This window comes from Mesorhizobium sp. P3_A8 (genome assembly GCF_056402995.1).
Window position 1 is genome coordinate 1 of record NZ_JBFUGI010000014.1, and the last position, 111,670, is coordinate 111,670.

The following is a 111,670-nucleotide window of genomic DNA, read 5'->3' on the forward strand; positions in this document are numbered from 1 at the left end:
CCGCCCCGCCGCATCGCTTGCGACCGAAGCAAAGCGGAGGATGGCGCAGGCGCGCGTTTCTTGGTTCCGCGAGGAATGGGCTTTGCCCAGGGGAAGAAACGCGCGACGCGCCATTGCGGCATAGGCGATCGAGGCTTCAGCCGTCCTTCGGCCAGATCAGCCCGTTCGAGAGGTCGTTGGTGCGCTCGGCGAAATGAAGGGGAGGCAACGGCGGCATCGGTGGCTCAGAGACAAACCGAATTGGTTCGCCAGGACGTCAGCCTACAATAGCTAGCTCAGCATCAAAGCCTTTGCCCACCCGGTTCCAGCTGCATGCGGTGGCGTACAGCGAATGTCTCATTTGCTCCGTTCGCGTGATTGGAAGCAGCGTGTCGTGTCTAAAGCGGCGGCCCAGCAGTTGGTCCATACCCACTTGACTCCCATTCTCTTATCATAGAACAAATAGAGAACCTGCTTACATACGCTTTTTTGGAGATCAACGATCATCTTGCGGCCGGAGCCCGCCATCGACGCCTTGCGCGCGCGGATCGAGAAGATCGAAGGCCGGAGCCGGCGCGCCAGATCGGTGCTTCCTTTCGGGATCGCCGAACTGGATTCGCGCCTTCCGGGCGGCGGACTGGCGCTCGGCGCGCTGCATGAAATCGCGGGCGGCGGCAACGGCGCCATCGATGGCGCGGCCGCCGCGCTATTCGCCGGCGGCGTCGCGGCGCGCACAAGAGGCAAAGTCTTATGGTGCATCACCCGTCCCGACCTGTTTGCACCGGCGCTGGAGCAGGCCGGCCTGAAACCGGACCGCGTCATCTATGTCGAGGCCGGCGACGACAAGACAATTCTCGCTTGCATGGAAGAAGGCATCCGGCATGGCGGGTTGGGCGCGGTCGTCGGTGAAGTCGCGCGCCTGACGATGACGGCCTCGCGGCGGCTCCAGCTCGCCGCCGAAGAGGCCCATACGATCGGCATCGCGCTGCGAAGATGGCGGCGGCAGACGGAGGCGGTCGATTTCGGCCAGCCGACCGCCGCGATGACGCGCTGGCGCATCTCGGTCCTGCCCTCGGCGTCGCTGCCGGTGCCAGGCGTCGGCCGGCACCGATGGCTGGTCGAGTTGATCCGCGCCCGCGCGGGCGAGAGTGCCGATTTCGAATTGGAGGCGTGCGATGGCACGGGTCGTCTCGCTGTTCCTGCCGACTTGGCCCACCGACCGGGTGCGGCGGAAGGCCGGCGACGCCGCGCCGCCGGCTGACGCCCCGCTCGTCCTGATCGGCCGCGACAAGAACAGGCTTGTCGTGCTTGCAGCCGACGCCGCGGCACTCGCGGCCGGCCTGCGTCCCGGCATGCCCGTGACGAAGGCGCAGGTGCTGGTGCCGGGCCTTTCGATCCAAGACGCCGACCCGCAAGCGGATGCCGAGGCGCTTGAGCGGCTCGCCGTCTGGATGCTTCGTTTTGCACCGATCGTGGCGCCCGATCCGCCCGACGGGATCGTCATCGACACGACAGGCGCCGACCATCTTCATGGCGGCGAGGCCGCCATGCTCGAGGGCATGGTCGGGCGTCTGGCGATGTCGGGCATTGTCGCCCGCGCGGCGATCTCCTACAGCTGGGGCTCCGCGCATGCGTTGGCCCGGTTTGGCGGCCAGCCGATCCTCATCGCACCGGCCGGCCACAGCCAATCCATTGTCGAACCGCTCGTGCTCGAGGCGCTGCGGCTCGCGCCTTCGACGGCGACCGAGCTGCGCATGCTTGGCTTTCAACGGATCGGCGATCTCCTGGAACAGCCACGCGCGCCGCTCGCCCTGCGCTTCGGGCCGGAGATCGGCCGCCGTATCGATCAGGCCCTTGGCAACATCGCGGAACCGATCAACCAGGTTCGACCGCCGGACATCGTCGAAGTCCGCCGTGCCTTCGCCGAACCGATCGGCGCGGCCGAGACAATTGCGCGCTACATCGGCAAGCTCGTGGTCCAGCTCTGCGAACTGATGGAACGGCGCGGCCTCGGCGCGCGCCGTCTCGATCTCATCTGCCAGCGCGTCGACAGCCAGGCCCAAGCTATCCGTGTCGGCATGGCAAAGCCCGTCCGCGAGCCCAAACGGCTGACCCGGCTGCTTTGCGACAAGATCGAGACCATCGCGCCCGGCTTCGGCATCGAGACGATGATTTTGGCGGCGACTTTGGCCGAGCCCCTGGAGCGCAGTCAGGTCGAGAGCTCCTTCGTCGAGGAGAGCGTGCCCGATATATCCGACCTCATCGATACGCTAATGAACCGCGTCGGCGAACGCGCGGTCTACCGGCTTGCACCCGTTGCCAGCGACGTGCCGGAGCGTTCGGTCGGCAAGATCGCGGCGATGGCCGCCGATACCTGCGCGGGCTGGCCAGGCCATTGGCCACGGCCATCGCGCTTGCTGGCGCAACCCGATCCGGTCGAGACGGTGGCGCTGTTGCCCGATCATCCGCCGGTGTCCTTCACCTGGCGCGGGGTGCGCCGGCGCGTGAAGCGCGCAGACGGTCCGGAGCGGGTCTTCGGCGAATGGTGGAAGCGCGACGCCGAGCTGGTGGCGGTGCGCGATTATTTCCGGGTCGAGGACGAAGCCGGCGAGCGCTATTGGCTCTACCGCGCCGGCGACGGCGAGGATGCGGCGACGGGCTCGCACCGCTGGTTCCTGCATGGGGTGTTCGGATGAGCGACGTCCGTTATGCCGAACTGCAGGTCACCTCGCATTTCAGCTTCCTGCGCGGCGCGTCCTCTGCCGAAGAACTGTTTTCGCAGGCCGCTCTCCAAGGCATCGAGGCACTAGCCGTCGTCGATCGCAACAGTCTCGCCGGCATCGTTCGCGCCCATGAGGCCGCCAGAACGACGGGCGTGCGCCTCATCGTCGGCTGCCGGCTTGACCTCAATGACGGCATGTCGCTGCTGGTCTACCCGACGGACCGCGACGCCTATTCCCGCCTGTGCCGGCTGCTCTCGCTCGGCAAGGGACGCGCCGGAAAGGCGAAATGCCATCTGGAGTGGAGCGATGTCGTCGCCTACGGCGAAGGCCTCATCGCCGTGCTTCTGCCAGATCTGGCCGATGAAACCCTGGCGCTGCGCCTGCGGCATCTGCGCGAGACATTCGGTGATCGGGCCTACATGGCGCTGACGCTCAGGCGCCGGCCCAACGACCAGCTTCGCATTCACGACCTGGCAGCGCTTGCCCTCAAGATGGGGGTGCCGGACGTCGTCACCAACGACGTGCTCTTCCACGAGCCAGGACGTCGCATCCTCCAGGACGTTGTCACCGCAATCCGCCACAACATCACCATCGACGCGCTCGGCGAGCGCCGCGAGCGGCATGCCGACCGTTACCTCAAACCACCGCAGGAGATGCACCGGCTTTTCGCGCGCTATCCGGATGCCCTGGCACGCACAATCGAGATCACCGACCGCTGCCGGTTTTCCCTGGATGAGCTCGCCTACCAATACCCAGAGGAGCGCGATGACCCGTCGCTGACACCGCAGCAGGCGCTCGACAAGCTGACCTGGCAGGGCGCCGCCGCGCGCTACCCCGAGGGCGTGCCGGACAGCGTCGTCGCGTCGCTGCGCCACGAGCTGCGGTTGATCGAGAAGCTCGACTATGCGCCCTACTTCCTGACCGTGAATGCGATCGTGCGCTTCGCGCGGTCGAAGGACATCCTGTGCCAGGGTCGCGGCTCGGCCGCCAATTCGGCGGTCTGCTATGTGCTCGGCATCACCTCGATCGATCCTGGCCGCAACGACCTTTTGTTCGAGCGTTTCGTCTCCGAGGAGCGCCGCGAGCCGCCCGACATCGACGTCGATTTCGAGCACGAGCGACGCGAGATCGTCATGCAGTGGGTGTTCGACACCTATGGACGCGACCACGCAGCCTTGTGCTCAACAGTGGTCCGCTACCGCACCAAGGGAGCGCTTCGCGATGTTGGCAAGGCGCTCGGCCTGCCGGAGGATCTCATCCGCACTCTGTCCGGTCAGGTCTGGGGCTGGTCCGAGGAGGGCGTCGAGGACCGTCATGTCGAGGATCTCAACCTCAACCTCGCCGACCGCCGCCTGCGGCTGACGCTCGACCTCGCCCGCCAGTTGATGGGCGCCCCGCGCCATCTCAGCCAGCACCCCGGCGGCTTCGTGCTCACCCATGACCGTCTCGACGACTTGGTGCCGATCGAACCGGCCAGCATGAAAGACCGCCAGGTGATCGAATGGGACAAGGACGATATCGACGCACTCAAATTCATGAAAGTCGACGTGCTGGCGCTCGGCATGCTGACCTGCATGAAGAAGGGCCTCGATCTTCTCGCTGACTGCAAGGACATCCGGCTCGACCTTGCGACCATCCCGGCCGAAGATCCGCGCACCTACGCCATGATCCGGAAGGCCGATACGCTCGGCACCTTCCAGATCGAGAGCCGGGCGCAGATGTCGATGCTTCCGCGGCTGAAGCCGAGGACCTTTTACGATCTCGTGGTGCAGGTCGCGATCGTGCGCCCCGGTCCGATCCAGGGCGACATGGTCCATCCCTATCTGCGCCGCCGCGAAGGGCTGGAGCCGGTGCATTACCCGAAGCCGGAGCTCGAAAAAGTGCTCGGCAAGACGCTGGGCGTGCCGCTGTTCCAGGAACAGGCGATGCGCGTCGCCATCGAATGCGCCGGCTTCACGCCGGGCGAAGCCGACATGCTTCGCAAGTCGATGGCCACTTTCAAATTCACCGGCGGCGTGTCGTCATTCAAGATGAAGCTGATCGAGGGCATGGTGGACAATGGATACGAGCGGGCCTTCGCCGAGCAGACCTTCAAGCAGCTCGAAGGGTTCGGCTCCTACGGCTTCCCCGAAAGCCACGCCGCGTCCTTCGCGCTGATCGCCTATGCCTCGGCTTGGCTCAAATGCTGGCACCCGGACGTGTTCTGCGCGGCGCTGCTGAACAGCCAGCCGATGGGCTTCTACGCGCCGGCACAGATCGTGCGCGACGCGGCCGCGCACGGGATCGATATCCGGCCGGCCTGCGTCAACGCCTCGCGATGGGACTGCACGCTTGAGCCCGTCGCCGACGATAGCCGCTTCGCCGTCCGGCTCGGATTGCGCATGGTGCGTGGTCTGGCCAACGCCTATGCAAGCATGATCGTCGCCACGCGCGCCGATCAGCCTTTTGGCTCCGTCGATGATCTCTGGCGGCGCGCCGGCGTGCCGCAGGCTGCACTTGTCCAGCTAGCCGAAGCCGACGCGTTCCGGCCAGCACTTGGTCTCGCGCGGCGCGAGGCGCTCTGGGCGATCAAGGCGTTGCGCGACGAGCCGCTCCCCCTGTTCGCGGCCGCATCGGCTCGTGAGGCGGAGATGGTCCCGGAGATCAATGAACCGGCGGTGGTGCTTCGGCCGATGACTGCCGGCGGCGAGGTCGTGGAGGACTACCGCCACATCGGCCTGACGCTGCGCAGCCATCCGATCTCCTTCCTGCGCGAAGACCTTCGACGCCGGCGCATCGTTTCTTGCGCCGAGGCGATGGAGGCGCGCGACGGCCGATGGCTGGAAGCGGCCGGCATAGTGCTCGTCCGGCAGCGCCCTGGCTCGGCCAAGGGCGTCATGTTTATCACGATTGAGGACGAGACCGGCATTGCGAACCTCGTTGTCTGGGCGAAGGTGTTCGAGCAGCACCGGCGCACCGTTCTGTCGGCCGGCATGGTCGCGGTGCGGGGCCGCATTCAGCGCGAGGGCGAAGTGGTTCACCTCGTCGCACGGCGCATCACCGACCTTTCCGCCGAATTGGCGAGCGTCGGCGAACGCGAGGGGAGCTTTCCCGTGCCGCATGCTCGCGGCGACCAGGTGCGCAATGGCGGCTCGGGGCCTGATCCGCGCGAGCTGCCGCCCAAGGGGCTGCGCAGCCGCGACATCTACATCCCGGACCTGCACATCGACAACATCAAGGTGAAGACGCGGGATTTCAGATGACACAGATTCTTGCCCGGCTCAGGCGTCACCACTGCCAGAGCGCTCTATTACGACCATGCCGTGCATCACTTTTTCAGGTAGCTCTTGGGGCCGCTGTCAGTGATGCAGTAATGGCCGCCGCGGGGCCCGGTGCAGAAGTGTCCGTCCCGGCAACTGCACTCGCCCTCGCTTGCAGGCGCCATCTCGGCAGATCCGCCACCGACGAGACCAAGAGCTTGACTAGACGCCCGCCCATCTCAGCCGAACAGTTCTTTTTGCTGGCGCTGACCGACCCGTCGTTGCAAATAAAGGTGCTGCCCTGGCAGTGTGAGATCCCACCCTTATGACCGCTGCACGGGGTGTTCGCAGCAAAAGCCGGCTGGGCGCCAATCATGGCCAACAGCGCGGCAGAAACACACAGCCTCAACACCTCTAGGAAAGCCCCTTTATCCACCATGCAAAGCTGTAACATTGCCATTGGCAACGAAATAGTGCGCGCCTTAGCAATCGTGCTGGCCATGGTTCTCGGCGCCCACAATGCCATGGCCCTGCCGCTCGCTGGCGTCCCGTCCGTTATCGACGGAGACACAATCGAAATCCACGGCACGCGTATCCGCCTCTATGGCATCGACGCGCCCGAAAGCGCCCAGATGTGGCTCGATGGAACCGGCAAGAAATATCGCTGCGGGCAGCGGTCATCCCTGGCCCTCGCGGACTTCCTCGACGCACACCGCCCCACGTCATGCATCGAGGTCGGGAGAGACCAGTTTCGGCGCATGGTGGCTGTCTGCACAACCGGCGGCGTTGATATCGCGGAGTGGTTGGTCAGGCGCGGCTACGCCCTCGACTGGCCGAAATACAGCGATGGCTACTATGCGCGGGTCCAAGCTGAAGCTCGAGCGGCGAAGTCTGGACTATGGATCGGATCGTTTGAGCAGCCTTGGGATTGGCGCAAGAGAATGACCGTCCACTAGCGGCTCGGCGATATCCCGCCTCAGCGCCGACTTCCTGCATCAAGCTTGGTTCGTGACCAATTCTGCGACAGCTTGACCGCACGACTAAGTCGCCACACCGACAGCCCCATCAACCGACCTGCTCGACGGAGAGCGTCCCGGCCGGTAGCGGCTTGATCAGAGATTTGGCGGACACCGATGGATCAAGCCAGCTCGCCCAATCCTTCCGCTCCAGGATTACGATCTGCCGATCGTGATAGGGGGCGATGTCAGGACCCGGTTCCATCGTGAGCATGGTGAACGCTTCACCGACATCACCGGTCTCGCGCCAGATCCCGGCGATGCAGAAGATCGGCTCGTCGCGCTTGGTGAAGAGCCACTTGTCCTTGCGCTTCTTGCCCTTCTCAGTCGGGTCGGTGAACTCGTAGAAGCCATCGGCCGGAATCAGGCAGCGGTTCGAGGCGAACTCGCGGCCGTCCGAGCGGAAGTTGTAGACCGGCCGCTTGTTTTGTCCGGGCCAGCTCCACCGGCGCTGAACCAGATCACCCTCGCCGCTCGCGCCGGCGACCGGGCGGATAATCGGCCCGATATCCGTTATCTTGATATCCTCGCGCGCCTCAATGTTCGGCGAGCCTTCGCTGAAGCGGATTTTGATCTTCAGATCGGCGAAGTCCTCGACGATCGAGGCGACATCCACCATCAGCCGATAATCATTGCACATGTGTCACCCGTTTCTCGGCGTTGCGCGGCAATCATGTTCCTGTTATGTTCTTTTGACTATGAGCGCAACAGTTTTCGATTCCGATGCACCGCTCGACGAACGCCGCATCATCATAAGACGCTACGGCGGTAATGTTGAGATGCTTGAGTTGCCGTGGGGACTTCAGCCGAAGGCACCGGGCGGCCGACCGTTCGCCGTCGTGCGCGCAGAAGACCGATCGTTTCCCAGCCATCGCTGCCTCGTGCCGGCGTCCGAATTCCGGCATTGCAGCCAGGGAAAGAACCACAGCTTTCGCCTCGCGAGCGGTGATTGGTTCTATTTCGCCGGCATCTGGCGGCCAGCGACGCGCGATTGGCCGGAAGCCTACGCAATCCTCACGATCCAGGCCAACGACGATATCGCGCCCTACCATGACCGGCAGATGGTGGTGCTGCGCCGGGACGAACGCTCGGCTTGGCTCGACATGACGCACCCGGAACACGAAGTCCTTCGCCCCCTTCCCGGGAGAAGTTTCGCGATTTCGCGTCTCCGCCAGAGTCGCAGACAGGCTGAATTTGCGATCTGAAGATTGTAGGATCTTTCGGGACGAACCTTAGACGCTGGCGAAATGATATTGCAGTCAAATGGCCTCTGAAAGCGGCGCTGGCCCGCGCAAGATCATCCATGTCGACATGGATGCGTTCTATGCGTCGGTCGAACAGCGCGACAATCCAGAACTCCGCGGCAAGCCGCTTGCCGTCGGCGGAGCCGCCGCCCGCGGCGTGGTCGCGGCCGCAAGCTACGAGGCCCGCGCCTTCGGCGTTCGCTCCGCGATGCCTTCGGTCACCGCAAAGCGTAAATGCCCCGAGCTGATCTTCGTGCCGCCCCGCTTCGACGTCTACCGGGGGGTCTCGGCTCAGATCCGCGCCGTTTTCGCCGAACACACCGATCTCATCGAACCGCTCTCGCTTGACGAGGCCTATCTCGACGTGACGCAGAACCGGCTCGACATTGCGTCTGCCACGACAGTCGCCGAGATGATCAGGGCGAAGATCCTGCTGGTGACCGGTCTCACCGCTTCCGCGGGCATCTCGTACAACAAATTTCTCGCCAAGATGGCGTCCGACCAGAACAAGCCAAATGGCCAGTTCGTCATCACGCCACGTCACGGGCCTGCCTTTGTCGAGACCTTGCCAGTCAAGAAATTTCACGGCGTCGGTCCTGCGACAGCCGCGAAGATGGAAGCGCTCGGCATCGAGACCGGCGCCGATCTCAAGGAGAGGTCGCTCCCGTTCCTGCAGCAGCATTTCGGAAAGTCTGGGCTCTGGTACTATCAGATCGCGCGCGCCGTCGACGAACGCGCGGTCGAGCCGGATAGGCCACGCAAGTCGATCGGCGCCGAGGACACCTTCGCTGTCGACATCGTCGATCTCGATGCATCGCTCGCCGAACTCAAGCCGCTGGTGACCAAAGTCTGGGGATACTGCGAGGGCAAAGGCATTCGGGGCCGGACCGTCACGCTGAAGATTAAATTCGCCGACTTCCAGCAGATCACGCGCAGCCGCACGGTGGCGGTGCCGATCGAATTTTCCGATTTCGAGGAACTCGCAGGCGATCTCCTGAGGTCGGTATTTCCGCCGCGGAAAGGAATCCGCCTGTTGGGCATCACACTCTCGTCGCTGGGCGACGTGTCGCTGCCGGATCAACGTCAACTGCGGTTCGAACTGTAGCGCTGCCTCGAGCCGGGCGCAAAGGACCACCGGCCGCAACTTGTCCGGATCATCGCTCGTGTGGATCGATCTCGCGGACGATCTGGGAAACCTCTCCTTCATATTCGTCGGCCCGCACGACCGTGAGTGTTCCGTCGCCGGCGCGGAAGATGACGATGCTGACCATCAGGCTGGTGGCGAGGCTGAAGGCGAAGGCGTTGGCTTCTACGAGGGACATTTTTCCGGCTCCTGTTCTGGAAGCGGGGAGCGATCCCCGCGTGACAGGCGCCCGATGTGTCCGGCCGAGGGCCGCAATCACCGTGAAGGCAAGGCCGAAACGGCGGCACGCTTTGCGTAGTCCGACCCTTTATGGGTTGATGGCATCAGGCCCTCGGATCGGACCAAGGAATTGCGCCGACAACCGCGGGGATCGGTTCCCTGCCCTCCATTCCAGGACGAGATGCGATGTGAATCTCGTGGTTCGCCGCCTTGCCTTCATCGACGCCACACCGGCAGGATCAGTCGTCCGATCACGCGCCAAGAACGACGGAAATCAGAGCGAATGATTTGAGGCGGGTCGACTGGTGGCGCCTTCACGTGGCGCCGAACTTCATCACCGGAATGCCGAGCCTGCGGGCCTTGTCGGCGAGGTTGTCCTGAATGCCAGAGCCGGGGAAATGAATGACGCCAATCGGCAAGGTGTCGAGCATGGCGTCGTTGCGCTTGAAGGGCGCGGCCTTGGCATGCCTGGTCCAGTCCGGCTTGAAGGCAATCTGTGGCACCTTGCGACTGTGAGCCCATTTGGCCGCGATCAACTCGGCACCTTTTGGTGATCCGCCGTGTAGCAGAACCATTTCCGGATGCTTGCCATGGACCTGGTCGAGCTTGGCCCAGATCAGCAGATGATCGTTGAAATCGAGCCCGCCGGTGAAGGCGACTTTCGGTCCGGGTGGCAACAGCAGCTGGCTGTCTGCATGCTTCCTTGCGGCAACGAAGTCCCGGCTGTCGATCATTGCCGCGGTCAGGTTGCGATGGCTGACGAGAGAGCCCGAACGCGGGCGCCAGATCGAGTGGGTGTGACGCTCGTAGTGCTCGGCGGCCTGGTCGCGCATCAATTCGAAGGCGCTGCGGCGTTCGAGCAGTGTCTGACCTTGGGCGATGAGGCGCTCGAGTTCGACCGACTTAACCTCGGATCCATCTTGTTCGCGCTGCAGCCGCTGCTGGCAAAGCTCGTTTTCATCGAGCTCGCGTTCGATCCGCTTGGTCGCGCGATGGAACAGATTGACTGTACCCCACAGCAACTCCTCAAGGTCGGGCTCAAGGCGTGTGTCGGCCATCGCCACCAGGAGAGCGTCGAAGATGTCGGCGATGCTGGCTGCCACGACCCGGCCTTCGGGAAGCGGCCGCGGATCGGGTTCATCGTCGAAGGGACGGTAGCCATAGAGCTGAAGCTCCTGCAGGACGTGGTCGATGGGTGATGATGCGGGTTGCGGCTCGAAGTCGGTATCGTGCTCGGTGCTCATGGCGGCTTGCCTTCGTGGGACCGGCCGCGCCCATCGCGGCCTTCATGGCGACGAAGGCGATGGACGATCCGGACTTGCACCCGAAGCGCCAGCGCAGGGCCGGAACGGGAGTGAAGGATGGCGAAGCCCGGCTATTTTGGTTCGCGATGGAAAGGCCCGAAGACGGGGTCCCGCGCGGCTCGCCGCCCGGGGTGGCAAGGGCCGCCGGAAAATAGCCGGACGCAGCCATTGCCTGTCCGGACCGGCCGGCGCCCGATCGCCCTCTGGAAGGCCGTGGGCCGCCCCTCGCCCCAGCGGAGGTCCCCCCTGCGCACCGAGGTACGCTTAGCAAATGCCACCCCTCCCTTCCCCTTCCGGTCAGGCCGCCAGCTTCATGAAGCGTTCGACATCCCGTGGCGCGATCTGAACCCGCAGGATCCGCCTCAGCGCATCGGCGCCGAGCAGACGCAGATCCTCGTTGAAGTCGCCAAGTTTCGGCGTCAGAACCATCGCCTCGATACCGGCGGCGCTGGTGCGTTCAATGAGGGTTGCCACTGCTGCGTCGCCTGCCGGATCATTGTCGCGGGCGATGTAGAGCCGCCGCAATGTGTCAGGGAACAGGACTGCGGACAGATGCGCCGCCGACAGCGCCGCCAGTGCCGGCATGGCGGGCAGGACGGTGCGTTGCGACAGCATGGTCTCGATGCCTTCGCCGGCGGCCATGACATCACGGCAGCAGCCGAAGCGGACGGCATGACCGAGCAGTTCGCCCATGGCCCGCCTCGGCGTGTCGATCGGAGCGCGGCCGAGATTGGCCGCGCTGAATCCGCCCGGGTCGAGCCAGGTACGGTGGGCGCCGGTGAGCTTTCCTTTGAGGTCGGTGACCGTCGCGATCATTGCCGGCCATGTTTCGGTGGGGCCGCGCTCCGGACGATGATAGCAGCGCGGATGAAACCGAAGGCTCCCGGTTTCATGCAAGGCTGTAATCGCGCGTCCACGCAGATACGTCTCCACAAGCGTTCCTGGTATCGGCTGCGACATGGAGACCAGCCGCCGCGCCGCTTCGGGAGAGCCGCCGGCAGCGGGAACGGCTTGCTCCCGCCGGTCCTTTGGTTCGTTCGTCGTCAGGGGCATCGACAGAAAGCTGCGCGCCTCGTCGCAGATGTCCTTGAAATCGACAAGGCCAAGCGATTCCGAAATGACGTCCAGAAGGTCGCCATGCTCGCCGGTGGCGGCGTCAGTCCATTTGCCGGCGGCGCCCTTGCCGGAATCCGATCCCTTGAGACGGACAAACATCGAGCGCCCCGGCGCATTGCGGGCGTCGCCAACCAGCCAGTAGCGGCCCTCACGGCGACCGTTGGAAAGGTAGCGGCGGCAAACCGCCTCCGCCACTTGGGCGAGACGGCTTGCCAGTTCGGACGCATCGCGAGGCGGCATCACGTGGCCTCCCTCTCGCTGATGCGCTGTATCGGATGACGCTCGATGACCTTGGCAAGCACCGCAGGCCCGCTAGCGTCCGCGGGCACGAACATGCGCAGCTTCCAGGAGATGATCTCGTGGAAAAGTCCGTAGGCCGTTAGCCGCTCGCGCATGGTATCGGTGAAGCCCGACAGCTCGATGCGATTGGCGCCCATGATGCGGACGCGGCGCAGATGAAGTCCCTCCTCGAGGTCGAGCATCGTTCGCCCATCCGCAAGGGCGTTGAAGGCATCTTGTGCCGTCAGCATGCTCACACCGGTTGCGAGCGCGCCGGCGGCCCATGCGGCCGAAACCCTGCGTCCGATGATGCGCTCCCCCTCGTCGGTCTGGAGCCGATAGACCCGGCTCGATTCGTTTGGAAGTCGCTTCCAGATCGGCAGCAGCAGCCCCGCGACGATGTGGATGGTCGAGTCGGAGAAAGTCGGGACGCTCGCGACCTCGGCGTTCCAGGCGGCGGCGAAGGTCGCGCGATCAGCCTGCTGCCAATGACTGTCCTCCATCATACGCAGGGAGGCATGGTGTTGTTCCATCGGCCGGATCAGCCGGACGCGCCGCTCGATTTCGCCATCATCGAGCATGAACGATGGCGCCGGAACCTGCACGGCAGCACGCCCTGAGCGTTCGTTGACCAGCAGGATGGCGCGCTGGTCGTCGAGCTGGGCGACAGCTTCCTCGACGGGCACGGGCCGGTTGCGCTGGCGCTGATCGATGGTGAGGAGCTGCGTTTCGGCGCCGGTGCCCGGATGGGTGTAGATCGCCCGCCGATCGGTGACGACGAAGCTCTCCGCTCGCAGCGTTTCGAGCCCAAGATCATAAACCCCGGCAGCGATGGCGCCTTCCACCTTCGCGGTGAGCAACTGCTCGAAAGCCGCGAACAGGATGTCTTGCAGTTCGATGGTGAGCGCCAGCAGTCTATTGAGGAAAGTGGTGATCGGCGGCAACTCGTCCTTGATGCCGTTCTCGTCCGTCAGCGTCAGCCCCGTGGTCTGCTCGAACAGCTTGAGTGAGCAGCCCTCCACCTTGCCGCGGACGATCAGCAGATAGAGCTGGCGCAGCGCATCGCGCGCATAATGCGATTCCAGATTGTCCTCCGGCCGGAACAGGCCCTGCCCGCCGGTCTGGCGCTGGCCTCGCGTGATCGCGCCCAGCGTATCGAGACGCCGGGCAATCGTGGAGAGGAAGCGTTTCTCGGCCTTCACGTTGGTGGCGATCGGTCGAAAAAGCGGCGGCTGCGCCTGGTTGGTCCGATGCGTTCGGCCAAGGCCCTGGATAGCGGTATCGGCTTTCCAGCCAGGCTCCAGAAGATAATGGATGCGCAGGCGCGTGTTCCGCGCCGAAAGCTCCGCATGGTAGCTTCGGCCCGTCCCGCCGGCATCGCTGAACACCAGGATGCGCTTGACGTCATCCATGAAGGCCTGCGTCTCGGCGAGATTGGCCGATGCCGCGCGGCTCTCGACCATCAGGCGTTCGCCCTTCCTGACGATGCGTCGTGACCGGCCCGTCACCTCCGCGACCATGTCGGTACCGAAGCGTTGAACGATCTGGTCGAGCGCGCCAGGAACCGGTGGCAAGCTCGCCAGCTGCTCGATCAGGGGCGTGCGGCGCGCGACCGCCTCGCGGCTTTCAACGGGTTGGCCGTCGCGAAACACCGGCCTCGACGACAGGTTCCCTTCCGAATCCGTGAAGGGTTCGTAGAGTTGAACTGGAAAGGAATGCTCGAGGTAATCGAGCACATATTCGCGTGGCGTGATGTCGACGCGGACATCGTTCCATTCCTGCGTCGGCACCTCCGCCAACCTGCGTTCCATCAGCGCCTCGGCGGTGGAGACGATCTGAATAACGGTCGAATGCCCGAATTGGAGATCCTGCTCGATCGAGCGGATCAGCGTCGGCGTCTTCATCGATGTCAGCAGGTGACCGAAGAAGCGCTGCTTGGCGCTTTCGAAGGCCGAGCGCGCGGCGGACTTGGCCTGGCGGTTCAACGTGCCGCTGTCGCCGGTGATGTTGGCGGCCCGCATGGCCGCGTCGAGATGGTTGTGAATGACTGCAAAAGCGCCGGCATAGGCATCGTAGATCCGCCGTTGCTCAAGCGTCAGTTCATGCTCGACCAGTTCATATTCGACGCCGTCGAAGGAGAGCGAGCGTGCCGTATAGAGGCCGAGCGCGCGAAGGTCCCGGGCGAGCACCTCCATTGCTGCCACGCCGCCCGCCTCGATCGCCTCGACGAACTCCGCGCGGGTCGAGAACGGGAAGTCCTCGCCGCCCCAGAGGCCAAGCCTCTGGCCGTAAGCCAGATTGGCGACGGTTGTCGCGCCGGTGGCGGAGACATAGACGACACGGGCGCCGGGCAGAGCATGCTGCAGGCGCAAGCCGGCGCGACCTTGCTGTGAGGGTGCGACATCGCCACGTTCTCCCTTGCCGCCGCCGGCATTCTGCATGGCGTGCGCCTCGTCGAATATGAGTACTCCGTCGAAATCCGAGCCCAACCATTCGACTATCTGCCTGACGCGCGAAACCTTCTCGCCATGGTCGTCGGAGCGCAGCGTGGCATAGGTTGTAAACAGGATGCCTTCGGGAAGCGTGATGGTGCGCCCTTGCGGAAAGCGCGACAGCGGCGTGACGAGCAGACGCTCCATGCCGAGCGCGGCCCAGTCGCGCTGTGCGTCCTCAAGCAGCTTGTCTGATTTCGAGATCCACACGGCCTTGCGCCGGCCTTGCAGCCAGTTGTCGAGCACGATGCTCGCCGACTGCCGGCCCTTGCCGACACCGGTCCCGTCGCCGATGAAGAAGCCGTGCCGGAAGCGCACCGCCGCCGGCGCTTCATCGGGTGCTGCTTTGACAACATCGAGCGTGTGGTCGACTGACCACGATCCGGCGAGAAACCCGCAATGGGCCTCGCCGGCCAGGATCACCGTTTCGAGCTGCGCGTCGGAAAGGGACGTCAGGATGTCGTCAGGCAGGGTCGGGCGATAAGTGGGCTTTGGCGGCGCGACAGACGCCATCGCCGCGGACTGGACCAGCCTGGTCGGGTGCGCCTGTGAGCCGGGAATACGGATCGTTTGCAATCCATATTCCTCGTAGATCGCGTCGGTCAGCCGTGCTCCCTCGACGGGCGTCCAATCGACCGTCTCGTACGACAGTTCAACGCCGACCGGCTCGGACAGCTGCCGGTGAACTGGGCCTGTGACAGTGCGGGCGAGATAGCCGCGAACCGTCGGCGGAGTGGCAGGAACCACCCTGACCGCCTCGGCGACCGGCAGCCTTGCTGGAACGTGTTCCTCGATCCAACTGAGCAAAGCGGAGACGTCCGGCGCAACGCCGAGCGCATTCGGAATGAGGAACGTTTCACCAGCGGGCCCCTTGTCGAAGACCGTCAGTCGGGTCTCGATCATCGTGCCATGCTTGGCATAGACGGCGCCACTGATCGTGGCGGTGAAAACGACACGACCATGCTCCTGGAGGCGCACGAATGCATCGCGCCACGCTGGCATCTCCGGCCCGAAACTCGCACCGGTGATGGTGACCAGCCGGCCCCCGTCGGCAAGTCGGGCGAGGGCTGAGGCGACATGGCGATAGGCCGCATCCGCGACGCGACCACGCACATTGGCGAGGACCGAGAACGGCGGATTCATCAGCACGACGGTGGGCAAGCTGGCGGGATCGAGATGATCATCGATCTGGGCCGCGTCGAACCGCGTGACCGCAAGGGCCGGGAAGAGAATGGACAGCAGGCCAGCACGGGTCTCTGCAAATTCGTTCAGGACAAGCGAGCCGCCCGCGATCTCGGCGAGGATGGCTAGCAGCCCGGTGCCGGCGGAAGGTTCAAGGACTCGGTCGAACGCAGTTATGGCGGCCGCGGAGACGGCTGCCAGGCCCAGCGGGATAGGTGTCGAGAATTGCTGCAGCGCCTGAGTCTCCTCGGAGCGGCGGGTATGCGTGGGCAGCAGGTCGGCGATCCGGTTGAAAAGCGGTAAGGCGGATGTCATGGAGCCGGCCTTGCGCAGAAGCGACCTGCCGTATCTGCGCAGGAACAGCGCGGTCGCGGCCTCGCAGGCGTCATAGGCCATCGCCCAGTTCCAGGCGCCGCTCGTGTCGGAGGCTCCGAATGAAGCTTCCATCGCGCTTCGCAGGACGACGGCATCGACGCGCCGGCCGCATTCGAGGTGGGGGAGCAGATGCAGGGCTGCCGCGTAGACCGCTGCGGCTGGATCGACAGGCGCGGCGGAAGGGACCGAACCGCCGACTACTGCGGGAGACAAGACGTTCATTGGAGATTCTCTGGAGAGCGAGACCGGGAAAATCCCGCCGGCGCTCTCTCTGACCGGACGGGCTCAAACCCGTCCCTGCCCGGACACTCACTCTCATCACAGGACGCAAAAACGCCCGGCACTCTTGCGAGAGCCGGGCGATAAGCTCGGGAGGAAGACGGCCTATTCGGCGGCGTCTAGCTGTTTTTCTTCTTGGTCGACCAAAGCGACATCGTTGTCACCTGCCAGGAATTCAGGCAGAGCTTCATCTTCGTCGCCAGCGGCAAGCCGCAGAGGCTCGGGCAGCCAGCCACTATCGGCGAGCAGGCGTTCAGCTTCCTTGGCCATGTCGCCCTTCTTGAGGTGGTCGATGAGCTGGGAGGCGCGCTCGCCAGCACCCTCGCGAACGGCTTCGAGGATACGCGCCTTGGTGACGCGGCCGAGATAGTTGCCGACAGTGGGGCGCCATCCGGCGGCGATCATGTCGAGCCCAACTGCCCGAGCAAGGCGATCGGCATCCGCAAGGCGCTGCTGGACGCCGTGCGTTGAGATGGCGCCGTTACCGTAGCGATCGGCCCTTTCGTAAAGGGCGTTGACGCCGAGGGATGCGCAATGGGCGAACAGCTCAGCTTGCTCGGTACCCGTCAGTCCAGAGAGCGCGTCCCACAGGTCGGCGACGTCCGTTGGAAGACGCTTTTCCCAGGCCTCGTGGCTGGCCTGGATCGAGCGCGCATACGTCGTATCTCGAAGCCCTTCCGACTGGACTGGAAAGACTGTGCCACGGACAAAGACTTCCATCGCCACGCCTTGCGCGCTGTAGCGAGAGAAAGCGTCACGGACGAATTTGTGAAGCACGGCCAGAAAAGCGGTTGCCGAATCGTTTGCGAGCTTGTCACGCAGAGCCAGCGTGCGATCCGCGGTCAGTTCCATGATCAGCCGATCCGGCAATGGCTTGATGCCATCCTCCTCATCATCGTCCGTGTCGACCGGCTGGCCACCGATCGTGATGACGGCCCGCTGATTAGAGCCTGTGGCCGAAGCGCCGGATCCGTCGATGCCGGGATCGTTGTCGCCCTCGGCCGTTAAGGGCGCCTCATCCTCCGGCTTCACATAGCCGCGCTCCACGAGAAGCGCTCCGTCCGTATCGATGCTGACGAAGACACCCGCACGCACGATTTCCGCCGGATCGAAACGAACGGGGCGCGCCTCGATCGATTTGATCGCCGTTTCGATCTCGCCAAACCGCTGGTCGACGTCATCCGGCAACTCGTCCGCCTCCTCGTACTGCTTCTGAAGCTTGTCGAACTCCCCACGCAGCGCATCGAGCGTTGCCTGTTCGTCGCTGGCGAGGTCGATCGGCGTGCCCTTGAGTTCACGCAAGCCATTTGCCGCGCCATAGGGAAAGCTCACCGCGACTTCGATCCACTTCCAGCCTTCGTTGGCGATTTCGTCGGCCATCATCTGCAGCTTCTCGGTGACCAGCCGTTCAAGCAGCGGGACGTCCTGCAACCACCCCCCATCGTCCGACTGGAACAGATCGCGCAGCACGTCGCCGCCTGCCACCTCATAGGCCTCCAGGCCGACGAATGCGGCCCGCTTGTCGGAGGCGCGGACGGTATTCTCGGTCAGCATGCGGCGGATTTGGTATGGCTCTTTCGACCAGCTGTTCTTGATCGCCTCCCAGACCAGTTCCTGTCGCGCATGATCGCTGCTGATGGAGAATGCCTCGAGTTGGGCGATCGTCATTCCGTCCTCGGCGTAGAAGTCGAGAAGTGCTGGCGAAACCGTTGTCAGCTTGAGCCGCTGCTTGACGACGTTGACCGAGACGAAGAAAGCAGCCGCAATCTCCTCCTCTGTCATGCCCTGGTCGAGCAAATCCTTGAACGCCCGATATTGGTCCAGCGGGTGAAGTGGCGCGCGTTCGATGTTCTCAGCCAGTGACACTTCCGCCGCCAGAATTGCGCTGGAAGAACTGCCGATGACACATGGCACCGGCGCTGTTTTGGCAAGCTGCTTCTGCTTAACTAGCATCTCGAGGGCGCGATATCGGCGGCCGCCAGCTGGCACCTCGAACATCCCCGTCTCTTGGCCGTCGGCATCAACCACAGGACGAACGTGCAGGCTCTGGATCAACCCACGGCGAACGATCGAAGCAGCGAGGTCGTCGATGGAGACGCCTGCCTTGATGCGACGCACATTGGACTGGCCTAGCACCAGCTTGTTGAAGGGGATATCGCGCGAGGACGATAGCGTGATCTTTTGGACGGCAGTAGTCATTGAAGTTCTCCGCGACGGGCCGCCGAGAGCCTCTCTCTCAGCCTTGAACCCGTCACAAGACCCCTCCAACCCTCTCCCTCTCCTGCCCGCACAATCCGACACACCGTAGATTGACAGCCCAGCGCGCACGCCTGAAGGCATGTCGGCCTGAACGTTGCCTCCGCATGAACCGATGGTTGAAGCGGATCGACCAAGTGCGGCTGGCACTTGATGGCTATGCCGATCGGCGGGACGGCGCATGCGCTGTTCCAGCCAGCGAAGGTTATGCCGCCCATCTATCGTTGCCTGCGCCCAGCCCGACCGATGCTTCGGCCTCCACCGGCAGGTGGCCAAGAAGCCAGTCGGCCGCCTTGCTGGCCTGGCTGGCGGCACGGACGATGGCGCGATTGTCCTCGCGCAAAACCGCCAGCCATGAGCCGATATACTCGGCGTGCCGAACCGTAGGGACGATGCCCAGGGCTGCACAACAAAACGCTGCGTTGATTTCTGCCACGAGCTCTTCGAACGCGTACTTCCTGGAGGCGGTAGAGCCGGATAATTTGCGGTCCAGGCGTGAACTGTGGCCGGTTGCATGACCAAGCTCATGCAAGGCTGTCCGATGCCAATTGATCGGCTCGAAGTAAGCCTGGGGCGGAGGCACCTGTATATAATCGTGGGCCGGCGCGTAGAACGCCCTGTCGCCGCCAATATGAAAGTCGATACCGGTGGCCTTGATCAGCGCCTCGACACGCGGTTCGATCGGGCTAGCCACCGGCAGCGGGGCCGAAGCTGCGACTTCGTCAGGTAGCCCTTCACATTGCTCGATGTTGAAAACGGTGAAGCGCTTGAGGAACGGTATGGTTTGAGCATCCTCGCCCGTCTCGCGAGCGCGCTTCTTCTCGTGATCAGGGACAAAACGATCGGCATAGACGACCGTTGTCCCGTGCTCGCCTTTGCGGACGTTCCCGCCGAGCGCGAACGCCTGTCGATAGGTTATCCAACTCTGTGTTGGAAACCCGCGTTCGACGACGGCACCCCAGAGAATAAGGACGTTGATCCCGCTGTACGTGCGATGCGTGCTTGCATTCTGCGGCAGGGAAAGCGACGCTTTTGCCGCGGACGTCCCCCATGGCTGAACCCAAGGAAAACGACCAGCTTCTAGCTCGGCGACTATCTTGCCGGTGATCTCGTCGTAGAGGTTCGACCGGTCGGCGACGGCATGCGTTCGATTGGTCCGGACAGACATCGCGGTTCTCCGCGACGGGCGCCGAAGGCCTCTCCTTCCGCTTTCAACCCGTCGCGAAAAACCCGGCGCTCCTCTGACTCTCCGTCGGGAGAGCCCCTGCTCTCCCGACCAAATGAAAAACGGCGTACAAAGCGGAAGCACCGAAATGTCCGTCATTGCGGCCAAGTCAGTTCGGTGCTGGAGCAGGTTCGTGGCCCTGAGACCGGTTCAACAGGGCGGCCGAAGGAGCATCAGCATAGCGCCGCCGCCAGGCGGGATGCGGGACCGACAGCCCCCGGCGAAGGGCGCCATATGAAGCTGACTCGGCATGCATCACCCCGGAGTGGATAGCGATCCACGAAACGCATTGGGGTCGAGGGGTGGCTTGACTATTCGTTCTCTTTTTGTTCACTGTTGGCATGACAGCCACAAGGAGGCCGGTCATGGACATTTTGATGGATGCAAGGGGCGCCACCCCTGAAGAAAAGCAGCGTGGATTGGCAGCCGCGCGGGCCGTGCTCAAGCGCATCGGCATCACTGCCGAAGAAGCCGCCGAAGGCTCTTTTACAGTCGAAGGTTGGGATGATGCGGGATTCCCGCCTGATCAGGAGCCGATCGAAGAAGTTTATGTCGCCGCTGAGGCATGGTGGGCCGCCGACAACGCGGCAATCGAGGCTTGCTGTGAAGGTTGGCCGGACGAGAAAAGATATGGCGTCCATGGTCTAGAGTTGCTCCATGATCCAGAAACGCAGCTTGCCGATCGCGCCACGGCGCTAGCGCGGATGCGCGTCATCGTTGCGGAAGAAGACGGTCAACAGGAATTCCATGACGATCGTCCCTTCCTATTGGCGCTCGCCGCTACCGCCGAGATGGCGGACGGCTCGAAGGCAAGAGAGCTCGTCGATGCGGTGACGGTCGCCTATACATCGCTGGCGCTAGCTGGCTTCGAGCCGAATGAACCAATTGAGCCGAAGCGCCAAGCAGTGCTCGACGCAATCGACGCGCTTGAAGTCGGATCTGCGGCCCTCAAATGAGAAAGGCCATTCAATGTCGACCCAAGTCATACCGGAGCAGAAAAAGCCGAAGCTCATTGTTGTCGTAGCGTTTGATCGAGGCGACGATGGGGAGCTGTTTACGGTGTATGGCCCGACCGACCAGCAAAGCGAAGAGCGGGCTATTCGGATTGCAAAAGCACTTGCCGGGAAGCACGTAGGCGTGATTGTTTGGAGCCGGGATGCAGATCCGGCGCTTGGAGACTACGGCCCGCCAAAAACCTTGTTTGTGAATGGCGACGTGCCGGACATGGAGTGAGCAGCACAGTGCGGACACTTGTAGCACTCCTTCTCGATCCTCACATTCCGATCAGCCAACCATCCTATTTATACGCCATGACCGCAATTCAACGCACAGTTTGATCGGATCCCTTCCGGCGCTGGCTGATACAATCCAGATCTTGATCTCTGAATGGAAGCCCACGCACAAGCACGGGCGCATGCCGGCAGCGAGATCATGAAAAGCGACACCCTTTCCTATCCTCCTCGGGGTCTCTCACGCGAAGAAGCGGCCCGATATGTTGGCGTGGGCATAACCAAATTCGACCAGATGGTTGCTGATCGCCGCATGCCGAAGCCGAAGAAAGTTGACGGCCGCGTGATTTGGGATCGCCTTAAACTCGAAGCGGCGTTTGCCGAACTACCTGGAGACGATGATGAGAATATCGTCGACTTCCTGTTGCAAGGGAATCACCGCAGGGAATAGATTCATTCAGCCATGACCGACAAATATCCCGGCCTGTCCTCCTACACCGATCGCCACGGAAAACTACGCTGGCGCTATCGGACGAAGGAGCGTTTGGTCAGTCTGCCTGCTCCCAATCAACTGGGATTCAAGGAAGCGTACCAGGCAGCGGTCGAAGGCCGAAAAGTCCCCAAGGCCCCCGTCGTCCAAATGCCGGGAGCCGCCCTGCCAGGCACATTTGGAGCGGCCTTTCAACGGTTGAAGATCTCGGTCAAGTGGTTGGCGCTTGACGAAGCCAGCAAGCGCAAGAACAAGCGGCTGATTGAAGAATTTCTAGAACTGCGGGTGGTCCCAGATCACCCACTTGTCTGGCGCGACGTACCGGTTAAGAACCTTAGACGTATCCATATTGAAGAGCTTCTTGGCCGCTTCATCGCCACACCCCATAAGGCCAAGCACCTGCTGGTGGGCATACGCAAGCTGGTCTATGTCGCGCTGCGGCAAGATTGGATTGATATCGACCCCACCGCGGCGGTCGAGTGGCGGCCCGCCTATGCCGGCTGGAAGGCATGGTCGCGCGAGGCGATGGCGCAATTTGAAAACCGTTGGCAGCTCGGCACTGCGGCACGCACTTGTTACGGATTGGCGCTTTGGCTGGGCAACCGCCGCGGCGACGTCGCGGGCCTGCGCTGGGACCAGAGGGTCACCCGCCGTGTCTTCATCGATGGCGTCGAGCGTCACTTTGACGGGTTTGATATCGTTCAGGGCAAGAACAAGGGACGAACAGGCGGCAAACGGCTTTTCGTGCCGATCACACCTATGCTGTCCGAGATCCTGGATGCGGCTGACAGGCGCGGCGAGACCGTTTTGGTCAACGCCTATGGTGAGCCCTTCTCCGCCAAGTCACTGACTGGAATGATGGCGCATTGGTGCAAGCTTGCCGGTCTTCCGAAGGGCCTTACCCTGCATGGTTTGAGGAAGTCGCTCGGTGTTTATCTGGCGGAGGCCGAGGCCTCCACCAGGCAGATGATGGACGTCCTCGGTCATGACGATATCGATCATGCTGAGCTCTATTCGCGCGAGGCATCGCAGGTACGGCTGGCGGTCCAGGGGATGGACCGGGTCGTGCGGCTGGTCACGCGCAAGCCGATGCTTGGCGAACCTATTGGCGAACCTCGTGGCGAACCGGTCGGTAAGTCATTGATAAATAACGATAATGGTGGGCCCGGAGGGACTCGAACCCCCAACCAAGCGGTTATGAGCCGCCGGCTCTAACCATTGAGCTACAGGCCCCACGCGGGCTGGATTAATGTTTTTCGCATCGCGGCACAAGGCTTTCCCGACAGGCTTTCGCGGATCGCCCAAATCAACCCATAATCGCGCTCTACGCGACCTGTGCGACTGGATCGCAGACCAAGGAGATTTTCATGACCAAACATCTTTTGCCTCTCGCGCTCGCCGCTGCAATCGCTTTTCCGGCGATGGCTGGAGCCACCGATTCGCCGACGCCCGCCCGCATCATTGTTTCGGGTGAAGGCGAAGCGACCATCCCTCCCGACCTGGCGTTGCTGTCGCTCAGCGTGATGCGCGAAGCCAAGACGGCACGTGCGGCACTCGACGCCAACAACGACGCCATGGCCGCCGTGATCGCGGCGATGAAGGCGGCCGGCATCAAGGACCGCGACCTGCAGACGGCGGGCATCCAGATCAACCCGCGCTACAACTACACCAACAAGCCGGACGGCAGCCAGGAGGCCGAGCTTGTTGCCTACCAGGTGACCAACACGCTTGCGGTGCGCGTGCGCGACATCGACAAGACGGGCGAGATCCTCGACAAGGCCGTGTCGCTCGGTGTCAACCAGGGCGGTGGCATCTCCTTCACCAATGACAACCCGGCAGCGACCATCGACGCGGCCCGCAAGAAAGCGGTGGCCAGCGCAATCGCCAAGGCCAAGACGCTTGCGGAAGCCGCCGGCGTGAGCATTGGCCGGGTCCTGGAGATCTCAGACCAGAACATCGCCCCGCCGCCGATGGCGATTAACGCCAAGGCCTTCGACGCCGCCGCCGGTGCGGCAGTGCCGACGCAAGCCGGCGAGAACGCCTACAACGTCCAGGTCACGGTCACCTTCGAACTGAAGTAGGCAGCCCCAAATGATGCGTGGTCGAGCTTTGCCCGGCCACGCATAGACCCAACGGCAAATACCCGACATGAAAAACCCCGCGGGATCGCTCCCGCGGGGTTTTTTCGAGCCGCACCCGTCCGCTCTGGACAGGGGCTCTACTACCACAGGCTCATCTTCGTAGAAGATGATGCCGCAAGCCTTAGCGATAGATAACCGGGCAACCGCGCTCGTTGGCGAACACGATGACCACGCGGTCGCCATCCTGGCGGCCCATGACCTTGACCGTGCGGCGGCTGACATCGACGATGCGGGCGCGGTGAAGGCCCATGCGCTCGGCCTTGTCGAGGGCGCGATCCGGCGAGCAACCACGGCGCCAGCCATCACCACGTCCGTCGCGCCAATCGTCGCGACGCTCGTCACGGCGGTGGCGATAGCCGTCATCACCGGCATAGACGCCAAAACGCGGATCCTGGTTGTTGCCGAAGCCGAGATAGAGGCTGTCGGCGTGGGCGGGAATAGCCGCCAGCGTGCCGAGGGCGACCAGCGCCGAAAGGGCTGCCGTCTTGATCTTGTTGTACATGGTTCTCTCTCCTTGTTGCGGGCTTGCGCCCGTCCTCGTGAAATCGATGATGGGAGAATGCACTCGCCTGCCTGAACTGGTTACGAACCCGCCGTTCATCTGCGGTTCATGTGGGCGGATGGGCAATGGTGTAACGCTGGCCTTACGGCTCGTCGTCCAGCATATAGTCAAAATAATCCTCAGGCTCGGCAAGCTCGGTCTCGCTCGCCTTGACCCGGCCGCGCATCGAGATGCCGGCCTCGTGCACGGTCTCCGCGCTGCCCGACACCAGCCGGTGCCACCAATAGAGGTCGTGGCCCTCGGCCACCAGCCGGTAGGCGCAGGTGCTGGGCAACCAGCTGATGGTGCGCACATTCTGCGGCGTCAGCCCGACGCAATCGGGGACGCGCGCCAGCCGGTTGGCGTAGTCGGAGCAGCGGCAGGTCTGCGCGTCGAACAACCGGCAGCCGACGCTGGTCCAGTAGATCTCGCCCGTATCCTCGTCCTCGAGCTTCGACAGGCAGCATTTGCCGCAGCCGTCGCAAAGCGATTCCCATTCGGCTGGGCTCATCGCTTCCAGCGTCTTTGTTTTCCAGAATGGCGTTTCCATCCTGGGGATGTGGCCCCGGCCGCCGCCGAGGTCAAGCGCGGCAATGGTTGAAATGGGGCGGCAACCCGGCCGAAAGACACGAAGTTGCCTTCAAAAGGCCGGCCAATCGCCCCGTACGGTGTATAACCATGCAATACTGGAACCAATCGGGCTAAGATCGGTTTCGGCAAGGATGGGACCCCACAAGGAGAGTTTTCGATGAAACGCCAACCACGGATTCTGGCAGGCACCGCACTTGGCCTGCTGATGGCATCCGCGCCGTTGGGCGCGTACCCGCTTCAGGGAAGTGCCGCGTTCGACCCCATGCAGCGCGGTGGAACGCCGCTGATCCTGGCGCAGGACGCACCGACCGACGAGGCACAGCCGACCGACCAGGAGCAGCCACGCAAGAAGAAGCGCGACCAGCAGGCCGAGCAGCCAGCTCAGCAGGCCGCACCAGCGGCCGAGCAGCCCGCCCCAGCGGCAGAGGAACAGCCCCGCAAGAAGAAGCACGAGCAACAGCAGCAGACCGAACAGGCGCCGGCCGAGCAGGCCGCTCCCGCCGCTGAGGAACAGCCCCGTAAGAAGAAGCGCGATCAGCAGCAGCAGACCGAGCAGGCACCGGCCGAGCAGGCCGCCCCTGCCGTCGAGGAGCAGCAGCCGCGCAAAAAGAAGCGCGATCAGCAACAGCAAACCGAACAGGCCCCCGCCGAACAGGCAGCCCCCGCCGCCGACGAGCAGCAGCCGCGCAAGAAGAAGCGGGACCAACAGCAGCAGACCGAGCAGGCACCCGCCGGCGAGGCCGCTCCCGCAACCGACGAACAGCAGCCGCGCAAGAAGAAGCGCGACCAGCAGCAGCAGACTGAACAGGCGCCCGCCGGCGAGGCCCCTGCTGGCCAGGCTGAACCCGCCAACGACAACCAGTCGACCAAGCCAGGCAAGAAACACAAGCAGGACCAGCAGAAAGCGGCGCCCGCCGAGCAGGTAACGCCGGAAGCCGCGCCGACGCCGAAGGAAGCCCCCGCCGGCGAAGCAACGACGCCCAAGGTTGAGCCGGCGCCGGCCGGCGAACAGCCGGCGATCCAGGGCGAGCAGCCCCAGGACAAGACAAAGAAGCACGGCAAGAAGCCGACGGGCGAACAGCCCGCGAACGGTGAGCAGCCGGCGACAGGTGAACAACCGGCCAATGGTGAGAAGCCGGCCACGGGTGAACAGCCTGCCAATGGCGAGAAGGCCGCGCCTGTCCAGGGTGAAAACCCCGTGCAGGGCGAAGCACCCGCCGACAAGGACGCCGCCCCCATCCTCGACAGCCAGAAGGATGCCGAACGCAAGGCCGGCGGCCGCAAGCATGGCGACAAGAACGGCCAGCAGCAGAACGATGGCCAGAATGCCCAGCAAGGCGGCGACCAGGGCGGCAAGCCCGTGGTCGCTCCTGTCGACCAGGGTCCGCCGCCCACCGACGACAAGGCAGCCCAGCAGGAGATCAAGCCCGAAAAGTTCGTCCCGGTGACGGAAGAAAAGGGCAAGCGCCGGGATCGCGCACCCGACGAGAACATCCGCGACCGCCGCCGTCCCAAGGGTGTCGACGTGCTCAAGGAGATCGGCGACCGCGTCATCATCCAGCTCGGCGGCCAGACGATCGTCCAGAGCAATGACGGCACGCGCATGAACCGTGGCGCCAAGGATGTCTATTACGAGGATCTGCCGCAAGGCCGCACACGCGAGACTGTCGAGCGCGGCAATGGCGTCCAGATCGTCACCATCCGCAACCGTTATGGCGACGTCATCCAGCGTTCGCGCATCACGCCGGATGGGCGCGAATATGTGCTGAGCTATGTCGAGGAACGGGACTATCAGGATGAGGGCGACTGGCGCGATCCGGGCGATGACCTGCCGCCGATGCGGCTCAACATTCCGCGCCGGCAATACATCCTCGATTCCGAGGATGTCGAGAGCCCGGACGATTACTACACCTTCCTCGAACAGCCGCCAGTGGAGAAGGTCCAGCGTCTCTATTCGATCGACGAGGTCAAGCGCTCGGCCCGCGTGCGCGACATCGCACGCCGCGTCGACCTCGACACGCTGAACTTCGAATTCGGTTCGGCTTCGATCTCCGACACCGAGGTGCAGAAGCTAGAGGGCGTCGCCGACGCCATGGAGAAGCTTTTGAAGAAGAACCCGGCCGAGACCTTCCTGATCGAGGGCCATACCGATGCCGTCGGCAAGCCGGAGGCCAATCTTGCCTTGTCGGATCGCAGGGCGGAATCGGTCGCCGAAGCCCTGACCAGCGCCTTCGGCATCCCGCCGGAGAACCTGACGACTCAGGGCTATGGCGAGGAGTATCTGAAGGTGAACACACAGTCGCCCAACCGCGAGAACCGGCGTGTCGCCATCCGCCGCATCACCTCGCTGGTGGCGCCTGTCGCCAGCAACAATTGACTTGGCTTTCCAGAGGCTTGAAGTGGCTTCTGGAATCAAGTCGGCAAGCAAGTCCCATCCCGGTCGACCGGGGTGGGACGAAGTGCGGACCACATGCGCTGGGTCAACAAGATTTGTACGGGCATTAGAGCCGGCTCATTGAATCGCGGGCTCGCACACCCCAGATTCTGGTCTGGGCGTTCCCTGCCCCATCCCGACTCCAGCGGGATGCATTGAGCCCCGCCGGCCCCCTCCGGCGGGGTTTTTTGCTTCCCAATTTATCTTGCAAACGGGAGCAGCGTGGTCGAAATACGGTCCACTCCGAACAAGAGAACCAAGCGGAACCACCCTATGAAGCGTCTCGAACTCGCCATCGAATCGATCATCCTCGCCTCGCGCTGGCTCCTCGTCGTCTTCTATATCGGATTAGCGCTGGCATTGGCCGTCTATGCGCTGTCCTTTGGCAATAAGCTCTACGAGTTCGTCACCGTGGCCTTCACGCTCGGCGACACCGACACCATCCTGAAGATGCTCGGCCTGATCGATGCGGCCCTGGTTGCTTCGCTGGTCGTGATGGTCATCATCTCAGGCTACGAGAACTTCGTCAGCCGCTTCGACGACCAGGATGGCGGCGTCCATTGGCTAGGCACGATCGATGTCGGTTCGCTGAAGGTCAAGGTCGCCTCGACCATCGTCGCCATCTCGTCCATCCACCTCTTGCAGGTGTTTTTGAACTCGTCCTCCTACACCACCGAACAGCTGATGTGGCTGACCATCATCCACCTCGCCTTCGTCGTCTCGGCGCTGATGCTGGCCTATATCGACCGGCTGATGGGCCTGAGCAAAGGCAAGAAGGACGAGGAGTAAGCCTCCAAATTGTGGGGCTGTAGCCACAGCTACGGATCGCCTCAGGGCCATCGCTGCGAACCCGCTGTGACCATCTCGGCAGGCGGATAGCCGTAGGTGCGTGAAAAGGCGCGCGAGAAGGCAGCAGCGCTACCAAAGCCGACACGTCGCGCGGTGGCTTTGACGCTGTGCCCAGCGGCAATCTCGGCGCGGCCCAGCGTGAGGCGCCATGACGTGACATAGGCGGCGGGCGTCGTGCCGACGGTCCTGGTGAATTGCTCTATGAAGTGGCTTCGAGACAGGCCGGCCAGTTGAGCCAGCATCTCCGTGCGCCAGCCGAGAGCCGGTCTGTCATGGATGGCCACCAGGCAGGGGTGCAGGGTCGGGTGAGCGAGGCCCGCCAGAAGCCCCGCGCTGACCCGGCCCATGTCTATCGCACGCCGGACGGCGAGAACGACGATGATTTCGCAGAGGCGTTCCTGGACGGTCCGCCCGCCGCAACGGCTGTTTTCGACCTCCATCGCCAGCGCGTCCGCCAGCCCTCGCATCTGCGGCTGCTCCGCCAATGCAAACACCAATTCCTCGGGCAAGGCGCCAACAAGCGGGTTGGCAACGCCGCCAAAATCGATCCGGGCCGCGACGAGGACGGAAAATGCCCGGTTGCTGGGAACGCCTCCCAAGACCCTGACAACGATGTGCGAGGCGCCGTCGCCATCATCTCCCGTGACCAGGAAAAGATTCGCATCCGCCTCATTGGTCACAACCGCACGCAGCCCAAACGCCTGCAGAAATGCAGTCAATCGGTCATGCTTTCGCGGTAAAATCGGACTCATGATCATGTTATTCTTAATATCCATGATCAAGATTATGCCAAATTGACATCACTTCATAGCGAGAGCCTAAGCGCTCCGGATTGGAACAGTATGTCAGTCGATGCCGCCGCCAAGTTCGACCCCTCGCGGGCCGCAGAATACGAAACCCAGAGCAGGATCGCGCTTGCGGGGTATGACGCGTGCCATGAGCTGGCCGCCTGCATGCTCGCGGCATCGCTTGGCGCCGGCTCGAGCGCACGCATACTTGTCGCCGGGGCCGGCGGCACGGCGCGTGAAGTCATCACAGCCGCCAAGCTGGAGCCGTCCTGGAGTTTCGTCGCTGTCGATCCGTCAAAACCCATGCTGGATCTGGCGATGTCACGCATCGCAGCCGCCGGGCTCATGGAGCGCACGGAGCCTGTTTTGGGCGTTGTCGCGGACCTGTCCGAAGACCAGCCATTCGATGCAGCCATGCTGATCGGCGTGCTTCATCATTTGCCTGGTCATGATGCCAAGCAGGCAATCCTTGGCGACATTGCCGCGCGTTTGAAAAAGGATGCGCCGTTGATCCTTGCCGGCAATTACCACGCCTATGCCTCGCAACCATTAATGATGGCAGCCTGGGCTCAGCGCTGGCGCATGAATGGGGCAACCCCGGCCGAGATCGAGACAAAACTCGGCAAAATCCTGCAAGGCGCCGATCCGCCGCAATCGGAAGACGCCGTGTTCGCCTTGCTTGCAGCAGCGGGTTTCACGAAGCCGCTGCGCTTTTTCTCAAGCCTGTTCTGGGGCGCCTGGATTGCATTTCGCGGATAATGCAATCCATATCGCAGCCAACGTGGGACCTTCCCGCTAGAACGTTTGCCTGATCTTCGTATCGGAATTGGCAAACACCTCGTCCGGCACAAAAAAGTCGCCTGCCAGCGGTCCGGTCGCGCCTGGTGAATAGACCGAAAAGTCGCTCACGCCCTCGGCGCGCAGCACTTCCTCGTCGATGTAGAAATTGCCTGTTGTTTCGCGCGACGGCCGCATGAAGATGGCATGCGCGGCATCGGCCATGATGTCGGGCGACCGGCTCATTGCCGCTACCATGGCACCGCCCAGAAGATTGCGCACGGCCGCCGTGTCGATGGTCGAGATCGGCCACAGCGAATTGACCGCGATGCCGTCCCTGGCGAACTCCGCGCTCAGGCCCAGCGTGCACATCGACATGCCGAACTTGGCCATGGTGTAGGCGACGTGGTTCTTGAACCATTTGGCCTTCATGTCGAGCGGCGGCGCCAGATTCAAGATGTGAGGATTTTGCGCCAACTTCAGGTGCGGAATGCACATTTTGGACACCAGGAAGGTGCCGCGCGTGTTGATCTGATGCATCAGATCGTAGCGCTTCATGTCGGTCTCCAGCGTGCCCGTAAGCTGGATGGCGCTGGCATTGTTGACGCAGATATCGATGCCGCCGAATTTCTCGACAGTTTTCGCGACCGCCTCGGCGACCTGCGCCTCCTCGCGGATATCGCACAACATAGGCAGCGCCTTGCCGCCCGCCTGCTCGATCTCTTCAGCGGCGGTGTAGATCGTGCCGGGCAGCTTCGGATGCGGCTCGGCGGTCTTGGCGGCGATCGTCACATTGGCGCCGTCGCGCGCGGCCCGCAGCGCGATCGCCAGCCCGATGCCACGCGACCCGCCGGAGATGAACAGCGTCTTTCCCTTGAGCGACATTTTTCCTCCGCGTGCATTGTTTCTTTGGGCAATCCTTGCCCGCGCCGCTGCCGGATACAAGAGCTTGCCAAGGGAAGCCATGGTGACGTTGGGGAGGGTCTGGCAAAAACTTGGGCTCCTCGCCCCCACGGWTGTGGGGGAGAGGTGGCTCGGCGAAGCCGAGACGGAGAGGGGGTTACACGCGACCCTGCGTTACTTTTTCAATGTGCTCTGAAGGCAGCCAATTTCGCTCGCTGGCGCTGCCCCCTCTCCGTCCGCTACGCGGCCACCTCTCCCCGCTCTGCGGGGGCGAGGAACCCAAGCTTTCCTAAACCAGCACCAGCCCCTGCCGCATCGCAATCGCAATGGCGTCCGTGCGGTTGGCGGCTCCCAGCTTGATCAGGATCGCGGCGACGTGGAACTTCGCTGTGTGCACGGAAATGTTCAGCCGCCGGGCGATCACCTTGTTGGGCGCGCCTTCGGCCAGCAGCGCCAGCACTTCTGCCTCGCGCGGTGACAGCGTGGGCCGTGTGACGGAGCCATCGTCGAGCGGTTCCTCGCCGAACAGCCCACTGTGGCCTCCAGCCCCATTGGCCGCATCATCGCGATCGAAATCGTCATGGCGATCCGGCGTCGAACGCCCGTCGCCGGACACCCGGTAGCCGGCCGCTGCCAGTCTGACGGCAGCAGCGATCAGAGTCGCATTCGCAGCCAACGGCAGCACGGCAAACACCTGGCCCTCTGGCCGGATAGCGCGCACGGAGAGCAGAACTTGTGGGGGCGGAGTATGGCCAGCCCTCACCCGATCGATCCAGGCCGCGCTGTTGGCAACAGCATCATCGATGACCGCGACATCGGCGACCCCGCCGCCAGCCACGACCGGCAGCAGGTCTTCCGCCATTGCAAGCGAAGCGGACAAGCGCTCGGCGCGCGCGGCATCGCGCAGTGCGATGAGCACCACGAGCTGGCGTTCGCTGCTTGCCACTTCCGGCCCAGCCATATCGGGCCTTGTCAGCGTGTCGCTTTCCATCGATCCTCTCAGCTCAGCGGCTTCTCGCCGATGGTCAGCGCAACATCGCGCTGTTCGCCGCCGCGCACCATGCCAAGCGTCACCGAAACACCGGCGCTGTCAGGCCCGAGCCGGCGGATCAGATCGCGCGGACCATGCACCGCCTCGCCGTTCCACGCCACGATGATATCGCCCAGCGACAGGCCGGCAGCCTTGGCCGGGCCGTTGTCGTCGAGGCTCATCACCATCGCGCCATGCGCATCGCGGTCACGCACCGGATGCAGGCCAGCGCCGAGATAGCCGCGCGCAACATGGCCCTTCTCGCGCAGCGTCGCCACCGCACGTTCGATCGTCTCATAGGGCATGACCAGCGCCCGGCCACGCGGCCCGAACAACAGCATACCGATCAGCGCGCCCTTGGCGTCGAGCACCGGACCACCCTCGAAACGGCCGCCGGCGCCGACAGCCAAATTGATGCGCCGGTCGATCGTGCCGCCGCGCATCGAGCGCCAGGCCGGGCCGACTTCGCCGACCGAACCCGACACCGCCAGCGCTGAGCCCTGGCTGCTGCCGATGGCAATGGCAATATTGCCTGGTCGAACGGCATCAGCCTTGGCAAGGACAGGTATGGCGGTCGCATCGGCGGGCTTCAGCAAGGCAACGCCCGTCGAAGGATCGCGACCGACCAGCTCGGCCTTCGCCGTCTCGCCCGAGGCCAGCGTCAGCTCGATCTCCTCGCCGGCCTCGACAGCCTCCTCGGCGGTGACGAAATAGCCGTCGCCCCAGTGGAAGGCGCTTGCCGTGCGGTGATGATGAGTAGTGAAGCTTGCCGTTGCCGGCGCCGCCTTGGCAGCGAGATCGGCGATCGCCTGCGAAAATGCATTCAGATTGAAGTCGCTCATGAATATCTCCTGGGTTTTCTCATGCCCCAGATATCGCTCGGCAGCGTGCCCGGAGGTACTCGCCTGACGGCTAGTTGCTGGTTTGACTGGCCATCTGGTCAGGTCGCGGCGGTTCCGGCCGCTCCGCACATATAGTCACGATCAAGCCTGAAAACACGGAGCCCGACCATGGCCCTTGCCGCCCAAAAGTTCCAACCTGATGAGACGTTGCTCGACGCCTATTCGACGACGGTGGCCGATGCCGTCGACCGCATCGGCCCGGCCGTCTGCCGCATCGAGCGCATTGGCGGCCAGGGCGGCCATGGTTCCGGCTTCGTCATTGCGCCGGACGGGTTGGTCGTCACCAATTTCCATGTCGTCGGCGACGCCAGGACGGTGCGCGTCTCGATGCCGGACGGCGCCTCCGGCGAGGGCCGCGTGCTCGGCCGCGATCCCGACACCGACATCGCGCTGGTGCGCGCCGACGGCAGCTTCGCCGATGTTGCGCCGCTTGGCGATTCCAAGCGGCTGCGGCGCGGCCAGATCGCCATTGCCATCGGCAATCCGCTGGGCTTCGAATGGACGGTCACCTCAGGCGTCGTCTCGGCGCTCGGCCGCTCGATGCGCGCCTCGACCGGCCGGCTGATCGATGACGTCATCCAGACCGATGCCGCGCTCAACCCCGGCAATTCCGGCGGCCCGCTGGTGTCGTCGGCCGGCGAGGTCATCGGCGTCAACACCGCCATGATTCATGGCGCGCAAGGCATCGCCTTCGCGGTTGCCTCAAACACCGCCAATTTCGTCATTTCGGAAATCATCCGTTTCGGCCGCGTGCGCCGCGCCTTCATCGGCGTCTCGGCCGATACCACCAATCTGCCGCGCCGCGCCGCCCTTCTGTCGCAAGTGTCGACCAGCACCGCGGTGCGGCTGCGCAGCGTCGAGAAGGAAGGCCCGGCGGCCAAGGCCGGTCTCAGGGAAGGCGACATCATCGCGGCAATAGACAGCCGCCCAGTGACCGGCGTCGACGACCTCGTGCGCATGCTCGACGCCGAGCGCATCGGCCGCGAGACGCTGTGCACGGTGGTGCGCCGCACCGGCGTCAGCCAGGTGACGGTGACGCCGGTGGCAAGGGCTGGGTAGCGGAAATCAGGACTCTTCGCTCGGAGCCGGTTTTTTCGGCGCGGCAACATCGATCAACTGACCACTCGCTGGTGGCAGAATCTGCCGAAGTTTCAGGATACGCGCGGTGGTGATGGCACAGTCCTGCCATTCCTGATCGCCCTGAAACCTGAGGATCGCCATAACTTCGGCCTTTGCTCTCAGAGCCGCCAGGAATGCATCGGGGTTTTCGACAGGCAGATGCGGGACCGTCTCATCCGGCTGGTCGAGCAAACGATTGGCGAGGCCGGGAAAGCTGCTCAGCGTGAACCAGCTTTTCGGCCATTCGATCATCAGGATGATCCACAAGGCCAGGATCTTCCATTCCGTCGAGCCGGGTTGCACGCTCTGCTCGATGCGGGCGACCTCTTGCAACAGCGTGATGGCGTTGATGATGCGCTTGATCTGGCGCGGGTTGGCCGGCAGCACGCTGGACAGCGCCTCCAGCCGATGCCGCGTCGCCGCTTCGGCCGTTTTGTCGGTGGCGGCACGCAAGGACAGCCTGCGGTCGAAATCGGTCAGCAAGGCGTCGGTGACGGCGGGGCTTACCGGACTTGCGATGATCTCTTCACGGACAGTCTGCGCGGCACTTTCGCGACCAAGGGCCTCGTTCTGCTGCAGCACGCTGTCCACCTTGAACTCGAACTCGCCGCGCATCGAGGCATCCGCCTCGAAGACGACATCGAGCGGTAGTCCGCTTCGATCCGATAACGCCTGCTTCACCCCCAGCAGATCCCGCACATAGGTGCGGCGGGCAGCATCCGAAATGTCCGGCAGCACGAAGGAGAACTGGATCGCCTTTTCGGCGAAGCGGGCGCCGAATTCATGTTCCGGCCCGACGTGTATCCCTTTCATCGCCTCGTTGACCTTGGTGAAACACTCCTCGATCCAGTCGCGATCGCCAAGCAGGATGAACACCAGGCGCGGACTTTTGAGGATGGTCTGCATGCCGCGGATCAACTCGACGACGAATGTCGGCTCGCAACGGTCGAGATCGTCGACGACCACCAGAACCGGTCGTTTGAGCGATGCCATCATTTTCGCGAAATGCGCTCGGAACCGGTCGAGCGGATCGCCTGAACCCAAAGCATAGTTCTTTGCCGCGTCGGGTGTGCCGGACAGCAAGGTTGAACTCAGTGCCGACAGCACGGTCCATATCAGCGGTGCCCCTCCCACAAGCGCGGCGATGACCACGGAAACAAAAGGACCGAGGCTGGTGGTGTTCGCATTGACCCCCTTGTCATCGAGTTTGAGCAGGCCAAAACGAAAGAAGAGGACGACCGCAAAAATACCCAACACGGTAACCGCCACCTTGTTGCGGATGTCGGGCGTCCATACGCGCCAGACCATTTCGCGCAACCAGCACCATGACCAGTCAGCAGCGCGCAGCAACGGCGAAAGGTAGCCTTGCCCGGCAGCTGGCGGTTGCGGCACCAGCGGCGCATTAGGCAGCGGGTTGCCCGACGCGTCGGTCGCGGGCGCTGGTTCGACCAGCAAGTCCTCGGCATAAATGGCGTCGGTCGTCTGTTTGCGGATCGCCTGATAAAACACCCACCATGGCGGCAGCACATGCTGGTGCTGCCATGCGTTGAAGGTGACGATGTGCCAGGGTCGCCGGTAGGACTCCGGCCAGAAATTTGGGTCGCCGAGCGGCAGGCCCAGCATCCAGGCCGGCGCTGGGCCGGCCACCCTGTAGGGATTGAGCAGGCGGATCAGGAAATTGGCAAAGCTGGTCTTGCCGCCACCCCATGGCGCGTCGATGTGCACGACAAAGCCGGGTGGCGGTTCCCTGGCTGGCCGCTTAGGCCAGAGGCCCGTCCAGCGCGCACTGTTGCCGCCGTAACTATCCCGAGGCTTTTCCTTGTTGAGCTGATCCCAGACTTGATTGAGCCGTCCCGCCAGCACGAAGGCTAGATCCGAGCGGCTGAGAAAATCGACATCAGGATCGGTGGAGTCATCGAGGAAACTGGTCTCGACCGCGGAGGTCTCTGGTGGCGGTGATGGCGGTGGAGGTGGAGGTGGCGGCGGTGGCTCCGGCGGCGGAGTTGACGTGGTCGGTGTGGCTTCCGATTCCGGCGTTGGATCGGGATCGGCAACCGGATCCTTCCTGTCCTTCACACGGGCACCGCGGATGGTCCCGCCACCGGCGGATGAAATCTGTCCTTTGCTTTGACGTTTGCGAACCGTTCCGGGCCGCGAAGTCGACACCGGGCGGGATCGCGTAATCATTTCCATGACTTCGGCCGGCGACATGCCTTCCAAGCCGCCGCGTTGCTCCTTGGGATTTTCGGAAACCGGGCTGGCAAGCCAGGCTGCGATATCCGCATTCACCTTCGCCGGCTCCCGGTTCCACCACTTGTCGGGTTGACGGGCAATGCGCAGATCAAGTGTCTCGCTGAAGTAAGATATTGGTCGCGAACGTCGGCTATTCGGTAAAATCGCGCGATACCATTCTATCCAAAGTTTGAAGCCTGCCGCAGACAGATCAGGATCCTTGACCATGTCGTCGAACGGCGCGCGGACCCAATGCGGAAAATTGGCCTGAAATCTTGAATCGCCGCGCACATCGATCAACCACAGCGGCTCGTTGATCAGCCTACGAGCAGCTTCCGCGGCGCCTGAGCTTTCAGATTCAGACAGGAAGGACACATCGGAAGCAACACTTTCCCGTATCTGAGCCGCGCCGACGCTGCTCGCAACGACGCTACCGGCATTTGCCGCGAGCTCGGCAGTGATCGCCGCCGAGCTTTTCGTTCCTCTATCGCTGAAGTCGGCAGCCGTGACAGCGGCTTGAACGACCGCGGCCGGAGCACCAGTTCGAATGTTGCTGCCAACGACCAAGGACTCGGCCACAGCGGTGCCAGCGTAAGCGGCATCCGAAGTGGCTGACCGCATATCTTGTGTCGGGTACCTGCGGGCGAACCAGGATATAAACGCAGCCCGAAAAACAATCAGAAGCAAGCGTTCACGGGAAATCGGCGCATCGGCATTGGCCAGCGGCAGCACTCTTAGCGCAAGCCGCGCCGCTATCGCCTGCGCCCATTCCGGTGGCTTGTCCACCAGCCAGTTCTCAAGCTCTTCTCGACTGCCAATGCTGATCCGGTCCGCCACCCTCAGCCCCCCTCCAGCCTCGGTTCAGGATGGCCGCTGTCTCGACCCTGCGCAAGCAGAGAATATGCAGGCCTCTGCCGGGCAACAGTACGTTGAAGATATTGTCGCGGTTCTATTGGCGTCGCCGTCATATGGCTTCAGTCGGACGGAACTTTCTAACCATTCGATACTTCAGACCACCACTCAAGCGCCCGTCGCCCCCGCCGCATACTGCGCCAAAAATTCCTCGCTGGGCGGGATCGGCTTGATGACGTCGATCAGCACGCCATTGGGATCCCTGGTGATGAAATGGCGCTGGCCGAAGGGTTCGTCGCGCAGCGTCCGCAGGACCGGCAGGCCGGCGGCAAGAATCCGCTCATAGACCGCATCGGGATCCCTGACCTCGAAATTGATCAGCAGACCTGAGGTGCGCCCCCGCCCCTCCTCCGGGATTGTCTCGTGGTCACCCTGGACGATGCCGAGGTTGACGCGTTTGTTGTCGACCGACTGCAGGTGCACGTACCAGTCGCTTTCAAACAACGGCTGGAAGTCGAAATGCTTGATATAGAAGGCCGCAGTGCCGGCGACGTCGCCGGTCATCAGCACCGGGTAATAGCTTGATATCTTCATCTTTCTTTCTCCCTGGACATAACATACAGTCTGTATGTAAATCGAATTAACATACAGGCTGCATGTATGCAACAGGAATCCGCGCGCCGTTCCAACCGCGACCGCACCGAGGCGACCCGCGCCGACCTGATCGCGGCGGCGCGAAAGCTGTTCACGGAAAAATCCTATGCCGAGACCGGCACGCCGGAGATCGTCGCCGCGGCCGGCGTAACGCGCGGCGCGCTCTATCACCACTTCGCCGACAAGCAGGCGCTGTTTGCCGCCGTGGTCGAGCAGGAGGCGCAAGCGGTGGCGCAAGAGATCGACCGCGCTTCGCCACCCTCGCTCGAAGCCCGCGAGGCGCTCATCGCCGGCTCCGACGCCTATCTCGCCGCCATGCGCGCGCCCGGCCGCACGCGGCTGTTGCTGCTTGATGGTCCGGCCRTGCTTGGCCGCGCCGCCATGGATGCGATCGACAATAGCCACGGCAACCGCTCGCTGCGCGAGGGACTGGTCGCGGCGATGCGGGCCAACAGGATGACGAGATTGCCGGCGGAAGCGCTGACCGCGCTGCTTGCATCGGTCTTCGACCGCGCCGCACTCGCCATCGAGGCCGGTGCGTCAGCCGAGGATTACCGCGCCGTTCTCATGGCGCTGATTGACGGACTGTCTCCGGCTCCTCTTCAGGCACCTCGCCCGGCTCGAACTCGTTGAAGCAGCCAAGCCCGCGCTTGAACCGTTCGATCAGCCAGGCCGCCGCCGGCTTCGGGGTGCTGTCGTTGCGATACATGGCAAACATCGGCGAGCGCACCTCGCTAAAGGGTTCGAGGTCCAGTTCCACCAGGCGACCTGTGGCCAGATCGTCTGATATCAGCCAGCGCGGCAGACCGCCCCAGCCCAGCCCCTCGCGCATCAGAATATGCTTGGTGCGCACATCCGTCAGCCGCCAGGTGCGGTAGGCAAAGACACCGAAGTCGCGTCCCTTGGTGCGTTCGGACTGGTCGGTGACGACAAGCTGGGTGTGTTCGCGCGCATCCTCGATCGCCACCGGTTTTGGCAGCAGCGCCAGCGGGTGGGTGGGCGCGGCAGCCAGAACGATCGACATGAAGCCGATGCGCACGAGGTGAATGTCGTTGACCTCGCCAAGCAGGCCGCCAATGCCGAGATCGGCCTGGCCGCTGACGACATGATCGGGGATCAGGCCGAGCGTGCCGATATGCAGGCGCAGCATCACGGTTGGGAACTGCGCCTCGAACGCCTTCAGCACCTGCACCAGCACCGGCGAAGGCAGTGCTGAGTCGACCGACAGCGCGACCTCGGCCTCGAGCCCCTGATGGTGGCCGTCGACGCGCGAGCGGATGCGCTGCAGCACGCCGATCATGCGTCGCGCATCCTCCAGCATCGCTCGGCCGATCTCGGTCAGCTGCGGCTCGCGCGTGCCCTCGCGTTCGAACAGCTTCAGCCCAAGCTGCGCCTCGAGATTGGCGATGCCGTAGCTGATGACGGATTGCGCCCGGTTGAGCTTGCGGCCGGCGGCCGAAAAGCTGCCTGTTTCGGCAACCGTCACAAAGATCTGAAGTTGGTCGAGTGTCGGGTTGGGCTGCATTACCTTATCCACATTGTAGATGGATCGTATATAAAATATACCAGTTTTTCGAATGGGTCGATAGGCCCATATGAGGCGGGACAATTCAATTCCCACTGGAGAGACCCGCTATGTCCATTCTTCTTGTAACGTCGAGCCCGCGCGGCGCTGCCTCGCACTCAACCCGCATCGCCACCGAATTCGCCGAAAAGCTCGTCGCCGCCGATCCGTCGAACACGCTTGTCGTGCGCGACCTCGTCGCCAACCCGCTGCCGCATATCGATGCCGACTATTCGACCGGCATCTACACGCCGGCTGAAGCCCGCACCCCGCGCCAGGCTGAAGTCGTCGGCGTGTCCGACGTCGTGCTCGACGAACTGTTCGCCGCCGACACGGTGATCCTCGCTACCGGCTTCATCAACTTCAACATCTCCTCGACGCTGAAGTCGTGGGTCGACCACATCGCCCGCTCCGGCAGGAGCTTTGCCTATGGCGAAGGCGGCCCCAAGGGCCTCGTCACCGGCAAGAAGGTCTATATCGTGCTGGCTTCGGGCGGCATCTATTCCGAGGGTGCGGCCGTGCAGTTCGATCACGCCATTCCCTATCTGCGCGGCGTGCTCGGCTTCCTCGGCATGACCGACGTCGACGTCATCCGCATCGAAGGCGTCGGCATGGGCCCTGACGCGGTGACCGCGGCACTCGCCAAGGCGACTGCCAAGGTCGACGCCGTGGTGGCCAGCCAGCAAGTCGCCGCTGCCGCGTAGGGCTGACGATTATCTGAACTTCAAAGGCAGGCGCCCGCGCCTGCCTTTTTCTTATCAAGCGTCCCTTGCCTCGTCCTGCTGCGTCTCCGACAGCGGCGGCAACACGACAGCCGGATGGCGGCCTTCGCGCAGCATCAGCCCAAGACTGTAGTCGACGGCCAGCTTCATGGCGCCGAGCGCCGTGCCGCCGTCTTCCAGCGAGCTGACGGCGATCCGTGTCGGCCACGCAAGTTCCGCCGCGACGTGCTCGACCTTTTCCGTCATCAGCGGGTTTCTGCCGACACCGCCGCCAAGCACGATCAGGCCGGGGTCGAGCATGCCGATGCAGCCGGCCGCCAACCTGCCGATATCGGCGGCATGGCGCGCGACGGCCGCTACCGCCGGTGGCGAGCCCTCGAGCGCGCGCGCGAACAGATCCTTGGCCGAGTCGGGCGGCGCGCCTTCCCCGGCGGGCCAGTCGACACGGCAGCGCTCGACCAGCGCCCGCGAGCCGAGATAATGTTCGAGCCCTTCACGATAGGGCGTCTCGCTGGCCGACCACGGGAACGGCATACGGCCGATTTCGCCGGCCGCACCACCGGCGCCGCGAAACAGGCGCCCCTCGGTGATGAAGCCGAGGCCGACCCGCACGCCGACTTGCAGGAAGGCGAAGGTCTGGTGGCCTTGCGCGGCGCCAAAATGCATCTCGCCGATGGCCGCGCAGTTGACGTTGTTTTCCAGAATGATCGGCACCTCGACGCTACGGCGCAGCAGGCCAAGCACGGCGGACGGCCCACCTGGCCGGTCGAAACGATCGTTGGAGACGATGCGCGGCACGGCCACAGCAATGGCGCGCAGCGCGCGAAAACTCTTGGCCACCCTGGCCATGGTGGCACGCGCCACCGACAGCACGACGGCGCCGACCTCGTCGGCATCGCCGGCTATCGCATCCGGTATCGGCTCTTCCATCGACGCCAGCTTCTCAGCATCCATCGAATAGGCGACGGCGCGCACCTGAGCGGCGCCGACATCGATGCCGATCGCGTAGCCCGCACCCGGACCGATGCCGTAGATCGTCGCCGTGCGGCCAATGGCGCCACGCTCCAGCCCGCGCGAGGTAACGAGGCCCAAGGCGCTCAGCTCCGACACCGCCGCCGACATGGTCGGCTTCGACAGGTCGAGCATGGCCCCGAGCTTCGGCCGCGTCACCGGCCCGTGCGCGGCGAGCACGCGCAGCACGGCGCGGGCGCTGTCGGTCAGATTGGGGATTTCCGCAGCCGCCATCTCAGCCGTTCGACCTTTGCCCTGAAATCCTGTTTCCGGTCGGTGGAAGCGCAAGCGCTGCCCCGACTCGAAAGCCACATCCCGTCCTCAATGCCCCATTGCTGACCGGTTTGGCAATTTCCTCGATGCCCGGACAAGGACGTCAGACTTCGGTCGGCGACCACGGCTTCAGCTTGATGTCGGTCTGGCGGTAGCGGAACACGATGTCGGTAAGGCCTGCCGCGTCCTGCATGTCGCCTACAATGAGCTGGATGGCGATGATCTCCAGTATGGCATCGGCGATGGCGTTGCCGAGCGCCGGAACCGAGATCGCCACCAGCCTGTCGGCTGGAGCGACATCGCTGCGCCGCGTCACCAGCACCGAGGGACAGCCCAGCGCCGCAACATCCTGCGCGATCTTGACCTCGCGGCCATCGCCGATGGCGATCAATCCGGTTGCCGCATCCTGCGATTCCATCGGTCCGTGCAGATAGTTGAGCGTGTCCCAGCCCGATGCCGGCACCCGAACGGCCTCGCGGATCAGCATCGCCGCCTCGCCGGCATTGGCGAAACCGAGACCGGCGCCGACGATGTCGATGGATGTTCTGCCCTGCAGCAACCGCGCCGCCTGGTCGGCACCCTGTTGCGCACCGGAGAGCACTGTGGCGACCGCGGTCGGCAAACGCGTCCAGTCGAAGCTGTTGCCGGCAAGCCTGTCGATCAGCATGCCGAGTGCCAGCAAGGTCCCGGTATAGCCGGTCGAACTGGCGCCATTGTCGGCGCCCGAATCCGTGGCAAGCACCGCACCAGTCAGATCAGCCAGCGGATTGTCGCTGCCACGGCAGACCGCGAGGCGTGGCGCGCGCGACGCCTCGCGCATGACGTCGGAGATTTCGCGGCTCTGCCCCGAAGCCGACAGTGCGATGAACGCATCGGCGGCCGAGTCCGTACGGCCATAGAGATCGGTCGGCGTATAGGCAAAAGCCTTGATACCGGAGGCGCGCAGATAAAGCGCGCCGGCCAGGGCGGCCTGGTAGCTGGCGCCGATGCCGGCAAGCCCGATCGTCTTGCCGGCAAAGGCGCTGAGATCGAGGCCGTCCAGCGACGCAGCCACCGAGCGCCGGCCGATTTCAAGACTTTCGGTCTGGCGCGCCACCGCCGGGCGGTAGCCGATACGCTTCATCATTCAAACGACTCCAGTTTGCGAGGACAGCCCTTGACCGACCAGCAGCCGTCTGGCCAAGGCGACGGCACCCAGCACCGGCGGCTCGCGCAGCAGCAGCACCTGGCTCGACGGCGATATTTTTGCCATGGCCTCGACAAATGCCGTCATCAGCATCGGCTGCTCCGAGATGACACCGCCGCCGGCCACGACAAGGGCGGGATTGGCGCCGCGTTCGATCAGGAGTTCGACCAATGCGGCCAACCCTGCGCCACCTTCCCTGATGACACGAATGGCCAGAGCCGAGCCGGCGATCGCCGCGTCGAACACGGCATTGGCATAGCGGCCCCAGACCGCCGCACCGCGTGTCTCGTTGAGCAGGATGCCGAGCTTGGTCTGGTCGTCGGTATCGAGTTCGCGCATCAGGGCGGCGATCAGCGGGTCGCCATCCTGGCCCCGGTCGAGGCTATGGCGAATCGCCTTCGCCGCCTCGCGCACCAACGCCGGCGCGCTGCCCTCGTCGCCAAGGATCCAGCCCCAGCCGCCTGCGGCCAGCATCTTGCCATCGGCCATGCGCGCCACCGCGATGGAGCCGGTGCCGGAGACGACACCGATACCGTCGTCATAGCCAGCGGCGGGCACCATCAATTCGGCATCGTTGACCACCTGCACCGCACTACCGGTCCTGCCGGAGAGCAGCGCCTGGAAGCGAAGGCATTGTTCACCCGTATCGCAGCCATGCGCGCCGACTGCCAGCGCGACAGGTGCTGCGCCGCCGCACAGCCCAGCGACGATGCCGGCCAGTGTCGTGGCATCGGTCTCCATCTGGCGAATGCGCCAGCTCTCCGTCACCAGCACCTCGTCGGCGATCGTGTGCCCGCCCTGGCACGCCATGATGCGCGTCTTGGTGCCGCCTATATCCACGCCTGCAATGATTTTCTGGGTCACCGACATCCACCGCGCACGCCGGACGAAGCGGGCTGCCTCGTCCAAATCCACATTAGTTAGGAAACTTTACAAACTATCTTCCCAGACGGCAAGAACTATGATTTGATAATCGTCGTAAAAAGCGCATCAAGCGCGATTGGGAGATTGCAACATGAGCAGGAGAAGGATTGGGCTGGCCCTCGCGGCCGCGTCTTTCGCATGGGGATTGGCAGCCAGCGTGGCGCATGCCACCGACATCTCGTTCTGGACCTGGCGCCAGGAAGACAAGGCCGCCTACAACGAACTTTTCGCCGATTTCACCAAGGCCAACCCGGACATCCATGTGAAGTTCGAGTCGTTCCCGGACGAGAACTACCCGACCATCGTCTCGACGGCGCTGGCCGCCGGCAAGGGTGGCGACGTCATCCACACCCACGCCTATGGCTGGCTCGAGCAGTTCGTCAAGGCAGGCTATTTCGAGCCGCAGGATCTGACCACAGTGCCTTCGCTCGCCAACCAGCCCGCCGATGCGCTGGTGGCCGGCACCTACCGCGCCGACAAGAAGGTCTATTCCCTGCCCTTCGCTTCGCAGACGCTCGGCCTGTTCATCAACAAGGACGTCTTCGCCAAGGCCGGGCTGACGCCGCCGACCACATGGGATGAGTTCATAACCGTCAGCAAGGCGCTGAAGGACAAGGGCATTTATCCCTTGGCCAACGGCATGGGCACCAGCTGGTTCAACGAGATGTTCGTGGCCATATTCACCAACCCCTTCCTCGGCCAGGACTTTGTCAGCGACCTGACGTCGGGCAAGACCACCTTCAAGGACCCGCGCTATGTCGCGGCGCTCGGCAAGCTGCTCGAACTGCGCGACTACATGCCGCCCGGCTTCGAAGGCATCGACTACGACACCGCCGGCCAGCTGTTCATCAGCGGCAAGGCGGCGATGCTGGCCGGCGGCAGCTTCGATATCGCCAGCTACCGGACCCAGAACCCGGCCATCAACATGGACTTTGTCGCCCCGCCAATGGCCAAGGCCGGCGACACACCGCAGGTGACGAAGTTCTTCGACGGCGGCTATGCCGTCAACGCCAAGTCGGCCAACAAGGAGGCCGCGCTGAAGCTGGTCAACTGGATGGGCACCAAGGAGTTCGGCGACAAGTTCTCCGCTCTGCTCGGCAACATCTCGCCGATCAAGGGCGTCGTCATCAAGGACGAGCTTCTCGCCCATGTCGCCAAGTTGAACGAAACCGCCATGCCGCATATCAATGTCGTCTACTTCCGTTTCGAGAAGCCGACGGGATCGGAGCTGCTGCAGGGCGACATCACCAAGATGATGTCGGGTTCGATCACTCCGGACCAGCTGGCCGCCGACCTGACCGACGGCCTCGCCAAATGGTACAAGCCTTTCCAGGGCAAGTGACATGAACATCGGCCGGCGCCACACCACAAAAGCCTTTCCGTGGCGCCGGTCACTCTGGATCGCGTCCCTGCTGACACCGGCCCTGGTGGTCATGGTGCTGTTCGTGCTCTGGCCGCTGCTCTCGGCCTTCCGCCTTGCCTTCTATGAGTTCAACGGCTTGCAGCCGACCGGATTCATCGGCTTTGAAAACTTCCGCAAGGTGCTGTTTGAACAGCCTTATAGCGACTGGACTTACAATGCGCTGAAGCACAACATCATCGCCTTCGTGGCGCTGATGGTGTTCGAGAACGGCACCGCCTTCCTGCTCGCCTACGCCCTGCTGAAAGCCCTGCCCGGCCACCGCATCCACCAGGTCATCGTCTTTCTTCCTGTCGTGCTGTCGGCGGTCATCGTCGGCTTCCTGTGGAAACTGTTCCTGCATCCGCTGTTCGGCCTGGTGAACCAGACGCTGGCGCTGGTCGGCATCGGCGCCATACCGTGGCTCGGCAATGAACACACCGCACTCGGCAGCGTCCTGTTCGCCAATGTCTGGCACTGGCTCGGCTTCCCGACCCTGGTGCTGCTGGCCGGCATGCAGCGCGTCAGCAAGGAAGTGATCGAAGCCGCCCGTCTCGACGGCGCCGGCGACTATGTGCTGATGACCAGGATTATCTGGCCGCTGATTGCGCCGAGCGTCACCATCGTCACCATCCTGACCTTCATCGGCAGCTTCAACTGGTTCGAAATCCCCTATGTCATGGCCGGCCTTACCGGCTCGCCCGGCGGCGCCACCGACGTGCTCGGCCTCTATTTCTACCGCACCGCCTTCGGTTCGACGACGACAGGCATCCAGGATTTCGGCCAGGGCAGCGCGCTGGCCGTGATGATGTTCATCATCGTTGCCGGCGTCACGGCAATCGCGCTTCGCTACCTGCGCCGTCGCGAGATCGAGCTGTGAGCGCGACAGCCCGCACCGGGCAGCCCGCCGAGTTGCTGAAGAACGGCGCCATCCAGCTGATGCTGGCGATCAACGCCGTCATCATGATCTATCCGCTGTTCGTCATGGTGATGTCGTCCTTCAAGACCAATGCCGAGATCTTCAGCTCGCCCTTCGCGCTGCCGGCGCACTTCTCGCTGGCCAATGCCGAGCGGGTATGGAGCGAAACCAATTTCGTACGCTACCTCGCCAATTCCGTCGGCATCACCATGGCCGCGGTCGCCCTGATCCTTCTGTTCAGCACCATGGCCGCCTATGCGATTGCCCGCTACCAGTTCAGGCTGAGCGCGCTGGTGCTGATGTTTTTCCTGAGCGGCATGACCGTGCCGCTGAAACTGGCAATCATTCCGCTGTTCATCCAGCTGGATTCGCTGGGACTGGTCGACAGCTATGCCGGCCTGGTGCTGGTCTATGTCGCCATGGGCATCCCGTCGGCGGTGTTCATCATGACCGGCTTCCTCCGGACCTTGCCGCGCGAACTGGAAGAGTCGGCGCGCATGGACGGCGCCAGCGAATTTCGCATTATGCGCTCGATCATGCTGCCGCTGGCGCGCCCGGCGCTGGTCATCGTTGCGATCCAGAACGCGGTGCCGATCTGGAATGATTTCTTCTTTCCGTTGGTGCTGATCACCTCGGACGAGCTCAAGACGCTGCCGCAGGGCCTCACCGTCTTCGTCGGCGAGTTTACCACCGACTGGGGCGTGCTGTTCACCGGACTGACACTGGCGGCGCTGCCGATCACGCTGCTCTACATCGTGCTGTCGAAGCAGTTCATCTCCGGCATCACCCAAGGCGCAGTGAAATAAGCCGCGGTCAAAAAGACGAGGATCTTCAAGTGGCGAACCAGAACAAGATCATCATCACCTGCGCGATTACCGGCTCGATCCACACGCCGTCAATGTCGCCGCATCTGCCGGTGAGCGCACAAGAGATCGCCGACGCCGCGATCGGCGCGGCCGAGGCAGGCGCTGCCATCGTCCATCTGCATGCGCGCAACCCCGCCGACGGCCGGCCGGATCAATCGACCGAGGCCTTTGCGCCCTTCCTGAAGGTGATCAAGCAGCGCTCCGACTGCGTCATCAACATCACCACCGGCGGTGCGGCGACGATGAGCGTTGAAGAACGGGTCAAGCCGGCGGCGACCTTCGCGCCGGAAGTCGCCTCGCTCAACATGGGCTCGATGAATTTCGGCCTCTATCCGATGCTGGAGCGCTTCAAGACCTTCGAGCATGACTGGGAACGTCCCTATCTCGAGGGCTCGCGCGACCGCATCTTCCGCAACACTTTTGGCGACATCGAGCACATATTGCGCACCTGCGCTGAGAACGGCACGCGTTTCGAGATCGAGTGCTACGACATCGGCCACCTCTACACGCTCGCCCACTTCGTCGAGCGCGGCCTGGTCAAGGCGCCGTTCTTCGTCCAGAGCGTGTTCGGCATACTGGGCGGCATCGGCACCCATCCGGAGGATGTCGCGCATATGAAGCGCACCGCCGACCGGCTGTTTGGACAGGACTACCACTGGTCGGTGCTGGGCGCCGGCCGCAGCCAGCTGCCGATCGCCACCCAGGCGATTGCGCTCGGCGGCAATGTGCGCGTCGGACTGGAGGACTCGCTGTGGATCGGCAAGGGCCAGTTGGCGAAATCCAACGCCGAGCAGGTGCTCAAGGTGCGCCAGATCATCGAGGGGCTCGGCGCCTCGGTTGCCACCCCTGACGAGGCGCGGCAGATCTTGCAGCTCAAGGGCGGCGACAAGGTCTCTTTCTAAGGAAAACACCAATGAGTGCGGTCACGATATCGGGCGTCGAGAAAGCCTACGGCAAGGCCAAGGTCATCCACGGCGTGTCGGTCGACATCGCGTCAGGCGAATTCGTCATCCTCGTCGGCCCGTCCGGCTGCGGCAAGTCGACTTTGCTGAGGATGATCGCCGGGCTGGAGGATATCAGCGCCGGCGAGATCGCGCTCGAAGGCAAGGTCATCAACGACGTCGCGCCAAAGTCGCGCGACATCGCCATGGTGTTCCAGAACTATGCGCTCTACCCGCACATGACGGTGCGCGAGAACATGGCTTTCGCGCTGACGCTGAAGAAGACCGACAAAAGCGAGATCGACGCCAAGATCATGCGCGCCGCGACGATCCTCGGACTGCAGGACTTGCTGGAGCGCTATCCGCGCCAGCTCTCCGGCGGCCAGCGCCAGCGTGTCGCCATGGGCCGCGCCATCGTGCGCGATCCCAAGGTCTTCCTCTTCGACGAACCGCTCTCCAACCTCGACGCCAAGCTGCGCGTGCAGATGCGCACCGAGATCAAGGCGCTGCACCAGCGCCTGGGAACCACCATCGTCTATGTCACCCACGACCAGGTTGAGGCCATGACCATGGCCGACAAGATCGTCGTCATGAATGGCGGCATCGTCGAGCAGGTCGGCGCCCCGCTCGACCTCTACGACCGGCCGGCCAATCTGTTCGTCGCCCAGTTCATCGGCTCGCCATCGATGAACATTTTGCAAGGCCGCACCACGGTGGACGGTTTTACCGCCAGCGACGGCACGGTGTTTCCTCTGCCGGCGCTGGAACAGGGCGAAAGCGCGCTCGCCTGGGGCATCCGGCCCGAACATCTCAGGCTCTCCGACAGCGGCGTGCCGGCCGTGGTCGAAGTGGTCGAGCCGACCGGCGCGGAAACGCTTGTCCTGGCCAAGGCCGGCAACAACACGATGAGCGCGCTGCTGCGCGAACGGATTTCCGTGATGCCGGGCCAGCAGGTTTTCCTGGCGCCGGACCTGACCCAGCTGCATCTGTTCAACGCCGAGGGTCGGCGCATCACGTCCACGGTCCAGTAAACGTAGGCGTTGCGTCCTGGCTTTGCGTTGGAGCTAGCCGAGGAGATGTCTGAGCAGGCCGGCCGCGCCGACGCCGATCAAAACGGTCGGCAGCATGGACAACCGCGTCGCGACGACGAAGGTGATGGCCAGCGCCAGAAGATCAGCGGGATTACGCGACACGAAGGCCGGCGCGATGACCGAGATCAGCACGCAGCCGGGTGCGGCCTCCATCACCGCGGTCGCACGCGCACTGAGCACGCGGTTGCGCAGCACGACATAGCCGCCGATCCGGGTGAGGTAGGTGACGCCGGCCATCAGCACGATGGTGAGAAGGGTTGTCATGTCGATCATGCATCACCTGCCATCAGCCAGGCAGCAAGCAACCCCGACACCGCACCCGCCGCGACATACCAGGCGCCGGGAACGAAGAGATAGACAAGGGCGGCAACGACCAGGCTGACCAGCCAGGGCCGCGCCGCCGCCACGCTTTTCCACATGCCGCGCATCAGCACCAGGAAGACGGCCGGAAACGCCATGTCGAAACCGTAGTGCTGGACATCGCCGAGCATCGGGCCGAGCAACGCGCCGAGCGTGGTGAAGCCCACCCAGGTCAGATACATTGCTAGCGCCGCACCCATATAGTAGCGCGGGCTGAAGGCTGGCGTGATGCCTGCAGCGGCGCGCTGCTTGGCATCGGCCAGGCCCAGCGCCCAGCTTTCGTCGCAGAGGAAGAACAGCGCCGGAAACGCTTTGCGCCGCGGCAGCTCACGCAGGAACGGCGCCAGCGCCGCGCCCATCAAGAGATGGCGGCTGTTGACCAGGAAAGTGATGGCGACGATGAGCAGGATGTGCGGCGGCGACGTCCACAACTGGATCGCCGCGAATTCCGAGCCGCCGGCGAAGTTCAGCCCCGTCATCACAGACAGTTCGACCGTGCTCAGCCCTTTCTGCGTGGCCTGCGCGCCGAGCACCAGCGCATAGGGGATGGTGCCGAGCAGCACCGGCGCGCAGGACGCCACACCGCGGCGGAACTCCGATCCCGAGCCATCGCCCGCTGCTTCGACTGTCTCTGAAATGCTCATGCTCTGCCGTCGGCCGACCTCGCGGCCGCCGCTTCCCTGCGTTTGAAACTCTCGTGATACCGGCGGCAAACATACCTAAGCCTATCCGCTATTTGGTTGCGAAGATGCGCTCAATCTGTCAAAAATTGGCATCCTACACCACGATTCTAATAAATAATGGAATTTACGGCCATGAAGCTTGACGACATCGACAGGCGCATCCTGCGGGCGCTGCAGCGCGACGGCCGCATGGCCAACAACGATCTGGCCAATGAGGTCGGCCTGTCGCCCTCGCCTTGCCTGCGGCGCGTGAAGCTCTTGGAGGAGGCCGGCGTCATCGACCGCTATGTCGCGGTGCTCAACCCGGCCAGCATCGGCAAGGGTCTCACCTTCTTCACCCGGATCTGGCTGAAGACGCAGGACGAGGACACGATAGAGCACTTCGCCACCGAAGTGGCCAAGCTGCCGCAAGTGATGGAATGCTATCTGATGCTGGGCGACTGCGACGCCATGGTGCGCGTGGTGGCGGCCGACATCAACGACTATCGCCGTTTCCAGTCGGAGCATCTCAGCCGCATCAAGGGTGTCCAGAACGTCAAGACCGACGTCCCCAGCTGGACGATCAAATACACGTCGGAATTGCCGATCTGAGGTGACGGCGAAACGGTCCATTCCAGACTGGATAAAAAATGCAACCGGATTGTAGGACGGGCCTCGGTGCCAGCGTCCTTCGGACGCAAGCAGCGCTGAGCGCTGCCCTCTGGCATGGGAGATTTGCATGAACCTTTCCTATCGTTGGGTCATCGTCGCGGCAGGCGCGCTGATGTCCTGTGTCGCCATCGGCACGATGTTTTCGCTGGCGATATTTCTCGAACCGATGGCGCTCGACACGCAGTGGTCCCGCGCCGGCATTTCGAGCGCCATGACACTCAACTTCCTGGTCATGGGCCTTGGCGGCTTCGCCTGGGGCGCCCTCTCGGACCGCTTCGGCGCCCGCATCGTCGTGGCGATCGGTGCAGTGCTGCTCGGGCTGGCGCTGGTGGTGGCGAGCCGTGCCGGCTCACTGCTGACCTTCCAGATCAGCTATGGCGTGCTCGTCGGGCTTGCCGCCAGCGCCTTCTTCGCGCCGATGATCGCGCTGACCACCGGATGGTTCGACACCCACCGCGGGCTTGCGGTTTCCCTTGTCTCGGCCGGCATGGGCGTCGCCCCGATGACGATCTCGCCTTTCGCCCGCTGGCTGATCTCCGCCTATGAATGGCGCACCGCCATGTTCGACATCGGCATCATGGCCTGGGTGCTGTTGCTGCCGGCGGTGCTTTTGGTCCGCCAGCCGCCAAAGCCCGCTATTGCCGATGCGGCTTCAGCGCCGGTCGCCGAGCGTGCCGGCATGAGTGTGGCCCAGGCGTTGCGCTCGCCGCAGTTCATCGTGCTGGGGCTGACCTTTTTCGCCTGCTGTGCTGCCCACTCCGGGCCGATCTTCCACATGGTCAGCTACGCCATGCTGTGCGGCGTAGCACCCATGGCGGCGGTTACGATCTACAGCGTCGAGGGTCTCGCCGGCTTGGGCGGCAGGCTTCTCTACGGCGTGCTGGCCGACCGGCTCGGCGTCAAACCTGTGCTGGTCGCGGGACTGGCGATCCAGGCGATCGTCATTGCCGCCTATCTCTCGATCAGCCAGCTCGACCAGTTCTATATGCTGGCCGTCATCTTCGGCGCCACCTATGGCGGCGTGATGCCGCTCTACGCGGTGCTGGCGCGCGAGTATTTCGGCCAGCGCATTCTTGGCACCGTGTTCGGCGCCGCCACCATGCTCTCCAGCCTCGGCATGGCGCTGGGACCGCTCGCCGGCGGCATGATCTTCGACGCCTATGCCAGCTACCACTGGCTGTTCATCGGCTCGGCCCTGATCGGCCTGGGTGCCGCGGGCATAGCCATCGCCTTCCCGCCGCTGCCGCGCAGAGAGTTGCAGGCAGCCTAGAGCAATTCCAGGAAAAGTGTGAAACGGTTTTCGGTCCGGAATTGCGTCAAAACAAAGGGTTAGAGCAGTTCACTGTTTCGGTGAACTGCTCTAGCAGCACGCTTCGCGACAACGAACGATCCCGGGATTTATCCGGGATCGTTCGTTGGCGAAAAATGGCTTTGCAGCACGGCGCGAAACTTTTGCATCGTCTTTTCGGTTGTCTGCGCATCGGCCGCCGCAAAGCCCATGACGAGGCCGTTCTGCTCCGTGCCGTGGCGGTATTGGATCGACAGCGCCGAGACGTTGATGCCCTGCTGGAGCGCCGCCTCGGCAACCGCCCTGTCGCTGCATCTCCCGCGAAAGATGCCGACGACCTGGATGCCGGATTCGGTGGCATGGAAATCCAGCCATTCCCCGAGATGCCTTTGCGCGCTTTCCAGGAAGAATAGCCGCCTCTCCGCATAGAGGCGGCGCATGCGTCTGAGATGGCGGGTGAAATGCCCCTCATTCATGAAATCCGCGAGCGCGGCCTGGGTCAGCAAGGGGGCGAACTGGCCGCTCACGCTCAGCGCCGAGACGATCGTATGGTCTATCGCCTTGGGCGCCACCATGAAGCCGAGGCGCATGGCCGGGAAAAGGATCTTGGCGAAGGTGCCGACATAGACCACGCGGTCTGACGCGCCGATGCCTTGCAGCGCCGGAATGGGCTGGCCCTGAAAACGGTATTCGCCGTCATAGTCGTCCTCGATGATCCACGAGCGCCAGGTCTCGGCCATGTGCAAGAGATTGAGCCGCTGTTCCATCGGCATGGTGATGCCGAGCGGGTGATGGCAGGAGGGCGTCACGAAGATCATGCGCGGAATGACAGGTGGTGGATCGAGGTTCCAGCCGGCGTTGCTGACGCGCAGCGGAGCCAGTTTCGCCCCGGCCGAGACAAAGGCCGAACCGGCGCCGTAATAGCCCGGCTCCTCCATCCATACCGTGTCGCCGTCATCGATCAGCAGCCGGGCCAGGAGATCGAACGCCGACTGCGCACCATTGGTGACGACGATCTGCTCGGCCGTGCATTTTACGCCCCGCGAGGCGGTGAGATAGCGCGCTATGGCCTCGCAAAGCGGCGGATAGCCTTTGACGTGATAGGTGCCGAAAAGATCTATATGCGCGAATTTTGCGCGGCGGCTGAGCAGTTTCGACCAGGTGTTGAACGGAAAATTGTCCGGGTCCGGCATGCCGGGATGAAAGGCGAGCATGCCCGGCCGGCCATGATGATAGGGTTGCGCAAGCATCGTCTGCCCGCGCCGCGATATCGGATTGGCGTCCTCGACTGAGACTTGTTCCGCTGCCACTGAGCGGGTCGGCAGATCCATCACCACCGAGGGCCTGCGTGGCCGTATGGCGAGGTAGCCTTCCAGCGCCAGCTGGTCGCAGGCGGCAATCACCGTGTTGCGCCCGACATTCAGATCCCGCGCCATGACCCGGGTCGAGGGCAGTGCGTGGCCGCTCGGCAGCACGCGCCGTTCGATCAGGCCGCGCAGCTGGACATAGAGCTGCCGGTGCAGATTGGCGGGACTGTCGCGATCCAGCGCAATGCCGTCGACGGGAAAACTGGTCTTCATCTGGTTCTCAAAAATCAATCAGATCTGGCTCTCACAATGGAACCAAAGCAGCCTTAGGCTCAAGAAAAAAGCGTTCGGGTTCAGATGGGGCTGGCCGATGCAGTGCATAAGGGTGGGAGTGATCGGTGCGGGCGGCGTCGCCCAGGTCGAGCACATCCCGAACCTGCTCAAGCTGCACCGGCAGTTCAAGATCGTCGGTGTCTACGACCCTTCGCGAAAAGTCCGCGCCTTTGTCGGCGAGGAATTCGGCCTCGAACCATTTTCCGATCTCGACGCGCTTCTCGCCATGCCGCTTGACGCCGTGGTCATCGCCTCGCCGGATGCGCTGCACCGCGAACAAAGCCTCGCCGCCTTCGCCAAGGGGCTGCATGTCTTCTGCGAAAAGCCGCTTTGCTACAGCGCCGGCGACATCGACGAATTGATCGCCGCCAGGGATCGCGCCGGAAAGGTGCTCCAGGTCGGCTACATGAAGCGTTTCGACCCGAGCTACGAGGCGGCACTGAAAATGCTGCCCGGCACGGCGCACACACTTCGCTACATTTCGGTCGAGGTCAACGATCCCGACGCCTGGCCCTTCATCCGGCACGCCTCCACTTGCCGGGGTGACGATGTCGCGGCGGGGTTGATTGCCTCGACCGAAGCCAAGCAGCGCGAGCAGGTCGAGGGCGCGGTGCCGGGGCTGGACGATCCCGACGCCTTCGGCGGCTTTGTCGGCGCCTATTGTTCGTCGATCGTGCATGATGTGAACGCCGTCCATGGCTTGCTCGGTGCACTCGGCGTCGCCGACGGTGAAATTGTCGGCGCCTGCCTATTCGCAAAGGGCCAAGGCGGCCAAGGCACTGTCCGGCTGCTCGACGGCCAGGCGCTGTGGACCATGGCGCATGTCGCCACTCCAGGGCTGCCCGATTACCGCGAGCGCATCACGCTCTACTTCGACGACGCCTCGCTCGAACTGGAATTCCCCTCGCCCTACCTCAACCACCAGCCGACACGGCTGACCATCCGCACCGGCGACGGCCACACGCTCTCCAGCCGCGACATACGCAGCGGCTACGAAGAAGCATTCGTCGAGGAGCTGAAAGGTTTCTGGTCGGCGATCGTCGAAGGCGCACCGGTACGCAACACCGCCGAGCATGCCCGCCGCGACATGACGCTGCTGGCCGGCCTCGCTCGCCATCACCTTGCCCAATCGAAGCAATCAGGAGTTCGCCCGTGACGGTTCGCATCGGCATCAATCCGATCACCTGGTCAAACGATGACGTGCCGGAACTCGGCGGCGACACGCCGCTTGAAGTCTGCCTCAGCGAGACCAGGCACGCCGGTTATGCCGGCACTGAACTTGGCGGCAAGTTTCCGCGCCGCTCGGCCGAGTTGAAGCCGATCATGCAGCGCTATGGCCTTGCCATGATTTCCGGCTGGTATGATGGCCGCTGCGACGAGAAGGACGTCGACGCGGAAATGGCTGCGATCACGCCGCATCTCCAGCTCTTGAAGGATATGGGCTCGACCCATGTCGTCTATGCCGACACCTCGCGCGGCCGCCACAACGCCATATGGGGGCCGATCTCGCAGCGCCCGGCCCTGAGTGCGGAAGAATGGCCGGCCTATGGCCGCAAGCTGACCGCGCTCGCCGAACGGATGGCGGATTTCGGCGTGCGCATGGCCTTTCACCATCATATGGGCACCATCGTCGAGACCGATGCCGAGGTCGGCCTGCTGATGCGCCACACCGGCGAAGCCGTCGGCCTGCTCTACGACACCGGCCATTCGACATTTTCGGGCGGCGACCCGCTGGCCCTGGTCAAGGCGCACGTCAAACGCGTCGTGCATGTGCATTGCAAGGACGCCCGCAAGCCCGTGCTCGAGCGTGCCCGCGCCGAGGACATGAGTTTCATGGGTGCGGTCATGGAAGGGATATTCACCGTCCCCGGCGACGGCTTCATCGACTACCCCGCCATTTTGCGCGTGCTGGCCGACAATGGCTACAGCGGCTGGCTGGTCGTCGAGGCCGAGCAGGATCCCAGCAAGGCCAATCCGCTGACCTATGCGACAATGGGATTCCAGAACCTGTCGCGCATGGCGCGGCAAGCCGGATTTGACGTCATCGAGTGATTGAGGCCGCCATGCGGCCTCTGGGGAACCAGTGCTGAGGAATGAAACTGGAATGAAGGGGCAACTGGACTGCCGACCGTAATTACGGCGGCGGAAAACAAACAGGAGGTTCTATGTTTTCGCTTGCGAAATTAGTAAAGCCTGCGCTCGGCCTGCTGGCCGGCTTCACGATGATGGCGGCGGCCACGACCCTTGCGGCCGCCGATGAAACGCGGGTGGTGTTCGTCACCCACGGCCAGAGCGGCGACCCCTACTGGTCTGTGGTCAAGAACGGCATGGACGATGCCGCCAAGACGCTGGGCGTCAAGGCCGAATATCTGGCGCCCGAAACCTTCGACATGGCCAAGATGGCGCAGATGATCGACGCCATCGCGGCCTCGAAGCCGGACGGCATGGTTGTTTCGATCCCCGATGCGGCGGCCCTTTCGGCTCCGGTCAAGAATGCCATCGCTGCCGGCATCCCGGTCATCATCATCGATTCCGGCGGCTCGAAACTCACCCACGACCTTGGCGGCCTGCTGTTCATGGGGCAGGATGAGTTCCAGGCAGGCGTCATGGCCGGCGAGCGCATCAAGGCGCTCGGCCTCACCAAGGCGGTCTGTGCCAACCACGAGGTCGGCAATTCGAGCCTCGACGACCGCTGCGCCGGCTTTGCCAAGGGTCTGGGCGTCGACGTACCGGTGATGAACGGCGTCATCGACCCGACCGAAATGAAGAACCGCGTGATCGCCTACATGACCGCTCATGCCGATACACAGTTCATTCTCGCCGTCGGCGCCAGCGGTGCCGAACCGACGCTGGCCGCGCTCGATGAATTGGGCCTCTCCGGCAAGGTGAAGACCGGGACGTTCGATCTTTCGCCGACGATCCTGCAGGCCGTCGTCGCCGGCAAGATGGAGTGGGGCATCGACGCCCAGCAATATGCCATGGGCTACATCCCGGTCGCGATGTTCGACCTCTGGAAGAAGTACAAGATCATGCCGATCGCCGACTATCCGACCGGCCCCGGCTTCGTCACCAAGGACACTGCCGCCTCGGTTATCGAGCTGTCGAAACTCGGCAAGCGCTAGAACTGGCGGCCGGGGCCTCGCCCCGGCCTCTGCATTTGTGAGGGCAACACAGCCATGGTTTCAGAGATTCGCGACGAGCGGGTCCGGTCGGTTTCACGCCTGAGCCGCCTGTTGAGCAGGCCGGAACTTGGCGCGGCCGCCGGCACCGTTCTGGTCTTCGTGTTCTTCGCCATCATGGCGGGGGGCACGGGACTGTTCAGTGCCAAGGGCATCATCAACTTCCTCGAAGTCTCGGCCCAGCTTGGCATTCTCGCCGCCCCCGTGGCTCTGCTGATGATCGCCGGCGAGTTCGATCTGTCGGTCGGCTCGATGATCGGCTTTGCCGGCATCCTCATCGCCATCCCCGCCGTGTTCTGGGGTTGGCCGATCTGGCTTTCGCTGCTGTTCACCTTCGCCGTCTGCGGCGGCATCGGCGCGCTCAACGGGCTCGCCGTCGTCCGGACCGGATTGCCCTCCTTCATCGTGACGCTCGGCAGCCTGTTCATGCTGCGCGGCCTGACCCTTGGCCTCACACGCGGCATATCAGGGCGGACCCAGGTGTCGGGCGTGCACGAACTGGCGCAGAACGATCCGCTCAACAGCCTGTTTTCGGGACAGGTGTTTTCCGGCCTGATCGCCTGGCTTTCGAACATCGGCCTGATCGGCAAACGGGCCGACGGCCTGCCGTCGATATCAGGCATTCCGGTGTCGATCGTCTGGTGGATCGTGCTGACGATGGCCTGTACCTGGCTGTTGACGCGCAGCCGCTTCGGCAACTGGATCTTCGCCGCCGGCGGCGAAGCCAATGCCGCGCGCAATCTCGGCGTGCCGGTGGCGCGCACCAAGATCACGCTGTTCGTCATGACCGCGATGGCGGCCGCACTGTTCGCGGCGATCCAGGTCTTGGTCACCGGCTCGGCCGACACGCTGCGCGGCACGCAAAAGGAATTCGAGGCCATCATCGCCGTCGTCATCGGCGGCACGCTGCTCACCGGAGGCTATGGATCGGCCGTCGGCGCCATGTTCGGCGCCCTGATCTTCGGCGTGGTGCAGATGGGCATCTTCTACACCGGCATCGACACCGACTGGTTCAAGCTGTTCATGGGCGCCATGATGGTCATCGCGGTACTGTTCAACAGCTATGTGCGCAACCGCGCCATGAGGAGCCGGTGATGGCCGAGCCCTATGTCGAACTGAAGTCGGTCAGCAAATATTTCGGCTCGGTCGTGGCACTGAAGGACGTGTCTTTCGATGTCTGCCCCGGCGAGGTGCATTGCCTGCTCGGCGACAATGGCGCGGGCAAGTCGACGCTGATCAAGACATTGTCGGGCGTCTACACGCCAGACGAAGGCGAAATCCGCGTGCAGGGCAAGCCGACACGGTTTGGCTCGCCCGCCGATACGCGCAACAGCGGCATTGCGACCGTCTACCAGGACCTGGCGCTGGTGCCGCTGATGAGCGTGGCGCGCAACTTCTTCCTCGGGCGCGAGCCGATGCGCAAATTCGGGCCGATCAGCCAGTTCGACGCCGACTTCGCCAACCGCACCGCCTATGACGAGATGTCGGCGATGGGCATCCAGCTGCGCGATCCCGAACAGCCGGTCGGTACGCTGTCGGGCGGCGAACGGCAATGTCTTGCCATTGCGCGTGCCGTCTATTTCGGCGCCAAGGTGCTGATCCTCGACGAGCCGACATCGGCGCTGGGCGTCCACCAGGCATCCGTGGTGCTGAAGCTCATCGTCCAGTCCAAGGCGCGCGGCATCGGCGTCATCTTCATCTCCCACAACGTTCACCACGCCTATGTCGTCGGCGACCGCTTCACGCTGTTGAAGCGCGGCCGGAGCACCGGCACCTACGCCAAAGGCGAAATCGACCGCGACCAGCTGCTCAAGTTGATGGCAGGCGGCAAGGAACTTGTGGATCTGGAACAGGAACTGGCGAAGTCGGCCAGGAATGGGCCGGCTTGAGGCACGGCGCTGGCCTGAAACGGAGCATTCGCCTCTCGTCTACCCCAGCGTAAGCTTGTTATTGTGCAGTGCAGCAACGATGTTGCTTCAAGTGCATTGTGCTCGGGCTTCCGCCATTCCGGCGGTCTAGGATCTCGATTTGCGGAACATCTCAGATACGATCGCTCGCCTTTCGGCCATGCGAGGCCGGCCGGTATTTTCCCAACCGGGCCATCTCGACAGCCTGTCCGACCTGGCGGCGTTTGGGTCCAATCCAGGCGCCTTGCGGGTACGCTTCTACGTTCCTGAGAACTTGCCGCGTGGAGCAGCGTTGGTCGTCGTCTTGCACGGCTGCACGCAGACGGCCGCTGGTTATGATCACGGAGCTGGCTGGTCGCGCCTGGCAGCCGAGGAAGGCTTTGCGGTGTTGCTGCCCGAACAGCAGCGCGCCAACAATGCCAATCTCTGCTTCAATTGGTTCGTGCCTGAAGATGTCACCCGCGATCGCGGTGAAGTGCTCTCAATCCGCCAGATGATCGAGGCCATGGTGACGAAGCATGGCCTGGACCGCCGGCGCGTTTTCATCACCGGTCTGTCCGCCGGCGGCGCCATGGCGGCGGCAATGTTGGCAACATATCCGGAGGTGTTCGCCGGCGGAGCAATCATTGCGGGCATTGCTTATGGCAGCGCATCGACGATCCCGGAAGCTTTCGATCGCATGCGTGGCCATGGCGGCCCGTCCAAGTCGGAACTCCAGCGGCGTCTGGCGCAGGCGACGTCACACAAAGGGACATGGCCTAAGATTTCGATCTGGCAAGGCACGGCCGACCACACGGTGGCGCCGGCCAATGCGGACTCCCTTGTCGCCCAATGGCAGGGCGTTCATCGCGTTGGTGCGAGCCCTGTTCGAAAAGAGACCGTCGATGGACAAACGCGGCAGGTCTGGTGCGACGCCGATGGCCATGAGGTGATCGAAAAATACACGATTGCCGGCATGGGCCATGGCACCCCCTTGAAAACGGGAGGTGAGGACGGCTTGGGCCATGCCGCACCGTTCATGCTGGAGGTTGGGATATCGTCGACGAGACGTATGGCGGCCTTCTGGGATCTCGCAGACCGGGGTACACGAGGGAAGGCGAAGTCCGCCGCTGCCTCGCCCGATCCTGCGGCAGGCACGGCCTTGCGCCCACATAGTGCGCCCGAAAAGTCGAGGCCGGTGCGGGTCGAACCTGCCGAACAACCGCGGCCGGAAGGTTCACGCGCTTCTGCTGCTTCAGGCATTGGCAAGACTATTGAAGATGCGCTTCGTGCAGCCGGCTTGATGCGCTAGCCAAAGGTCTGTTGGGCAGAATGGCCCCGCCGCCTGTCGGCAGCGGGGCCCTGTCGATCAAACTCGGTTTACATCGCGAGCGCCGTCGCGGCCGATTTCGTTCGAGCGGTAGTTCTCCGCGTCAGGGTCGAAGCCGGTCCAACCATCGGCCTGGTATTCGCCGCGCCGTGCTTCCAGGTCAACAGACGCAGCCTGTCCCAGAATCCTTTCCGCCTCCGGCACCAGCTGGTCGTCGACCTTGGCTGTGACCAGCGTGCCGCCGCGACGGACGCCCTCGGCGTAGACATGGGCATCATTCTCCGGGACGCCGGAATCGGTAAGCGCCCCGACGATGCCACCAGCCGCACCGCCAACAACGGCACCGCCAACGGCACCGACGGCAGTGGCAGCCAGCCACCCGGCAGCCACCACCGGACCGACACCTGGAATGGCCATCAGGCCAAGTCCGGCGAGCAGTCCACCGGCGCCGCCGATCGCGGCTCCCAGCCCAGCCCCACCGGCAGCGTCGTCGGCGGCCTTGGACCCGTTATTGTCGTGCTGATTGTCCGAATTGCTGGAAACGATGCTGATGTCGTCACGCGCGATACCGCTGGCTTCCAGTTCGCCGACGGCGTCAGAGGCATCATCATAGTTGTCGAATAGTCCGGTTACGGTTTTCATGGTTTTGATCTCCTGGATTTCGGTTCAGTTGGTGCCGGCAACAACGTTGCCCTGGTAGTCCAGAGCGACTGCCGTGGTTTTGCCGCCCTTCGTTGCCTGGCCACGCCAAATCCCTTGGTCATCCTTGGCTAGTTTGGAAACGTCGGAGAAACCGGCGTCCTGGATGCGACCTTTGGCTTGGTCCTCGGTAAAGCTGTTGGCGCCGGGAACCGGAGCGGAAGGGTTCGCGGTGTCGGTCGTGGTCACGGCCGGAGTCGTCGAGGTCGTGGCGGCCGATTTGTCAGCCACTGTGGAAGCGATCTTCTCGATCATCTCCTGGTGCATCTTGAGCGTCGGCACCGTCTGCTGGGCGAACGTCTTGAGCTCGGCGTTGTCGCCATCTTTCGCGTAGCTCTCGAACAGCGTCACGGCATCGGTGTGCGCGTCGCGCTGCATCTGGACATAGGGCGCGTCGATCGGATCCTTGCTGTTCTGCAAAGTGTCGACATCACCCTTGTGCTTGGCGTCGAGTTCCTTCGGGACTGTCAGCTTCTGCTCGCCGGCGATTGTCTCCAGCTTGGCGTTGGCGGCGCCGTGGTCATCGATCATCTTGCGAGCGAAATCCTTGACGCTCTGATCCTGCACCTTGGCTTCGGCGACCTTGCTGGAATCGACCTCGAACATACCGCCGGCAGCGGCCTTGTTGACGAAGTCCTGTGCGCTGTCGGCGGCGAGTGCAGGCAGAGCGAAAGCCATGGCTGTGGCTGTGGCCAGTGAGGCCAGGAATAGGCGAATTTTCATTGCGAAGATCCTTTTCATGCACACATGTGCTGTGGAGCTAACCTGCGCCTGATAGCTTTGTTCCGGATGGTCAGAGATAATCTGGCGGTGACCGGCTTCGGTTTTGTCCAGCGAGGGCTCGCGCTGAAAATTGCGGTGTGCGAAACTGGTTGGCGAACGATTTTTACTGACAGGTCCCCCTCTTGCATTGGCGTCAGCTCTGGTGGACCTGGAACAGGACTGGCGAAGTCGACCCAAAAAGACACCGGCACAGGCATTGCAAAAGAACCGGTTCAGACGAACCAAAGCCCGTTTCTGTTCGGCCGCCGGCAATGGCGATGCCGGAAATGTGTACGAACCGTGTCCCTACTTGCGGATCGTCCCTCCCCTATAATCTTGACGAGCAAATCGGTGGCTTGACCGATTTCACCGTCATGCAGGGATGGAGACATGCTCACTCTTACAATCAACGGACAGTCCCGCACGATCGATGTGCCGGGAGACATGCCGCTTCTTTGGGTGCTGCGCGACCATCTCAATCTGGTCGGCACCAAATATGGCTGCGGCATCGCCCAATGCGGCGTCTGCACGGTGCATGTGGCCGGCAAGCCGGTGCGTTCCTGTCAATTGACCGTCGGCGATGTCGGCACCCGCGCGGTCGTCACCATTGAAGGCATCGGCGGCACGCCCAACGGCGCCAAGGTGCAGCAGGCCTGGATGGAAGCCGCGGTGCCGCAATGCGGTTACTGCCAGGCCGGCCAGATCATGTCGGCCACGGCGCTGCTGGATGCGAACCCGCAACCCGACGATGCCGACATCGACGCGGCGATGGCTGGCAATCTCTGCCGCTGCGGCACCTATATCCGCATCCGCCGGGCGATCAAAAGCGCCGCTGCCAAATCGGCCTGACCATGAAGAAGATAATCGGCATCGTCGTTGCGGTCATTGTCGTCGTCGCGCTTGGTTTCGCGGGCTGGCTTTATCTTGGCCGCGATCCGATGTCCTTTGCCGCCGGCTCGACCGTGGCGCTCGCGGATTACCATGGCGCCGATGTCACCGGCGTTCCCGCTGAGCTTGCCAGTGCCGATCTGGTGAAGCGCGGCGAATACCTTACCCATGCCGCGGACTGCCAGGCTTGCCACACCGCTCCGGGCGGCGCGCCTTTCGCGGGCGGCTTTGCCTTCAACATGCCGTTCGGCACGATCTATTCCACCAACATCACGCCGGGCAGAGAGACCGGTATCGGCAACTACAGCGACGCCCAGTTCCTCGCGGCCGTGCACAAGGGCATTCGCCCCGACGGCGCAAAACTCTATCCCGCCATGCCCTACAGCTCCTACACCTACATGACTGACGCCGACGCGCTGGCCATCAAGGCCTATCTCTTCACGCTGGCGCCGGTAAACGCACCCGCCAAACCCAACCAGCTTTCCTGGCCTTTCAGCCAGCGCAGCCTGGTGGCGGTGTGGAACGTGATGTTCAATCCCGACGAGCGCTTCCACCCCAACACCAGCCAGAGCCCGCAATGGAACCGGGGCGCCTATCTTGCCGAGGCGATGGGCCATTGCGGCGAGTGCCACACACCGCGCAACCTGGCTTTTGCGCTGGACAATCACGGCAAATTCGCCGGCGCCCTCACCGCCGGCTGGCGCGCCTACAACATCACCGGCGACAGCGTTTCGGGCATTGGCGACTGGAGCGACGAGGATCTCACGTCCTATCTCTCCACCGGTCATGCCAACGGTCATGGCGGCGCCGCCGGCCCGATGGGTGAAGCCACCGACGACAGCCTGAGCTATCTCGTGCCGGACGACACCCGTGCCCTGGTGACCTATCTGCGCAGCATACCCGCCCATGCCAGCGACCTGCCGCGCACCGTCACGACCGCTGCGCCAGCCTCTTACAAGGAAGGCGTGGTGGCGGATGCCAATTCACGTGGCGAAAAGATCTTCGCCGGCGCCTGCGCCTCTTGCCATGACTGGACCGGTGTCAGCCCGGTCACCGGTTTTGCCACGCTGACCGGCGTGCGCGCGGTGAACGATCCCAGCGCCACCAATGTCGCGCAGACGGTCGTCAACGGCGTCAACCGCAAGACCGCTGACGGCACGATCTTCATGCCGGCCTTCGGTGCTGGCTATTCGGACGACGACATCGCGGCTGTCGCCAATTACGTCACCGCCCGGTTTGGCGCCAAAGACGCTGACCTGACAGGCAAGGATGTGAGCGCCCTGCGACAGCAGGCGGCGCAGCAGTCCAAGGAGGCCCCCAATGGCTGACACGCACTTTGCCCAGTCCGATGCCTACCTCTCGGCGCTGATACGCGAGGTCGGCTCGGTGCCGCCTAGCGCGCCGATGACCATGGGACGGCGGACATTCTTCAAGCTGGCCGGCGCGAGCGCGGCAGGACTTGTGCTGGGCTTTCAGCTCGGAGGCGCAGCAGCGTTCGCGGCTGATTTGGCGAATGTCGACACGCCTGATGTCAAGGACCAGGCGATGAACGCCTTCATCCGCATCGCTCCCGACAACACGATCACCATCTATTCCAAATGCCCTGAGATCGGCCAGGGCATCAAAACCTCCTTCGGCGTGATCGTCGCCGACGAACTCGATGCCGACTGGAACCATGTCGTCATGGAGCAGGCCGACATCAATCCCAAGGTCTATGGCAGCCAGGGCGCGGGTGGTTCGACCTCCATCCCGCATGCCTGGGACCAGTTGCGCCAAGCCGGCGCCGGCGCCAAGGCAATGCTGATCGCAGCAGCCGCCGCGCAGTGGCTGGTGAATCCCTCCCAGATTACCGCCAGGGATTCCGTCCTGACCCATGCCGCCAGCGGCCGGTCCGCAACCTATGGCTCGCTCGCCGCCGCGGCGGCGAAAATGCCGGTGCCCGATCCCAAGAGCCTGAAGCTGAAGAGCCGCGCCGACTACCGCCTGATCGGCAAGCGCTATCGCGGCGTCGACGATCCCAAGGTGGTCACCGGCAAGCCGCTGTTCGGCATCGATGTCCAGCTTCCCGGCATGGTCTATGCCACCTACACCAAATGTCCGGCGGCGGGCGGCAAGGTCAGGTCCTTCAATGTCGACGAGATCAAGGCACAGCGTGGCGTGCTCGACGCCTTCGCCGTCGACGGCACCGGCATGATGGTCGAAGTGATGCCGGGCGTGGCCATCATCGCCAAGGACACCTGGAGCGCTTTCCAGGCCAAGGACAATCTGCAGGTGGATTGGGACCTGAGCGAAGCATCGAAAGACTCCACATCGCAATTCTCGGCCGAGGCCCGCAAGCTGGCGACCAGTTTCCCGCTAAAGCTCGACGACAATGTCGGTGACGTCGACAAATCCTTCGCCGATGCCGCCAAGACCGTCGAGGGCTATTACGAATATCCCTTCGCCGCGCATGTGCCGCTGGAGCCGATGAACACCACGGCGCACTGGCATGACGGCGTGATGGAAATGTGGGTGCCCACCCAGCAGCCCGATCGCGGTCTGCCGCTGGTCGCTAAGGCGGCAGGCATCGCGCCGGAGAAAGTCGTGATGCACCAGACCCGCGTTGGCGGCGGTTTCGGTCGGCGGCTGGTCAACGACTATGCCTGCGAGGCCGCGGCCATCGCCAAAAGGGTCAACGCCCCGGTCAAGCTGCAATGGACCCGGGAAGACGATTTCGCCCACGATTTCTACCGGCCCGCCGGCTACCATCAGTTCAAGGGCGCGATCGACAAGGGCGGCAAGCTCGACGCCTGGCAGGAGCATTTCATCACCTTCACCGCCGACGGCAAGAAGGAAGCCTCGGGCGCCAACCTCACCGACAATCTGCGATATTCCATCAAGGCGCCGAATCTGCGCCGCGCCAAGACCATGTTCCCCCTGAGGATCCCCACCGGCGCCTGGCGCGCGCCGGGCGACAATGCCCAGGTCTTCGCCGCGCAGAGCTTCATGCACGAACTGTCGCTTGCGTCAGGCCGCGACCATGTCGAGTTCCTCATCGATGCGGCGAACCGCGACGTGCCCGAACTGGTGCCCAAGGACAGAACCGTCAACTTCAGCCCCAGGCGGGCCACAGACGTGATCAAGATGTGCGCCGACAAGGCAGGCTGGGGCAAGACGCTGCCGAAGGGCAGCGGCCTCGGCCTCGCCTGGTGCTATTCGCATGCCGGCCATGTCGCGCAGGCGGTCGAGCTCAGTGTCGATGCCAACAAGCGGATCAAGATCGATCGCATCCTGGTGGTGCTCGATGTCGGCCCGATCATCGACATGGCCGGCTCCGAAGCCCAGGCGCAGGGCGCGTCGACCGACGCGCTCTCCACCGCCATGGGCCTCAAGATCAACATCGAGAATGGCCGGATACAGGAGCAGAACTACAACGCCTATCCGATCCTGCGCATGCCTTTCGCGCCGATGACGATCGATCCCTATTTCATCCAGTCGGACAATCCGCCGACCGGCATGGGCGAACCCGCCTTCCCGGCCCTGGCGCCGGCACTCGGCAACGCCATCTTCGCCGTCACAGGAGTGCGGGTGCGCCGGCTGCCGCTGCGCGATCTGGGTTACTCGCTGGCGGTCTGAGGGATCGATGCAGGCATTGTAGAGCCAGCCGGTTTTACTCCTCAGTTCGCCGACGTCTCTATCGCCTGCGAGCCAGCGATGGCTGAGGCGAAGTCGCGATAGGGGCGCAGTGGGCGGCCCAGAAGTGCAGTCAGGCGCTCGACGTCGCCGGCCTCAGGCAGCATCCCGTCGGTGAAGAAGCGCTCGCCCATCAGGCGCATGTCGTAGGCCATCCAGGCGGGCAGGAACTGCTTGAGATTTTGCTCAAAGCCTTCCGTATTGTCGCCGCTGTAGCTGATCGTGCGGGCGAGCACGTCGGACCAGATGGCGGCGATATCCGTCCCCGTCAGCGTCTGCGGGCCGACGAGGTTGATCCGGTCGAGCGCAAGCGGCTCTGCGGACTGTTCGCGGCGCAGCAGCTCAAGGGCGGCGATCTCGGCGATATCACGGGCGTCGATCATGGCGAGACCCTTGGCGCCGATCGGCATTGGGTAGGTGCCGTAGCCGGTGATGATGTCTTCGACCATCAGATCGTTCTGGATGAAATAGGCCGGGCGCAAGATCGTAGCCTTGAAGCCCATCTGTTCTATCATTCGCTCGACGCCGAACTTGCCCGCGAAATGCGGCACGTTCACATAGACGTCGGCGTGGATCACCGACAGATAGACGATGCGCTCGATGCCGGCCGACCGAGCGACGTTCAGCGCGATCAAGGCCTGGGTGAATTCGTCCGGCACCACGGCGTTCAAGAGGAACAGGGTGGAAACGCCTGACATGGCTTTGCGCAGCGAATCGACGTCGAGAAAGTCGCCTTGCACGACGGATACTCCTGCCGGGAAGCTGGCTTTCGAGGGATCGCGCACGAGAGCACGGACATCGGCGCCGCGCTTGACGAGGTGTTCGACGACTTGGCGGCCGATATTGCCGGTGGCGCCGGTAACGAGAATGGTCATGGAATTTCTCCTGTTGGGTTGCTTGACACCTCCAATATGTGTGGCTCACTGAGAGCCCAATAGACGGAGATTTTAGACGCACTGTCTCACTGGTGGAACACTCATGGATCTTCTTGCCCTCGCCGATTTCAATCTCGTTGCCCGCCATGGTGGCTTCGGCAAAGCGGCAAGGGCCACCGGCCGGCCCAAGGCAACGCTGTCCCGGCGTGTTGGAGAGTTGGAAAGCAGCCTCGATCTGCGCCTGTTTGAACGGGGTGCGCGTAACCTGAAGCTGACCGAAGAAGGACGGGCGCTCTTCGAGCGGACGGGGGCGTTGCTCGCCGAACTGGACGAGACGGCTTCGGCGATTGCCTCGGGCGGTCAGAGTCCCAAGGGCAGGCTGCGGATCAGCGCACCTTTGCATTTTTCGCAGACCGCAATGGGCAGGATCGCCGCGGGGTTTGCCCTTAAGTATCCGGAGGTGAAGCTTGAAATGACGACTGAGGACCGGCCTGTCGACATGATCGAGGAAGGCTACGATCTGGTAATCCGGGTCAATCCTGATCCCGACGAAAGCCTGGTCGGACGCGCGTTTCTCCGCGACCGCCTGGTTGTTGTGGCGAGCCCCGACCTCCCTCGCACGACCGGTGAGCGCGCCGCTCCCGGCGTTGCGCGCGGGGCAAGCGAACTGCAAACATGGCACGTGAAGACGCAAGGTGGCCGGGCAACAATTACAATCGAGCCCGTCCTCGTTTTGTCGACGCTCATCATGGTCCGGGATGCCGTGCGAGCCGGCGTCGGCGCAGGACGGCTTCCCATTTCGTTGGTGGCCCACGACCTGGCTGACGGCACACTGGTGAATTGGGGGGACATTGACGGCCCCGAAATCTCACTATGGACGCTCTACCCATCGCGGCGACTGCTCAGCGCGCGCGTGTCGGCGTTCCTGGACTTTCTAAAACAGGCCTTCCCGAATGGCACGCCGGACGAACTGGCCGCCTACATTGGCAGGTGATGACCGAAACGCTTTCGGGCGCAGAGAATCCCAGGCAACAAAACAACGAAAGCTCGCCCTGGCTCCATTCTGAAGTCATTGCTCGACGCTCGACCGTAATTTGATCAGGCTGCGCCGAAGCCAGGTGCGCATCGTGTTGAGCGGCACGTTGTGACGCTTTGCAAGCTCAGCGTAGGAGATGCCGTCCTGATATGCGCCCCTGATCGCTGCTGCTTTTTCCGTGCTCAGATTGTCGATGCATCGGTCAAGACGGGCCGTCTGGTCACTCACAATCATCAGTTCCTCGGCCCACGGTGTGGTGTCGGCTATTTCGCCCGCGGCCGCCAGATCGACAGATGGAGGGCGGCGCGCTCTGATAAAATCGATCGAGTGATTGCGCGCAATCGCCACAAGCCAGGAGATCGGGCTGAGTTCCGAGACCGCATATCGATCAGCCTTGGTCCATATCTTTACGTAGACTTCTTGCAGCGCTTCCTCGGCTTCCCCTTTGTCGCCCAAAATACGCAGGCATACACCGAACAATTTCGCGCACGTATGCTTGTAGAGCAGATCGAACGCCGCTCGATCGCGCATGCCTGTTCGCAAGATCAGTTTTGTTATGTCGTCTCGTGTCAGCATGACGCAGCCCTCCTCCCAAGCGGCTCCTGTCCTCCAGCCATTTCGACCTATGCGCCTTGGGCAGGATGGGAGGAGACGTCGCGACTAACCCGAGGCTCCTTTTGAACAATATCGGCCTTGCGCGCCCGACCGCGTCCCCAGCAAGCGTCGCCCGGAGGAACCGACGCTGGCAGTTGGTCTACCGACGAACGCCAGCGCTGATCGATTTTCTCCAGCGCGGCTTCATCGAAATCCGACGCGTGTTCCCAGTACCTTCCATGTTCAACGAGATAGCCGAGTTCAGCCTCGAGTGTGTCGGCGCTCTCGATGGAAATCGGATCGATGGCGCCTTCAAGCATCGCTTTGAGCGCCTTGAACCGAACCGAGGTAAGTCGCTCGATAAACCTCAGGTTTACCCGCGGTATGGCAAGACGACTTTCAGGAAGGTTTGAAAGATTCAGACAGACTGTTCCGCAACGCAGGGCCTTGGCGAACAGCCTTCCAGACTTCGCCTCCAAGTCCCTCAACGTCACGTCGTCGCGTAGCGGGTCAGCTGTTCCAACGCCATAGAAATGCGTGGGCGCGTTTTTGGGATAAATCATATCACACCCCAGGAACGCTATCACATCAGGCTGGAGAGCCTTCAGGACCCAATAGGCCGCGGTGAAGGCCATTGTGCCACCCGCATAGACAAAACCACCGAATGCGTTCTGGGCAGGGACAAAGGCATCCGATTTTACGATCGACGCGGCTCGGGGACGTTGGTCGCTCGGCAGGCGTTCATCAGGAAAGTCGTCGGGGTGAATCAGATAGTCCCAGTCGGACCGCACTCTCCAGGCGTTGTTGATGACGACAATCGAGGAAAACGCCGTCCGAAGCCAATCCCTGCATCGAACCGCGTCCGGGCCGCTGCCAACGATCAAGACAATATTTGGCATGTCAGGCCCCCTTCCTGTTTGCATCTTGGATCAGTGTGCGCCGACTGGCCGTGAACTTCTGCCCGACACCCGCATGCCTGCCTCATTATGCGTTGCCATCGGAGCACAGGGTTCTGACCATTTCCGTTGCGATACGGTTGCCGGCGCGAAATGGATCACAGCTCGCGACTAAAAACTGATGGGCTGATCGGACAAAAATGATCGGAAAGTCAGAAGTCGATCAAATCAGTGATCCAAAAGACCGCCTGCTGCGTAATGGTCTAGTGAAACCCGTAACGCTGCCTTGCCAGCCGGAGCAGGATAGAGCGTATAGCAGAGCGATGGTGGAATTCGATCCAGCCCGGCTAATCATGCGTGTCGCGGCAAGCCAGGATCGCGACGCGTTCGCGGCACTGTTTGAACATTATGCGCCGCGCATCAAGGCGATGATGATGCGGCGCGGTGCAAGTCGCGATCGTGCTGAAGATCTGGCGCAGGAAACATTGATCAGACTTTGGCGCAAGGCTGCACAATATGATCCCGAGCGAGCGACTGCGTCGGCTTGGGTCTATGCGATTGCCCGCAATATCAGCGTCGACGAGAGTCGCCGCGAAGGCCGCGCCACTGCATGGATCGAGGACGATGGCATGCCGGAAGAGGAAGACAAAGACGAGCCTGAGAGTCGACTTCTCGTCGCCGAGCGTGAAGCTCACGTCAGGTCGTCGATAGTAGCACTGCCGGATGAACAGTTGCGCGTCATTCGCCTCTCATTCTTCGATGGCCTTGCGCACGGCGAGATCGCAAATCTCCTCGGCATCCCGCTGGGCACCGTCAAGTCGCGGATCAGGCTTGCCCTGCAAAGGTTGAGAGACAGAGTTGGTGAGCTGAAATGACTGATGCCATTGCCCATCATCCGACCGACGAGACCCTCGCGGCCTTTGCTTCCGGCACGCTTGATGAAGCGCGCGGGCTTGTCGTTTCGATGCATCTGTCTTTGTGCGCCGCCTGCAGCCGCAAGGTGGGCGGGTACGAGGCGATCGGTGGCCAGCTTCTTGAACAGGCAACACCGGTGTCATTGGAGCCAGATGCGCTGCGCAATGTGTTGCGCCTGATCGAGAAGAACTCCGCGGCCGCCGACAAGGAGCCGGAAGAACCGCTTGGCCGCTATCAGCTTGGGCCATGGCGTTGGGTCGGACCGGGTGTGCGCCAACGTTCGGTATCGGTGCCTGAAGTCTCGAACATCAAGGTGTTCATGCTGAAGGCGGCGCCAGGAACCAAGCTGCCACACCATAGGCATACCGGCTACGAATGGACATGCGTGCTCGAAGGCGCATTCGAACACCAGTTCGGCCGCTACGGCCCTGGTGACTTCGACGAGGCCGACGAGACGATGGAACACAAGCCGACCGTATGTGACGGCGACCCTTGCATCTGTATCGTGGCACTCCAGGGTAACATCGTGCTTCAAAGCCGGCTTGGCCGCATCATACAGCCGCTGCTCAGGCTTTAGGGAGCGCTGCCCATGTCCCGCTCTGCTGGACTTTGCCGCGACCTATTCCTCGCCTCGAACAATGATGGATGGCTCGCGATCGATCCTAATTGCTTCGTGTCTCGCGGTAGGCGGCGAGCGCGCGCTCCCTGGCGTCTGAATGGTTCACGATTGGCGAAGGATAATGCTCGCCGATGGTGATTCCGCACTCCTTCAGGACTGAAGCGGGGGCTTCCCATGGGCGGTGCACATAGCGGTCGGGCAGCTTTGCCAGTTCCGGCACATAGCACCGAACGTAACTGCCATCCGCATCGAATTTCTCACCCTGAAGTATCGGGTTGAAAATCCGGAAATAAGGGGCGGCGTCGGCGCCTGATCCGGCCACCCACTGCCAGCTGGCCGGGTTGTTGGCAGCGTCCGCATCCACCAATGTATCCCAGAACCATTCCTCGCCATCACGCCAGTCGATGAGAAGATCCTTGACGAGGAACGACGCCGCGATCATGCGGACCCGATTGTGCATCCACCCTGTCTGCCAGAGTTCACGCATGCCGGCGTCCACTATGGGATAACCGGTTCGCCCGGACTGCCACGCCCTGAGCGCCGCCGGCGCGCTTCTCCATTCGAATGCATCGAATTCGGATCGAAAATTTTCCAGATGCAGCTTTGGCCGATTGAAAAGCAGATGATACGAGAACTCGCGCCAAGCGAGTTCCTTGCGGAAGGTCTGTGCGCCTTCACCACGTGTGCGCCGCAAGGCCGCCATTATCTGGAACGGAGTGATTTCGCCGTGCGCGAGATGCGGTGACAACCCCGAGGTCCCTTGGACACCGGGCACGTTCCGACTATCGGTATAATTACCGAGCCGATCATCGAGAAAGGTCGCCAGCCTGTCTGCTGCGCCTTGTTCACCGGGCTGCCATCGTTCGGCAAGGCCGGACGACCAATCAGGTCTTTTCGGTAGGAGCTTGAATTCATCGAGCCTGTCCGAGCGCAGCTTCCCCTTCCACGCGACAATCGATGTCGGCACATCAACCGGATCTCGAACTTCGTCTTCCGCAAGCCGGTTGTAGAAGGGCGTGAACACTTTGTAGAAGTCGCCGGATCGCGTCATGAGCCGAGACGGCTCGTGCAGCAGGAAACCGTCGAAGCTTTCTGCCTGAAGACCCTTCGCGCGTAACTCGGACTTGAGCGCCGTGTCGGCGGTGATGCTCACGGGAGTATATCGCCTGTTCCAGAAGACGGCGTCAGCACCGGTAGCCCTTGCCGTCTCTGCGACGATTTCTTTCGTTGCCCCCTGCCGCAAGACGAGCGGTGCTCCCAGTATCCCGAGCGACTTTCCCAGTGCTGAAAGCGAATGGTGAAGCCACCATCGGCTGGCGGCGCCTGCCGGCCGCGCGTCCTGTCGCTCTTCGTCAAGAATGAACAGCGGCACAACGGGTTTGCCCGTGGCGCTGGCGGCCGCGAGCGCACCGTTATCCGAGACCCGCAGATCGTTTCGAAAGAGGACGATGATTGGCGCCGAATTGATGGTCATTGGGATCCGTCGCTACTGAGAATTCAAATCATATCCCGGCGATTGATTTTGCCCACAAGTTACACGAGAGCCGCCACGGCGCCCGATGGCGACAATGCCATAGCTTGGACAGAACTTCGGATCGCCCGCCCCGTTCCGAGAGGGCTTTGCAGCACCGGGAACAGCAACACCTGATACCAGCAGCGCCTTACATCCGCGCCCTGGCTGACGTGGGGTCATAAGGCGAATCCGCGATGACCTCAGCGATCTTCCGTTCCCCCAATATGGCGACGTCGAGTTTGGTGCCGGGCTTGCTGAGACGCTCGGGCAGCAGCGCCAGCGCCAGATCATGTCCGAGCGTGTAGCCATAGCCGCCCGATGTTATGCGCCCGACCAGCTCGCCGCCGATATAAAGCCCCTCGCTGGCAAGCGTGCTGGCGCCGTCGGTCTCTATTCTGAGCGTCACCGAGCGGCGCTGGTCGTTTTTGTCCTTGTATTTCAGCACCGCATCGCGGCCGACGAAATCACCCTTGTCGAGGCGGATGAAGCGTTCGAGCCCACTCTCCAGCGCGTTGAGCTCCGGGTTCATGTCGCGATACATGGCGCGGTAGGATTTCTCCAGCCGCAGCGATTCCAGCGCATGCAGCCCGACGAGGCGCAGGCCGTGCTTCTCGCCCTCTCTCAGGATCGCGTCGAGCAATTGCCGCTGGTAGGCCATGGGATGGTAGAGTTCCCATCCGAGCTCACCTTCGTAGTTGACGCGCAGCATGCGCACATCGCTGGCCAGCGCCACGCTGCCAGTCTTCACACCGAACCAGGGAAAGGCCGCGTTCGACAGGTCGATTTCGGTGAGGGGTTGCAGCACGTCTCGCGCCTTCGGCCCGACGACCGTGAAGCAGCCACGCTCGTTGGTGACATTCTTCAGGCTGACGCTGCCGTCGGCGGGAAGCAGCTTTGACAGATCATCGAAATTCCAGCGCTCGGCGCGCGGCGTCGAGATGAGATAGAAACTGTCTTCGCCAAGGCGCGCCACCATGTATTCCGCCTGCACACCGCCTCCCGCCGTGAGGTGATGCGCAAGCACAGCCCGGCCGGTCGCCGGCAAGCGGTTGGCGAGGATCCTGTCAAGCCAGGCGGAAGCACCTTGCCCCGACACCTCGAATTTGGTCATCGGCGTCATCTCGACCAGGCCGACGGCGTTGCGCACGGCCTGCACCTCCTCGCCGACAAACACGCCCTTGGCGGTCCAGCGCCAGCTATACTGGTCCTTGGCCTCGACACCCCTAGGCGCGAACCAGTTGGGCATCTCCCAGCCATTGAGCACGCTCCAGACGGCACCGAGCTCGGTCAGCCGTGCGTAGGACGGCGCGGTTTTTTGCGGGCGGGCGGCGGGCATGTCCTGTCCCGGATATTTCTGCTCCGCATGCGTGCCCCAGGCCTCGCGGACTTTCTCGCGTGTCCAGGCCTTGTTGGCGTAGTCGCCGAAGCGGCGCGGGTCGAGATCGGAGGTGTCGAGGCTGTTGCCGCCTTCGACGATCCGCTCCGACAGGTAATAGCCGATCGTGCCGCCCCACAGGATGCCGCCCGGCACGCCCTCGGCCAGCCACACATTGGGCAGGCCCCAGGCCGGTCCCATCAGCGGAAGCTCGTCCGCGGTCATCTGGAAAGGGCCGCGGACATTGGCCTTGATCCCGGCGCGTCCCAGCGCCGGCACGAGCTGCGTTGCCTGCTCCCAGTTCCATGACACCGCCTCGAAATCCTCTTCGACGAGATCGGCGCCGAACCAGGCGGGCACACCATCCTCGGCGAACAGCTTGAGGTGTTCGGTGCGCTCGTAAGGCCCGAACATGAAGCCGTCGCCTTCCTCGCGCAGATAGCCCTCAAAACCTTCGTCGCGCAGGATCGGCATTTCGCCACGTCCCTGCTTCTTGCGCTCGACGATCTCCGGCACCGGCTCGGTGATCCAGTACTGGTGCAGGATCGGGATGGCGGGGATGTCGAGGCCGAGCAGAGCGCCGGTCTGGCGCGCGTAATTGCCGGTCGCGCAGACCACATGCTCGCAAATGATGTCGCCCTTGTTGGTCGCGACCCGCCATTCGCCGCTGGCGGTCCGCTGAAAGCCGGTAACCTCGGTGTTGAGATAAATCTTGGCGCCCAGATCCCGCGCGCCCTTGGCCATGGCATGGGTCACGTCGGCCGGCGCGATATGGCCGTCATCGGGATGATAGAGCGCGCCCAGCATATGCTTGTTGTCGAGAAGCGGGCACAGCGCCCTCGCCTCCGCCGGCGACAGCAAATGCGCCCGCATGCCCTGGACGTCGGCCACGCTCATATAGCTCTTGTATTCGTCGAGCCGGTCCCTGGAGTTGGCGATGCGCAACTGCCCGCATTTGTGCCAGCCGACAGGCTGGCCGGTCTCGGCCTCCAGCCCCTCATAGATCTCGATGGTCTTGTTGATCATCCGGCCGATATTGATGTTGCGGGCATAGGATGGGACGAGGCCCGCTGCGTGCCAGGTCGAGCCGGCCGTCAGCTGTGTGCGTTCGAGCAGGGCAACGTCGGTCCAGCCGCGCTTCGCCAGGCCGTAAAGGATGCCCGCGCCAACGCACCCGCCGCCAACAACCACCACCCGCGCATGTGTCTGCATCGACCCACCAAATCCCAGCTATTTCCAATATGCCGTCGAAGCTACAGGCGCCGAAAGGCCGTGTAACGTCTTCAAAAACTAGGGGTGATAATAAGCTGGATTTATGCAGGCGGTACCTTGCCGCGTCCTACCCGAAAATCCGCTCGCCCTGTTCATCGACCAGCTGCATGCCCTTCTTGATCGAGATGTCGACGGCGTCGTCGAGGCCGGCGAAGCGGTCGGCGCGGATGAATTTGTGTTCCTTCATCACGCCGTCGACCTCCTTGGAGACGACACCGCAGGTCTGGTACTGGCCGTCGTTCTTGTAGGGCGTGGCGCTGATCAGGAAACCCTTGTGCTCGACCTGCTTGGCCGGTGCCGCACTTTTGGGCTCGGCCGCCTCACCGCCGCCACCGCCGAAAAGACGTTTCAGAAAAGACATGGCTCAAATCTCCTTGTTCGCACTGCAAACCGCGGTCCGTTCGCGATTCACGACGTTTTCGTCCCAGCATGCGCGAATGTGCCGTCGCGTTCCAGCCCCCTGATAAAGACGGCGACCAGCAGTTCGATCTGCTGGTCGATCTCGTCGGCCTGCCGGCGCACGGATCTCGCGGCATAGCCACTGGTGACGATGCCATGCACACTCGACCACAGCGTACGCGCGGCGATCCGGCGCGTATCATCGTCGAGGTCGAAATCGCCGCCGGCGAGCACCTGGGCGATGATCTCGAACAGCTGGTCGAGCCGCGATTCATAGGCGTCCGGCTCGGCCAGCGTCGGACGGCGCCGGTTGAAGGCGAGCAGCGCCGGCCAGCTGCCCGGATGCGCCTCGACAAAGCGCACATAGGCGCCGGCCAGCGCCAGCAGGCGCTGGCGCACATCGGTGATGCCGCGCTTGCCGAGATCGACCATCGCCGCCGCCCCTGCCGCGCCCAGCCGGTCGAGCAACCGCATGTTGACGGCGCGGTGCACCCCGTCGAGATCGGAAAACAGATTGTAGACCGAGCCGACCGAGATGCCCGCCTGCTCGGCGATGGTCCTCGCCTTCAGATTGTCCATGCCGCCCTCGTTGAGCAGCACCTCGGCAATCGCCAGCACCCGCTCGCTTATTTCTTCCCTGTCCAGTGCCATGCTTGTCCTTGTAGATGCCCGTGCCTCAGCCCAGGCTGCAAGTGTTTCGAACCACGATCGTCCTTTCGTTTACCATATAAGGGATTTCGTGAACAGCGTTCAAAAACCTCTTGAACAATGTTCATTTCCTGTTATGTTGGCGTTGTGAACATTGTTCACGGCAACAATTCGCAGGGAGAAGAACCATGCTTAGCCTGATCAGAACATTGCTCGACGGCGCCAGCGCCCGGGCCGAGGACGGCCTCAAGGATCGCTTCGCCATCGACCTCCTGGCGCAGCGCATCCGCGACGCCGAGGCGGGTCTTGCCGCCGCCAAGCAGACGCTTGCTTCGCTGATTGTCCGTCAGCGTACCGAGCAGGCCGGTCTCGACCAGCTCGAGCGCCGCCACGCCGATCTCGAAAGCCGCACCATCAGCGCGCTCGCCGCCGGCAATAACGGGCTTGCCGAAAGCGGTGCGGCGGCCATCGCCGAACTGGAGAATGAACGCGAGGTCCGCCGCGCCACCGTGCAGAGCCTTGGCGAAAAGACCTTGCGGATGCGCGTTTCGGTGGAGCGGGCGCATCGCCGCATCATCGACCTCAACCAGGGCATGATCTCGGCCCGGGCCATCGATGCCGAGCGCAAGGCGCAGTCACGCCTCGTCAGGTCGATCGGCAATTCGGGAAGCCTCAACGACGCCGAGGAGCTCTTGGCGCGCATCAAGGGAGCCAGCGACCCGTTCGAGGAGGCCGGCATTCTCGACGAGATCGACGGCGAGTTGCGTCACGAAGCGATCCGCGACCGCCTTGCCGACGCCGGTCACGGCCCGGCGGTGAAGGTGCGCGCCAAGGACGTGCTCGAGCGCTTGAAGACCATCAACTGAAAACCAGCCTTTGCAGACCTGATCTCATCAACCATCAAACCAACGGAGAACTCCAATGAACGCCAATCAGACCTACATCATGTTCAACACCGCCTCGGTCGGTGCCGCCTATTTCATGCTCGGCCTGTCGCTGTGGCTGGCGCCGGTTGACCTGGCGACCAAGGGTTATTGGGCGATGGGCATCCTGCTCTTGACCGGCAGCCTGGTGAACCTGGTCAAGTACCGCACCGATGAGCGCCTGTCGTCCGAGATGACCGCCAAGATCGAAAAGGCGCGCAACGAAAAGCTGATCAGCGAGTATGTCGGCAAGGAATGATGCCATCCGCATCATCGCCAACAAAAAAGCCCGGGTCTCCCCGGGCTTTTTTGCGTACCGCGAAGTGCCGCCCGCCTCAGCGGGGCGACAGCGCTTCCAGTGCCTCGGCGGCGGCTTCGAGGATGGCGATCGCCTCGGCCTGCTTGTCGGCCGGCGCGTCGACGATCTCGCCCAGCGCCGCGCGCAGGCGGTGGCGGATGGCACGGAATTCGTCGCGCGTTTCCGAGCGCTCGCCACGGCCGCTACGGCCACCACGCCGCTCCTCGCCATCATCGTTCCAGCCGAACCAGTCGCGCGCCTTGGCCATCTTGCGGCCGAAACGCTCGAGGTGTTCGAGCACGCCGTCGATCATCTCGCGATTGTCGGCAAGATGCGCCTGCCCGGCCTCGGTGATGGAAAACACCTTCTTGTTGCCTTCGCTCGACGAGACGGCATAGCCGGCCTCTTCCAGGAAGGTCAGCGTCGGGTAGACCACGCCCGGGCTCGGGCTGTAGATGCCGCTGGTGCGCTCTTCCAGCGCCTTGATGATGTCGTAGCCGTGGCGCGGCGCCTCGGCCAGCAGCGACAGCGTGATCAGCTTGAGGTCGCCGTCGGCCAGCATGCGGCCGGCGCGGAACATGTCGCCCGGGCCACCGCGTCCGCCACCGCGACCGCCATGGCCGAACGGGCCAAAGCCACCGCCACGTCCACCGAACTTGCCGGCCATATGCATGAACATGCGCTCGCCGAAATGACTGCGCCCGAAATGATTGTCTTTGTGCATTGATTGCTCCTTGAGTTCTATCTTACGATATATCTTAAGTAGGCGTCCGCTTTCGTGGAGTCAAGATATATCTTACGATGTATCTGAATGTCGCGCCAGAGGCTTGCTTTCGCCGGAACGCGCGGCTAGAAGGCGCTCGAGGGTCAATGACCGCTCCGTAAGCGTCTGACGTCAAGCAACGCATCCAACCCCGGTCCTTCCGGGCAGTTACGCCGAAACCGGCGAACGGATGCCACATGCGAACGACCGGACACTTCAGGGAAACTCCCAAAATGACTGCAAGACCTCAGCGCAGGAAGCTGCCTGCGCACTATGCCGCGATCCTCAGCCCCTTGGTGCTGTCGCTGCTGATGACCTTCATCGTGTCACTGATCTCGACACTGAAAAGCCTTGGCTTTCATCCCGACCTGCCGTCCATCTGGATGACCGCCTCGGGCCTGTCCTGGCTGGTGGCGTTTCCGACGCTGCTCCTGGTGCTGCCCATGGTGCGCCGTATCGTCGGTGCGCTGTGCGAGCCGGCTGGCAGATAGAGCCGGCAGACAAAGGTCCGGAGACACTTTCCGGACCTTTGCACATCATCGATGGGCTACCAACGGCCCTTGCGGCGGTTCCAGGCGTAGAGCAGATCGGCGAAACGATCATAGGCAAAACGCGTCAGCGGCAAGGCAACCGGATTGCCGAAAAGCGTGGCCAGCCAGCCCTCGCCCGGCGTTGCCGCCCACACGGCGATGGCGACGTCGGCACCGACCAGCAAGCGGCCATTCGCATCGGTGGCGTGCAGCCGACGGCGGATGTCCTCCAGCGAGGCGCCAAATCCGGCCAGCGCTTCCGGCTCCAGATTGATGTCGCGAAACGCAATCCGCCCGGCCTTGACCGCTTCGATCAGCCGCCGCTTCTGCCGGCTGATGCCCGCATCGCAGACAGGGCACCGCGTATTGTACCAGACGGTCAGTTCAGGCCTGGGTGTTTGCTTGAGCATGATCCTGGCATGCTCAGCCGTGGCTATGCCGGTGATGCAGGTCAGGATAATGCGGATGCCGGTGGCGCATCGGCGCGTGCCGGTGCCAATGCGAATGCGGCTCGCTCACCGGACCGTCATGGTGGTGCTGGTGGTGTTCGTCATGCACATGGCTGTGCTCGTGTTCCAGCGCCTCATGGTCGTGCTCATGCTCATGACGCTCCGACAGATGCAGCCACAGGCCGATGCCCATCAAAAGCCCGGCGATCGCCAGCTTGAGCGTGACGGCATCGCCAAGGATGGCGATGGCCAGCAGCGCACCGATAAACGGCGCCAGCGAATAATAGGCGCCGGTCCGCGCGGTGCCCAGATGGCGCAACGCCACGATGAACATCACCAGGCTGACACCGATGCCGAAGAAACCGACGGCGGCCGTTGCCGCCACGATTGACGCTGAAGGAAACGAAGCCCCGGCGGCAAGCGCCAGCCCGACATTGACGACACCCGCCACCAACCCTTTGAGCATGGCGATCACCACCGGATCGGTGGCCGAGATCTTGCGGGTGAAATTGTTGTCCAGCCCCCACGCCAGGCATGCCCCGGCGACCAGCATGGCGCCAAGGTTGAAAGCGACGCCGTCGCCTTGCCACGACAGCAGAACGGCGCCGGCAAGGATGGCGAAGGCGCCGACAAGCAGGCGCCGGTCGACATTCTCGCGGTAGACGAGCCAGGCGATCGCCATTGTCGCCAACCCTTCGAGATTGAGCAGCAGCGCCGAACTGGACGCGGTGTTCAACGTCAGGCCGAACATCAACAGCACCGGCGCGACGATGCCACCCATGCCGATCGCCAGCGCCAGCCATGGAATATCCCGGGCTGCCAGTTGCGCCTCGCCGGCGGCGGCCTGTCTGCCGCGAAGCAGGCGATAGAGAGCGAGGCCGACACCGGCGCCGAGATAGAGCAGGCCGGCCAGCATGAAGGGGTTCACGGCATCGAGCAGCAGCTTCGACAGTGGCGGCGTCGCCCCGAACAGGACAGCCGAGCCAAGGGCGAGCGGCACACCGGGCCAAAGATGCGAATGGGAATGCGGCTCGGACATGATCTCACCCTATTATAGCGCGCACGTCACTTGCCTCTCATAGCCGCCTTTGGCCCGACGCATTTGTTGTCGCGAAACAGCGCCCACTCCTCGCACAGGCGCCCTTTGGGCAGCCGGCAGAATCCATATTCGTTGCCGGCTCTGTCCTTCCTGATCACCAGGCGCCCGCCGATCTCGCCACAATGGACGGATGCCGGATTGGCCATGCCGATTGCCTTCTGTGCGGCAGCACCGGCGGCGACCGGCATCGACGATACCAAGGCAAGGCCGATAGCCAATATCGAGACTTTCTTCATCGCGATCACCTCCTGGCCACAGTCTATCAGCGCAAATCGCGCTGTCCTGCGGCAAAGCGCCGTCAGGCCGGGTACCCTATCATCGCCTTAGAACCTACCGCTTGCTATCCAAGCGACGAGATGATCTCGCGGTAGGCGAATTCCGGGAAGGCCTTCAGCGTCCGTGACTTGAGGTTTCCGTTCGCGGCCAGCATCAGCGCGAAACGCGCCAGCACCGCATCGTCGGGCGCTTCGACCACCGCCACCATGTCGAACTCGCCCATGGTCAGGTAGAATGCCTTGAACGATCCTCCCATCTCGCCCAGCTGCTTCCTGGCGGCGTCGAGGCGCTTGGGCGAATCGCGCACGTTCTTCGCGCCCTGCTCGGTCCAGTTCATCAGCATGATGTAGGTCGTCATGGTACGCCTCCTTCCGGAGCCACGGAGCACGGCGGCTTCGCCGGGGCGGGCATCCGGGTTGTCGCCCAGAAAATGCATCCGACGCGAAATTATCCTCCTGCGGCGCACGTCCCGCAAGGACGCATCCACGCCATCATGTGCGGGCTTGAGGTGACACTCTGCAGCGGCCGGGGAAGGCCGGTTTAAAAACCCGCCTGATTGCGGCAATCTCCGCCGTGGTCATCGGTCCGGGAAATTCCAGGCTGACGTCCGACACCGATCCAGCCGCCGGAGGGCTTCATGCGCGAGACAACAGACCTGCCGCCGGACCGGATCGACATTCCTGCCGCATGGACCGGCGAGGACATGGCGAAGCATCCCGGGAATTGGCTGGCCGAATTGGACCCTCGGGACATCGCCGAGCTAGAATTGGCGGCAACCGGCTTTCTCGCCGGCTCGCAGGATATCGGCGGCCTGACCAAGGCCGATTTCCCCTTGCCCCGGCTCGCCGGCCATCTTGTCGCGCTTCGCCAGAAACTGATTGCAGGCATTGGGTTCGAGGTGCTTCGCGGTCTCCCGGTCGACAGATACTCGGCTGAAATGGCGGCAACGATCTTCTGCGGGATCGGCGCGCATCTGGGGAGCGCACGGTCGCAGAATGCCCAGGGCCATATACTCGGCCATGTCCGCGACATCGGCGCCGACGCGAAGGCCGCCACGACGCGCATCTACCAGACGGCGGAGCGCCAGACGTTTCACACCGATTCCGCCGATGTCGTCGGCCTGCTCTGCCTAAGGGATGCCATGCAAGGCGGCGAGTCGCTGCTGGTCAGCACGGTGACGATCTACAATGAGATGCGCAAAAGACGGCCCGATCTGGTCCGCCTGCTGTTTGATCAGATCGCCACCGACCGGCGCGGCGAGATACCGGAAGGCGAAAAGCCTTATTTCGAAATCCCGATCCTCAACTGGCACGCAGGATTGCTGACCGGCATCTACCAGCGCCAGTACATCGACAGCGCCCAGCGCTTCCCGGACGCAATGCGGCTGAGCGCCGCGCATGTCGAGGCGCTGGATCTTCTCGACAGCCTTGCCAATGATCCGCAGCTGAACCTATCGATGCGGCTGCAGCCGGGCGACATGCAGTTCGTCTACAATCATTCGCTGCTGCACGACCGCATGGGTTTTCGCGATTGGCCAGACCCGGACAAGCGGCGCCATATGCTGCGCCTGTGGCTGTCGATTCCCGGCGACCGCCCGCTGCCCGATTGCTTCCGGCAGCGCTATGGCTCGATCGAGATCGGCGACCGGGGCGGCATCATCGTCAAGGGGACACGGCTGAACGTGCCGCTGTAGGAGCGTCCCTCGCCCAGCGCCTAGCCGTCGACCGTTCTGATCAATCCCTGCTCCGAAAGATCGGTCCTGTGCCTGAGAACATATCTGTGGCTTAGGCCAACGGAACTTTCCGGAAGTCCCAGATAGGTGGCGAGTTCCTCATGGAGCTCAAGCGGATCGATGTAGTCTTTCGCTCCATCCATCCCCAATATCCGAAGCAGATCGTCAGATTCGGCCTGCCTGCCGATCGTCGCCAGCAAGGCCGGAGCGTCTTCCAGCCTTGGACGCATGTCCTCGGGGCCGGGGTCATCCATTGTCATGCCAGGACAGGAATTGTAGCGCGATTCAAGAACGCCGTGCTGTGCCGCCAGCAGGTATAGCTGCTCCTCATCGTAGACGGTGACCGCAATGCCGACACACATAAGATCGCGGGTCAGTCTTTGGAGGAAGGACTCAATCCAGCGCGTGTCGAGCTGGTCGGTCTCTTGGTCCGAGAAGGTGGTCCAACCGTTCTCTTCGCTCGTGACGAAAGCGTCGACATTTTCTGACCTCAGCCAGTTGGCCAACGCTTCCTGCGTTGGCCCCTTTATGCTGATGGTCCCGTAGGTCGCGCCCATCCTGGAAATCCTTGGAGCGGATTATCCTAGCTGTCGAGGAAGCTGCGCAGCTTGCGCGACCTGCTCGGGTGCTTGAGCTTGCGCAGCGCCTTGGCTTCGATCTGGCGGATACGCTCGCGGGTGACCGAGAACTGCTGGCCGACTTCTTCCAGCGTGTGATCGGTGTTCATGCCGATGCCGAAGCGCATGCGCAGCACACGTTCCTCGCGCGGTGTCAGCGAGGCCAGAACGCGCGTGGTGGTCTCGCGCAGATTGGCCTGGATCGCCGCGTCGATCGGCAGGATCGCCATCTTGTCCTCGATGAAGTCGCCCAGATGCGAATCCTCCTCGTCGCCGACCGGCGTTTCGAGCGAGATCGGCTCCTTGGCGATCTTCAAGACCTTGCGCACCTTTTCGAGCGGCATGGCGAGCTTTTCGGCCAGTTCCTCCGGCGTCGGCTCGCGGCCGATCTCGTGCAGCATCTGGCGCGAGGTGCGCACGATCTTGTTGATCGTCTCGATCATGTGCACCGGGATTCGGATGGTGCGCGCCTGGTCGGCGATCGAACGCGTGATCGCCTGCCGAATCCACCATGTCGCGTAGGTCGAGAACTTGTAGCCGCGGCGGTACTCGAATTTGTCGACCGCCTTCATCAGGCCGATATTGCCTTCCTGGATCAGGTCGAGGAACTGCAGGCCACGATTGGTGTATTTCTTGGCGATGGAGATGACGAGGCGCAGATTGGCCTCGACCATTTCCTTCTTGGCGATCGCGGCCTCGCGCTCGCCCTTCTGCACCTGGTTGACGATCTTGCGGAATTCCAGGATCGAGATCGCCGTTTCGGTGGCGAGGTTCTGGATCTCGGCGCGCAGCTCCTTGATCGCATCCTTCTCGTTCTTGGTGAATTCCTTCCAGCCGCGCGACGTCAGATTGCCGATCGCGCGCGTCCAGTTGGGGTCGAGCTCGGAACCCTGATATTCCTTCAGGAACTCCTCGCGGCGCACGCCATAGCTTTCGGCCAGCCGCAAAAGCTTGCCCTCGTTCTGCACCAGGCGCTTGTTGATGTCGTAGAGCTGCTCGACCAGCGCCTCGATGCGCGCGGTGTTGAGCGACAGCGACTTCACTGCCTTGATCAGCTGGTCCTTTAGCTCCTTCAGCCGGCGGTCCTGGCTGGGCGACAGCGTGCCGGCGGCGGCCAGACGGTTCTCGACCTGCTGGTCCTGCAGCTTGCGCAGCTTCTTGTAGGTATCGGCGATGACGTCGAGCGTCTCCATCACCTGCGGGCGGAGTTCGGCTTCCATCGCCGCCAGCGACAGGCTGGCCTCGTCCTCGTCTTCCTCGTCGTCGTCGCCGATGCCGCGCGTGTCGGCGCCGACATTGGTGATGTCTTCTTCCTCGTCGCGGCCGCGACGCGGCTTTTCCTCGACCTTGGGCGCTTCCTCGATGCGCTCGACCACCGGCGCCTGCTTGGCTTCGGGACCGGCATAGGTGGCTTCTAGGTCGATGATCTCGCGCAGCAGGATCTTGGATTCGTTGAGCTCGTCGCGCCAGATGATGATGGCCTGGAAGGTCAGCGGGCTTTCGCAGAGGCCCGCGATCATCGTCTCGCGGCCGGCCTCGATGCGCTTGGCGATGGCGATTTCGCCCTCGCGCGACAGCAGCTCGACCGAGCCCATTTCGCGCAGATACATGCGCACCGGATCGTCGGTGCGGTCGGTCGGCTCTTTCTTGGTGGTGGTGGCGGCGACCGCCGTGCCGGTCTGTTCGGCCAGTTCGTTGGCGTCTTCCTCAGCGTCCGCCGCGGTGTCGCCGGCCTCAGCCTCTTCGCCCTGCTCATCATCCTCGACGACATTGATGCCCATGTCGGACAGCATCGCCATCGTGTCCTCGATCTGCTCGGAGGTCACTTCCTCGGAAGGCAGCACCGAATTCAGCTCGTCCATCGTGACATAGCCGCGCTTCTTGGCGGCCTTGATCATCTTCTTGACAGCATCATCGGAAAGGTCGAGCAGAGGGCCATCGGTGGCGCCTTCGCGTTCGGTCTCGACCTCTTCCTTTTCCTTAGTCGCCATAATTTTTATCTTCTCCAAGCGGCTGCCATCGAAGCCGCGTAAGCTGTCGGACCAGTCGAAACCGGATGTGCTCGCTTATGAAACGCGCTTCACCGGGCCAGTAACCGCATCTACTTTTGTTTGATGCCTGTCGTTGCCCCAAAACCGGTTCCACTTTTGGGCGACATGCATTAAGTCCAGATTAACCCTGATATCTGTGGCAGGCTGCCTGCCTGTCCAGTCACCAGTACCTCACATCGCTCATTTCCCGTCGGCGCGGGTGCGGGTTAACGTTTCGAATCGTCCTGATTCCGCCATTCTGTCGGAAGGTCAAGCGCCTCTCGCATGATTCGCATGAAAAAAGCGAATCAATTACCCGACTTAGCGCGCCCTGCCCCCTAGGGAAGCCTGGCCACGCTCTCATTCCTGTATTCAGCTGCACTTAGGCTCGCCCGGCCCTGCCCGACGAAACGCCGAATCCTTCGATCAGCGCTTCCGTCGCCTGTACATCCTGAAATTGCGCCTGAATTTCGATCAGATGGCGGAAGTTTTCGTCCGATGGATCTGCTTCGAGCGCGGCTTCCGCCTGTTTCAGCTCCTTATGTAAGGTGCGCGCGCTGCGCTGCAAGTGCAGCGCCTGGTTCAGAGCGTCGCGGGCATCGTCGAGCGCCGCCGTCTCGAGCGCCGGCCATTGCCGCGCCCGTTTGATCAGTTCGACCGCGCGCCCCCAGATCTCGGCGCAGCCGGCGCGCTCGATCGTCGTCACCACGGCGTGGCGGTCATTGGCCATGTCATGCGCCATCGCGTCGAGGATGGCGGCGTGCAGCCGCTGCAGATCGGAATTGACGAGGTCGAGAAATTCGACATGGGCGAAATTCTCGTCGATCAGCGGCGGATGGTTGACCAGCGCGACGATGATCGTCGCCTCGCGCACCGACATTCCCTCGCTGCCGCGCTTGACCAGCGCGGATTGGCCGAGGCTTTCGGTGATCGCCATGCGGCCGCCGCCAGGCTTGGCGAATTGGCCGCCGGGTGCGGCTGCCTTGCCCTGCTGCCCCGGTTTCCACTCCTGGCGCCCTTGCCGCGCATCGCGCTGCGAGCCGAAGAAGCTCTTTTCCCGCTCACGCATTTCCTGCTGGTAGTGATAGCGCGTGCTTTCGTCGCGGATGCGGCTGGCGAGTTCCCGCAGCGTCTTTCCCAGTTCCGCCCGCCGCTCCGGCGTGTCGAAGACACCGCCCGTCGTCTCGCGCATCCACAACAGATCGACCAGCGGCCGCGCATCGGCAAGCACGGCGCGGAAAGCGTCCGGCCCCTCGGCCTTGACGAGGTCGTCGGGATCCTTGCCTTCCGGCAGCAGCGCGAAGCGCGCCGAGCGCCCGGCCTGCACCGAAGGCAGTGCCAAATCAGCAGCCCGCCATGCCGCCTTCAGTCCGGCCTTGTCGCCGTCGAAGCACAGCATCGGCTCGCCTGCCATGCGCCACAACAATTCCAGCTGATTTTCGGTGAGCGCGGTGCCGAGCGGCGCCACGACATTCTCGAAGCCGGCCTGGGCCAGCGCGATCACGTCCATATAGCCTTCGACGGCAATGACCGTGCCGCCCTTGGCCAGCGCCTTGCGTGCGCGGGCGAAATTGTAGAGCACATTGCCCTTGTGGAAGAGCTCGGTGTCGGGCGAGTTCATGTATTTGGCCAGCGCATCTGGCGCCAGCGCGCGGCCGCCAAAGGCGATGATCTTGCCGCGCGAATCCGGGATCGGGAACATGATGCGATCGCGGAACCAGTCATAGGAGACCGGGATGTCGTCGCCATGACGCACCAGCCCGCAAGCCTCGATATCGGCTTTCGGCACGCCTTTTGCCGCCAGATGCTCCTTCAGCGCGTTGCGGCTATCGGGCGCGAAGCCAAGCCGGAACGACTGCTGCGTCGCCGGCGTCAGCCCACGATCCCTGAGATACGCGCGGGCTTTGGCTCCCTCAGGTCCCTGCAGCCGTTCCTGGAAGAAGGCGGTCGCCATTTCCATGACGTCGGTCAGGCTGGCGCGTTCCTTCTCGCGCTGTTCCTCCCGTTCGTCGCGCACCGGCATCGGCACGCCCGCCATGTCGGCGATCTTCTCGACCGCCTCGGGAAAACTCAATCCTTCGAGTTCGGTGAGGAATTTGAAATGGTCGCCCGAGACCGAGCAGCCGAAACAGTGGTAACGCCCCTTCTTGTCCTCGCAATGGAAGGACGGGCTCTTCTCGCCATGGAACGGGCAACAGGCCCAATAGTCGCCCCGCGACGTATTGGTCTTCTTGCGATCCCACGCGACGCGCTGGCCGATGACCTGTGAAATCGGCACGCGGTCGCGGATCTCGTCGAGAAAGGCGGGCGGAAAGCGCATTGAGGGAACTCGTTTCCCCACCATATAAGCATGCGCGCGAAATCCGACGACCCCCAATACGAGCCATACCCGGTTTCCACAGGGCAAAAAGAAAGGCAACCGTTGCGGGCCGCCTTCCTTCTCAGTCCCGTTGTGCGGGAACTTACTGCGCGGCAAGCGCGCCGAAGATGACGCCCGACAGGATGCCGACCAGCACATAGTCGTTGCCGACGCGGATCCATTCCTGGCCGCGGCCGGGACGATGCAGGCCGTAGCGGCCGTAGTCGCGGACCGGCTGATGCTGCCTCCAGCCGGAATATTTCTGGCCGTTGCGCCAGTTGTTGCGCTTCACGACGACCTTCTTCTTGAAGACGCGCTTCCTCACATCGTTGTGGTGGCCGGGCTTCTGCCAGTCGACCTTGGTGTAATTCGACTGCGCCGCGACCGGCGCATTCATCGGCGCGGCCTGGCCGGTGAGCGACGTGGCGGCGAGCACCGAGACGGCGAGGACAGAAAGAACAATGCGTTTCATGAGAAGTCTCCTTGGTTGTCGATGCCAGAGGAATAACGGCCGACGGATGAACTGAAACTGAACACAGACATTACAATTATGTAATGAAATCCTGTGGTTATTCCTGAGATTTGAACATCATCGCAAGGTTGACGGCGGCACGGGCGGCAAAGGCGGCCGACCCGCGTCGGGCCGTGGGGCGGCAAGGCAAGCATTTGCGCACCCGTCCATTTCCCGACACGGCCTGTCGCACCGCGACGGCCCCATGAAATCGACAAAATTTTATTATCCGGCTAAAATATTCCGGCTATTATCGACGACTGTCATGACCATGATTCGTATCCTCGTTCTCTCTCCCGACCGCCGCGATGTCCGCATCCTGCGCGCCCTTCGCATGCGGGCGCCCCGATGAGCGGTTCCGTCGTCCTTCTGCATCTGGCCGGCGCCGTCGCGCTGATGCTGTTTGCCACCCGCATGGTGAAGACCGGCGTCGAACGCGCCTATGGCGATGTGCTGCGCCACAGGCTGCGCGCCACCATGCGCAATCCGATCATGGCGGTGCTGGCCGGCACCGGCCTTGCCATCGCGCTCCAAAGCTCGACAGCGGTCACCCTTTTGGTCGGCTCCTTCGCCGGTTCCGGCATCGTCTCGGGCGCGGCCGGCCAATTGGCGGTGCGCGGCGCCGAAATCGGCTCGGCGCTCGTGGTCAAGCTCTTGACCTTCGATCTCACGCTCTTGGTGCCGCTCTGCCTGATCACCGGCACGGTGATGTTCATGGCCACCGAGCGACGCGACTGGCGCCAGACCGGCCGCATCCTGGTCGGCATCGGGCTTCTGATCCTGTCGCTGGAAATGATCGGCCAGGCCTCCGAGCCGCTGCGCAACAGCCAGCTCATGCCGGTCATCATCAACTACTTCTCCAGCGATTCCATCACCGCCTATCTCCTGGCGGCGCTGATCACCTGGCTGTTCCAGTCGAGCATCGCGGCGGTGCTTTTGATGGCGACGCTGGCCGGCCGCGGTCTCATCAGCCCGGAACTCGGCGTCGTCCTCATCCTCGGCGTCAATCTCGGCTCCTCGATCATCGCACCGATGCTGACCCGCTCGGCCGGACCCGCCGTGCGCGTCGTGCCGATCGGCAATCTCCTGATGCGCGGGCTGGGCTCGCTGATCATGCTGATCCTGTTCATGATTGTCCGTCCGCATGTCGGCTTCCTCGGTGCGACAGCGGCGGACCAGATCGTCAACGCACATATCCTGTTCAACGTCATCATCCTGCTCGCCGGCCTGCCGCTGGCCGGCTTCGTCTACCGCGCCTCGGAAAAGATCGTGGCACTGGGCACCAAGCCGGAGCCGGCCGCCTCGCTCGACATTGTAGAGTTGTCCGCGCTCAACGAGAGCGCGCTCGACATGCCGAGCCAGGCGCTGGGCAACGCAACGCGCGAGGTGGTGCGGGTCTGTGAAACCGTCGAGATCATGCTGAAGCGCATCATGGAACTCTACGAGAGCGCCGACGCCGACAAGATCAAGGCGCTGGCGGCCCTTGACGACCGTGTCGACCGCAAGCATGCGGCGATCAAACTCTATCTCGCCAAGCTCACCAAGAACCAGCTGACCGAGGACGAGGCCCTGCGCTGCCAGGAGCTGATTGGCGCCTGCATCAAGCTCGAGCAGGTCGGCGACATCATCGTGCGCAACATGCTGGTGCATGTGAAGAAGAAGTTCGAGCGCGGGCTGGAATTCACCGACGAGGGCTGGAGCGAATTGTGCGCCTTCCACAGCTCGGTGCTGGCCAATGCGCGGCTCGCCTTCAACGTGCTGGTCTCGCGCGATCCTGAAACAGCCCGCCAACTGGTGCTGGAGAAGGACCAGTTGCGCGACCGCGAGAAGGAAACCAGCGCCAGCCATTTCCTGCGGCTGCGCGAAGGCACCGCCAAGAGCGTCGAAACCAGCTCGATCCACCTCGACACCATCCGCGACCTGAAGCAGATCAACTCGCTGCTGGCGTCGATGGCCTATCCAGTGCTGGAAGAGCGCGGCCTGCTGACAGGGTCGAGATTGAAGGCGAGCTGAGGCATTGAAGCTGCCAATCTCCCCACCTGTGGGGGAGATGGCCGGCAGGCCAGAGGGGGGCGCCGTAGAGCACGACGGTTGATATTGCCCTTTGATTTTTTGTTTTTGTCACTCAGCCCTCTCGCAGAAAGTTTGACAGGCCGGCGGGCCAGCGCCCCCCTCTGTCCTGCCGGACATCTCCCCCACAAGGGGGGAGATTGGCGCTTCACCGGCTCACCACCATTCAAGAAAACCTAAACTCGCGACAAAAATTTCTGGATTGCCCAAACCGCGCATCCGTGGTTTGAGGCCGTTGCAGCCAAGGCTTTCCCATGTCGCTTCCGCTCATTGCCCTGTTCATCGCCGCCTTCGCTTTCGGCACCACAGAATTCGTCATTGCCGGCGTGCTGCCGCAAGTGGCGGAAGGGCTTGGCGTTTCTGTCCCCTCCGCCGGCTATCTCGTCTCCGGCTATGCCTGCGGTATCGCCATCGGCGGCCCGCTGCTGGCGCTCGCCACCAAATCCTTGCCGCGCAAGACCTTGCTGCTCGGCCTCGCCGTCGCCTTCACCATCGGCCAGGCGGCTTGTGCGCTGGCGCCCGACTTCACCTCCATGCTGCTTCTGCGGATTACCGTGGCGGTCGCGCATGGCGCCTATTTCGGCGTCGCCATGGTGGTTGCCGTCGGTCTCGTTCCCGAGGACAAACGCGGCATGGCAGTGGCGGTCATCCTGTCCGGCCTCACCGTCTCCAACGTCATCGGCGTGCCGGCCGGCACCGCCATCGGTAACATCTGGGGCTGGCGCGCCACCTTCTGGGTGATGTGCGTGCTCGGCGTCGCGGCAACGCTCGCGATGACGGCCCTTCTGCCGCGCACCACCGGATACCAGGCCAAGCCCGCCAGCCTCGCCCGCGAGGTCCGCGTCCTGGCGCGCCAGCAGGTCTGGACTTCGCTGATCCTGATGCTGATGCTGATGCTCGGCCAGTTCTGCCTGTTCACCTACATCACGCCGACCCTGCTGGAGGTCACCGGGCTCGACGAGAACCTGGTGCCCTGGGTGCTGCTGCTCAACGGCGTCGGCGCCACGCTGGGCGTCTTCCTCGGTGGCAAGCTCTCCGACTGGAAGCTGATGCCCTCGCTGATCACGATGCTTGGCCTACAAGCGGTGACGCTGGCGGTCATCTACGCCGTCAGTCCCTATCCCCTGCCTATGGTTGTCGCGATCGTCATCTGGGGCGGCCTCAACTTCGCCATCGGCACGCCGATCCAGACCCGCATTCTGGCCTGGACAGCCGACGCCTCCAACCTGGCCTCCTCACTGATCCCGTCCGGCTTCAATGTCGGCATTGCGCTTGCCGCGTCGCTGGGCGCCGCCATGCTCAATGCCGGCTACGGCTATCGCAGCCTGCCCGTGGTCGGCGCTTTCGCCATGCTGGTCGCCGTGGTCGTTGCAGTCGTCTCCAATGTCTGGGAAGGGCGCAGCAGCGCCACGCCGCCACTGACGGCACCGGCCGAGTAGCCCACGGACCTCACCCGCGCCAGCGCAAGAGCCGCATGGCGTTGGCTGTCACCAGCACGGTGGCGCCGGTGTCGGCCAGGATCGCTGGCCACAGACCGGTGATGCCCAAAATGGTGGTGACCAGGAACACCGCCTTCAGCCCGAGCGCCACGGTGATGTTCTGGCCGATATTGGCCATCACCGCGCGTGACAAGCGCACCATGCGCGCGACATCCATGACGCGGCCATGCAGGATCGCCGCATCCGCCGTCTCAAGCGCCACATCGGTGCCCCCGCCCATGGCGATGCCGATGTCGGCGGCGGCGAGCGCCGGCGCATCGTTGATGCCGTCGCCGACCTTGGCCACCGTCAGCCCTTCGCGCTGCAACTCGCCGACGATGCGCTGCTTGTCCTGCGGCAGCAATTCCGCCCGCGCCTCGATGCCGAGCGAGGTGGCTATTGCCTCAGCCGTGCGGCGGTTGTCGCCGGTCAGCATCACCGTGCGGATGCCCTCTGCCTTGAGTGCCGCGATGCCGGCCGCCGCATCCAGCCGCGGCTCGTCGCGCATGGCGATCAGCCCGGCCACCACGCCATCGGCGACCAGCACCGACACCGTCTTGCCCTGGCCGTTGAGACTGTCGACGGCAAGCCGCTGTGCTTGCGTCATCTCTGCACGCTCGCCCGCCGCCGAGCCGGAACCCAGGAAGACGGCGATGCCGCCGACGCTGCCCTCGACGCCCTTGCCGGAGATCGCCTTCGCCGCCAAAGCCGGCGGCACCGGCGCCTTGTCGGCCTTGGCCCTGTCCAGGATCGCCACCGCCAGCGGATGGCTGGAGCCCTGCTCGAGTGCTGCCGCCAGCGCCAGCACGCTGCGCTCATCGCGGCCATAGGCGACAATGTCGGTGACGACAGGCTTGCCCGCGGTCAGCGTGCCGGTCTTGTCGAAGGCGACAGCCGTGATGCGGCGAAAGCCTTCCAGCACCGCGCCGCCCTTCATCAACAGGCCGCGCCGGGCGCCGGTCGCAAGGCCAGCGGCGATTGCCGCCGGCGTCGAGATGACCAGCGCGCAGGGGCAGCCGATCAGCAGGATCGCCAGGCCCTTGTAGATCCACTCATTCCAGTCTCCGCCGGCGACCAGCGGCGGCAGCAGCGCCACCAGCGCGCCGACCACCAGCACGCCGGGCGTATAGATGCGAGAGAAGCGGTCGATGAAGCGCTCGGTCGGTGCCTTGGCCTCCTGCGCCTCCTCCACCAGCCGCACCACGCGGGCGATGGTGTTGTCGGAAGCGGCGGCCGTCACCCGCACCTTGAGCACGCTATCGCTGTTGATCGTGCCGGCGAAGACAGCCTCGCCAAGGCTCTTGCGCTTCGGCGTGCTTTCGCCGGTCACCGGTGCCTCGTCGATATCGCTCGAACCTTCTGTTATTGCGCCATCCGCCGGGATGCGATCGCCCGGCCGCACGATGATGACGTCGCCGACGCCGAGCTGTTCGGCGGGAACTTCAACCGTGCCGCTTCCCCGCTCGACCAGCGCTGTCTTCGGCACCAGATCGGCCAGACCCTGGATGCTGGCCCGCGCCCGGCCGGCGGCGACACCTTCCAGAAGTTCGCCGATCAGGAACAGCACAACAACGGCAGCCGCTTCCTCCGTGGCGCCGATCATCACCGCACCGACAGCGGCGATGGTCATCAGCATCTCGATCGAAAACGGCGTGCCGGCCAGGGCCGCCATCAGCGCGCGCCGCGCGATCGGCACCAGGCCGACCAGCAGTGCGGCCAGGAAGACCCAGCGCTCAGCCGCGGGAAAAAGATGACCAATGCCGTACGCAGCGACAAGCGCTGCCGCACAAGCCAGCGTCAGCGCCGCGCGGCGGCTGCGCCACCGCGCCTGCCCCGGCTCGGCATGGCTGTGCAGATGCGCAGAGCCTGCAGGCTCTCCATTGGGCTGTCCACCGTCATGATCATGCCCCGCGTGGTCGTGATCTTCGTGCTCGTGGCCTTCGTGGTCGTGATCGACATGGTCATGCGATTTGGCTGCTGGCCCGTCGGCCCTGGCTTGCGCCTTGACGATGCCGTAGCCCAGCCGCGCCACCTGCTGCAGCACCTTGTCGTCATCGAGCCGGCCGCCATGGCTGACGGTCATGCTGGCGCCGGTCACCGAAACCGAGACGTCGGCGACGCCGTCGAGGCGGCGCACCGCCGTATCGATCTTGGTCGCGCAGGAAGCGCAATCCATGCCGCCGATCTTGAACCGTGTCTGCCGGAGTCTTGCCTGCTCGTGAGGAGCCGTCATGCCATCACCTGTCTGCTTCACCCGCACGACGCACCGCCGCATAGGCCTTGAACCCTGATGCCAGGCACTATAATTGCTCTAGTCACTAGAGCTTCAAGAGGCAAAATGCATGTTTTCGATCGGTGATCTTTCCCGCCGCACCGGCGTCAAGGTGCCCACCATCCGCTACTACGAGCAGATGGGCCTGGTCGCCGCGCCCGAGCGCTCGGAAGGCAACCAGCGCCGCTATTCCAGGCAGGAGCTGGAACGGCTGGCCTTCATCCGTCACGCCCGCGACCTCGGCTTCGCCGTCGAGGACATCCGCGCGCTGATCGAATTGAGCGGTCACCCCGAGCAGCCTTGCGGCCACGCCGACAAGATCGCGCAGGAGCAACTGATCTCCGTGCGCGAAAAGATCGCACAGTTGAAGCGGCTGGAAACCGAGCTGGAGCGCATCACCTCCTGCTGCGACGGCAAGACGGTCGGCGACTGCTACGTCATCCGCGCGCTGTCCGACCATGCATTGTGTGCCGACGAGCACGGTAAGGATGGCAGTGAGGTGCGATAGCTCCGGCTGGCTCAGGCCCTCGAAAACAGCAGGCTGAGACCGGCAAAGCCGAAGAAGGCAGCCAGGACTCCTTCGATACCGCGCCACGCCCGACGATACATGCGCACCATCGGCGGCGTCGAAAAGGCCAGGGCATAGCCGCAAAATATCGTCACGCTCAGCACCGCGCAGCCAGCCAGGATGAGGACGACATCTTGCCTCGAGGCGCCGGGGCCGAGACCGAGCGTGACCAGGGCGATCCAGCCGAGAATGGATTTCGGATTGCTGAGATGCATCAGCAGGCCGCGCCTGTAGAGGGCGAAGCCGGATACGGGCCGATCAACGAAGTGCCCGGCGTCACCATCCCTGGTCAGAGCGCCCCTGGCTGCCTTAACAGCCAGGAAGAGCAAATAGAGGCCACCCAGTATCTTCAACACAATGAGAGCTTGCGCATAGCGCGTCAGCAAAGCGGAGATGCCCGTCGCCGCCATGAGGCCCCAGAAGATGGAGCCGGTGACAACGCCGGCGGCCAAAAGCAGGGCGGCATTGCGGCCCTGCTGCATTGCGGTTCCCATGATCCGCATGTTGCTCGGCCCGGGACTGGCCGCGGCAATGATGTAAGCGGTGTAGACGAGGAGCAGGTGATGCAGATCGACGGACACGAGGGAGCCTTCGCAAGCTGATTTGAGCCAAGGTGGGTCCTTGGCGGCGAGTATTGATACTATTCCGTTCGCGGTTTCCGATAGGCGGCAGAGCGGGACGCGGTATGATCCAGCAAGGCGGATAAGGCTGAAAGATCATCGACGGAACCGCCCCTGCAAGGCTTGGGTTCCTCGCCCCCGCGAAGTGGGGGAGAGGTGGCCGCGAAGCGGACGGAGCGGGGGCTTCGTAGAGCTCGAAATAGACGAGTAAGGTCTTTTCGAATTGCCCCAATTGCCCACGCAGGCGCAATCCCCCTCTCCGTCTCGGCTTCGCCGAGCCACCTCTCCCCCACTTCGCGGGGGCGAGGAACCTGAGCTCTATAAATCGATCCGGAACCGCAAACTCTCCACACCGCCATAGGCGGCGTCCTCGAAGAAGCGTTCGACCAGTATGCCGCCATTGGCCAGGATCACCTTGTGCGATGCCGGATTGCCCGGCTTGGCGGTGACCTCGACATAGGGCAGGCCGACGGCCCTCGCCTCCTCCAGCATCAGCCGCAAGGCCTCGGTGGCGTAGCCGCGACGCCGCTTCCACGGCACCACCGCATAGCCGATATGGCCAAGCACATGCGAAGGCAGTGCCGCCGTGCCCCTCTGCCAGCGGAAGCCGATCGAGCCCGATGCCTCGCCATCCCAGATCCAGCGGCGGAATCCCGGCAGGCGCGGCACTTGTGTGCCGTCGGGCAAGGTGATCGGGCCACCCCGAGCTTCGGGATCATCGAGGCTGGCCAGGAACGCCACGGGATTCTCCTCTATGGCCGCAAGCTGCTCGCGCGTCGCATCCATGAGCCGAACATTGTCCGGCGACCAGCCGCGCTCGAGCGCCGCCTTGTAGGACGGCAGATGTTCAAGTGCTGGTTTGACGATCTCGACCATGATCCATGCTCCCTGGCCGCAGGCATAACCGTGGCCGACAGAAGGCTCAAGCTGCCTGGAAACGGATCTCGCCCTTGTTCAGAAAACAGGCCTTGTTGAACAGCGACAGATCCAGCGGGTTCGGCAACCTGATGTCACTGATATCGGGGAACGGTTTTGTCGATGGATCGTAAGACCGGTCGATCTGCGAGATGAACACCAGGATCACGCCGCTGTCGCGTGCGAAAGCCTTCAGCGTGCGGACCTGGTCCATCAGGCCCGGATTTTCCCGCTTCTGGTCGAGCAGTTGCAGATAGTCGACGACCGCCAGCGTGCCGCGCGGCGCCGAGCCCAACGCCTTGACGATATAGTCGGCGCTGATGGCATCGGAATTGTCGAACTCGAACAGTTCGTTGAACCGGGCCGGCTCGACCCCGATGGCATGAAACCGCTGAATCACATCCCGTTGCGTATATTCCAGCGTGAAGAACACGCTGCGATGGCCTGATTTCATCGCTTCGACCGCGAGTTCGAGGCTCATCATGGTCTTGCCGTGACCCGGCCGCGCACCGACCAGAACCAGGTCACCCGGCGCCAGCTGCGCAAACAATTTGCTGGCGGGCGCCGTCTCGGAAAGCTTCGCCGCAAGCAGGCTCCAACTGGCAAAACCTTCGCGAGCGGCAATACGGTCAAGCGCCTGGTGGAGCGGGATTTTTGCCTCGCGCGACAACAGCCTGGCTTGGCGTTTCAGATGATAGACGGGCTGGGATAGCCTCATCGCAAAACCTCCTGGTGCGAGCAGTTTTCGCAACCCCTCCTTATGCCTGGTGCTCGAACAGTCGGTTCGGTGATGAGAATGCCCCACATGAACGAATGCTTTCCCGGTGGAGGGAGGAGGCGTGGGCCACGCCAGAATCAGATCATAGCGCAATCCCCATGGGTCGAAAATCGGCCGATCGAAAATCACGCATGTCCACGGAGACATCGGCCGCAAGCCTTGGACCAGCATCCCGGTCTATGGGCGGTTTGCGCGCCGCCCCGGTTCGTGGGAACTTGCGGGCGCGCTAAACAAGATGTGTTTCGCCGATTGCCGCGAGACATTTTATGATTGGCTGCGTGCGGCAACAAGGATTCGCATGGCTTCGGCAGGAGAATTGAAACCGGTGCGGTTGAGATCTGTCCCTCTGGGTGTCGTCGTCACCCTCAGCCTTCTCGTCATCGTCATTGCCTTGGCGGCGACGGTCCGGTCCTTTGCCGCGCCCTCGGCTATCCCGGCCTGGCTGCAGGCCCATGTCGGCGACAGCGACGGCCAGATCTCACAAGTGGTGCTGGAGCGGGCGCGCGCGCTCTACCTGAAAAAGGTGGCGCAAGGCGCCGTCAGGAACCCCTGCTATTTCGCCATGGACGCCACACGTCCCGGCGATCTCGGCAATGGCGTGCTCGGGCGCCGCTACTACGTTGTCTGCGAAGCCAGCCAGTCGTTTCGCGCCATCGCATCGGGTCACGGGGCCGGCAAGAACCTGAAAGGCACGGTCGATTTTTCAAATGGCAGGCGGTGCTCCAAGAATTTCGGCAATGCCATGGATTCGGAACTGACGGCCGGTGGCGCCTACATGACCCGCGAGGCGAAGACGTCGTTCAAGGGCTTTTACCGCACAGGAGCGAAACAGGACGCGGCCTTCCTGCGCACCTTCATCCAGTTCGACGGCGAAGGCGAAACCGCCAACGCCAGGCAGCGCGTGATCGGCGGCCATGCGGCGCAGGTGCTGCGGGCCATGTGCATGCGCAAAAGCCCAAACAGCTCCTATGCCGACCATGATGGTCTGGTGCCGTTCGGCAAGCTGGTGGACTATGCCGGCGGCCGCAGCAATGGCTGCACCAGCTGGTCGCCGGCGGATGCGCAGCAGATCATCGCGATGGTCAAGGACAACCCGACAACGCTCTACATCTACCCGGAATCGCGCGACATCGCCGCCGTCTCGCAGGCGGCAAAGGGCCATTCGCCATCCGGTGAGGCACCCTATTGGAACGCATCCTGCCTGAAGGAAATCGGTGCGCCGAAATTCTGGCCGCGGAAAACCCTCGAACCGATGATCGCCCAGTACAGGAAGGATCATCCGGCACCGCCAGCCCAGCCGCTGCCGATGTGCAAGGAGCCGTGAGGTCCGCTCGACCATACGGGAACAGCGGACTCCACGGGATAGCGCGCTGGCTCAGCGCAGAAAATCGAGCACGGCCTTTATGAATTCGGCCGGGTATTCCACGTTCGACAGGTGAACCGCGGGCAGGACAACCAGCTTCGCACCGGGCACCGCTGCCGTGATCAACTCGCTGTGGCTGGCCGCTGTCACCGTGTCATGCTCGCCGGCGATTACCAGCGTCGGCCGGTTGATCAGCGCCACCGTGCGGCGAAGGTCGGCATCGCGCACCGCCGCGAAAAGGCCGGCCAGACCCAGCCGGTCGATCGTCAACAGCATGGCGCGGAAGTCCTCGATGACCGGCTCGTTGGCCGCCACCATCGGCGCGGGGAACCAGTTGTTGAGGAACACCTCGGCGGTTTCCGACATGTCCGGCGCCTGCCGGACAACGGCAATCCGCTCGTCGAAATAGCTTGCCGGCGAAAGATGGGACGAGGTGTTGCTCAGGATCAGCCGGTCGATCCGCTCGGGCGCGTGGATGCCGAGCCACTGCCCGACGAAGCCGCCGAGCGACAGGCCGAGGAAATGCACACGCCCAAGGCCGAGCGCATCGAGCAGCTCGATCACGTCGCGGCCGAGCCGGTCGAGCGAATAGGCGCCGACCGGCGCGCTTGACCCGCCATGGCCGCGAAAGTCGTAGCGCAGAACACGGAAATGCCTGGACAGTTCACCGATCTGCCCGTCCCACATATGCAGCGTGGTGCCGATGGAGTTCGACAACACCAGCACCGGCTTTGTGGCATCGCCGTCGAAGCGATAGGCGATGCGCGTGCCATCGCCGATGGTCACGAAATTCAGCTCACTCATGACGAAAATTCCTTCTGGAACGTTGAATGAGACAAAGCGTAGTCGCGACGCGTTTTTGTTGATATTACAAAGATAGGATAATCTCTGTAGATAAAGCTGACATGGCCGAATTCACCTTGCACGATCTGCAGTGCTTCGATGCGGTAATCCGCACCGGCGGCTTTCAGCCGGCGGCGGCCCTGCTGCACCGCTCGCATCCGGCGGTGTTCGCCGCCGTCGCCAAGCTCGAACGGCAACTCGACCTCGTCCTGCTGGATCGCGGCGGCTATCGCGTGCGTGCGACCGAGGCGGGGCTGTCGTTCCACCGCCGCGCGCAAGCGCTGCTGCGCGAGCTGGAAGGCCTGCGCGTCCATGCCGCCCAGCTCTCGATGGGCGAGGAAAGCGATATCCATGTCGTGATCGGCGATCTCTGCCCGCGCCCGCAGGTTCTGGGCATGCTTGGCCGGTTTTTCGCCCAATGCCCGGGCACGCGCCTGCATCTGCATTTCGAGGCCGTCGGCGGTCCGTGGGAGCGGCTTTTCGATGACGAAGCCGATCTGATCCTGCACTGGGTCGACAAGGGCGATGCGCGGGTGGAATGGGTCGATCTGTGCAAGGTGCCGTTCGTTCCCGTGGTGGCGCCGGGCTTTCTGCCGGAACGCATCAAAGAGCCGATCACGCCCGATCAGATGCAGGCACTCACCCAATGCGTCATGCGCGACAGCGCCCGCCATTCGCCACAACAAGACTATTCGCTGATCGAAGGCGCGCCGCAATGCCTGGTGGCCGACCAGGGCATGAAGAAGGAAATCATCCTGCAGGGCCTCGGCTGGGGCCACCTGCCCCGCTTCCTGATCGAGGAGGAGCTCGGCGACGGACGCCTGCACTCCATTGCCGGCCGTCATCTGCCTGGCCGTATCGAAGAACTCGTGGTGGCGCGTCGCCGCGACAGGCCGCACGGACCGGTCGCGAACCGGTTATGGGATCACGTTCAGCAGGAAGCGCCTGCGTTGCGCCTCGCGCTCGAGCCGCGGAAGATTGCCTCCCAGGTTAAGAACCCACCAGCCAGCGGAAGGCGCGGCGTATAAAGGCCTGGCCACCTTCGGTGACCGGTTCGCCATGCGCCATCAGGACCTTTTCAGCCGGCCATGCGAGCACGCGCTGGATGGCCGCGCGTGCGGCGGCGCGGTCAGTAAAGGCAGCCCGGAACTTTCGCGGCACCGATGGCTCGGCGGCCACCATCAGGTCCAGCCGGGCAACCAGTGCACGCCAGCCCTTGAACCATCCAAGGCGGAAATGCTGGATGAGATCGGTGAACAGCACCGACCTGCTTTGGCGGTGAAAGAACACAATCTCTGATGTGATCCTGTTGCCGTGCATGACGACCTGGTCGAGATCGTCGGCCCAGTCCGGCACCGGCGTATCGTCGAGGTCGCAGTCGAAGCGGATACCCCCGCGCTTTTCGCGCAGGCCGGGCGGCGCATAGGCCCTTGCATCGGGATAGAAACGCTGCCAGTCGCCAAGGAACAGATGGTGGAGCGAATTGGGCGCGATCAGGAAGCGCACCTCACCCAGGGCATCGACCTCGGCGCGAAGCGCGTCCGTGAGCTCGGTCGGCGACCAGATGAAGAGACCACCACCGGACAGTTGGATGACGGCCATGCGCGTCGGGTAGTGGAAGCCTGCGGCCGCCGTCACGGTCGAACCGTCGGCGATCCAGATACCAGGACCGAATTCTTTGAGAACACCAACCATTTTGCACAGACTTTCGATTGATCGGCTTGAATTCCGATGCGCCGCATCAGACCCTTCCGGCGACGAACCGTACTGGCCGTGCTGCCGACAACTGGCAGCCACACATCTAAATTTTACATATGTGTAAATTTACACTACGGTATAAAAATGGCAATCCCCAAGCGCACAGAACGGTCGCGAAACCTCATCCTCGACGCCGCCGACCTGGCGTTCCGGGAACTCGGCTTCGCCGGCACTTCGGTGGAAGAGATCGCGATCCGCGCCGGTTTGACCCGCAAGACGGTCTACAATCTGTTCAGTTCGAAAGGGGAGATCGCGCTGCGGCTCATCGCCAGTGTGGAGGCCGAGGACGCGCCCTACCGCGCCCGCATGGAAGCCAACGAAGACGTCTTCGTCCTGCTCGAAACCGTCTTTCTCGACAGTGCGCGCTGGTGCCTGGCCAATCCGTCGCTCGCCAGGCTGGCCCTCGCCCCCGGCGAGCGCCCTTCCCTACAGCCGCCGCCCGACCGCCCTTCCTTCCAGCGTCTGGTGCGGGATCTGCTCGTGCTCGGCCAGCGGCAAGGTGCCATCCGCAGGGATGACGACGCCAATTTCATGGCGCTGGTGTTGCTTGGCATATACGGCCAGGCGATGCTTTCGGCGCTCTCGGGAGGGTCGTTCCGCGACGACAAGATCAGGCACATCATCCGCATCGTCGTCGAAGGCATCGGCGAACGCCCGGTGGCCCGAAGGGGCAACCAGTGACGGTCGCAATCTCCGGCCAGCGATAGGCAGCTATGTTACTGCAGCAGTCCCTTGACGATGCCGCTCGCCTTGCCGAAGTCCATCTGGCCGGCATATTTCTGCTTCAGCGCGGCGATCACCTTGCCCATATCCTTCTGGCTGGCAGCACCCGCCGCCGCGATCGCTTCGCGTGCGGCAGCCGCGATCGCCGCATCGTCGAGCTGCGTCGGCAGGAAGCCGCGGATGATCTCCATCTCGCCGCGTTCCTGCGCCGCCAGTTCCGGCCGCTTGCCGTCTTCGAAGGCTTTGGCCGATTCCTCGCGCTGCTTCACCATCTTGGCCAGGATCTGCAGGATCTCCTCGTCGCTGGCGGGGTCCTTGGCCGAACCGCGATTGGCGATGTCGCGATCATGAATGGCGGCCTGGATCAGCCGCAATGTCGGCAGCCGGTGCTTGTCCTGCGCCTTCATCGCGCTCTTCAGGGATTCGGCGATTTTCGCGCGCATGGTACTTTCTCCTTCGAACGGCGCGGACAATAACCGTGGCGAACTCGCAAAGCAAATCTCATCAAGCCACTGATATTGTTCAACGAAATAAAACATCATGGTTTTGGCGCGGCATCATTGACCGCTCTGGCCCCTTCCCCTATGTACTCGGCCTTGCATAAGACAATGAATTGACGCGCGCGGGCTCGAGAGATCGTTGCCGTGCCGGAAGCTGCGCAGATGGCTCGCCGGGCCATTCGAAGCGCGCAGCCTGATAGGAGTGCCGCCATGGCCGAGATGACCGCCCCTTGGGCAACCGAAAAGCCGACCGCCCTGCTGGTGCTGGCTGACGGCACCGTCATCGAGGGTCGCGGCCTCGGCGCCACCGGTTCCGCCGTCGCCGAAGTCTGCTTCAACACCGCGCTCACCGGCTACCAGGAAATCCTCACCGATCCGTCCTATGCCGGCCAGATCGTCACCTTTACCTTTCCGCATATCGGCAATATCGGCACCAATGGCGAGGACATCGAAGACCTCAACCCGGCCGCTCGCGCCGGCGCCGTCGGCGCCGTGTTCAAGGCCGATGTCACCAACCCGTCCAACTACCGTGCCGGCACCGGTCTCGACGAGTGGCTGAAGAAGCGCGGCATCGTCGCCCTGTCGGGCATCGACACCCGCGCGCTCACCGCGCTGATCCGCGAAAAGGGCATGCCCAACGCCGTCATCGCGCATGCGCCCGACGGCGTCTTCGACCTCGACGATTTGAAGCAGCGCGCCGCCGCCTGGTCCGGCCTGATCGGGCTCGACCTTGCCAAGGAAGTCACCTCGGGCCAGTCCTCGGTCTGGCGCGAGACGCCCTGGGTGTGGAACGAAGGCTTTGGCGAACAGGCCGAACCGTCCATGCACGTCGTCGCCATAGACTACGGCGTCAAGCGCAACATCTTGCGCCTGCTTGCCGGCCTCGGCGCCAAGGTCACCATCGTTCCGGCCAGCACCGGTTCGGAAGAAATCCTTGCCATGCAGCCGGACGGCATCTTCCTCTCCAATGGTCCCGGCGACCCGGAGGCCACCGGCGACTATGCGGTGCCGGTCATCCGGGATTTGCTGAAGACCGATATCCCGGTGTTCGGCATCTGCCTCGGCCACCAGATGCTGGCGCTGGCGCTCGGCGGCAGGACCGCCAAGATGCACCAGGGCCATCACGGCGCCAACCATCCGGTCAAAGACCACACCACCGGCAAGGTCGAGATCGTCTCGATGAACCACGGCTTCGCCGTCGACGCCGACTCGCTGCCCGAGGGCGTCGAGGAAACCCATGTCTCGCTGTTCGACGGCTCGAACTGCGGCATCGCGCTGACCGGCCGTCCGGTGTTCTCGGTCCAGCATCATCCGGAAGCCTCGCCCGGCCCGCAGGACTCGCACTATCTGTTCCGCCGCTTCGTCAACCTGATCCGCGAAAAGCGCGGCGAGGAATTGCTCGCCGAACGGGCCTGAACTTAGGCCACCGGCCGCCCTTCGCTGGCCTCCAGTATCGCGAACCATTGCTGGCGGTCGAGCACGATATCAAGCGCCTTGACCATGGCCGCCAGCCGTTCCGGCTTCATCGACCCCAGCACCGGCACCAGCCGGGCCGGATGCCGCAGCAGCCAGGAGATGGCGACAGTGGCGAGATCGCCGGCGCCGACTTCGGCGGCCACCGCCGCGAGCGCCGCCCGCACCCGCGCTTCTCGGGCTTCCTTGCCGGTGAACAACGAGCCGCCACCGAGCGGCGACCAGATCATCGGCGCATAGGCCAGACGCTGCGCATGGTCGAGGCTGCCGTCGGTCAGAACAGATGTCTTCAGCACCGACATCTCGATCTGGTTGGTGACCAAGAGGAACGGCAGCCGCGAGGCCAGCAGATCGAACTGCGACGGCGTGAAATTGGAAACGCCGACCGCCCTCACCTTGCCTGATTTGACCAGTCCAGCCAACGCAGCCGCCGTCTCGTCGGCATCCATCAGCGGATCCGGCCGGTGCAGCAGCAACAGGTCGAGATAGTCGGTGTGGAGATTGCTGAGCGAACGGTCGACCGACGCGGCTATGTGGGCAGCGCTGGTGTCGTAGTGCTTCAGCCGGTTCTGCGGCCGGTTGGCCGAGGCCAGCATGATGTCGCATTTCGAGATCAGCTCGATCCCCTCGCGCTTGCCTTTCCAGCGCGCCAGCCCGGCGCCGAACGCCGCCTCCACCTCGTAATTCCCGTAGATGTCGGCATGGTCGAAACTGGTCAGGCCGAGATCGACGGCGCTGCCGATCAGCCGCGCGACCTGATCGGCATCCGGGCGGGCGCCGCCATCGAGCAGGCGCCAGGCACCGAAGACCAGCCGCGACAGCGACACCCCGTCCTTGGTCAGCGCGATGCGGCTGTCATGGCTCATATCTGCGCTCCATCTTCCGCGACATCGGTGGTGACGGTCCTGACCGCCGCCGGCCTCGCCACCTTGGTGACGAAGACGATAACCGCCAGCAGCAGGAAACACGCACCGACCAGATAGGGCGCGCCGCCGAAGGTCACGGGCGCGCCTGGTCCGGTGAACCAGGAAAAGATCGCGGTGTAGAGCAGCGGCGTGATGATCGAGGTGATCGAGAAGATCGAGGTCATAGCGCCCTGCAGTTCGCCTTGCGCTGAAGGCGGCACCTTGGCGGCGGCGAGGCTTCTCAGCGGCGGATCGGCCAGCGCTTCCAGGCAGCCGACGACGATCACCGCATAGACCATCCATCCCTGCGAAGCGAAAGCGTAGCCAAAGGCGCTGGCCGCCGTGAAGGTCAGGCCGATGACCGCTGTCCTCCACTCGCCGAGCCTCGGGATCACACGCGGCAGCACCGTGCCCATGACGATCGCGCCGCACAGGCCGAAGGCGCCGAGCGAAAAGCCGATCTGCTGCTCGCTCCAGCCATAGCGGTAGTTGGAGACGAACGACCACACCGCCGGGTACATCATGTGGCCAAGCGTCATCAGAAAGAAGACAAGCCCGATCCAGCCGATGCCTTCATACCTACGCATCTGCAGCAGCGTGCCGACCGGGTTGGCACGTTTCCACTCGAAGCGGCGGCGGTGCTTTTCATCGAGCGTTTCCGGCAGGAAAAACATCGCGATCAGGAAGTTCACGAAGGCGAGGCCAGCGGCGAAAAAGAACGGCACGCGCGGTCCGAACGTGCCGAGCAATCCGCCCAGCACCGGCCCGATGACGAAGCCGACCCCGAAGGCGATGCCGAGCAGGCCGAAATTCTTCGCCCGGTTCTCGTCGTTCGAGATATCGGCGATGAAGGCCGACGTCGTCGAATAGCTGGCGCCGGAAATGCCGGCCAGCACACGGCCGATGAACAGCATCGGATAGGACCAGGCGACGGCGCAGATCAAATTGTCGATGGAGAAGGTCAGCACCGAGGCGAGCAGGATCGGCCGCCGTCCAAACCGGTCGCTCAGGCCGCCCATGATCGGCGCGAAAAAGAACTGCATGGCCGCATAGACGAAAAACAGCCAACCGCCCTCGATCGCCGCTTCACCAATGCCAACGCCGGTCAATTCCCTGAGAAAAGCCGGCAGCACCGGCATGATCATGCCGAAGCCGATGATATCGAGCAGCAGCGTGGTGAAGACGAGCGCAAGGCCCCGCCTGGCGGTTTTGGGGTCGATCATGATGGGTCAATCTCCTCCGGCCGCCCTTGGCGCAGGCGGACGGACCTTATAGGCGAGCCCGCCGCAAGGAACAATAAGAGAACAGGCCGGAATCGTTGATCCTGACACTCCCTGACGGCGTGCTCGCCGTCAGATCTGTGTCTGGAAAAGAGCTCTTAGAGCGCGCCGGTCATCGTATTGCAATCCGCCAGCTTGCCGCTCTTATAGCCGCGCGCCAGCCAGGTCTGCCGCTGCTGCGAGGTGCCGTGGTTGAAGCTTTCCGGCACCACATAGCCCTGCATCTTCTTCTGCAGCGTGTCGTCGCCGATCTGTTTGGCCGCGTTCAGCGCGCTTTCCATGTCGCCCTGCTCCAATATGCCCTTCTGCGCGGTGTAATGCGCCCACACGCCGGCGAAGCAGTCGGCCTGCAGCTCGATGCGCACCGACAGCTGGTTGGCATCGGCTTCGCTCATGCCTTGCCGCATCTCGTTGAACTTGCCCATGATGCCGGTCAGGTTCTGCACGTGATGGCCGACCTCATGCGCGATGACATAGGCCCGGGCGAATTCACCGGAAGCGCCGAACTGCTGGTCGAGCTGCTGGAAGAAGGTCATGTCGAGATAGACCTTGTGGTCGCCTGGACAATAGAAAGGTCCGGCCGACGAGGACGCAGCGCCGCAGGCAGAGCGGATTTGCCCACTGAACAGCACCAGCTTCGGGTTCTCATAAGTCAGGCCTTGCGACTTGAAGATGCCGGTCCAGGTGTCTTCCGTCTCGGCGAGCACGGTCGCGACGAACTGCTTCATCTCGTCATTGGCGGGTGCCGTGCCGCTGTCCTGCCCACCGCCGCCGTTGTCGGTGATCTGGCCGCCGCCGCCCGGCAGCAAGCCGCCGTCGCCACCGCCCAGGATCGCCGAGGGATCAAAGCCGAAATACCATCCGGCCAGCACCACCAGGATGACCAGGATGATGCTACCGCCGCCACCGGTCCGGCCGCCGATAGGAATTTGGAATCCGCCACCGCCGCCGATCCCGCCGCCGCCACTGTCGCTGCGGTCGTCCTCGATATTGTCACTCTGACGACGGCCTCTCCAGAGCATGGCAACTCCCCGTGATGCGAACTTCCTCGTTGCTCCGGCATGCCGGCTCAACCCAACAAACAATTATCCCAATGGTTGCGCCAAGTCACAGTATTTTTCGCCACCGAGGTGACGCCGGCGTGGTGGCCTCAGCGCACTGGCCGAGACCGGCCAAGGCCTGTAGCATCGCCGCAAGCAAAAAGGGGGCGAGAGGCTGAAGACGGTCGGTCAAATCCTGTCGCTGTTTGCGGCACTGCTCTGCCTTGGCTTGCCAAGCGCTGGCGCGGTGACGCTCGATTCCAGCGTTGCTGTCACCGATCCCGCGACCTTGCAGGCTCTGGAGCGCGGCGGCCTGTCGATCAGCCGGCTGCTCGGCCCGGCACTCGGCCTGACCCGCGACGTCGACAATCGCGGCCTGTTTTCCGTGCCGGCGCTGGCCACGGTGCGCGACACGGTCAAGCAGGAGATATCAGACGTGCCGAAGACCAGCCCCGACCCCTATGTCGCCGCCATGGCCAGATCGAGCGACACCAGCCAGAAATTCAACCCGAAGTACATTGACGACGACGGCTCGACGCTGGACCTGACCGGCGTCGTCAACCGCATGGATCGCGGCTATCTCGGCCACACCGAGTGCGGCGAGATCAGGCTGATCTACCGCTTCCACTATTCGGTCGCCGAAAAGCCGGCCAAGGGCAAGGTCGCGCAGCGCATTTCCTCGCGCCTGCCGCTGACCATGAGCCTGGTCTTCAACGCCAAGCCCGGGCGGGCGCAGGCGCGCGCCTCGAAGGATTTGCCCAGCGCCACCGACGTATCCTGCGCCGACGTCGCCCAGCGCTGGCTGGCCGCCGGCCAAAAAGACCTGCCGCCCGAGCAGTTGGCCGCCTGGCTTCGGTCCGACGAAGGGCCGCTGTCCGGCGCCATGCTCAATTCCTCGCAGATCATGCGGCTCGAGCTCAACATGCAGGTGTTGCGCCTGTCGGCCTCGACGCGGCGCGATTTCGGCGGCCATGCCGAATATCTCCTCAAGATCTTCAAGTGGAACCCGGCGACGTCGAGCTTTTATGAATCGAAGATGGAGAACCAGATCGACCGGGCGACGGTGCTGGCCGACAAGCCGTCCTTCGCCAAATGGCTGCTCACCGACCGCAACATCTACGATCTCGACCATGGCCGGCTGGTCATCGACGAAAAATTCCTGGCCAAGAGCGCCGTCTCTGTCGCACCGGGCGGCCTTAGCCGATCGCAGAACAACATCGCCTTTGGGCTGGTCGACGATGCCGATATCGACAAGGCGCTGAAGGATTATGTCGCCCGGGGCAACACGCTCGCCACCATCAAATCGGTCGCCGGCTTCGATCTGCGGCTGAACGAAATGAGCTGCACCGGCTGCCACCAGACGCATGGCATTGCCGGCTTCCACTACACCGGCGCCGATCCGGCCAGCGAACCGCGCCGCAATGCCGTGTTCGTGCCGGGCTCGGCCGTCTTCTTCGCCGACCTGCCGCGCCGCCGCGCCATCGTCGAGCAATTCGCCACTGGGGGCCATCCCGATTTCACCAGAGGTTTCGCCGCCCGTCCGGACCAGAAATATGCCGAAGCGCTCAAGGGCACCGACCTCTACAATGGCTGGGGCTCGATCTGCTATCGCGGTGACGATGCAAGCTTCAAGGACTGGACCTGCGGCGCCGGCCTGCGCTGCGCCGGCGTCCACGAAAGTGCCATCCATCCGGGCTTCGGCACCTGCGTTAGCGAGAAGGGCACCGCGGTCGGCGACCCCGTCGAGTTCGGCGAGATCAAAATGTCGACCTGGGGCAACGACCAGTATTGCCGACTGTCGCCGGCCACCGCCAAGGCATGCGCCATCGACCCGGCGCGCGACAAGAAACCCGTGGTTAAGCTCGCCGGCTATGGCGCGGCACGCCAGCGCTACGACAACCCCGAGCAGAAGACCGGCGGCTTTCCCGGCGGCATGCTGCGCAAGGCGACCTGCGACAAGCTTCCCGACGAGGCGACATGCGGACGTCTCGCCAAGACCGGCTTCAACGACTGCATCGCCTCGGGCAAGGACCACAAATTCTGCACCAAGGAATTCACCAAGACGGCCGGCCTGCGCGCCTGCGACAAGGCGCATCCCTGCCGCGAGGACTATATCTGCACCGCCGGCTACGATGATTTACCCCAGGCCAAGCCTGGTGAAGGCACCTGCATCCCGCCCTATTTCATCTTCCAGTTCCGCGTCGACGGCCACCCAAGAAGCTGGGTGCAGGATGTCCGTGAGTGACACCTTGGCGCGTTGGCGTCCGGCTGCATCCCACAACGGCTTACGCCGATAAACGCTGAAATCGGCCCGACTTAGCTTTTCTGCTTGGCGCCAGCGCTCTTGCCGTCGGAGCTTTTCGAGCGCTCCTCGAAGCGCGCGGCACCCTTCTTCAGGGGATGACCGGTTTCGGCCTCAGTCTTGCGCTCGTCCTTCGCCGCGGCCTGCTTCAATCCCTTGGCTGCCTGCTTGCCCTTTGCGGTCGGTGCCTGTTCGACGCCCATTGCTTCCTCCCTTGCCGCGCACAATCGCGCGATGTCAGGAGCAAACGTGCGTAACAACAGGCGGTTCCGGCGGCTTGTCGGTCGGGAAATTCGCCAACCTTAGCGCGGCGCCGTCATCGCCTTGCGAAAAGCGTCCAGCGTCTCGGCGCTGACATGGTGCTCGATGCCCTCGGCATCGATGCGCGCCGTCTCCGGGCTGACGCCGAGCGAGCGCAGGAAGGCTTCCACCGTCTGGTGGCGGATGCGGCTTTCCTCGGCGACCTTGCGGCCGGCCTCGGTCAGGAACACGCCGCGATAGGGTTTTCTCGAGACCAGCCCGTCAGTGCACAGGCGCGTCAGCATCTTGGCCACGGTCGGCTGGGCGACGCCAAGCCGAGCGGCGATGTCGACCTGACGCGCCTCGTTGCCGTCCTCGATCAGATCGGCGATCAGTTCGACATAATCCTCGACCAGCGCGCTGCGGCGCGCTTGGCGCTGCTGCCGAAATCCTTCCGAATGGACATCGGCATCGGGCAGTGGCTCACGCGGGACCGGTCTGTTCTTCAGCGCCAATGCGCGCTCCTCCTTGGGAGTTTGGCCGTCGGCGCTTTTATAGCACGGGCTCTGATTCTTCAGGCCGTTTATTTACATTCCCCCACAGACGCAACCGGCGTTTCCGATCGCGCCTTTCGCATGCGGATCGGAGCGCCGAACAAAAAGCACCGACAATGAAATATAGCCTATTGCATAATGTTGAGCCATGGCATAGCTTACGGACATCTCCCAGAAGTCGCGGAAAGCCTTTCCATGTCAGAAGCAGAAGCCACAGCCCCCCGTTCCTCATGGCGGTTCGCCAGGCGGGACGAGGACGACCAGCCCAGCCTGCGCGAAGTCAATTCCACCATCGCGGTGCCGAGTTCGGGCGTCTGGTTCCGCCGGCTGTTCGCTTTCATGGGGCCAGGCTACATGGTCTCGGTCGGCTATATGGACCCGGGCAACTGGGCGACCGACCTCGCCGGCGGCGCCCAGTTCGGCTACACGCTTTTGTTCATCATCATGTTGTCCAACCTGATGGCGATCCTTTTGCAGGCGCTCGCCGCGCGGCTTGGCATCGCCACCGGCCGCGACCTCGCCCAGGCCTGCCGCGCCTATTATCCCCGCCCCGTCAATTTCGTGCTATGGATCGCCTGCGAACTCGCTATCATCGCCTGTGACCTCGCCGAAGTCATCGGCACCGCGATCGCCCTGCAGCTCCTGTTCGGCATTCCGCTGATCGGCGGCGCCATGCTGACCGCGCTCGACGCCTTCCTCGTGCTGCTCCTGATGAACAAGGGCTTCCGCTACCTCGAAGCCTTCGTCATCGCGCTGCTGCTCATCATCTTCACCTGCTTTGCCATTCAAATCTTCGTCGCCGCCCCGCCGGCCGGCACGATCCTGCACGCCATGTTCGTTCCGTCCTCCGAAATCGTCACCAATCCGGCAATGCTCTACATCGCCATAGGCATCATCGGCGCCACCGTCATGCCGCACAATCTTTACCTGCACTCCTCGATCGTGCAGACCCGCGCCTATGAGCGCACCGAAAAGGGCAAGCGCGACGCCATCAAATGGGCGACGACGGACTCCACCATCGCCCTGATGCTGGCGCTGTTCGTCAACGCCGCCATCCTGATCGTGTCGGCCGTCGCCTTCCACAACACCGGCCACCAGGACGTCGCCGAAATCGAAGACGCCTTCAAGCTGCTATCGCCGCTGCTCGGTCTCAGCATCGCCTCGATCCTGTTCGCCGTGGCGCTGCTCGCCTCGGGCCTGAACTCGACGGTGACGGCGACGCTCGCCGGCCAGATCGTCATGGAAGGGTTCCTGCGCCTGCGCATCCCCAACTGGGCACGCCGGCTTTTGACGCGCGGCCTCGCCATCATCCCGGTTGTGATCGTCACCGCGCTCTATGGCGAGAAAGGCACCGGCCAGTTGCTGGTGTTCAGCCAGGTCATCCTGTCGATGCAGCTGCCCTTCGCGGTGGTGCCGCTGGTGCAGTTCGTTTCCGACAAGAAGAAGATGGGCAACCTCGCCATTCCGCGCGGTGTGGCCGCACTCGCCTGGGTGGTCGCGGCGATCATCCTCGTGCTCAATTTCAAGCTGCTCTACGACACGATGTTCGGGGTCGGCTGAGGTTCCGCCGGATCGCGAGACAAACCGCCAAATCGCGCTATCTTCCTGCAGTCATGAGCAACATTGAAGACATCAGGAAATTCTACGCCCGGCTGATGACGGCCAATGCCGGCTCATCCGACCCACGCCTGGAAGGGGTATTCGCCAGCGTCCCGCGCGAAGCCTTTCTCGGCCCCGGACCTTGGACGATCGTCGCCGGCAACGGCAAGATCACAACGCCGAGCGCCGACCCCGCCCATGTCTACCAGAACGTGCTGGTGGCGCTCGATACCGATAAGGGCATCAACAATGGCGAGCCGTTCCTGCACGCCCTATGGATCGGGAAACTGGCGCTGAAACCCGGCGAGATCGTCACCCATATCGGCGCCGGCACCGGCTACTACACCGCCCTGCTGGCCAGGCTGGTTTCGCCTGGTGGTACCGTCACCGCCTTCGAGTTCGACGGCAGGCTGGCCGAACTGGCGCGCAAAAACCTCGAAGCTTACGGCAATGCGACTGTCGTCCATGGCGATGCCGTAACGATGCCCTTGCCGCCATCCGACATCATCTATGTCAACGCCGGCGTCGTCGCCCCTCCGGCCGCATGGCTGAAGGCGCTGCGCCCCGGCGGCCGCATGATCTTCCCCTGGCGCCCGGCGGAGCGCGTGCCGCTGGCGGTGATGGTGACCCGCACCGAAAAGGGCTTCGCCTGCGATCCCTTCATGCGCTCCTGGTTCATCCCATGCTTCGGCGCCTCAATTGCGGATCTTGCGGCAAAAATCCCGACACGGGAGCAAGCGACGCGCAGCCGCTCGATCTGGCTGACGCAGGACAAGGCGCCGGACCGCACTGCCACCGCCGTCTTCGGCGACGTCTGGTTTTCATCGAAAAATCTTGGCGCCAAACCTGCCAGATGACGCATCGATGGGCGGATTTGGCCAAAATTTCGCGGCCCCTGTCGGGATGGCTGCGGCGCAAGAACTGGAAGTAAGATCGTAGAAACACTGCGCCAAGCTGGAGCACCCTCATCCGACCTCGCTTCGCGAGGCCACCTTCTCCCACAGGGGGAGAAGGCGGAGCTTGGCGTAAGCGGCTCGACCAATCTTCAACGTCAATGATTGGCAGGGACATGCGCGCAATCTTGCCTTCTCTCGCCTGTGGGAGAAGGTGGATCGGCGCGTA

The 111,670-nt window shown here is 63.4% G+C and carries 102 protein-coding genes, 1 tRNA gene and 1 pseudogene; 50 read left to right on the forward strand and 54 right to left on the reverse strand.

Annotation, left to right across the window (positions count from 1 at the left end):
- The first annotated feature begins 487 nt into the window (after positions 1–487).
- The 4 genes from AC1DX4_RS28020 (at position 488) to AC1DX4_RS28035 (ending at position 6,897) form a co-directional block, all read left to right on the forward strand.
- On the forward strand, positions 488–1,240 hold the full coding sequence (locus AC1DX4_RS28020) for an ImuA family protein (protein WP_477223392.1): 753 nt from the start codon (positions 488–490) through the stop codon (positions 1,238–1,240).
- Positions 1,155–2,675 carry a DUF6504 family protein gene (locus tag AC1DX4_RS28025; protein ID WP_477223393.1) on the forward strand — a complete coding sequence of 507 codons (1,521 nt, stop codon included), beginning with the start codon at positions 1,155–1,157 and terminating at the stop codon, positions 2,673–2,675. The genes AC1DX4_RS28020 and AC1DX4_RS28025 overlap by 86 nt, the downstream gene beginning before the upstream one ends.
- Positions 2,672–5,944, forward strand: a complete 3,273-nt coding sequence (locus AC1DX4_RS28030; protein WP_477223394.1) for an error-prone DNA polymerase — start codon at positions 2,672–2,674, stop codon at positions 5,942–5,944. The genes AC1DX4_RS28025 and AC1DX4_RS28030 overlap by 4 nt, the downstream gene beginning before the upstream one ends.
- A gap of 371 nt (positions 5,945–6,315) precedes the next feature.
- Positions 6,316–6,897, forward strand: coding sequence for a thermonuclease family protein (locus AC1DX4_RS28035; protein ID WP_477223395.1), 582 nt, complete (start codon positions 6,316–6,318; stop codon positions 6,895–6,897).
- 109 nt (positions 6,898–7,006) lie between these two features.
- Here AC1DX4_RS28035 and AC1DX4_RS28040 read toward each other — a convergent pair whose 3' ends face one another.
- Positions 7,007–7,597, reverse strand: a complete 591-nt coding sequence (locus tag AC1DX4_RS28040; RefSeq protein ID WP_477223396.1) for an SOS response-associated peptidase — start codon at positions 7,595–7,597, stop codon at positions 7,007–7,009.
- Between the two features lie 58 nt (positions 7,598–7,655).
- Between AC1DX4_RS28040 and AC1DX4_RS28045 the strand changes: the two genes are divergently transcribed.
- Together AC1DX4_RS28045 and dinB are read left to right on the forward strand one after the other, a co-directional pair.
- A complete protein-coding gene (locus AC1DX4_RS28045) occupies positions 7,656–8,162 on the forward strand; it encodes an SOS response-associated peptidase family protein (RefSeq protein WP_477223397.1) in 507 nt (168 codons plus the stop codon).
- A gap of 58 nt (positions 8,163–8,220) precedes the next feature.
- Positions 8,221–9,306, forward strand: coding sequence for a DNA polymerase IV (gene dinB, locus AC1DX4_RS28050; protein WP_477223398.1), 1,086 nt, complete (start codon positions 8,221–8,223; stop codon positions 9,304–9,306).
- 49 nt (positions 9,307–9,355) lie between these two features.
- On the opposite strand, the gene AC1DX4_RS28055 is transcribed toward dinB, so the two are convergent.
- The 6 genes from AC1DX4_RS28055 to AC1DX4_RS28080 all read right to left on the reverse strand — a co-directional run bounded on the left by AC1DX4_RS28055 (position 9,356) and on the right by AC1DX4_RS28080 (position 20,015).
- The gene (locus AC1DX4_RS28055) at positions 9,356–9,523 is read right to left on the reverse strand and encodes a hypothetical protein (RefSeq protein ID WP_019863578.1); all 168 of its coding nucleotides are present in this window, start codon (positions 9,521–9,523) and stop codon (positions 9,356–9,358) included.
- A gap of 355 nt (positions 9,524–9,878) precedes the next feature.
- Complete coding sequence (locus tag AC1DX4_RS28060; RefSeq protein WP_477223399.1) at positions 9,879–10,808, reverse strand: DUF2493 domain-containing protein; 930 nt, start codon at positions 10,806–10,808, stop codon at positions 9,879–9,881.
- Positions 10,809–11,165: 357 nt separating this feature from the next.
- Positions 11,166–12,224, reverse strand: a complete 1,059-nt coding sequence (locus tag AC1DX4_RS28065) for a DUF7146 domain-containing protein (protein WP_477223400.1) — start codon at positions 12,222–12,224, stop codon at positions 11,166–11,168.
- Positions 12,224–16,534 (reverse strand): strawberry notch-like NTP hydrolase domain-containing protein, encoded by a 4,311-nt coding sequence (locus AC1DX4_RS28070; protein WP_477223401.1) that lies wholly within the window; start codon positions 16,532–16,534, stop codon positions 12,224–12,226. The genes AC1DX4_RS28065 and AC1DX4_RS28070 overlap by 1 nt, the downstream gene beginning before the upstream one ends.
- Before the next feature lie 162 nt (positions 16,535–16,696).
- On the reverse strand, positions 16,697–18,790 hold the full coding sequence (locus tag AC1DX4_RS28075) for a ParB/RepB/Spo0J family partition protein (RefSeq protein WP_477223576.1): 2,094 nt from the start codon (positions 18,788–18,790) through the stop codon (positions 16,697–16,699).
- 262 nt (positions 18,791–19,052) lie between these two features.
- On the reverse strand, positions 19,053–20,015 hold the full coding sequence (locus AC1DX4_RS28080; protein WP_477223402.1) for an ArdC family protein: 963 nt from the start codon (positions 20,013–20,015) through the stop codon (positions 19,053–19,055).
- Positions 20,016–20,437: 422 nt separating this feature from the next.
- Here AC1DX4_RS28080 and AC1DX4_RS28085 point away from each other — a divergent pair, with 422 nt between their 5' ends.
- From AC1DX4_RS28085 to AC1DX4_RS28095, 3 genes are all read left to right on the forward strand, one after another.
- Complete coding sequence (locus AC1DX4_RS28085) at positions 20,438–21,028, forward strand: hypothetical protein (RefSeq protein ID WP_477223403.1); 591 nt, start codon at positions 20,438–20,440, stop codon at positions 21,026–21,028.
- A 13-nt stretch (positions 21,029–21,041) separates the two neighbouring features.
- Complete coding sequence (locus AC1DX4_RS28090) at positions 21,042–21,305, forward strand: hypothetical protein (RefSeq protein WP_477223404.1); 264 nt, start codon at positions 21,042–21,044, stop codon at positions 21,303–21,305.
- Between the two features lie 198 nt (positions 21,306–21,503).
- A complete protein-coding gene (locus tag AC1DX4_RS28095; protein WP_023767076.1) occupies positions 21,504–21,752 on the forward strand; it encodes a hypothetical protein in 249 nt (82 codons plus the stop codon).
- Between the two features lie 312 nt (positions 21,753–22,064).
- Here the strand turns inward: AC1DX4_RS28095 and AC1DX4_RS28100 are convergent, their stop codons facing one another.
- Positions 22,065–22,472, reverse strand: a complete 408-nt coding sequence (locus AC1DX4_RS28100) for a hypothetical protein (RefSeq protein WP_477223405.1) — start codon at positions 22,470–22,472, stop codon at positions 22,065–22,067.
- On the opposite strand from AC1DX4_RS28100, the pseudogene AC1DX4_RS28105 reads away from it, so the two are divergent.
- Positions 22,374–22,757, forward strand: a pseudogene (locus AC1DX4_RS28105) (tyrosine-type recombinase/integrase); the annotation flags it as partial. The gene AC1DX4_RS28100 and the pseudogene AC1DX4_RS28105 sit on opposite strands and share 99 nt — an antisense overlap.
- A 191-nt stretch (positions 22,758–22,948) precedes the next feature.
- Here the strand turns inward: AC1DX4_RS28105 and AC1DX4_RS28110 are convergent.
- A tRNA-Ile gene (locus AC1DX4_RS28110) sits at positions 22,949–23,024 on the reverse strand.
- 134 nt (positions 23,025–23,158) lie between these two features.
- Here AC1DX4_RS28110 and AC1DX4_RS28115 point away from each other — a divergent pair.
- Positions 23,159–23,872 (forward strand): SIMPL domain-containing protein, encoded by a 714-nt coding sequence (locus AC1DX4_RS28115; RefSeq protein WP_477223406.1) that lies wholly within the window; start codon positions 23,159–23,161, stop codon positions 23,870–23,872.
- A 181-nt stretch (positions 23,873–24,053) separates the two neighbouring features.
- Here AC1DX4_RS28115 and AC1DX4_RS28120 read toward each other — a convergent pair whose 3' ends face one another.
- Positions 24,054–24,434 carry a hypothetical protein gene (locus AC1DX4_RS28120; protein WP_477223407.1) on the reverse strand — a complete coding sequence of 127 codons (381 nt, stop codon included), beginning with the start codon at positions 24,432–24,434 and terminating at the stop codon, positions 24,054–24,056.
- A gap of 142 nt (positions 24,435–24,576) precedes the next feature.
- On the reverse strand, positions 24,577–25,023 hold the full coding sequence (locus AC1DX4_RS28125; protein ID WP_477223408.1) for a YcgN family cysteine cluster protein: 447 nt from the start codon (positions 25,021–25,023) through the stop codon (positions 24,577–24,579).
- Between the two features lie 198 nt (positions 25,024–25,221).
- Between AC1DX4_RS28125 and AC1DX4_RS28130 the strand changes: the two genes are divergently transcribed.
- Together AC1DX4_RS28130 and AC1DX4_RS28135 are read left to right on the forward strand one after the other, a co-directional pair.
- Positions 25,222–27,441: an OmpA family protein gene (locus AC1DX4_RS28130; protein WP_477223409.1), complete on the forward strand. Its 2,220-nt coding sequence runs from the start codon at positions 25,222–25,224 to the stop codon at positions 27,439–27,441.
- A 330-nt stretch (positions 27,442–27,771) separates the two neighbouring features.
- The gene (locus AC1DX4_RS28135) at positions 27,772–28,287 is read left to right on the forward strand and encodes a TIGR00645 family protein (RefSeq protein WP_477223410.1); all 516 of its coding nucleotides are present in this window, start codon (positions 27,772–27,774) and stop codon (positions 28,285–28,287) included.
- Between the two features lie 41 nt (positions 28,288–28,328).
- On the opposite strand, the gene AC1DX4_RS28140 is transcribed toward AC1DX4_RS28135, so the two are convergent.
- Positions 28,329–29,123 (reverse strand): helix-turn-helix transcriptional regulator, encoded by a 795-nt coding sequence (locus AC1DX4_RS28140; RefSeq protein WP_477223577.1) that lies wholly within the window; start codon positions 29,121–29,123, stop codon positions 28,329–28,331.
- Between the two features lie 177 nt (positions 29,124–29,300).
- On the opposite strand from AC1DX4_RS28140, the gene AC1DX4_RS28145 reads away from it, so the two are divergent.
- On the forward strand, positions 29,301–29,894 hold the full coding sequence (locus AC1DX4_RS28145) for an SAM-dependent methyltransferase (protein WP_477223578.1): 594 nt from the start codon (positions 29,301–29,303) through the stop codon (positions 29,892–29,894).
- A gap of 36 nt (positions 29,895–29,930) precedes the next feature.
- Here AC1DX4_RS28145 and AC1DX4_RS28150 read toward each other — a convergent pair whose 3' ends face one another.
- The 3 genes from AC1DX4_RS28150 to AC1DX4_RS28160 form a co-directional block, all read right to left on the reverse strand.
- Positions 29,931–30,797, reverse strand: a complete 867-nt coding sequence (locus tag AC1DX4_RS28150; RefSeq protein WP_477223411.1) for an SDR family oxidoreductase — start codon at positions 30,795–30,797, stop codon at positions 29,931–29,933.
- Between the two features lie 307 nt (positions 30,798–31,104).
- Complete coding sequence (locus AC1DX4_RS28155) at positions 31,105–31,806, reverse strand: response regulator transcription factor (RefSeq protein WP_477223412.1); 702 nt, start codon at positions 31,804–31,806, stop codon at positions 31,105–31,107.
- Positions 31,807–31,814: 8 nt separating this feature from the next.
- Positions 31,815–32,687: a S1C family serine protease gene (locus tag AC1DX4_RS28160; RefSeq protein WP_477223413.1), complete on the reverse strand. Its 873-nt coding sequence runs from the start codon at positions 32,685–32,687 to the stop codon at positions 31,815–31,817.
- Between the two features lie 168 nt (positions 32,688–32,855).
- Between AC1DX4_RS28160 and AC1DX4_RS28165 the strand changes: the two genes are divergently transcribed.
- Entirely contained in the window at positions 32,856–33,806 is a 951-nt protein-coding gene (locus AC1DX4_RS28165; RefSeq protein WP_477223414.1) for a S1C family serine protease, read from the forward strand.
- A 6-nt stretch (positions 33,807–33,812) separates the two neighbouring features.
- On the opposite strand, the gene AC1DX4_RS28170 is transcribed toward AC1DX4_RS28165, so the two are convergent.
- Positions 33,813–35,942, reverse strand: a complete 2,130-nt coding sequence (locus tag AC1DX4_RS28170; protein ID WP_477223415.1) for a P-loop NTPase fold protein — start codon at positions 35,940–35,942, stop codon at positions 33,813–33,815.
- A 1,176-nt stretch (positions 35,943–37,118) separates the two neighbouring features.
- Positions 37,119–37,544 (reverse strand): VOC family protein, encoded by a 426-nt coding sequence (locus AC1DX4_RS28175; RefSeq protein WP_477223416.1) that lies wholly within the window; start codon positions 37,542–37,544, stop codon positions 37,119–37,121.
- A 66-nt stretch (positions 37,545–37,610) separates the two neighbouring features.
- Between AC1DX4_RS28175 and AC1DX4_RS28180 the strand changes: the two genes are divergently transcribed.
- Positions 37,611–38,237, forward strand: coding sequence for a TetR/AcrR family transcriptional regulator (locus AC1DX4_RS28180; protein WP_477223417.1), 627 nt, complete (start codon positions 37,611–37,613; stop codon positions 38,235–38,237).
- On the opposite strand, the gene AC1DX4_RS28185 is transcribed toward AC1DX4_RS28180, so the two are convergent.
- Positions 38,170–39,129, reverse strand: a complete 960-nt coding sequence (locus AC1DX4_RS28185) for a LysR family transcriptional regulator (RefSeq protein WP_477223418.1) — start codon at positions 39,127–39,129, stop codon at positions 38,170–38,172. The two genes, AC1DX4_RS28180 and AC1DX4_RS28185, sit on opposite strands and share 68 nt — an antisense overlap.
- Positions 39,130–39,239: 110 nt before the next feature.
- Here AC1DX4_RS28185 and AC1DX4_RS28190 point away from each other — a divergent pair, with 110 nt between their 5' ends.
- Entirely contained in the window at positions 39,240–39,872 is a 633-nt protein-coding gene (locus AC1DX4_RS28190; RefSeq protein ID WP_477223419.1) for an FMN-dependent NADH-azoreductase, read from the forward strand.
- Positions 39,873–39,926: 54 nt separating this feature from the next.
- On the opposite strand, the gene AC1DX4_RS28195 is transcribed toward AC1DX4_RS28190, so the two are convergent.
- The 3 genes from AC1DX4_RS28195 to AC1DX4_RS28205 form a co-directional block, all read right to left on the reverse strand.
- On the reverse strand, positions 39,927–41,135 hold the full coding sequence (locus AC1DX4_RS28195) for an ROK family transcriptional regulator (protein ID WP_477223420.1): 1,209 nt from the start codon (positions 41,133–41,135) through the stop codon (positions 39,927–39,929).
- Between the two features lie 142 nt (positions 41,136–41,277).
- Positions 41,278–42,300, reverse strand: a complete 1,023-nt coding sequence (locus tag AC1DX4_RS28200; protein WP_477223421.1) for an SIS domain-containing protein — start codon at positions 42,298–42,300, stop codon at positions 41,278–41,280.
- A complete protein-coding gene (locus AC1DX4_RS28205; RefSeq protein WP_477223422.1) occupies positions 42,301–43,224 on the reverse strand; it encodes a BadF/BadG/BcrA/BcrD ATPase family protein in 924 nt (307 codons plus the stop codon).
- A gap of 151 nt (positions 43,225–43,375) precedes the next feature.
- On the opposite strand from AC1DX4_RS28205, the gene AC1DX4_RS28210 reads away from it, so the two are divergent.
- Genes AC1DX4_RS28210 through AC1DX4_RS28230 form a run of 5 tightly spaced genes read left to right on the forward strand, consistent with a single transcriptional unit; the run spans position 43,376 to position 48,440 of the window.
- Positions 43,376–44,626, forward strand: a complete 1,251-nt coding sequence (locus tag AC1DX4_RS28210; RefSeq protein WP_477223423.1) for an extracellular solute-binding protein — start codon at positions 43,376–43,378, stop codon at positions 44,624–44,626.
- Position 44,627: 1 nt separating this feature from the next.
- Entirely contained in the window at positions 44,628–45,563 is a 936-nt protein-coding gene (locus AC1DX4_RS28215; RefSeq protein ID WP_477223424.1) for a carbohydrate ABC transporter permease, read from the forward strand.
- Positions 45,560–46,408, forward strand: a complete 849-nt coding sequence (locus AC1DX4_RS28220; RefSeq protein WP_128337865.1) for a carbohydrate ABC transporter permease — start codon at positions 45,560–45,562, stop codon at positions 46,406–46,408. The genes AC1DX4_RS28215 and AC1DX4_RS28220 overlap by 4 nt, the downstream gene beginning before the upstream one ends.
- A gap of 29 nt (positions 46,409–46,437) precedes the next feature.
- Complete coding sequence (kce, locus tag AC1DX4_RS28225; RefSeq protein ID WP_477223425.1) at positions 46,438–47,370, forward strand: 3,5-dioxohexanoate:acetyl-CoA acetone transferase; 933 nt, start codon at positions 46,438–46,440, stop codon at positions 47,368–47,370.
- Positions 47,371–47,381: 11 nt separating this feature from the next.
- Complete coding sequence (locus AC1DX4_RS28230; protein ID WP_477223426.1) at positions 47,382–48,440, forward strand: ABC transporter ATP-binding protein; 1,059 nt, start codon at positions 47,382–47,384, stop codon at positions 48,438–48,440.
- A gap of 33 nt (positions 48,441–48,473) precedes the next feature.
- Here AC1DX4_RS28230 and AC1DX4_RS28235 read toward each other — a convergent pair whose 3' ends face one another.
- Together AC1DX4_RS28235 and AC1DX4_RS28240 are read right to left on the reverse strand one after the other, a co-directional pair.
- Positions 48,474–48,773, reverse strand: coding sequence for an AzlD family protein (locus tag AC1DX4_RS28235; RefSeq protein WP_477223427.1), 300 nt, complete (start codon positions 48,771–48,773; stop codon positions 48,474–48,476).
- Positions 48,770–49,504, reverse strand: coding sequence for an AzlC family ABC transporter permease (locus tag AC1DX4_RS28240; RefSeq protein ID WP_477223428.1), 735 nt, complete (start codon positions 49,502–49,504; stop codon positions 48,770–48,772). The genes AC1DX4_RS28235 and AC1DX4_RS28240 overlap by 4 nt, the downstream gene beginning before the upstream one ends.
- 171 nt (positions 49,505–49,675) lie before the next feature.
- Between AC1DX4_RS28240 and AC1DX4_RS28245 the strand changes: the two genes are divergently transcribed.
- Together AC1DX4_RS28245 and AC1DX4_RS28250 are read left to right on the forward strand one after the other, a co-directional pair.
- Positions 49,676–50,134 (forward strand): Lrp/AsnC family transcriptional regulator, encoded by a 459-nt coding sequence (locus AC1DX4_RS28245; RefSeq protein WP_027044481.1) that lies wholly within the window; start codon positions 49,676–49,678, stop codon positions 50,132–50,134.
- Positions 50,135–50,261: 127 nt separating this feature from the next.
- Complete coding sequence (locus tag AC1DX4_RS28250) at positions 50,262–51,464, forward strand: MFS transporter (RefSeq protein WP_477223429.1); 1,203 nt, start codon at positions 50,262–50,264, stop codon at positions 51,462–51,464.
- Between the two features lie 128 nt (positions 51,465–51,592).
- Here the strand turns inward: AC1DX4_RS28250 and mocR are convergent, their stop codons facing one another.
- A complete protein-coding gene (gene mocR, locus AC1DX4_RS28255; protein ID WP_477223430.1) occupies positions 51,593–53,062 on the reverse strand; it encodes a rhizopine catabolism transcriptional regulator MocR in 1,470 nt (489 codons plus the stop codon).
- A 97-nt stretch (positions 53,063–53,159) separates the two neighbouring features.
- Between mocR and AC1DX4_RS28260 the strand changes: the two genes are divergently transcribed.
- The 6 genes from AC1DX4_RS28260 to AC1DX4_RS28285 all read left to right on the forward strand — a co-directional run bounded on the left by AC1DX4_RS28260 (position 53,160) and on the right by AC1DX4_RS28285 (position 59,499).
- Positions 53,160–54,278, forward strand: a complete 1,119-nt coding sequence (locus AC1DX4_RS28260; protein WP_477223431.1) for a Gfo/Idh/MocA family protein — start codon at positions 53,160–53,162, stop codon at positions 54,276–54,278.
- Entirely contained in the window at positions 54,275–55,174 is a 900-nt protein-coding gene (iolE, locus tag AC1DX4_RS28265; RefSeq protein WP_477223432.1) for a myo-inosose-2 dehydratase, read from the forward strand. The genes AC1DX4_RS28260 and iolE overlap by 4 nt, the downstream gene beginning before the upstream one ends.
- 113 nt (positions 55,175–55,287) lie before the next feature.
- A complete protein-coding gene (locus tag AC1DX4_RS28270; RefSeq protein ID WP_477223433.1) occupies positions 55,288–56,244 on the forward strand; it encodes a rhizopine catabolism ABC transporter substrate-binding protein in 957 nt (318 codons plus the stop codon).
- A gap of 54 nt (positions 56,245–56,298) precedes the next feature.
- Positions 56,299–57,396, forward strand: coding sequence for an ABC transporter permease (locus AC1DX4_RS28275; RefSeq protein WP_477223434.1), 1,098 nt, complete (start codon positions 56,299–56,301; stop codon positions 57,394–57,396).
- Positions 57,396–58,190, forward strand: a complete 795-nt coding sequence (locus AC1DX4_RS28280) for an ATP-binding cassette domain-containing protein (RefSeq protein ID WP_477223435.1) — start codon at positions 57,396–57,398, stop codon at positions 58,188–58,190. Before AC1DX4_RS28275 ends, AC1DX4_RS28280 begins: the two co-directional genes overlap by 1 nt.
- A 139-nt stretch (positions 58,191–58,329) precedes the next feature.
- A complete protein-coding gene (locus AC1DX4_RS28285) occupies positions 58,330–59,499 on the forward strand; it encodes an extracellular catalytic domain type 1 short-chain-length polyhydroxyalkanoate depolymerase (protein WP_477223436.1) in 1,170 nt (389 codons plus the stop codon).
- Positions 59,500–59,556: 57 nt separating this feature from the next.
- Here the strand turns inward: AC1DX4_RS28285 and AC1DX4_RS28290 are convergent, their stop codons facing one another.
- Both AC1DX4_RS28290 and AC1DX4_RS28295 read right to left on the reverse strand, forming a co-directional pair.
- Positions 59,557–60,159, reverse strand: coding sequence for a general stress protein (locus AC1DX4_RS28290; RefSeq protein ID WP_477223437.1), 603 nt, complete (start codon positions 60,157–60,159; stop codon positions 59,557–59,559).
- Positions 60,160–60,183: 24 nt separating this feature from the next.
- Positions 60,184–60,939 (reverse strand): DUF4142 domain-containing protein, encoded by a 756-nt coding sequence (locus tag AC1DX4_RS28295; RefSeq protein ID WP_477223579.1) that lies wholly within the window; start codon positions 60,937–60,939, stop codon positions 60,184–60,186.
- Between the two features lie 429 nt (positions 60,940–61,368).
- Between AC1DX4_RS28295 and AC1DX4_RS28300 the strand changes: the two genes are divergently transcribed.
- From AC1DX4_RS28300 to AC1DX4_RS28310, 3 genes are read left to right on the forward strand one after another with little or no spacing between them, the layout of a single operon-like run.
- The gene (locus AC1DX4_RS28300; RefSeq protein ID WP_477223438.1) at positions 61,369–61,827 is read left to right on the forward strand and encodes a (2Fe-2S)-binding protein; all 459 of its coding nucleotides are present in this window, start codon (positions 61,369–61,371) and stop codon (positions 61,825–61,827) included.
- Between the two features lie 2 nt (positions 61,828–61,829).
- Positions 61,830–63,194, forward strand: coding sequence for a c-type cytochrome (locus tag AC1DX4_RS28305; protein ID WP_477223439.1), 1,365 nt, complete (start codon positions 61,830–61,832; stop codon positions 63,192–63,194).
- Positions 63,187–65,481 carry a xanthine dehydrogenase family protein molybdopterin-binding subunit gene (locus tag AC1DX4_RS28310; RefSeq protein WP_477223440.1) on the forward strand — a complete coding sequence of 765 codons (2,295 nt, stop codon included), beginning with the start codon at positions 63,187–63,189 and terminating at the stop codon, positions 65,479–65,481. Before AC1DX4_RS28305 ends, AC1DX4_RS28310 begins: the two co-directional genes overlap by 8 nt.
- Before the next feature lie 41 nt (positions 65,482–65,522).
- Here the strand turns inward: AC1DX4_RS28310 and AC1DX4_RS28315 are convergent, their stop codons facing one another.
- A complete protein-coding gene (locus tag AC1DX4_RS28315) occupies positions 65,523–66,413 on the reverse strand; it encodes an SDR family oxidoreductase (RefSeq protein ID WP_477223441.1) in 891 nt (296 codons plus the stop codon).
- Positions 66,414–66,516: 103 nt separating this feature from the next.
- Here AC1DX4_RS28315 and AC1DX4_RS28320 point away from each other — a divergent pair, with 103 nt between their 5' ends.
- A complete protein-coding gene (locus AC1DX4_RS28320) occupies positions 66,517–67,407 on the forward strand; it encodes a LysR family transcriptional regulator (protein ID WP_477223442.1) in 891 nt (296 codons plus the stop codon).
- A gap of 75 nt (positions 67,408–67,482) precedes the next feature.
- Here the strand turns inward: AC1DX4_RS28320 and AC1DX4_RS28325 are convergent, their stop codons facing one another.
- Positions 67,483–68,022 (reverse strand): sigma-70 family RNA polymerase sigma factor, encoded by a 540-nt coding sequence (locus AC1DX4_RS28325; RefSeq protein WP_477223580.1) that lies wholly within the window; start codon positions 68,020–68,022, stop codon positions 67,483–67,485.
- Positions 68,023–68,072: 50 nt separating this feature from the next.
- A complete protein-coding gene (locus AC1DX4_RS28330; protein ID WP_477223443.1) occupies positions 68,073–68,942 on the reverse strand; it encodes a hypothetical protein in 870 nt (289 codons plus the stop codon).
- 197 nt (positions 68,943–69,139) lie between these two features.
- Here AC1DX4_RS28330 and AC1DX4_RS28335 point away from each other — a divergent pair, with 197 nt between their 5' ends.
- Together AC1DX4_RS28335 and AC1DX4_RS28340 are read left to right on the forward strand one after the other, a co-directional pair.
- Complete coding sequence (locus tag AC1DX4_RS28335) at positions 69,140–69,814, forward strand: sigma-70 family RNA polymerase sigma factor (RefSeq protein ID WP_477223444.1); 675 nt, start codon at positions 69,140–69,142, stop codon at positions 69,812–69,814.
- Positions 69,811–70,431: a ChrR family anti-sigma-E factor gene (locus tag AC1DX4_RS28340; protein WP_477223445.1), complete on the forward strand. Its 621-nt coding sequence runs from the start codon at positions 69,811–69,813 to the stop codon at positions 70,429–70,431. Before AC1DX4_RS28335 ends, AC1DX4_RS28340 begins: the two co-directional genes overlap by 4 nt.
- A gap of 85 nt (positions 70,432–70,516) precedes the next feature.
- Here the strand turns inward: AC1DX4_RS28340 and AC1DX4_RS28345 are convergent, their stop codons facing one another.
- From AC1DX4_RS28345 to AC1DX4_RS28360, 4 genes are all read right to left on the reverse strand, one after another.
- Complete coding sequence (locus tag AC1DX4_RS28345; protein ID WP_477223446.1) at positions 70,517–71,947, reverse strand: cryptochrome/photolyase family protein; 1,431 nt, start codon at positions 71,945–71,947, stop codon at positions 70,517–70,519.
- A 187-nt stretch (positions 71,948–72,134) separates the two neighbouring features.
- The gene (locus AC1DX4_RS28350) at positions 72,135–74,573 is read right to left on the reverse strand and encodes a GcvT family protein (protein WP_477223447.1); all 2,439 of its coding nucleotides are present in this window, start codon (positions 74,571–74,573) and stop codon (positions 72,135–72,137) included.
- A 127-nt stretch (positions 74,574–74,700) separates the two neighbouring features.
- On the reverse strand, positions 74,701–74,994 hold the full coding sequence (locus tag AC1DX4_RS28355) for an HlyU family transcriptional regulator (RefSeq protein WP_477223448.1): 294 nt from the start codon (positions 74,992–74,994) through the stop codon (positions 74,701–74,703).
- Positions 74,995–75,041: 47 nt separating this feature from the next.
- Entirely contained in the window at positions 75,042–75,683 is a 642-nt protein-coding gene (locus AC1DX4_RS28360; protein WP_477223449.1) for a TetR/AcrR family transcriptional regulator, read from the reverse strand.
- Between the two features lie 185 nt (positions 75,684–75,868).
- Here AC1DX4_RS28360 and AC1DX4_RS28365 point away from each other — a divergent pair, with 185 nt between their 5' ends.
- Both AC1DX4_RS28365 and AC1DX4_RS28370 read left to right on the forward strand, forming a co-directional pair.
- The gene (locus AC1DX4_RS28365; RefSeq protein WP_477223450.1) at positions 75,869–76,546 is read left to right on the forward strand and encodes a PspA/IM30 family protein; all 678 of its coding nucleotides are present in this window, start codon (positions 75,869–75,871) and stop codon (positions 76,544–76,546) included.
- Between the two features lie 55 nt (positions 76,547–76,601).
- Positions 76,602–76,862: a YiaA/YiaB family inner membrane protein gene (locus AC1DX4_RS28370; RefSeq protein ID WP_027030482.1), complete on the forward strand. Its 261-nt coding sequence runs from the start codon at positions 76,602–76,604 to the stop codon at positions 76,860–76,862.
- A gap of 76 nt (positions 76,863–76,938) precedes the next feature.
- Here the strand turns inward: AC1DX4_RS28370 and AC1DX4_RS28375 are convergent, their stop codons facing one another.
- Positions 76,939–77,625, reverse strand: coding sequence for a PadR family transcriptional regulator (locus AC1DX4_RS28375; protein WP_477223451.1), 687 nt, complete (start codon positions 77,623–77,625; stop codon positions 76,939–76,941).
- Positions 77,626–77,897: 272 nt separating this feature from the next.
- Here AC1DX4_RS28375 and AC1DX4_RS28380 point away from each other — a divergent pair, with 272 nt between their 5' ends.
- Positions 77,898–78,155: a DUF2798 domain-containing protein gene (locus AC1DX4_RS28380; RefSeq protein WP_477223452.1), complete on the forward strand. Its 258-nt coding sequence runs from the start codon at positions 77,898–77,900 to the stop codon at positions 78,153–78,155.
- A 56-nt stretch (positions 78,156–78,211) separates the two neighbouring features.
- Here AC1DX4_RS28380 and AC1DX4_RS28385 read toward each other — a convergent pair whose 3' ends face one another.
- The 4 genes from AC1DX4_RS28385 to AC1DX4_RS28400 all read right to left on the reverse strand — a co-directional run bounded on the left by AC1DX4_RS28385 (position 78,212) and on the right by AC1DX4_RS28400 (position 80,376).
- Complete coding sequence (locus AC1DX4_RS28385) at positions 78,212–78,604, reverse strand: thiol-disulfide oxidoreductase DCC family protein (protein WP_477223453.1); 393 nt, start codon at positions 78,602–78,604, stop codon at positions 78,212–78,214.
- Positions 78,605–78,617: 13 nt separating this feature from the next.
- Positions 78,618–79,682 (reverse strand): DMT family transporter, encoded by a 1,065-nt coding sequence (locus tag AC1DX4_RS28390; RefSeq protein WP_477223454.1) that lies wholly within the window; start codon positions 79,680–79,682, stop codon positions 78,618–78,620.
- Positions 79,683–79,708: 26 nt separating this feature from the next.
- Complete coding sequence (locus AC1DX4_RS28395; protein ID WP_477223455.1) at positions 79,709–79,978, reverse strand: putative hemolysin; 270 nt, start codon at positions 79,976–79,978, stop codon at positions 79,709–79,711.
- A gap of 104 nt (positions 79,979–80,082) precedes the next feature.
- Positions 80,083–80,376 carry a GYD domain-containing protein gene (locus tag AC1DX4_RS28400; RefSeq protein ID WP_095202008.1) on the reverse strand — a complete coding sequence of 98 codons (294 nt, stop codon included), beginning with the start codon at positions 80,374–80,376 and terminating at the stop codon, positions 80,083–80,085.
- Positions 80,377–80,655: 279 nt separating this feature from the next.
- On the opposite strand from AC1DX4_RS28400, the gene AC1DX4_RS28405 reads away from it, so the two are divergent.
- On the forward strand, positions 80,656–81,711 hold the full coding sequence (locus AC1DX4_RS28405; protein ID WP_477223456.1) for a TauD/TfdA family dioxygenase: 1,056 nt from the start codon (positions 80,656–80,658) through the stop codon (positions 81,709–81,711).
- A 20-nt stretch (positions 81,712–81,731) separates the two neighbouring features.
- Here AC1DX4_RS28405 and AC1DX4_RS28410 read toward each other — a convergent pair whose 3' ends face one another.
- The 4 genes from AC1DX4_RS28410 to AC1DX4_RS28425 all read right to left on the reverse strand — a co-directional run bounded on the left by AC1DX4_RS28410 (position 81,732) and on the right by AC1DX4_RS28425 (position 87,228).
- Positions 81,732–82,307, reverse strand: a complete 576-nt coding sequence (locus AC1DX4_RS28410; RefSeq protein WP_477223457.1) for a hypothetical protein — start codon at positions 82,305–82,307, stop codon at positions 81,732–81,734.
- A gap of 26 nt (positions 82,308–82,333) precedes the next feature.
- Positions 82,334–84,358 (reverse strand): RNA polymerase sigma factor RpoD, encoded by a 2,025-nt coding sequence (gene rpoD, locus AC1DX4_RS28415; RefSeq protein WP_477223458.1) that lies wholly within the window; start codon positions 84,356–84,358, stop codon positions 82,334–82,336.
- Between the two features lie 421 nt (positions 84,359–84,779).
- Complete coding sequence (dnaG, locus tag AC1DX4_RS28420) at positions 84,780–86,717, reverse strand: DNA primase (RefSeq protein ID WP_477223459.1); 1,938 nt, start codon at positions 86,715–86,717, stop codon at positions 84,780–84,782.
- 142 nt (positions 86,718–86,859) lie between these two features.
- Entirely contained in the window at positions 86,860–87,228 is a 369-nt protein-coding gene (locus tag AC1DX4_RS28425; protein WP_477223460.1) for an RcnB family protein, read from the reverse strand.
- 387 nt (positions 87,229–87,615) lie between these two features.
- Here AC1DX4_RS28425 and AC1DX4_RS28430 point away from each other — a divergent pair, with 387 nt between their 5' ends.
- Positions 87,616–89,280 carry a Na/Pi cotransporter family protein gene (locus AC1DX4_RS28430; RefSeq protein WP_477223461.1) on the forward strand — a complete coding sequence of 555 codons (1,665 nt, stop codon included), beginning with the start codon at positions 87,616–87,618 and terminating at the stop codon, positions 89,278–89,280.
- Between the two features lie 311 nt (positions 89,281–89,591).
- Complete coding sequence (locus tag AC1DX4_RS28435; RefSeq protein ID WP_477223462.1) at positions 89,592–90,776, forward strand: MFS transporter; 1,185 nt, start codon at positions 89,592–89,594, stop codon at positions 90,774–90,776.
- 10 nt (positions 90,777–90,786) lie between these two features.
- Here AC1DX4_RS28435 and AC1DX4_RS28440 read toward each other — a convergent pair whose 3' ends face one another.
- Entirely contained in the window at positions 90,787–93,048 is a 2,262-nt protein-coding gene (locus AC1DX4_RS28440) for a heavy metal translocating P-type ATPase (RefSeq protein WP_477223463.1), read from the reverse strand.
- Between the two features lie 109 nt (positions 93,049–93,157).
- On the opposite strand from AC1DX4_RS28440, the gene AC1DX4_RS28445 reads away from it, so the two are divergent.
- A complete protein-coding gene (locus AC1DX4_RS28445) occupies positions 93,158–93,595 on the forward strand; it encodes a MerR family transcriptional regulator (protein ID WP_477223464.1) in 438 nt (145 codons plus the stop codon).
- A gap of 11 nt (positions 93,596–93,606) precedes the next feature.
- Here the strand turns inward: AC1DX4_RS28445 and AC1DX4_RS28450 are convergent, their stop codons facing one another.
- The 3 genes from AC1DX4_RS28450 to AC1DX4_RS28460 all read right to left on the reverse strand — a co-directional run bounded on the left by AC1DX4_RS28450 (position 93,607) and on the right by AC1DX4_RS28460 (position 95,908).
- Positions 93,607–94,236, reverse strand: coding sequence for a LysE family translocator (locus AC1DX4_RS28450; RefSeq protein WP_477223465.1), 630 nt, complete (start codon positions 94,234–94,236; stop codon positions 93,607–93,609).
- A gap of 357 nt (positions 94,237–94,593) precedes the next feature.
- Complete coding sequence (locus tag AC1DX4_RS28455; RefSeq protein ID WP_477223466.1) at positions 94,594–95,151, reverse strand: GNAT family N-acetyltransferase; 558 nt, start codon at positions 95,149–95,151, stop codon at positions 94,594–94,596.
- A gap of 46 nt (positions 95,152–95,197) precedes the next feature.
- Complete coding sequence (locus AC1DX4_RS28460) at positions 95,198–95,908, reverse strand: DNA helicase (protein WP_477223467.1); 711 nt, start codon at positions 95,906–95,908, stop codon at positions 95,198–95,200.
- 385 nt (positions 95,909–96,293) lie between these two features.
- Here AC1DX4_RS28460 and AC1DX4_RS28465 point away from each other — a divergent pair, with 385 nt between their 5' ends.
- Complete coding sequence (locus AC1DX4_RS28465) at positions 96,294–97,292, forward strand: hypothetical protein (RefSeq protein ID WP_477223468.1); 999 nt, start codon at positions 96,294–96,296, stop codon at positions 97,290–97,292.
- 51 nt (positions 97,293–97,343) lie between these two features.
- Here the strand turns inward: AC1DX4_RS28465 and AC1DX4_RS28470 are convergent, their stop codons facing one another.
- Positions 97,344–98,135 carry an alpha/beta fold hydrolase gene (locus AC1DX4_RS28470; protein ID WP_477223469.1) on the reverse strand — a complete coding sequence of 264 codons (792 nt, stop codon included), beginning with the start codon at positions 98,133–98,135 and terminating at the stop codon, positions 97,344–97,346.
- Between the two features lie 101 nt (positions 98,136–98,236).
- On the opposite strand from AC1DX4_RS28470, the gene AC1DX4_RS28475 reads away from it, so the two are divergent.
- A complete protein-coding gene (locus AC1DX4_RS28475; protein ID WP_477223470.1) occupies positions 98,237–99,202 on the forward strand; it encodes a LysR family transcriptional regulator in 966 nt (321 codons plus the stop codon).
- Here the strand turns inward: AC1DX4_RS28475 and AC1DX4_RS28480 are convergent.
- Positions 99,165–99,869 (reverse strand): DUF4336 domain-containing protein, encoded by a 705-nt coding sequence (locus AC1DX4_RS28480; protein ID WP_477223471.1) that lies wholly within the window; start codon positions 99,867–99,869, stop codon positions 99,165–99,167. The genes AC1DX4_RS28475 and AC1DX4_RS28480 overlap by 38 nt on opposite strands.
- Before the next feature lie 147 nt (positions 99,870–100,016).
- Here AC1DX4_RS28480 and AC1DX4_RS28485 point away from each other — a divergent pair, with 147 nt between their 5' ends.
- Positions 100,017–100,613 carry a TetR/AcrR family transcriptional regulator gene (locus AC1DX4_RS28485; RefSeq protein WP_477223472.1) on the forward strand — a complete coding sequence of 199 codons (597 nt, stop codon included), beginning with the start codon at positions 100,017–100,019 and terminating at the stop codon, positions 100,611–100,613.
- Between the two features lie 35 nt (positions 100,614–100,648).
- On the opposite strand, the gene AC1DX4_RS28490 is transcribed toward AC1DX4_RS28485, so the two are convergent.
- Positions 100,649–101,098, reverse strand: a complete 450-nt coding sequence (locus AC1DX4_RS28490; protein WP_477223473.1) for a GatB/YqeY domain-containing protein — start codon at positions 101,096–101,098, stop codon at positions 100,649–100,651.
- Between the two features lie 267 nt (positions 101,099–101,365).
- On the opposite strand from AC1DX4_RS28490, the gene carA reads away from it, so the two are divergent.
- Complete coding sequence (carA, locus tag AC1DX4_RS28495) at positions 101,366–102,571, forward strand: glutamine-hydrolyzing carbamoyl-phosphate synthase small subunit (RefSeq protein WP_477223474.1); 1,206 nt, start codon at positions 101,366–101,368, stop codon at positions 102,569–102,571.
- Between the two features lie 2 nt (positions 102,572–102,573).
- Here the strand turns inward: carA and AC1DX4_RS28500 are convergent, their stop codons facing one another.
- The 3 genes from AC1DX4_RS28500 to ypfJ all read right to left on the reverse strand — a co-directional run bounded on the left by AC1DX4_RS28500 (position 102,574) and on the right by ypfJ (position 105,835).
- Positions 102,574–103,494 (reverse strand): aldo/keto reductase, encoded by a 921-nt coding sequence (locus tag AC1DX4_RS28500; RefSeq protein WP_477223475.1) that lies wholly within the window; start codon positions 103,492–103,494, stop codon positions 102,574–102,576.
- On the reverse strand, positions 103,491–104,756 hold the full coding sequence (locus AC1DX4_RS28505) for a TCR/Tet family MFS transporter (protein WP_477223476.1): 1,266 nt from the start codon (positions 104,754–104,756) through the stop codon (positions 103,491–103,493). The genes AC1DX4_RS28500 and AC1DX4_RS28505 overlap by 4 nt, the downstream gene beginning before the upstream one ends.
- 155 nt (positions 104,757–104,911) lie before the next feature.
- On the reverse strand, positions 104,912–105,835 hold the full coding sequence (ypfJ, locus tag AC1DX4_RS28510) for a KPN_02809 family neutral zinc metallopeptidase (RefSeq protein ID WP_477223477.1): 924 nt from the start codon (positions 105,833–105,835) through the stop codon (positions 104,912–104,914).
- Between the two features lie 265 nt (positions 105,836–106,100).
- Here ypfJ and AC1DX4_RS28515 point away from each other — a divergent pair, with 265 nt between their 5' ends.
- Positions 106,101–108,098, forward strand: coding sequence for a hypothetical protein (locus tag AC1DX4_RS28515; RefSeq protein ID WP_477223478.1), 1,998 nt, complete (start codon positions 106,101–106,103; stop codon positions 108,096–108,098).
- 71 nt (positions 108,099–108,169) lie between these two features.
- On the opposite strand, the gene AC1DX4_RS28520 is transcribed toward AC1DX4_RS28515, so the two are convergent.
- Both AC1DX4_RS28520 and mntR read right to left on the reverse strand, forming a co-directional pair.
- Positions 108,170–108,358: a hypothetical protein gene (locus AC1DX4_RS28520; protein ID WP_019860505.1), complete on the reverse strand. Its 189-nt coding sequence runs from the start codon at positions 108,356–108,358 to the stop codon at positions 108,170–108,172.
- 99 nt (positions 108,359–108,457) lie between these two features.
- The gene (gene mntR / locus AC1DX4_RS28525) at positions 108,458–108,910 is read right to left on the reverse strand and encodes a manganese-binding transcriptional regulator MntR (RefSeq protein WP_477223479.1); all 453 of its coding nucleotides are present in this window, start codon (positions 108,908–108,910) and stop codon (positions 108,458–108,460) included.
- A gap of 234 nt (positions 108,911–109,144) precedes the next feature.
- Here mntR and AC1DX4_RS28530 point away from each other — a divergent pair, with 234 nt between their 5' ends.
- Both AC1DX4_RS28530 and AC1DX4_RS28535 read left to right on the forward strand, forming a co-directional pair.
- Complete coding sequence (locus tag AC1DX4_RS28530; RefSeq protein ID WP_477223480.1) at positions 109,145–110,509, forward strand: Nramp family divalent metal transporter; 1,365 nt, start codon at positions 109,145–109,147, stop codon at positions 110,507–110,509.
- 53 nt (positions 110,510–110,562) lie between these two features.
- On the forward strand, positions 110,563–111,405 hold the full coding sequence (locus tag AC1DX4_RS28535; protein ID WP_477223481.1) for a protein-L-isoaspartate O-methyltransferase family protein: 843 nt from the start codon (positions 110,563–110,565) through the stop codon (positions 111,403–111,405).
- The last annotated feature ends 265 nt before the right edge of the window (positions 111,406–111,670 follow it).

Excerpts from the sequence above, each read along its gene's own strand:
- AC1DX4_RS28235 (WP_477223427.1), bottom strand. The coding sequence starts at position 48,773 with ATGATCGACATGACAACCCTTCTCACCATCGTGCTGATGGCCGGCGTC.
- AC1DX4_RS28185 (WP_477223418.1), bottom strand. The coding sequence starts at position 39,129 with ATGCAGCCCAACCCGACACTCGACCAACTTCAGATCTTTGTGACGGTT.
- rpoD (WP_477223458.1), bottom strand. The coding sequence starts at position 84,358 with ATGGCGACTAAGGAAAAGGAAGAGGTCGAGACCGAACGCGAAGGCGCC.
- AC1DX4_RS28345 (WP_477223446.1), bottom strand. The coding sequence starts at position 71,947 with ATGACCATCAATTCGGCGCCAATCATCGTCCTCTTTCGAAACGATCTG.
- AC1DX4_RS28095 (WP_023767076.1), top strand. The coding sequence starts at position 21,504 with ATGAAAAGCGACACCCTTTCCTATCCTCCTCGGGGTCTCTCACGCGAA.
- AC1DX4_RS28385 (WP_477223453.1), bottom strand. The coding sequence starts at position 78,604 with ATGCTCAAGCAAACACCCAGGCCTGAACTGACCGTCTGGTACAATACG.
- AC1DX4_RS28270 (WP_477223433.1), top strand. The coding sequence starts at position 55,288 with ATGTTTTCGCTTGCGAAATTAGTAAAGCCTGCGCTCGGCCTGCTGGCC.
- AC1DX4_RS28140 (WP_477223577.1), bottom strand. The coding sequence starts at position 29,123 with ATGGATATTAAGAATAACATGATCATGAGTCCGATTTTACCGCGAAAG.
- AC1DX4_RS28460 (WP_477223467.1), bottom strand. The coding sequence starts at position 95,908 with ATGAGGCTATCCCAGCCCGTCTATCATCTGAAACGCCAAGCCAGGCTG.
- AC1DX4_RS28040 (WP_477223396.1), bottom strand. The coding sequence starts at position 7,597 with ATGTGCAATGATTATCGGCTGATGGTGGATGTCGCCTCGATCGTCGAG.
- AC1DX4_RS28500 (WP_477223475.1), bottom strand. The coding sequence starts at position 103,494 with ATGAGCCATGACAGCCGCATCGCGCTGACCAAGGACGGGGTGTCGCTG.
- AC1DX4_RS28455 (WP_477223466.1), bottom strand. The coding sequence starts at position 95,151 with ATGGTCGAGATCGTCAAACCAGCACTTGAACATCTGCCGTCCTACAAG.
- AC1DX4_RS28330 (WP_477223443.1), bottom strand. The coding sequence starts at position 68,942 with ATGCCAAATATTGTCTTGATCGTTGGCAGCGGCCCGGACGCGGTTCGA.
- AC1DX4_RS28485 (WP_477223472.1), top strand. The coding sequence starts at position 100,017 with ATGGCAATCCCCAAGCGCACAGAACGGTCGCGAAACCTCATCCTCGAC.
- AC1DX4_RS28175 (WP_477223416.1), bottom strand. The coding sequence starts at position 37,544 with ATGAAGATATCAAGCTATTACCCGGTGCTGATGACCGGCGACGTCGCC.
- AC1DX4_RS28130 (WP_477223409.1), top strand. The coding sequence starts at position 25,222 with ATGAAACGCCAACCACGGATTCTGGCAGGCACCGCACTTGGCCTGCTG.
- ypfJ (WP_477223477.1), bottom strand. The coding sequence starts at position 105,835 with ATGCTCTGGAGAGGCCGTCGTCAGAGTGACAATATCGAGGACGACCGC.
- AC1DX4_RS28030 (WP_477223394.1), top strand. The coding sequence starts at position 2,672 with ATGAGCGACGTCCGTTATGCCGAACTGCAGGTCACCTCGCATTTCAGC.
- AC1DX4_RS28475 (WP_477223470.1), top strand. The coding sequence starts at position 98,237 with ATGGCCGAATTCACCTTGCACGATCTGCAGTGCTTCGATGCGGTAATC.
- AC1DX4_RS28480 (WP_477223471.1), bottom strand. The coding sequence starts at position 99,869 with ATGGTTGGTGTTCTCAAAGAATTCGGTCCTGGTATCTGGATCGCCGAC.
- AC1DX4_RS28380 (WP_477223452.1), top strand. The coding sequence starts at position 77,898 with ATGACTGCAAGACCTCAGCGCAGGAAGCTGCCTGCGCACTATGCCGCG.
- AC1DX4_RS28230 (WP_477223426.1), top strand. The coding sequence starts at position 47,382 with ATGAGTGCGGTCACGATATCGGGCGTCGAGAAAGCCTACGGCAAGGCC.
- AC1DX4_RS28470 (WP_477223469.1), bottom strand. The coding sequence starts at position 98,135 with ATGAGTGAGCTGAATTTCGTGACCATCGGCGATGGCACGCGCATCGCC.
- AC1DX4_RS28115 (WP_477223406.1), top strand. The coding sequence starts at position 23,159 with ATGACCAAACATCTTTTGCCTCTCGCGCTCGCCGCTGCAATCGCTTTT.
- AC1DX4_RS28405 (WP_477223456.1), top strand. The coding sequence starts at position 80,656 with ATGCGCGAGACAACAGACCTGCCGCCGGACCGGATCGACATTCCTGCC.
- AC1DX4_RS28335 (WP_477223444.1), top strand. The coding sequence starts at position 69,140 with ATGATCGGAAAGTCAGAAGTCGATCAAATCAGTGATCCAAAAGACCGC.
- AC1DX4_RS28400 (WP_095202008.1), bottom strand. The coding sequence starts at position 80,376 with ATGACGACCTACATCATGCTGATGAACTGGACCGAGCAGGGCGCGAAG.
- AC1DX4_RS28395 (WP_477223455.1), bottom strand. The coding sequence starts at position 79,978 with ATGAAGAAAGTCTCGATATTGGCTATCGGCCTTGCCTTGGTATCGTCG.
- AC1DX4_RS28165 (WP_477223414.1), top strand. The coding sequence starts at position 32,856 with ATGGCCCTTGCCGCCCAAAAGTTCCAACCTGATGAGACGTTGCTCGAC.
- AC1DX4_RS28430 (WP_477223461.1), top strand. The coding sequence starts at position 87,616 with ATGAGCGGTTCCGTCGTCCTTCTGCATCTGGCCGGCGCCGTCGCGCTG.
- AC1DX4_RS28085 (WP_477223403.1), top strand. The coding sequence starts at position 20,438 with ATGGACATTTTGATGGATGCAAGGGGCGCCACCCCTGAAGAAAAGCAG.
- AC1DX4_RS28375 (WP_477223451.1), bottom strand. The coding sequence starts at position 77,625 with ATGCACAAAGACAATCATTTCGGGCGCAGTCATTTCGGCGAGCGCATG.
- AC1DX4_RS28060 (WP_477223399.1), bottom strand. The coding sequence starts at position 10,808 with ATGAGCACCGAGCACGATACCGACTTCGAGCCGCAACCCGCATCATCA.
- AC1DX4_RS28195 (WP_477223420.1), bottom strand. The coding sequence starts at position 41,135 with ATGGCGGCTGCGGAAATCCCCAATCTGACCGACAGCGCCCGCGCCGTG.
- AC1DX4_RS28080 (WP_477223402.1), bottom strand. The coding sequence starts at position 20,015 with ATGTCTGTCCGGACCAATCGAACGCATGCCGTCGCCGACCGGTCGAAC.
- AC1DX4_RS28340 (WP_477223445.1), top strand. The coding sequence starts at position 69,811 with ATGACTGATGCCATTGCCCATCATCCGACCGACGAGACCCTCGCGGCC.
- AC1DX4_RS28305 (WP_477223439.1), top strand. The coding sequence starts at position 61,830 with ATGAAGAAGATAATCGGCATCGTCGTTGCGGTCATTGTCGTCGTCGCG.
- AC1DX4_RS28445 (WP_477223464.1), top strand. The coding sequence starts at position 93,158 with ATGTTTTCGATCGGTGATCTTTCCCGCCGCACCGGCGTCAAGGTGCCC.
- AC1DX4_RS28090 (WP_477223404.1), top strand. The coding sequence starts at position 21,042 with ATGTCGACCCAAGTCATACCGGAGCAGAAAAAGCCGAAGCTCATTGTT.
- AC1DX4_RS28145 (WP_477223578.1), top strand. The coding sequence starts at position 29,301 with ATGCTCGCGGCATCGCTTGGCGCCGGCTCGAGCGCACGCATACTTGTC.
- AC1DX4_RS28190 (WP_477223419.1), top strand. The coding sequence starts at position 39,240 with ATGTCCATTCTTCTTGTAACGTCGAGCCCGCGCGGCGCTGCCTCGCAC.
- AC1DX4_RS28155 (WP_477223412.1), bottom strand. The coding sequence starts at position 31,806 with ATGGAAAGCGACACGCTGACAAGGCCCGATATGGCTGGGCCGGAAGTG.
- AC1DX4_RS28135 (WP_477223410.1), top strand. The coding sequence starts at position 27,772 with ATGAAGCGTCTCGAACTCGCCATCGAATCGATCATCCTCGCCTCGCGC.
- AC1DX4_RS28295 (WP_477223579.1), bottom strand. The coding sequence starts at position 60,939 with ATGAAAATTCGCCTATTCCTGGCCTCACTGGCCACAGCCACAGCCATG.
- AC1DX4_RS28300 (WP_477223438.1), top strand. The coding sequence starts at position 61,369 with ATGCTCACTCTTACAATCAACGGACAGTCCCGCACGATCGATGTGCCG.
- AC1DX4_RS28250 (WP_477223429.1), top strand. The coding sequence starts at position 50,262 with ATGAACCTTTCCTATCGTTGGGTCATCGTCGCGGCAGGCGCGCTGATG.
- AC1DX4_RS28535 (WP_477223481.1), top strand. The coding sequence starts at position 110,563 with ATGAGCAACATTGAAGACATCAGGAAATTCTACGCCCGGCTGATGACG.
- AC1DX4_RS28200 (WP_477223421.1), bottom strand. The coding sequence starts at position 42,300 with ATGATGAAGCGTATCGGCTACCGCCCGGCGGTGGCGCGCCAGACCGAA.
- AC1DX4_RS28505 (WP_477223476.1), bottom strand. The coding sequence starts at position 104,756 with ATGATCGACCCCAAAACCGCCAGGCGGGGCCTTGCGCTCGTCTTCACC.
- AC1DX4_RS28245 (WP_027044481.1), top strand. The coding sequence starts at position 49,676 with ATGAAGCTTGACGACATCGACAGGCGCATCCTGCGGGCGCTGCAGCGC.
- AC1DX4_RS28435 (WP_477223462.1), top strand. The coding sequence starts at position 89,592 with ATGTCGCTTCCGCTCATTGCCCTGTTCATCGCCGCCTTCGCTTTCGGC.
- carA (WP_477223474.1), top strand. The coding sequence starts at position 101,366 with ATGGCCGAGATGACCGCCCCTTGGGCAACCGAAAAGCCGACCGCCCTG.
- AC1DX4_RS28260 (WP_477223431.1), top strand. The coding sequence starts at position 53,160 with ATGCAGTGCATAAGGGTGGGAGTGATCGGTGCGGGCGGCGTCGCCCAG.
- dnaG (WP_477223459.1), bottom strand. The coding sequence starts at position 86,717 with ATGCGCTTTCCGCCCGCCTTTCTCGACGAGATCCGCGACCGCGTGCCG.
- AC1DX4_RS28320 (WP_477223442.1), top strand. The coding sequence starts at position 66,517 with ATGGATCTTCTTGCCCTCGCCGATTTCAATCTCGTTGCCCGCCATGGT.
- AC1DX4_RS28520 (WP_019860505.1), bottom strand. The coding sequence starts at position 108,358 with ATGGGCGTCGAACAGGCACCGACCGCAAAGGGCAAGCAGGCAGCCAAG.
- AC1DX4_RS28290 (WP_477223437.1), bottom strand. The coding sequence starts at position 60,159 with ATGAAAACCGTAACCGGACTATTCGACAACTATGATGATGCCTCTGAC.
- dinB (WP_477223398.1), top strand. The coding sequence starts at position 8,221 with ATGGCCTCTGAAAGCGGCGCTGGCCCGCGCAAGATCATCCATGTCGAC.
- AC1DX4_RS28425 (WP_477223460.1), bottom strand. The coding sequence starts at position 87,228 with ATGAAACGCATTGTTCTTTCTGTCCTCGCCGTCTCGGTGCTCGCCGCC.
- AC1DX4_RS28215 (WP_477223424.1), top strand. The coding sequence starts at position 44,628 with ATGAACATCGGCCGGCGCCACACCACAAAAGCCTTTCCGTGGCGCCGG.
- AC1DX4_RS28370 (WP_027030482.1), top strand. The coding sequence starts at position 76,602 with ATGAACGCCAATCAGACCTACATCATGTTCAACACCGCCTCGGTCGGT.
- AC1DX4_RS28390 (WP_477223454.1), bottom strand. The coding sequence starts at position 79,682 with ATGTCCGAGCCGCATTCCCATTCGCATCTTTGGCCCGGTGTGCCGCTC.
- AC1DX4_RS28125 (WP_477223408.1), bottom strand. The coding sequence starts at position 25,023 with ATGGAAACGCCATTCTGGAAAACAAAGACGCTGGAAGCGATGAGCCCA.
- AC1DX4_RS28440 (WP_477223463.1), bottom strand. The coding sequence starts at position 93,048 with ATGACGGCTCCTCACGAGCAGGCAAGACTCCGGCAGACACGGTTCAAG.
- AC1DX4_RS28210 (WP_477223423.1), top strand. The coding sequence starts at position 43,376 with ATGAGCAGGAGAAGGATTGGGCTGGCCCTCGCGGCCGCGTCTTTCGCA.
- AC1DX4_RS28365 (WP_477223450.1), top strand. The coding sequence starts at position 75,869 with ATGCTTAGCCTGATCAGAACATTGCTCGACGGCGCCAGCGCCCGGGCC.
- AC1DX4_RS28070 (WP_477223401.1), bottom strand. The coding sequence starts at position 16,534 with ATGAACGTCTTGTCTCCCGCAGTAGTCGGCGGTTCGGTCCCTTCCGCC.
- AC1DX4_RS28160 (WP_477223413.1), bottom strand. The coding sequence starts at position 32,687 with ATGAGCGACTTCAATCTGAATGCATTTTCGCAGGCGATCGCCGATCTC.
- AC1DX4_RS28410 (WP_477223457.1), bottom strand. The coding sequence starts at position 82,307 with ATGGGCGCGACCTACGGGACCATCAGCATAAAGGGGCCAACGCAGGAA.
- AC1DX4_RS28075 (WP_477223576.1), bottom strand. The coding sequence starts at position 18,790 with ATGACTACTGCCGTCCAAAAGATCACGCTATCGTCCTCGCGCGATATC.
- AC1DX4_RS28240 (WP_477223428.1), bottom strand. The coding sequence starts at position 49,504 with ATGAGCATTTCAGAGACAGTCGAAGCAGCGGGCGATGGCTCGGGATCG.
- AC1DX4_RS28035 (WP_477223395.1), top strand. The coding sequence starts at position 6,316 with ATGGCCAACAGCGCGGCAGAAACACACAGCCTCAACACCTCTAGGAAA.
- AC1DX4_RS28275 (WP_477223434.1), top strand. The coding sequence starts at position 56,299 with ATGGTTTCAGAGATTCGCGACGAGCGGGTCCGGTCGGTTTCACGCCTG.
- AC1DX4_RS28315 (WP_477223441.1), bottom strand. The coding sequence starts at position 66,413 with ATGACCATTCTCGTTACCGGCGCCACCGGCAATATCGGCCGCCAAGTC.
- AC1DX4_RS28310 (WP_477223440.1), top strand. The coding sequence starts at position 63,187 with ATGGCTGACACGCACTTTGCCCAGTCCGATGCCTACCTCTCGGCGCTG.
- AC1DX4_RS28025 (WP_477223393.1), top strand. The coding sequence starts at position 1,155 with ATGGCACGGGTCGTCTCGCTGTTCCTGCCGACTTGGCCCACCGACCGG.
- AC1DX4_RS28530 (WP_477223480.1), top strand. The coding sequence starts at position 109,145 with ATGTCAGAAGCAGAAGCCACAGCCCCCCGTTCCTCATGGCGGTTCGCC.
- AC1DX4_RS28065 (WP_477223400.1), bottom strand. The coding sequence starts at position 12,224 with ATGCCGCCTCGCGATGCGTCCGAACTGGCAAGCCGTCTCGCCCAAGTG.
- AC1DX4_RS28360 (WP_477223449.1), bottom strand. The coding sequence starts at position 75,683 with ATGGCACTGGACAGGGAAGAAATAAGCGAGCGGGTGCTGGCGATTGCC.
- mocR (WP_477223430.1), bottom strand. The coding sequence starts at position 53,062 with ATGAAGACCAGTTTTCCCGTCGACGGCATTGCGCTGGATCGCGACAGT.
- AC1DX4_RS28280 (WP_477223435.1), top strand. The coding sequence starts at position 57,396 with ATGGCCGAGCCCTATGTCGAACTGAAGTCGGTCAGCAAATATTTCGGC.
- AC1DX4_RS28120 (WP_477223407.1), bottom strand. The coding sequence starts at position 24,434 with ATGTACAACAAGATCAAGACGGCAGCCCTTTCGGCGCTGGTCGCCCTC.
- AC1DX4_RS28055 (WP_019863578.1), bottom strand. The coding sequence starts at position 9,523 with ATGTCCCTCGTAGAAGCCAACGCCTTCGCCTTCAGCCTCGCCACCAGC.
- AC1DX4_RS28355 (WP_477223448.1), bottom strand. The coding sequence starts at position 74,994 with ATGTCTTTTCTGAAACGTCTTTTCGGCGGTGGCGGCGGTGAGGCGGCC.
- AC1DX4_RS28045 (WP_477223397.1), top strand. The coding sequence starts at position 7,656 with ATGAGCGCAACAGTTTTCGATTCCGATGCACCGCTCGACGAACGCCGC.
- AC1DX4_RS28150 (WP_477223411.1), bottom strand. The coding sequence starts at position 30,797 with ATGTCGCTCAAGGGAAAGACGCTGTTCATCTCCGGCGGGTCGCGTGGC.
- AC1DX4_RS28490 (WP_477223473.1), bottom strand. The coding sequence starts at position 101,098 with ATGCGCGCGAAAATCGCCGAATCCCTGAAGAGCGCGATGAAGGCGCAG.
- AC1DX4_RS28350 (WP_477223447.1), bottom strand. The coding sequence starts at position 74,573 with ATGCAGACACATGCGCGGGTGGTGGTTGTTGGCGGCGGGTGCGTTGGC.